The organism is Mycolicibacterium neoaurum (assembly GCF_036946495.1).
In the GTDB taxonomy this organism is placed as follows: Bacteria; Actinomycetota; Actinomycetes; order Mycobacteriales; family Mycobacteriaceae; genus Mycobacterium; species Mycobacterium neoaurum_B.
The window spans coordinates 2067470-2179552 of the sequence record NZ_JAQIIX010000002.1; the positions used below are offsets into that span (position 1 = coordinate 2067470).

At 66.4% G+C, this 112083-nt stretch carries 118 protein-coding genes (2 of these 118 only partly in view); 61 read left to right on the plus strand and 57 right to left on the minus strand.

Going from position 1 to position 112083, the window contains the following annotated elements; genetic code table 11:
• Together PGN27_RS15225 and PGN27_RS15230 are read right to left on the minus strand one after the other, a co-directional pair.
• Positions 1 to 661: the start of an alpha-keto acid decarboxylase family protein gene (locus tag PGN27_RS15225; RefSeq protein ID WP_335326865.1), read on the minus strand. 989 nt of this gene lie to the left of the window's left edge; 661 of the gene's 1650 nt are visible here — the first part of the coding sequence; its start codon is at positions 659 to 661; its stop codon lies off the left edge, out of view.
• Positions 658 to 2298: an FAD-binding dehydrogenase gene (locus tag PGN27_RS15230; protein WP_335326866.1), complete on the minus strand. Its 1641-nt coding sequence runs from the start codon at positions 2296 to 2298 to the stop codon at positions 658 to 660. The genes PGN27_RS15225 and PGN27_RS15230 overlap by 4 nt, the downstream gene beginning before the upstream one ends.
• 201 nt (positions 2299 to 2499) lie before the next feature.
• On the opposite strand from PGN27_RS15230, the gene PGN27_RS15235 reads away from it, so the two are divergent.
• From PGN27_RS15235 to PGN27_RS15250, 4 genes are read left to right on the plus strand one after another with little or no spacing between them, the layout of a single operon-like run.
• Positions 2500 to 3567 carry an ABC transporter substrate-binding protein gene (locus tag PGN27_RS15235; protein WP_335326867.1) on the plus strand — a complete coding sequence of 356 codons (1068 nt, stop codon included), beginning with the start codon at positions 2500 to 2502 and terminating at the stop codon, positions 3565 to 3567.
• A complete protein-coding gene (locus PGN27_RS15240; protein WP_335326868.1) occupies positions 3564 to 4376 on the plus strand; it encodes an ABC transporter permease in 813 nt (270 codons plus the stop codon). The genes PGN27_RS15235 and PGN27_RS15240 overlap by 4 nt, the downstream gene beginning before the upstream one ends.
• Entirely contained in the window at positions 4373 to 5146 is a 774-nt protein-coding gene (locus PGN27_RS15245; RefSeq protein WP_335326869.1) for an ABC transporter permease, read from the plus strand. Before PGN27_RS15240 ends, PGN27_RS15245 begins: the two co-directional genes overlap by 4 nt.
• Before the next feature lie 30 nt (positions 5147 to 5176).
• The gene (locus PGN27_RS15250) at positions 5177 to 5920 is read left to right on the plus strand and encodes an ABC transporter ATP-binding protein (RefSeq protein WP_335326870.1); all 744 of its coding nucleotides are present in this window, start codon (positions 5177 to 5179) and stop codon (positions 5918 to 5920) included.
• 18 nt (positions 5921 to 5938) lie between these two features.
• Here the strand turns inward: PGN27_RS15250 and PGN27_RS15255 are convergent, their stop codons facing one another.
• The 3 genes from PGN27_RS15255 to PGN27_RS15265 form a co-directional block, all read right to left on the minus strand.
• Positions 5939 to 6376, minus strand: coding sequence for a CsbD family protein (locus tag PGN27_RS15255; RefSeq protein ID WP_335326871.1), 438 nt, complete (start codon positions 6374 to 6376; stop codon positions 5939 to 5941).
• 100 nt (positions 6377 to 6476) lie between these two features.
• Positions 6477 to 7718, minus strand: a complete 1242-nt coding sequence (gene lipE / locus PGN27_RS15260) for a lipase LipE (protein WP_335326872.1) — start codon at positions 7716 to 7718, stop codon at positions 6477 to 6479.
• Complete coding sequence (locus PGN27_RS15265; RefSeq protein ID WP_019514323.1) at positions 7715 to 8200, minus strand: peroxynitrite isomerase; 486 nt, start codon at positions 8198 to 8200, stop codon at positions 7715 to 7717. The genes lipE and PGN27_RS15265 overlap by 4 nt, the downstream gene beginning before the upstream one ends.
• A 36-nt stretch (positions 8201 to 8236) precedes the next feature.
• On the opposite strand from PGN27_RS15265, the gene PGN27_RS15270 reads away from it, so the two are divergent.
• Positions 8237 to 8707, plus strand: coding sequence for an acyl-CoA thioesterase (locus PGN27_RS15270; protein ID WP_335326873.1), 471 nt, complete (start codon positions 8237 to 8239; stop codon positions 8705 to 8707).
• A 56-nt stretch (positions 8708 to 8763) separates the two neighbouring features.
• On the opposite strand, the gene PGN27_RS15275 is transcribed toward PGN27_RS15270, so the two are convergent.
• Both PGN27_RS15275 and PGN27_RS15280 read right to left on the minus strand, forming a co-directional pair.
• Positions 8764 to 10146 carry an aspartate aminotransferase family protein gene (locus PGN27_RS15275; RefSeq protein ID WP_335326874.1) on the minus strand — a complete coding sequence of 461 codons (1383 nt, stop codon included), beginning with the start codon at positions 10144 to 10146 and terminating at the stop codon, positions 8764 to 8766.
• A gap of 116 nt (positions 10147 to 10262) precedes the next feature.
• Positions 10263 to 11756, minus strand: coding sequence for a CoA-acylating methylmalonate-semialdehyde dehydrogenase (locus PGN27_RS15280; RefSeq protein WP_335326875.1), 1494 nt, complete (start codon positions 11754 to 11756; stop codon positions 10263 to 10265).
• A gap of 107 nt (positions 11757 to 11863) precedes the next feature.
• Between PGN27_RS15280 and PGN27_RS15285 the strand changes: the two genes are divergently transcribed.
• Positions 11864 to 13495: a PucR family transcriptional regulator gene (locus tag PGN27_RS15285; protein ID WP_335326876.1), complete on the plus strand. Its 1632-nt coding sequence runs from the start codon at positions 11864 to 11866 to the stop codon at positions 13493 to 13495.
• Positions 13496 to 13580: 85 nt separating this feature from the next.
• Positions 13581 to 14390 (plus strand): dienelactone hydrolase family protein, encoded by an 810-nt coding sequence (locus PGN27_RS15290; protein ID WP_335326877.1) that lies wholly within the window; start codon positions 13581 to 13583, stop codon positions 14388 to 14390.
• A 13-nt stretch (positions 14391 to 14403) separates the two neighbouring features.
• Here PGN27_RS15290 and PGN27_RS15295 read toward each other — a convergent pair whose 3' ends face one another.
• On the minus strand, positions 14404 to 15531 hold the full coding sequence (locus PGN27_RS15295) for a GGDEF domain-containing protein (RefSeq protein WP_335326878.1): 1128 nt from the start codon (positions 15529 to 15531) through the stop codon (positions 14404 to 14406).
• Positions 15532 to 15572: 41 nt separating this feature from the next.
• On the opposite strand from PGN27_RS15295, the gene PGN27_RS15300 reads away from it, so the two are divergent.
• The 8 genes from PGN27_RS15300 (at position 15573) to car (ending at position 24975) form a co-directional block, all read left to right on the plus strand.
• A complete protein-coding gene (locus PGN27_RS15300) occupies positions 15573 to 16478 on the plus strand; it encodes an SDR family NAD(P)-dependent oxidoreductase (protein WP_335326879.1) in 906 nt (301 codons plus the stop codon).
• 37 nt (positions 16479 to 16515) lie between these two features.
• Entirely contained in the window at positions 16516 to 16992 is a 477-nt protein-coding gene (locus PGN27_RS15305; protein ID WP_335326880.1) for a GtrA family protein, read from the plus strand.
• 30 nt (positions 16993 to 17022) lie between these two features.
• Entirely contained in the window at positions 17023 to 17430 is a 408-nt protein-coding gene (locus PGN27_RS15310; RefSeq protein WP_042509675.1) for a Rieske (2Fe-2S) protein, read from the plus strand.
• Between the two features lie 22 nt (positions 17431 to 17452).
• The gene (locus PGN27_RS15315) at positions 17453 to 17866 is read left to right on the plus strand and encodes a hypothetical protein (protein ID WP_335326881.1); all 414 of its coding nucleotides are present in this window, start codon (positions 17453 to 17455) and stop codon (positions 17864 to 17866) included.
• Between the two features lie 187 nt (positions 17867 to 18053).
• The gene (locus PGN27_RS15320; RefSeq protein ID WP_335326882.1) at positions 18054 to 19052 is read left to right on the plus strand and encodes a TerC family protein; all 999 of its coding nucleotides are present in this window, start codon (positions 18054 to 18056) and stop codon (positions 19050 to 19052) included.
• 89 nt (positions 19053 to 19141) lie between these two features.
• Positions 19142 to 20428, plus strand: a complete 1287-nt coding sequence (locus PGN27_RS15325) for a PE-PPE domain-containing protein (RefSeq protein ID WP_335326883.1) — start codon at positions 19142 to 19144, stop codon at positions 20426 to 20428.
• 64 nt (positions 20429 to 20492) lie between these two features.
• The gene (locus PGN27_RS15330) at positions 20493 to 21380 is read left to right on the plus strand and encodes a DMT family transporter (protein WP_335326884.1); all 888 of its coding nucleotides are present in this window, start codon (positions 20493 to 20495) and stop codon (positions 21378 to 21380) included.
• A 145-nt stretch (positions 21381 to 21525) separates the two neighbouring features.
• Entirely contained in the window at positions 21526 to 24975 is a 3450-nt protein-coding gene (gene car / locus PGN27_RS15335; protein WP_335326885.1) for a carboxylic acid reductase, read from the plus strand.
• Here car and PGN27_RS15340 read toward each other — a convergent pair whose 3' ends face one another.
• Complete coding sequence (locus PGN27_RS15340) at positions 24976 to 25377, minus strand: TIGR03668 family PPOX class F420-dependent oxidoreductase (RefSeq protein WP_335326886.1); 402 nt, start codon at positions 25375 to 25377, stop codon at positions 24976 to 24978.
• A gap of 95 nt (positions 25378 to 25472) precedes the next feature.
• Between PGN27_RS15340 and PGN27_RS15345 the strand changes: the two genes are divergently transcribed.
• The 4 genes from PGN27_RS15345 to PGN27_RS15360 are packed head-to-tail and all read left to right on the plus strand — an operon-like array spanning position 25473 to position 29232.
• Complete coding sequence (locus tag PGN27_RS15345) at positions 25473 to 26594, plus strand: ABC transporter substrate-binding protein (RefSeq protein ID WP_335326887.1); 1122 nt, start codon at positions 25473 to 25475, stop codon at positions 26592 to 26594.
• Positions 26595 to 26597: 3 nt separating this feature from the next.
• Positions 26598 to 27440: an ABC transporter permease gene (locus PGN27_RS15350; protein ID WP_335326888.1), complete on the plus strand. Its 843-nt coding sequence runs from the start codon at positions 26598 to 26600 to the stop codon at positions 27438 to 27440.
• On the plus strand, positions 27437 to 28204 hold the full coding sequence (locus PGN27_RS15355; protein ID WP_335326889.1) for an ABC transporter permease: 768 nt from the start codon (positions 27437 to 27439) through the stop codon (positions 28202 to 28204). The genes PGN27_RS15350 and PGN27_RS15355 overlap by 4 nt, the downstream gene beginning before the upstream one ends.
• The gene (locus PGN27_RS15360) at positions 28201 to 29232 is read left to right on the plus strand and encodes an ABC transporter ATP-binding protein (RefSeq protein WP_335326890.1); all 1032 of its coding nucleotides are present in this window, start codon (positions 28201 to 28203) and stop codon (positions 29230 to 29232) included. Before PGN27_RS15355 ends, PGN27_RS15360 begins: the two co-directional genes overlap by 4 nt.
• 22 nt (positions 29233 to 29254) lie before the next feature.
• Here the strand turns inward: PGN27_RS15360 and PGN27_RS15365 are convergent, their stop codons facing one another.
• Together PGN27_RS15365 and PGN27_RS15370 are read right to left on the minus strand one after the other, a co-directional pair.
• A complete protein-coding gene (locus tag PGN27_RS15365; RefSeq protein ID WP_335326891.1) occupies positions 29255 to 29821 on the minus strand; it encodes an orotate phosphoribosyltransferase in 567 nt (188 codons plus the stop codon).
• A 43-nt stretch (positions 29822 to 29864) separates the two neighbouring features.
• Positions 29865 to 30668 carry a HugZ family pyridoxamine 5'-phosphate oxidase gene (locus PGN27_RS15370; RefSeq protein ID WP_335326892.1) on the minus strand — a complete coding sequence of 268 codons (804 nt, stop codon included), beginning with the start codon at positions 30666 to 30668 and terminating at the stop codon, positions 29865 to 29867.
• 107 nt (positions 30669 to 30775) lie between these two features.
• On the opposite strand from PGN27_RS15370, the gene PGN27_RS15375 reads away from it, so the two are divergent.
• On the plus strand, positions 30776 to 32038 hold the full coding sequence (locus PGN27_RS15375; protein ID WP_335326893.1) for a maltokinase N-terminal cap-like domain-containing protein: 1263 nt from the start codon (positions 30776 to 30778) through the stop codon (positions 32036 to 32038).
• Here PGN27_RS15375 and PGN27_RS15380 read toward each other — a convergent pair.
• The 8 genes from PGN27_RS15380 to PGN27_RS15415 form a co-directional block, all read right to left on the minus strand.
• A complete protein-coding gene (locus PGN27_RS15380; RefSeq protein ID WP_335328739.1) occupies positions 32035 to 32775 on the minus strand; it encodes an ABC transporter permease in 741 nt (246 codons plus the stop codon). The two genes, PGN27_RS15375 and PGN27_RS15380, sit on opposite strands and share 4 nt — an antisense overlap.
• A 64-nt stretch (positions 32776 to 32839) precedes the next feature.
• Positions 32840 to 33646, minus strand: coding sequence for an ATP-binding cassette domain-containing protein (locus PGN27_RS15385; RefSeq protein WP_335326894.1), 807 nt, complete (start codon positions 33644 to 33646; stop codon positions 32840 to 32842).
• Positions 33643 to 34104 (minus strand): MarR family winged helix-turn-helix transcriptional regulator, encoded by a 462-nt coding sequence (locus PGN27_RS15390; protein ID WP_335326895.1) that lies wholly within the window; start codon positions 34102 to 34104, stop codon positions 33643 to 33645. Before PGN27_RS15390 ends, PGN27_RS15385 begins: the two co-directional genes overlap by 4 nt.
• 92 nt (positions 34105 to 34196) lie before the next feature.
• Positions 34197 to 34748, minus strand: a complete 552-nt coding sequence (locus PGN27_RS15395) for an isochorismatase family protein (protein WP_141867234.1) — start codon at positions 34746 to 34748, stop codon at positions 34197 to 34199.
• A gap of 17 nt (positions 34749 to 34765) precedes the next feature.
• The gene (locus PGN27_RS15400) at positions 34766 to 36046 is read right to left on the minus strand and encodes a hypothetical protein (RefSeq protein ID WP_335326896.1); all 1281 of its coding nucleotides are present in this window, start codon (positions 36044 to 36046) and stop codon (positions 34766 to 34768) included.
• On the minus strand, positions 36043 to 36447 hold the full coding sequence (locus PGN27_RS15405) for a hypothetical protein (protein WP_335326897.1): 405 nt from the start codon (positions 36445 to 36447) through the stop codon (positions 36043 to 36045). The genes PGN27_RS15400 and PGN27_RS15405 overlap by 4 nt, the downstream gene beginning before the upstream one ends.
• Before the next feature lies 1 nt (position 36448).
• Positions 36449 to 36619 carry a hypothetical protein gene (locus tag PGN27_RS15410; protein ID WP_335326898.1) on the minus strand — a complete coding sequence of 57 codons (171 nt, stop codon included), beginning with the start codon at positions 36617 to 36619 and terminating at the stop codon, positions 36449 to 36451.
• Between the two features lie 8 nt (positions 36620 to 36627).
• Positions 36628 to 38463: a hypothetical protein gene (locus PGN27_RS15415; protein ID WP_335326899.1), complete on the minus strand. Its 1836-nt coding sequence runs from the start codon at positions 38461 to 38463 to the stop codon at positions 36628 to 36630.
• A gap of 106 nt (positions 38464 to 38569) precedes the next feature.
• On the opposite strand from PGN27_RS15415, the gene PGN27_RS15420 reads away from it, so the two are divergent.
• The 4 genes from PGN27_RS15420 to PGN27_RS15435 all read left to right on the plus strand — a co-directional run bounded on the left by PGN27_RS15420 (position 38570) and on the right by PGN27_RS15435 (position 42212).
• On the plus strand, positions 38570 to 39109 hold the full coding sequence (locus PGN27_RS15420; protein WP_335326900.1) for a hypothetical protein: 540 nt from the start codon (positions 38570 to 38572) through the stop codon (positions 39107 to 39109).
• 67 nt (positions 39110 to 39176) lie between these two features.
• Positions 39177 to 40424: an MMP alpha-(1->4)-mannosyltransferase gene (locus PGN27_RS15425; protein WP_335326901.1), complete on the plus strand. Its 1248-nt coding sequence runs from the start codon at positions 39177 to 39179 to the stop codon at positions 40422 to 40424.
• Entirely contained in the window at positions 40418 to 41134 is a 717-nt protein-coding gene (locus PGN27_RS15430) for a class I SAM-dependent methyltransferase (protein ID WP_335326902.1), read from the plus strand. Before PGN27_RS15425 ends, PGN27_RS15430 begins: the two co-directional genes overlap by 7 nt.
• 1 nt (position 41135) lies before the next feature.
• Entirely contained in the window at positions 41136 to 42212 is a 1077-nt protein-coding gene (locus PGN27_RS15435) for an MMP endo-(1,4)-3-O-methyl-alpha-D-mannosidase (RefSeq protein WP_335326903.1), read from the plus strand.
• Here PGN27_RS15435 and PGN27_RS15440 read toward each other — a convergent pair.
• Positions 42209 to 42856 carry a class I SAM-dependent methyltransferase gene (locus PGN27_RS15440; RefSeq protein ID WP_335326904.1) on the minus strand — a complete coding sequence of 216 codons (648 nt, stop codon included), beginning with the start codon at positions 42854 to 42856 and terminating at the stop codon, positions 42209 to 42211. The genes PGN27_RS15435 and PGN27_RS15440 overlap by 4 nt on opposite strands.
• Positions 42857 to 42909: 53 nt before the next feature.
• On the opposite strand from PGN27_RS15440, the gene PGN27_RS15445 reads away from it, so the two are divergent.
• On the plus strand, positions 42910 to 43479 hold the full coding sequence (locus tag PGN27_RS15445) for a TetR/AcrR family transcriptional regulator (RefSeq protein ID WP_335326905.1): 570 nt from the start codon (positions 42910 to 42912) through the stop codon (positions 43477 to 43479).
• On the opposite strand, the gene PGN27_RS15450 is transcribed toward PGN27_RS15445, so the two are convergent.
• Positions 43425 to 44051: a TetR/AcrR family transcriptional regulator gene (locus tag PGN27_RS15450; protein ID WP_335326906.1), complete on the minus strand. Its 627-nt coding sequence runs from the start codon at positions 44049 to 44051 to the stop codon at positions 43425 to 43427. The two genes, PGN27_RS15445 and PGN27_RS15450, sit on opposite strands and share 55 nt — an antisense overlap.
• Before the next feature lie 107 nt (positions 44052 to 44158).
• Here PGN27_RS15450 and PGN27_RS15455 point away from each other — a divergent pair, with 107 nt between their 5' ends.
• Positions 44159 to 45475, plus strand: a complete 1317-nt coding sequence (locus tag PGN27_RS15455; RefSeq protein WP_335326907.1) for a cytochrome P450 — start codon at positions 44159 to 44161, stop codon at positions 45473 to 45475.
• 1 nt (position 45476) lies between these two features.
• Here the strand turns inward: PGN27_RS15455 and msrA are convergent, their stop codons facing one another.
• Positions 45477 to 45986, minus strand: a complete 510-nt coding sequence (gene msrA / locus PGN27_RS15460; protein WP_019510611.1) for a peptide-methionine (S)-S-oxide reductase MsrA — start codon at positions 45984 to 45986, stop codon at positions 45477 to 45479.
• A gap of 61 nt (positions 45987 to 46047) precedes the next feature.
• Between msrA and PGN27_RS15465 the strand changes: the two genes are divergently transcribed.
• From PGN27_RS15465 to PGN27_RS15475, 3 genes are read left to right on the plus strand one after another with little or no spacing between them, the layout of a single operon-like run.
• Positions 46048 to 46485 carry a hypothetical protein gene (locus PGN27_RS15465; RefSeq protein ID WP_335326908.1) on the plus strand — a complete coding sequence of 146 codons (438 nt, stop codon included), beginning with the start codon at positions 46048 to 46050 and terminating at the stop codon, positions 46483 to 46485.
• A 20-nt stretch (positions 46486 to 46505) separates the two neighbouring features.
• A complete protein-coding gene (locus PGN27_RS15470) occupies positions 46506 to 47000 on the plus strand; it encodes a nuclear transport factor 2 family protein (RefSeq protein WP_335326909.1) in 495 nt (164 codons plus the stop codon).
• Positions 46997 to 48016, plus strand: coding sequence for an NAD-dependent epimerase/dehydratase family protein (locus PGN27_RS15475; RefSeq protein WP_335326910.1), 1020 nt, complete (start codon positions 46997 to 46999; stop codon positions 48014 to 48016). Before PGN27_RS15470 ends, PGN27_RS15475 begins: the two co-directional genes overlap by 4 nt.
• A gap of 74 nt (positions 48017 to 48090) precedes the next feature.
• Here PGN27_RS15475 and PGN27_RS15480 read toward each other — a convergent pair whose 3' ends face one another.
• The 3 genes from PGN27_RS15480 to PGN27_RS15490 all read right to left on the minus strand — a co-directional run bounded on the left by PGN27_RS15480 (position 48091) and on the right by PGN27_RS15490 (position 50077).
• A complete protein-coding gene (locus PGN27_RS15480; protein WP_335326911.1) occupies positions 48091 to 48615 on the minus strand; it encodes an HNH endonuclease signature motif containing protein in 525 nt (174 codons plus the stop codon).
• Between the two features lie 67 nt (positions 48616 to 48682).
• The gene (locus PGN27_RS15485; RefSeq protein ID WP_335326912.1) at positions 48683 to 49534 is read right to left on the minus strand and encodes a DUF222 domain-containing protein; all 852 of its coding nucleotides are present in this window, start codon (positions 49532 to 49534) and stop codon (positions 48683 to 48685) included.
• A gap of 75 nt (positions 49535 to 49609) precedes the next feature.
• The gene (locus PGN27_RS15490; protein WP_335326913.1) at positions 49610 to 50077 is read right to left on the minus strand and encodes a DUF4262 domain-containing protein; all 468 of its coding nucleotides are present in this window, start codon (positions 50075 to 50077) and stop codon (positions 49610 to 49612) included.
• A gap of 75 nt (positions 50078 to 50152) precedes the next feature.
• Here PGN27_RS15490 and PGN27_RS15495 point away from each other — a divergent pair, with 75 nt between their 5' ends.
• A complete protein-coding gene (locus PGN27_RS15495) occupies positions 50153 to 51523 on the plus strand; it encodes an NAD(P)/FAD-dependent oxidoreductase (RefSeq protein ID WP_335326914.1) in 1371 nt (456 codons plus the stop codon).
• On the opposite strand, the gene PGN27_RS15500 is transcribed toward PGN27_RS15495, so the two are convergent.
• Complete coding sequence (locus tag PGN27_RS15500) at positions 51520 to 51975, minus strand: SRPBCC family protein (protein ID WP_335326915.1); 456 nt, start codon at positions 51973 to 51975, stop codon at positions 51520 to 51522. The two genes, PGN27_RS15495 and PGN27_RS15500, sit on opposite strands and share 4 nt — an antisense overlap.
• A 64-nt stretch (positions 51976 to 52039) precedes the next feature.
• Here PGN27_RS15500 and PGN27_RS15505 point away from each other — a divergent pair, with 64 nt between their 5' ends.
• The 3 genes from PGN27_RS15505 (at position 52040) to PGN27_RS15515 (ending at position 53938) form a co-directional block, all read left to right on the plus strand.
• Complete coding sequence (locus PGN27_RS15505) at positions 52040 to 52399, plus strand: DUF427 domain-containing protein (RefSeq protein WP_335326916.1); 360 nt, start codon at positions 52040 to 52042, stop codon at positions 52397 to 52399.
• 10 nt (positions 52400 to 52409) lie between these two features.
• Positions 52410 to 53306 (plus strand): DNA-3-methyladenine glycosylase family protein, encoded by an 897-nt coding sequence (locus PGN27_RS15510; RefSeq protein WP_335326917.1) that lies wholly within the window; start codon positions 52410 to 52412, stop codon positions 53304 to 53306.
• Between the two features lie 92 nt (positions 53307 to 53398).
• Complete coding sequence (locus PGN27_RS15515; protein WP_030137625.1) at positions 53399 to 53938, plus strand: Dps family protein; 540 nt, start codon at positions 53399 to 53401, stop codon at positions 53936 to 53938.
• Between the two features lie 6 nt (positions 53939 to 53944).
• Here PGN27_RS15515 and aqpZ read toward each other — a convergent pair whose 3' ends face one another.
• Together aqpZ and PGN27_RS15525 are read right to left on the minus strand one after the other, a co-directional pair.
• Entirely contained in the window at positions 53945 to 54712 is a 768-nt protein-coding gene (aqpZ, locus tag PGN27_RS15520) for an aquaporin Z (RefSeq protein WP_335328740.1), read from the minus strand.
• Positions 54713 to 54858: 146 nt separating this feature from the next.
• The gene (locus PGN27_RS15525; RefSeq protein WP_335326918.1) at positions 54859 to 55680 is read right to left on the minus strand and encodes a PaaI family thioesterase; all 822 of its coding nucleotides are present in this window, start codon (positions 55678 to 55680) and stop codon (positions 54859 to 54861) included.
• 488 nt (positions 55681 to 56168) lie between these two features.
• Here PGN27_RS15525 and gltB point away from each other — a divergent pair, with 488 nt between their 5' ends.
• Together gltB and PGN27_RS15535 are read left to right on the plus strand one after the other, a co-directional pair.
• The gene (gltB, locus tag PGN27_RS15530) at positions 56169 to 60767 is read left to right on the plus strand and encodes a glutamate synthase large subunit (RefSeq protein WP_335326919.1); all 4599 of its coding nucleotides are present in this window, start codon (positions 56169 to 56171) and stop codon (positions 60765 to 60767) included.
• Complete coding sequence (locus PGN27_RS15535; protein ID WP_335326920.1) at positions 60760 to 62226, plus strand: glutamate synthase subunit beta; 1467 nt, start codon at positions 60760 to 60762, stop codon at positions 62224 to 62226. Before gltB ends, PGN27_RS15535 begins: the two co-directional genes overlap by 8 nt.
• Before the next feature lie 421 nt (positions 62227 to 62647).
• Here the strand turns inward: PGN27_RS15535 and PGN27_RS15540 are convergent, their stop codons facing one another.
• Complete coding sequence (locus PGN27_RS15540) at positions 62648 to 63502, minus strand: LLM class F420-dependent oxidoreductase (RefSeq protein ID WP_335326921.1); 855 nt, start codon at positions 63500 to 63502, stop codon at positions 62648 to 62650.
• Between the two features lie 216 nt (positions 63503 to 63718).
• Here PGN27_RS15540 and PGN27_RS15545 point away from each other — a divergent pair, with 216 nt between their 5' ends.
• Complete coding sequence (locus tag PGN27_RS15545; RefSeq protein WP_335326922.1) at positions 63719 to 64003, plus strand: hypothetical protein; 285 nt, start codon at positions 63719 to 63721, stop codon at positions 64001 to 64003.
• 19 nt (positions 64004 to 64022) lie between these two features.
• On the opposite strand, the gene PGN27_RS15550 is transcribed toward PGN27_RS15545, so the two are convergent.
• From PGN27_RS15550 to PGN27_RS15560, 4 genes are all read right to left on the minus strand, one after another.
• Complete coding sequence (locus PGN27_RS15550; protein WP_335326923.1) at positions 64023 to 65213, minus strand: 9-bladed beta-propeller domain-containing protein; 1191 nt, start codon at positions 65211 to 65213, stop codon at positions 64023 to 64025.
• A gap of 226 nt (positions 65214 to 65439) precedes the next feature.
• Positions 65440 to 65961, minus strand: a complete 522-nt coding sequence (locus PGN27_RS15555; protein WP_335326924.1) for a YbaB/EbfC family DNA-binding protein — start codon at positions 65959 to 65961, stop codon at positions 65440 to 65442.
• Positions 65961 to 66284 carry an ESX-1 secretion-associated protein gene (locus PGN27_RS25740; protein WP_418888603.1) on the minus strand — a complete coding sequence of 108 codons (324 nt, stop codon included), beginning with the start codon at positions 66282 to 66284 and terminating at the stop codon, positions 65961 to 65963. Before PGN27_RS25740 ends, PGN27_RS15555 begins: the two co-directional genes overlap by 1 nt.
• Complete coding sequence (locus tag PGN27_RS15560; RefSeq protein WP_335326925.1) at positions 66281 to 67438, minus strand: EspA/EspE family type VII secretion system effector; 1158 nt, start codon at positions 67436 to 67438, stop codon at positions 66281 to 66283. The genes PGN27_RS25740 and PGN27_RS15560 overlap by 4 nt, the downstream gene beginning before the upstream one ends.
• An 88-nt stretch (positions 67439 to 67526) precedes the next feature.
• Here PGN27_RS15560 and PGN27_RS15565 point away from each other — a divergent pair, with 88 nt between their 5' ends.
• Positions 67527 to 68537, plus strand: coding sequence for a PHP domain-containing protein (locus PGN27_RS15565; protein ID WP_335326926.1), 1011 nt, complete (start codon positions 67527 to 67529; stop codon positions 68535 to 68537).
• Here the strand turns inward: PGN27_RS15565 and PGN27_RS15570 are convergent.
• Genes PGN27_RS15570 through PGN27_RS15580 form a run of 3 tightly spaced genes read right to left on the minus strand, consistent with a single transcriptional unit; the run spans position 68534 to position 70733 of the window.
• The gene (locus PGN27_RS15570; protein ID WP_335326927.1) at positions 68534 to 68824 is read right to left on the minus strand and encodes a YiaA/YiaB family inner membrane protein; all 291 of its coding nucleotides are present in this window, start codon (positions 68822 to 68824) and stop codon (positions 68534 to 68536) included. The two genes, PGN27_RS15565 and PGN27_RS15570, sit on opposite strands and share 4 nt — an antisense overlap.
• A 48-nt stretch (positions 68825 to 68872) precedes the next feature.
• Entirely contained in the window at positions 68873 to 70075 is a 1203-nt protein-coding gene (dinB, locus tag PGN27_RS15575) for a DNA polymerase IV (RefSeq protein ID WP_335326928.1), read from the minus strand.
• 25 nt (positions 70076 to 70100) lie between these two features.
• Positions 70101 to 70733 carry a TetR/AcrR family transcriptional regulator gene (locus PGN27_RS15580; protein WP_335326929.1) on the minus strand — a complete coding sequence of 211 codons (633 nt, stop codon included), beginning with the start codon at positions 70731 to 70733 and terminating at the stop codon, positions 70101 to 70103.
• A gap of 77 nt (positions 70734 to 70810) precedes the next feature.
• On the opposite strand from PGN27_RS15580, the gene PGN27_RS15585 reads away from it, so the two are divergent.
• On the plus strand, positions 70811 to 72280 hold the full coding sequence (locus PGN27_RS15585) for a flavin-containing monooxygenase (protein WP_335326930.1): 1470 nt from the start codon (positions 70811 to 70813) through the stop codon (positions 72278 to 72280).
• 112 nt (positions 72281 to 72392) lie between these two features.
• Here the strand turns inward: PGN27_RS15585 and rraA are convergent, their stop codons facing one another.
• The 6 genes from rraA to PGN27_RS15615 are packed head-to-tail and all read right to left on the minus strand — an operon-like array spanning position 72393 to position 76325.
• On the minus strand, positions 72393 to 72881 hold the full coding sequence (rraA, locus tag PGN27_RS15590; protein WP_335326931.1) for a ribonuclease E activity regulator RraA: 489 nt from the start codon (positions 72879 to 72881) through the stop codon (positions 72393 to 72395).
• Positions 72878 to 73633 carry a MerR family transcriptional regulator gene (locus tag PGN27_RS15595; protein ID WP_335326932.1) on the minus strand — a complete coding sequence of 252 codons (756 nt, stop codon included), beginning with the start codon at positions 73631 to 73633 and terminating at the stop codon, positions 72878 to 72880. The genes rraA and PGN27_RS15595 overlap by 4 nt, the downstream gene beginning before the upstream one ends.
• 45 nt (positions 73634 to 73678) lie before the next feature.
• The gene (locus PGN27_RS15600; protein WP_335326933.1) at positions 73679 to 74173 is read right to left on the minus strand and encodes a hypothetical protein; all 495 of its coding nucleotides are present in this window, start codon (positions 74171 to 74173) and stop codon (positions 73679 to 73681) included.
• A 60-nt stretch (positions 74174 to 74233) separates the two neighbouring features.
• The gene (locus tag PGN27_RS15605; RefSeq protein ID WP_335326934.1) at positions 74234 to 75160 is read right to left on the minus strand and encodes a CopD family protein; all 927 of its coding nucleotides are present in this window, start codon (positions 75158 to 75160) and stop codon (positions 74234 to 74236) included.
• Complete coding sequence (locus PGN27_RS15610; RefSeq protein WP_335326935.1) at positions 75157 to 75672, minus strand: copper resistance CopC family protein; 516 nt, start codon at positions 75670 to 75672, stop codon at positions 75157 to 75159. Before PGN27_RS15610 ends, PGN27_RS15605 begins: the two co-directional genes overlap by 4 nt.
• Positions 75669 to 76325 carry a DUF6474 family protein gene (locus PGN27_RS15615; protein ID WP_335326936.1) on the minus strand — a complete coding sequence of 219 codons (657 nt, stop codon included), beginning with the start codon at positions 76323 to 76325 and terminating at the stop codon, positions 75669 to 75671. The genes PGN27_RS15610 and PGN27_RS15615 overlap by 4 nt, the downstream gene beginning before the upstream one ends.
• Positions 76326 to 76678: 353 nt before the next feature.
• Here PGN27_RS15615 and PGN27_RS15620 point away from each other — a divergent pair, with 353 nt between their 5' ends.
• Both PGN27_RS15620 and PGN27_RS15625 read left to right on the plus strand, forming a co-directional pair.
• Positions 76679 to 77170, plus strand: coding sequence for a DUF955 domain-containing protein (locus PGN27_RS15620; protein WP_335326937.1), 492 nt, complete (start codon positions 76679 to 76681; stop codon positions 77168 to 77170).
• Positions 77167 to 78312 carry a hypothetical protein gene (locus PGN27_RS15625; protein WP_335326938.1) on the plus strand — a complete coding sequence of 382 codons (1146 nt, stop codon included), beginning with the start codon at positions 77167 to 77169 and terminating at the stop codon, positions 78310 to 78312. Before PGN27_RS15620 ends, PGN27_RS15625 begins: the two co-directional genes overlap by 4 nt.
• A 64-nt stretch (positions 78313 to 78376) precedes the next feature.
• Here PGN27_RS15625 and PGN27_RS15630 read toward each other — a convergent pair whose 3' ends face one another.
• From PGN27_RS15630 to PGN27_RS15645, 4 genes are all read right to left on the minus strand, one after another.
• Positions 78377 to 78775 (minus strand): helix-turn-helix transcriptional regulator, encoded by a 399-nt coding sequence (locus tag PGN27_RS15630; protein ID WP_030137603.1) that lies wholly within the window; start codon positions 78773 to 78775, stop codon positions 78377 to 78379.
• A 437-nt stretch (positions 78776 to 79212) separates the two neighbouring features.
• Entirely contained in the window at positions 79213 to 79746 is a 534-nt protein-coding gene (locus PGN27_RS15635; RefSeq protein ID WP_335326939.1) for a peptidase, read from the minus strand.
• Positions 79747 to 79908: 162 nt separating this feature from the next.
• Entirely contained in the window at positions 79909 to 80532 is a 624-nt protein-coding gene (locus PGN27_RS15640; RefSeq protein ID WP_335326940.1) for a superoxide dismutase, read from the minus strand.
• Between the two features lie 132 nt (positions 80533 to 80664).
• On the minus strand, positions 80665 to 80820 hold the full coding sequence (locus tag PGN27_RS15645) for a hypothetical protein (RefSeq protein WP_335326941.1): 156 nt from the start codon (positions 80818 to 80820) through the stop codon (positions 80665 to 80667).
• A 412-nt stretch (positions 80821 to 81232) separates the two neighbouring features.
• Here PGN27_RS15645 and PGN27_RS15650 point away from each other — a divergent pair, with 412 nt between their 5' ends.
• The 3 genes from PGN27_RS15650 to PGN27_RS15660 all read left to right on the plus strand — a co-directional run bounded on the left by PGN27_RS15650 (position 81233) and on the right by PGN27_RS15660 (position 83432).
• Positions 81233 to 81556, plus strand: a complete 324-nt coding sequence (locus PGN27_RS15650) for a rhodanese-like domain-containing protein (RefSeq protein ID WP_335326942.1) — start codon at positions 81233 to 81235, stop codon at positions 81554 to 81556.
• Between the two features lie 366 nt (positions 81557 to 81922).
• Entirely contained in the window at positions 81923 to 82594 is a 672-nt protein-coding gene (locus PGN27_RS15655; RefSeq protein WP_335326943.1) for a DUF4328 domain-containing protein, read from the plus strand.
• A 4-nt stretch (positions 82595 to 82598) separates the two neighbouring features.
• Complete coding sequence (locus PGN27_RS15660; protein ID WP_335326944.1) at positions 82599 to 83432, plus strand: glycerophosphodiester phosphodiesterase; 834 nt, start codon at positions 82599 to 82601, stop codon at positions 83430 to 83432.
• A gap of 20 nt (positions 83433 to 83452) precedes the next feature.
• On the opposite strand, the gene PGN27_RS15665 is transcribed toward PGN27_RS15660, so the two are convergent.
• The 4 genes from PGN27_RS15665 to PGN27_RS15680 form a co-directional block, all read right to left on the minus strand.
• A complete protein-coding gene (locus tag PGN27_RS15665; protein ID WP_335326945.1) occupies positions 83453 to 83998 on the minus strand; it encodes a ferritin in 546 nt (181 codons plus the stop codon).
• 118 nt (positions 83999 to 84116) lie between these two features.
• The gene (locus PGN27_RS15670) at positions 84117 to 85373 is read right to left on the minus strand and encodes an LCP family protein (RefSeq protein ID WP_418888604.1); all 1257 of its coding nucleotides are present in this window, start codon (positions 85371 to 85373) and stop codon (positions 84117 to 84119) included.
• Between the two features lie 30 nt (positions 85374 to 85403).
• A complete protein-coding gene (locus PGN27_RS15675; protein ID WP_335326946.1) occupies positions 85404 to 86171 on the minus strand; it encodes a CPBP family intramembrane glutamic endopeptidase in 768 nt (255 codons plus the stop codon).
• Between the two features lie 18 nt (positions 86172 to 86189).
• Complete coding sequence (locus PGN27_RS15680) at positions 86190 to 86996, minus strand: DUF2470 domain-containing protein (RefSeq protein WP_335326947.1); 807 nt, start codon at positions 86994 to 86996, stop codon at positions 86190 to 86192.
• Between the two features lie 112 nt (positions 86997 to 87108).
• Here PGN27_RS15680 and pheA point away from each other — a divergent pair, with 112 nt between their 5' ends.
• A complete protein-coding gene (gene pheA / locus PGN27_RS15685) occupies positions 87109 to 88023 on the plus strand; it encodes a prephenate dehydratase (RefSeq protein WP_335326948.1) in 915 nt (304 codons plus the stop codon).
• A complete protein-coding gene (locus PGN27_RS15690) occupies positions 88020 to 88703 on the plus strand; it encodes a histidine phosphatase family protein (protein WP_335326949.1) in 684 nt (227 codons plus the stop codon). Before pheA ends, PGN27_RS15690 begins: the two co-directional genes overlap by 4 nt.
• On the opposite strand, the gene PGN27_RS15695 is transcribed toward PGN27_RS15690, so the two are convergent.
• Genes PGN27_RS15695 through PGN27_RS15705 form a run of 3 tightly spaced genes read right to left on the minus strand, consistent with a single transcriptional unit; the run spans position 88667 to position 90703 of the window.
• Positions 88667 to 88882, minus strand: a complete 216-nt coding sequence (locus tag PGN27_RS15695) for a hypothetical protein (RefSeq protein ID WP_335326950.1) — start codon at positions 88880 to 88882, stop codon at positions 88667 to 88669. The genes PGN27_RS15690 and PGN27_RS15695 overlap by 37 nt on opposite strands.
• Positions 88883 to 88926: 44 nt before the next feature.
• A complete protein-coding gene (locus PGN27_RS15700) occupies positions 88927 to 89277 on the minus strand; it encodes a metallopeptidase family protein (protein WP_030137430.1) in 351 nt (116 codons plus the stop codon).
• A gap of 4 nt (positions 89278 to 89281) precedes the next feature.
• A complete protein-coding gene (locus PGN27_RS15705) occupies positions 89282 to 90703 on the minus strand; it encodes a septum formation family protein (protein ID WP_335326951.1) in 1422 nt (473 codons plus the stop codon).
• A 113-nt stretch (positions 90704 to 90816) separates the two neighbouring features.
• Between PGN27_RS15705 and serS the strand changes: the two genes are divergently transcribed.
• Genes serS through PGN27_RS15720 form a run of 3 tightly spaced genes read left to right on the plus strand, consistent with a single transcriptional unit; the run spans position 90817 to position 93872 of the window.
• Positions 90817 to 92070, plus strand: coding sequence for a serine--tRNA ligase (gene serS / locus PGN27_RS15710; protein ID WP_335326952.1), 1254 nt, complete (start codon positions 90817 to 90819; stop codon positions 92068 to 92070).
• Positions 92067 to 92870: a DUF5718 family protein gene (locus tag PGN27_RS15715; RefSeq protein ID WP_335326953.1), complete on the plus strand. Its 804-nt coding sequence runs from the start codon at positions 92067 to 92069 to the stop codon at positions 92868 to 92870. Before serS ends, PGN27_RS15715 begins: the two co-directional genes overlap by 4 nt.
• A gap of 6 nt (positions 92871 to 92876) precedes the next feature.
• Positions 92877 to 93872: an MOSC domain-containing protein gene (locus PGN27_RS15720; RefSeq protein WP_335326954.1), complete on the plus strand. Its 996-nt coding sequence runs from the start codon at positions 92877 to 92879 to the stop codon at positions 93870 to 93872.
• On the opposite strand, the gene PGN27_RS15725 is transcribed toward PGN27_RS15720, so the two are convergent.
• Both PGN27_RS15725 and PGN27_RS15730 read right to left on the minus strand, forming a co-directional pair.
• Positions 93869 to 94213, minus strand: coding sequence for a hypothetical protein (locus PGN27_RS15725; RefSeq protein WP_335326955.1), 345 nt, complete (start codon positions 94211 to 94213; stop codon positions 93869 to 93871). The genes PGN27_RS15720 and PGN27_RS15725 overlap by 4 nt on opposite strands.
• The gene (locus PGN27_RS15730; RefSeq protein WP_335326956.1) at positions 94210 to 95754 is read right to left on the minus strand and encodes a Rieske 2Fe-2S domain-containing protein; all 1545 of its coding nucleotides are present in this window, start codon (positions 95752 to 95754) and stop codon (positions 94210 to 94212) included. The genes PGN27_RS15725 and PGN27_RS15730 overlap by 4 nt, the downstream gene beginning before the upstream one ends.
• Positions 95755 to 95852: 98 nt before the next feature.
• On the opposite strand from PGN27_RS15730, the gene PGN27_RS15735 reads away from it, so the two are divergent.
• From PGN27_RS15735 to PGN27_RS15745, 3 genes are read left to right on the plus strand one after another with little or no spacing between them, the layout of a single operon-like run.
• Positions 95853 to 96626: a lysophospholipid acyltransferase family protein gene (locus PGN27_RS15735; protein WP_335326957.1), complete on the plus strand. Its 774-nt coding sequence runs from the start codon at positions 95853 to 95855 to the stop codon at positions 96624 to 96626.
• Positions 96627 to 96634: 8 nt separating this feature from the next.
• On the plus strand, positions 96635 to 97372 hold the full coding sequence (locus tag PGN27_RS15740) for a lysophospholipid acyltransferase family protein (protein ID WP_335326958.1): 738 nt from the start codon (positions 96635 to 96637) through the stop codon (positions 97370 to 97372).
• Complete coding sequence (locus PGN27_RS15745) at positions 97372 to 98184, plus strand: HAD family hydrolase (protein ID WP_335326959.1); 813 nt, start codon at positions 97372 to 97374, stop codon at positions 98182 to 98184. The genes PGN27_RS15740 and PGN27_RS15745 overlap by 1 nt, the downstream gene beginning before the upstream one ends.
• Here the strand turns inward: PGN27_RS15745 and PGN27_RS15750 are convergent.
• Both PGN27_RS15750 and PGN27_RS25765 read right to left on the minus strand, forming a co-directional pair.
• Positions 98179 to 99771: an N-acetylmuramoyl-L-alanine amidase gene (locus tag PGN27_RS15750; RefSeq protein WP_335326960.1), complete on the minus strand. Its 1593-nt coding sequence runs from the start codon at positions 99769 to 99771 to the stop codon at positions 98179 to 98181. The two genes, PGN27_RS15745 and PGN27_RS15750, sit on opposite strands and share 6 nt — an antisense overlap.
• 668 nt (positions 99772 to 100439) lie before the next feature.
• Positions 100440 to 100781 carry a pentapeptide repeat-containing protein gene (locus PGN27_RS25765; RefSeq protein WP_472850859.1) on the minus strand — a complete coding sequence of 114 codons (342 nt, stop codon included), beginning with the start codon at positions 100779 to 100781 and terminating at the stop codon, positions 100440 to 100442.
• Between the two features lie 331 nt (positions 100782 to 101112).
• On the opposite strand from PGN27_RS25765, the gene glf reads away from it, so the two are divergent.
• The 10 genes from glf to culp6 form a co-directional block, all read left to right on the plus strand.
• Entirely contained in the window at positions 101113 to 102342 is a 1230-nt protein-coding gene (glf, locus tag PGN27_RS15760; RefSeq protein WP_335326962.1) for a UDP-galactopyranose mutase, read from the plus strand.
• Complete coding sequence (locus PGN27_RS15765; RefSeq protein ID WP_335326963.1) at positions 102339 to 104276, plus strand: glycosyltransferase; 1938 nt, start codon at positions 102339 to 102341, stop codon at positions 104274 to 104276. The genes glf and PGN27_RS15765 overlap by 4 nt, the downstream gene beginning before the upstream one ends.
• Position 104277: 1 nt before the next feature.
• Positions 104278 to 104814 carry a phosphatase PAP2 family protein gene (locus PGN27_RS15770; RefSeq protein WP_335326964.1) on the plus strand — a complete coding sequence of 179 codons (537 nt, stop codon included), beginning with the start codon at positions 104278 to 104280 and terminating at the stop codon, positions 104812 to 104814.
• On the plus strand, positions 104811 to 105731 hold the full coding sequence (locus PGN27_RS15775) for a decaprenyl-phosphate phosphoribosyltransferase (RefSeq protein ID WP_335326965.1): 921 nt from the start codon (positions 104811 to 104813) through the stop codon (positions 105729 to 105731). Before PGN27_RS15770 ends, PGN27_RS15775 begins: the two co-directional genes overlap by 4 nt.
• A 46-nt stretch (positions 105732 to 105777) precedes the next feature.
• Positions 105778 to 107679, plus strand: a complete 1902-nt coding sequence (gene aftB / locus PGN27_RS15780; protein WP_335326966.1) for a terminal beta-(1->2)-arabinofuranosyltransferase — start codon at positions 105778 to 105780, stop codon at positions 107677 to 107679.
• A 145-nt stretch (positions 107680 to 107824) separates the two neighbouring features.
• Positions 107825 to 108781, plus strand: coding sequence for an esterase family protein (locus PGN27_RS15785; protein WP_418888605.1), 957 nt, complete (start codon positions 107825 to 107827; stop codon positions 108779 to 108781).
• Between the two features lie 77 nt (positions 108782 to 108858).
• The gene (locus PGN27_RS15790) at positions 108859 to 109860 is read left to right on the plus strand and encodes an esterase family protein (protein WP_335326967.1); all 1002 of its coding nucleotides are present in this window, start codon (positions 108859 to 108861) and stop codon (positions 109858 to 109860) included.
• Positions 109861 to 109967: 107 nt separating this feature from the next.
• Complete coding sequence (locus PGN27_RS15795) at positions 109968 to 110855, plus strand: alpha/beta hydrolase-fold protein (protein WP_335326968.1); 888 nt, start codon at positions 109968 to 109970, stop codon at positions 110853 to 110855.
• 48 nt (positions 110856 to 110903) lie between these two features.
• The gene (locus PGN27_RS15800; RefSeq protein WP_335326969.1) at positions 110904 to 111404 is read left to right on the plus strand and encodes a DUF732 domain-containing protein; all 501 of its coding nucleotides are present in this window, start codon (positions 110904 to 110906) and stop codon (positions 111402 to 111404) included.
• A 32-nt stretch (positions 111405 to 111436) separates the two neighbouring features.
• A protein-coding gene (gene culp6 / locus PGN27_RS15805) for a carboxylesterase Culp6 (protein ID WP_335326970.1) crosses the window boundary here: on the plus strand, positions 111437 to 112083 show its 5' portion. The gene runs 364 nt beyond the window's last position; only the first 647 of its 1011 coding nucleotides appear in the window; it begins with the start codon at positions 111437 to 111439; its stop codon lies beyond the right edge, outside the window.

Below are 112083 nucleotides of genomic sequence, written 5' to 3' on the forward strand. Positions count from 1 at the left end.
CGCCCCAGCGCACGGCGGACGCATCGAACACCAGGACCGGCCGCTGCGCCCGGGACAACATCTCGGAAAGCTGCTCGGCCGCCGCCAGAACTTCCCGGTGCGCCGGTTCGGCGTCGCTGACGGTCAATGCTCCGTCGGGAGTGGGGATGTCGACGTGGGTCAGATCCGAGGGCAGTTCGAGGCGGACCGGCCGACGCGCCCGGAACGCCGTCCGGAGCGCATGGTCGATGACATCGACAGCGTTATCGGTCGAGATCGTCGCCGAGTACTCGGTGAACTCGGCGAACGCGCGATGGACGTTGCGATAACCGCCGTCGAGCAGGCTGTGGTGCAACGACTTACGATCATGCACCGCGTGCGCGGGCGGTGCGCCGGAGATGTGGATGAGCGGTATGTGTTCGCAGTACGCGCCGGCCACCCCGTTGAGCGCGCTGAGACAGCCCACGCCGTAGGTGGTGATCAGCACGCCCGGCTTACCCGAGCGTGCGTAACCGTCGGCCGCATAGGCGGCATTGAGTTCATTGCAGTTGCCCATCCAGCGCATCGTCGGATGCGCCTCCAACTGCTCCAGGAACGACATGTTGTAGTCACCCGGCACACCGAAGGCGTGTGTGGTGCCGACCTCGGCCAGCCGGCGAAGCAGGAACTCTCCGATCTTCATACGACACTCCTTGCGATGCTGCGGCCCGCGGCGCGGCCGGTGAACAGGCAGCCGCCGACGAATGTGCCCTCCAGGGAACGATGGCCGTGAATACCGCCTCCACCGAACCCGGAAACCTCGCCCGCGGCGTAGAGGCCTTCCAGAACGGTCCCGGTCTCGGTCAGCACGCGGCCCTGAAGATCGGTTTGCACCCCGCCCAACGTCTTTCGCGTGGTGATGTGCAGCTTGACCGCGATCAAGGGGCCGGCCTGCGGATCCAGGATGCGCCCCGGCCTGGCGACGCGGAAACGGTCGGGCCAGTAGCGGCGGGCGTTGTAAATGGCTGCGAACTGGGGGTCTTTGCTGTAGCGGTTACCCACCTGGGAGTCGCGGGCGGTGACTTCCCGTTCTAGGGCAGCAGGGTCGACGGCCATCCGGGCGGCCAGCTCTCCGATCGTGGTCGCCTGCACGAAATCCGTTCCACGATCGAGGAACTCCTTGGCGAAACCGCCCAATCGAGGACGCAGCAGACCGCGTATGGCTGCCAGTGGGTGCTTTCCGGTGATGGCCGGATTGAGCTCCTGGCCGGACATCGCGAACTCCTTGGCGAAGATCTCAGCGTTCATCACCAGCCATGAGTGGGTGTGCCCGGAGGCCATCATGTATCGGACGGCCCCCACGGTGTCGAAGTTCGGGTACAGCGGGGGAGGTAGTCGGATGCCCGCACCGTCGAGCCACAGCGCCGACGGGCCTGCGGTGACATGGATTCCGTGATTGGGCCAGATCGGATCGATGTTGGTGACGCCATCGGGATAGAACCAGAGCCGGTTCTCGTTGGCGATCTTCGCCCCCGCCCGTTTGGCGACGGCGATCATGGATCCGTCGACGTAGGCGGGATTCCCGCAGAGCATATCGTCGGGGTAGGTGCCGAAGCTCTCGGTGAACAGCTGGCGCACCAGCGTCGGGCTGCCACCGACACCGCCGGTCGCCAACAGCACAGCGCTTGCGGTGGCGCTGAATTCGCCCACCGCGGTCTCGCTCGAACGCGTGCCACGCCGATGTGCGGACGATTCGAGCACTGTTCCGTGGACACCGGTGATGCGGCCGCCGGTGGCGTCCAGACCGGTCACGCGGTGGCGGAACAACCGGGTCACCAGACCGCGCGCCTGGGCGTCGAGCACCCGGCGGGCGAAGACATCGACCAGCCCCGGGCCGGTACCCCAGGTGATGTGGAAGCGCGGCACGCTGTTTCCGGACCCGAGTGCGCCGTGCCCGCCCCGTTCCGGCCAGCCCGGAAGCGGGAATGCGCGCCAGCCCAGTCCGCGCAGCCAGCGCCTCTTCTCGCCTGCGGCGAAATCGACATAGTGCTCGGCCCACTGCCGTGGCCAATGATCATCGTCGCCGTCCGAGAACTGCGCCGAACCCAGCCAGTCCTGCCACGCGAGATCGCGCGAATCCCGGATACCGCACAATCGTTGTTCGGGGGTGTCGACCATGAACAGGCCCCCGAACGACCAGTAGGCCTGACCGCCGAAGTCGATGGGCCCTTCTTGGTCCAGCAGCAGGACGCGTCTGCCCGCCTCGACGAGTTCGTGGGTGGCGACCAGACCTGCCAAACCGTGGCCGACCACGATCACATCGGCGGACGGCGGCGTCATGGGATGCGGGTCTCCGGTCTGTTGTCTGTTCCCGGGACAGTACCGACCGCGATGCCCCGGTGCGGGTGGAATGCGACGCTCGGCTGCCTCGCGTGCCCCGCCGTTGGCGCCGGCTCGGGTGTCCGCACCGACATAGGCGCGGGTTCAAGAGTGTGTCCGCCGACATTGTCGGCCGGGCCACGTCACCCGCATCGTGTTCTCGTGACGACCATCACAGGAACTCGACTCGCCAGAATTGCCGTCGCCCTTGCCTCGGCGCTGACCATCGTGGCTGCCACGGCGTGCTCTGCCGGCCTCGGTGGTCCAGCCTCGTCCCGCTCGGCCCAGGACGGTGTCATCCGGTTCACCTTCGCCCCCGACCCGATCTGGGACTACATGCACGACATCGGGGTCATCGACGAATGGGAACGTGACACCGGCTATTCCATCGAGACCAGCGCCACCTGGGACGAATTCGGGCTGTTCGCCGGAGGACACGCCGACATCATCTCCTCGGCCTCCTTCGAAGTTCCGGCCCTGGAGGAACAGACCCAGCGCGAGACCGTCATCATCGGCCGCTACAACGCCGAACGCAGCCGCATCCTGGTCCGTGCCGACGACCCAGCCCGGTCGCTGGAGGATCTGCGGGGTCGACGGATCGGCGTCTTCACCACCGTGTCGGGCACGTTGGTATGGAGTGCGCTCGTCCAACGGATGCACGGTATGAACCTTGTCGATGCGGGTGAGCGCCCCAGCGATGTCGATGTCGTGGTCGCCGATATCCAGAACCTGTCGAATCTTTTGGCGCGCGGTGAGATCGACGCCTGCATCTGCTACCCCGACCTGTCGGCGCGGGAACTTCGTGACGGGTCGGTACGGGCACTCTACGACGGCAAGTCCTCGGCCGACCTCTTCGCAGAACTGCAGGCACCCGGCCACGACGGTCCGATGGGCAACGTCTTCGTCGCCCGCAGCGACTGGGTGGACGGGCACCCCGGCGAGGTGGCGGCATTCCTGGACCTCTGGGATCGCGGACTCGCCGAATGGCAGGCGCATCGCGACGACATGATCGAGCTGTACCCGCAGCATTTCGCCGTCTCCTCACCCGAGGACATCGAGTTCATGAAGGCCTATGTGGCCCAGCATGACTGGGTGGTCGACGACGTCCGCTTCGATCAGCAGTGGGCCGATGACGAGAGCTCGATCTTCGATCTGATGCGCACCACCGGGGTCATCGGTGACGACATCGCCGACCCGCAATTCCACGCAACCCAAGGAGCCCAGCAGTGACCCAGACCGTCACCGAGCCGATGCGGCCCGCCGTCCGGCGTCCCGTACGCGTGCCGCCCCAGCACCGGCGTTGGCTGGTCTCCGGCCTCGCGCTGCTGTGCGCGCTCGGTGTGTGGGCGCTTACCGCGGTGGTCGTCAATGATCCGATCCTGCCCAACCCCGCCGATGTGGCCGACCGGGTGATCGACATCATCTCCTCCGGCGCGGCCCTGACCAACTTCGCCGCCAGCATCGCCAAGATCGCCGCGGGTTTCGCGATCGCAATGGTGGCCGGCCTGGTGATCGGATTCGTCATGGGCCGTTCGGAATTCATGACCTCGTACTTCTCGCTGCCACTGTTCGTGCTGGGCAATATGCCGGGCCTGACCTACGCGGTGTTCGGTCTACTCATCTTCGGTGTGGGCGCCGGCGGCCCGGTGGTGGTGTCCGCGCTGGTCGCCACGCCGTTCATCGCGATCAACGTCGCCGAGGGCGTGCGGTCAGTGGACGGCAAGCTGCTCGCCATGTGCGGGGCGTTCGACCGTAGCCGCACCGATATCCTGCGCCACCTCTACCTGCCGGCACTGACGACCTTCGTCTTCGCCGGTGTCCGGTACGGATTCGCCATGGCCTGGAAGGTCGAGGCGCTCACCGAGGTGTTCGGCGCCAGCAACGGCGTCGGCTTCATGATCCGCAAGGCCTACCAGGAGTTCCAGGTCGACGACATGCTCGCCTGGACCGCGCTGTTCATCGTCACCATGGTGCTCGTCGAGCGCGGCCTGGCCCACCTGGAAACCCGGTTCTTCGCATGGCGCAAGGAGATCGCATGACCACCATGACCGTCCGGCAGTTGCGTTCCCAGACCAGCACGGCCGCAGCGGTACTCGCCGCCATCGCCACCATCATCGGTGCCTGGCAGCTGGCCGTGGTGTTCGGCAACCGGGTGCCGTCGGTGGCCGACAGCATCGGTCGGCTCCGGTCCGAGGCCGCCATCGGCGAACTGTGGACCAATCTCGCCATCAGCATGAACCGCTTCCTGCTCGGACTGGTCGCGGCACTGATCGTGGGAGCCGTGATCGGGGTGCTGATGGGCCTGTCCCGAGTTCTCGATCTGGCCTTCTCCGATCTCAATGCCGCGGCCCTGGCGATACCGGCGGTGATCTGGGCGCTGCTGACCACCATGTGGTTCGGCTTCGGCTGGTTGACCCCGGTGGTGACGGTCTTCCTGTCCGGACTGCCGTTCGTGATCGTCAACATCGCCAAGGCCACCCGGGCGGTACCGGTCGACCTGGTTCTCATGGCGCGGGCATTCGGGGTGTCCCGCACCCGGGCGCTGCGCGAGATCGTGGCCCCCGCTGTCGCCGGATCCACCGTGGCCGCAATCAGATTCGCCATCATGAGCGCCTGGAACGGCCTGCTTCTCGCCGAGTGGTTCGGCGCCACCTCGGGCGTCGGCTGGCGATCTCGCTACTGGTATGACGCCAACCAGCTGGACGGCTTCCTGGCCTGGGTGCTGGTCTTCATCCTGTTGCTCGTCATCGCCGATCTGTTGGTCCTCGGACCCATCGAGCGTTACGCCACCCGCTGGCGCACCGCCTGACCACCCGCCCATTCACAGCAAGGAAACATCATGGCCTCCATCGAAATCCAGAATCTGGTCAAGGAGTACACCGACCGGCGTGGCGACGTCACCCGCGTCATCGACGGTGTGGACCTGACCATCTCCGGTGAGACATTCGTATCGGTTGTCGGACCATCCGGAAGCGGGAAGACCACGCTGCTCAACATCGTCTCGGGGATCGAGACGCTCACCTCGGGCAGCGTGCGGTTGCGCTCGGGCGCCGAGGAGGCCCGCGTCGGCTACGTGTTCCAGGACCCGCGACTGCTACCGTGGCGTACCGTTATGGCCAACCTCGGCTTCGTCCAACACGAACGCGACGGGTGGCAGCAGCGTGCCGAGCACTATCTGGATCTGGTCGGACTCGGCCACTGCGGCAACAGGTTTCCCGCGCAGCTGTCCGGTGGTCAGCAACAGCGGATCGGGATCGCCCGAGCATTCGCCGTGGAACCCGATGTGCTGCTGATGGACGAACCGTTCAGCCACCTCGATGCGATGACCTCGCGGACGCTGCGCGAGCACCTGGAACGGATCTGGCTGGAATCCCGACGCACGGTCATGTTCGTGACCCATGACGTCACCGAGGCCGTGCAGCTTTCCGATCGGATCGTGGTGCTGGCGCCGGGCGGACGCATCCACGAGGTCATCGATGTCGATCTGCCCCGACCCCGCAGAGCATCCGACCCGGCGGTCGCCGTGCTGCAGGCCGAGGTGCTTGCCCGCTTCGAGTTGCTCGAAGCAATGGCACCGGCCTGAGCAGGCGCGTGGGCGAACTCAGTGAGTCAGTGCTCGGGTCACGCCCGCCGCCACGACCTTCTTAGCCACCGGGTGCTTCTGCCGGCGTGACGCGCCGCGCTTGCGGCGGACCACCAGCAGGGCAACGACGGCCAGGCCGGCGACGACCGCGATCGCGACACGGGAATCGGCCTTGTCGGCGACGACCTGCTTCACCTCGCCGGTCTTCTCGGCGACGGCCTGCCTGGCATCCTGAGCCTTCTCGGTCACCGCCTCCTTGGCGTCTTCGGCCTTCTCGGTGACGGCCTGCGCAGCGTCCTCGGCCTTGTCCGCGACCGCGTCCAGGCCCTGCTTGACCTGCGCGGTCGCCTTGTCCGCGGCGCCTTCGGCCTTCAGGTCGTCACTCCCGGCCAGATCGCCGGCGGCTTCCTTGGCGCGGCCCGCGATCTCTTCTGCCTTGTTGCTGATATCTGCCATGATGGCGTCCTTTCTCGCTTCGTTGCTGACTGTTGGTCGTCACGAAGCGGCGAAAGCGCATGCGTTGTGGGCGGTGAGGATGCTCACAGCCCGGACAGGTTTAGCGGATCCTCGGGATCTCGGCGTTGATCCGGTGCAGTAGCGCCGGATAGCGTTTGGCTTCCGGGTGGCCACTGGGCTTGCCGCTGCTGATCACCGCCACCGACAGCGCGCGCTGCGGGTCGGCCCACACCGCGATATCGGTCAGCCCGGTGTGCCCGAAGGCAGCACCGGCATCTTTGCCGAACGGTCCGAATCGCTTGGAGCCCAGCATGTAGCCGGTGCCCCAGCGCATCGGTTGCAACCCCGTCGCGAGATCCGGGCGCAACCGCCGGGCTTCCGCCGTGGCTTGGCGCAAGGTGTCTTCGGACAGGACGCGGTGCCCGTCGAGTTCTCCACCTCGGACCAGGATCTCGGCGAATCGGGACAACTCGAATGCGTTGGAGACGGTGTTCGAGGACGGGATGACACCGGTGAGGAATTCGGGGGTGTTGGAGAACGGGATGATCTGCTGTGGGGTACCTCCGACAGCCGTCTTGAATGCCTTGGCAATCGGCGCGGGCAACGGTTTACCCGTCACATGACTCGGCGCTACCAGCGGAACGTCCTGGGGCGCAACACCATAATTCGTCCAGCGGAAACCGAGCGGCTCGAGGATCTCGTCGGCGAGGATATCGCGGATGCTGCGTCCGGTGGCCGCCGAGATGATCTCACGCATCAGCGGACCCCAGGTCACTCCATGGTAGATGTGGACCAGACCGGGCCGGTACACCGGCTTCATCCGGCCGAGCATCTCGCGCGCGTACTCGCTGTCGTCCATCCGCTTCAGATCGGGACGCGGCCCGGTGGCGAACGGGATGCCGGCGCTGTGGGTCAGCGCATGCCGAATGGTGGTGCGGTCCTTGCCATGACTGGTGTAGTCGGGCAGGTAGTCACACACGCGATCCTCGAGGGAGAAGGCACCGCGTTCGACCAGCATGTGGGTGACGGTGGTGGTGATCGCCTTGGCGGCGGAGTACACGCAATAGGGCGTATCGGTGCGGACCGGGATGCGCTCGGCATCGACGGGATCGTGCGGGCCGTTACCCCAGGCATGTCCGATGGCGCGGTTGAGGATGACCTTGGAGTTGCGGCGCAGGCAGACCTGGATGGCCGGGTGCATGCCCGCCCGATACCAGTGCGTCGCAGCATCCCAGATGCGTTCCACCGCAGCCGAATCGACCTCGTCGGTGTCCTCGGGGCCCCGGTCGGTGATCGCGTCGAGGTCGTCGGGTACCCGGATCCGGCCCTCGTGAACGCTCACGGGGCGTCCTTGCGCAGTACCGCGGACAGGTGGTGCTGCAGTGGTTGGCCGACGGCGGCCATCTGGACGGTGTAGCTCAGCTCCTCACCGCGCAGTGTGAAGGTGCGCGCCATGGCGCTGACATCCTTGGCCGACGACGACCGTCCGATGGTGGAGGTCATCGTCATGGTCAGCGCACCGTCGTCGCCGATCTGCAACGGACCCTCCATCACCTCCACGATGCCGGTGGGGTGCGCCAACACCCATTCCACCCGGCCGGGCTCCGGTATCCGGATGTAACCGGTCTCGGCGTGCAGCGGTCGTCCGTCGGCGCGCGACCGCGTGTGCTGGTTATAGGACAGGAACGGTTTCCCGACGTGACCGAAGGTGATCGACTCCTGGTACTCGAACGACGGAATGGTGGGGTACTCGCCCGCGCCGGGGCCGGCCCAGATGCCCAGCAGAGGCTCCAGGACGGTCATCGCGGGATGCAGGTCGACCATGTTCGTCACCCTACGTCGTGATCTACTTGCGCCGATATGAGCCAGCATGATCAGCCCCTCGTCGCGCCCATCGAGCGCCCGCACCCGGCCCGCTCCGACAAGGCCCGCTACCCGGTGACCGGTGTGGCCATCGCCCGCTACGGTGATGTCGACGCCAATGGACACGTGAACAACCTTGCTTTGGAGTCACTGCACGAGACCGCCCGCGCGGAGTTCAACCAGCAGATTTTCCCCGACATCTACCGGCCGGTATCGCGCAGCGTCCGTCTCGTGTCGGCCAGCAACGTCGTGCACTTCCTCAACGAGGTGCACTGGCCGGCCACGATCGAGACCGGGCTGGGTATCGGAAAGCTCGGCCGCACGTCCTATGTGGCGTCCACCGCCCTGTTCATCGGCCAGACCTGCGTCAGCCTGTGCGACACCGTGCTGGTGATGCTCGATGACGACGGGCCCACCCCGATCCCCGACGAGGTGCGCGCGCAGCTCGGCAAGTATCTGTTGGGCTGAGACACCGATGGCCGTGGACCCTTTCGGGTCCACGGCCATGCGCGTGTCCGAGATGCTTACAGCGCGGCGTCGGCCTCGCTGAGGGCGGCATCCAGGATGGCCAGGCCCTCGCGGACCTCGTCATCGGTGATGTTGCAGGCCGGAACGGCGTGGATGCGGTTGAAGTTCGCGAACGGCAGCAGTCCGCCGGACTTGCACGCCGCGATGACCGCGTTCATGGCCGGGCTCGATCCGCCGTAGGGCGCCAACGGTTCCCGCGTCTGCTGATCGGCCACCAGCTCGACGGCCCAGAACACACCGAGGCCGCGCACCTCACCGACACAGCGGTGTTTGGCCGCCAGGTCGCGCAGGCCGGGACCGAGCACATCGGCGCCGATGCGCTTGGCGTTGGCCACCATTGCCTCGTCCTCCATCGTGTTGATGGTCGCGACCGCGGCCGCGCACGCCAGCGGATGGCCGGAGTAGGTCAGCCCACCGGGGTAGGCGCGGTCGGCGAATGTCGCGGCGATCTTCTCGCTGATCGCGACGCCGCCCAGCGGGACGTACCCGGAGGTGACACCCTTGGCGAAGGTGATCAGATCCGGTGTCACGTCGAAGTTCTGGATGGCGAACCACTCGCCGGTACGGCCGAATCCGGCCATCACCTCGTCGGCGATCATGACGATGCCGTACTTGTCACAGATCTCCCGCACGCCGGCCATGTACCCGGGCGGCGGCACCATGATGCCCGCGGTGCCGGGCACCGACTCGAGGATGATCGCGGCGAACGACGTCGCACCCTCGTGCTGGATGAGCCGCTCCAGGTACTCCAGAGCGCGCTCGGATTCCTGCTGCTCGTTCTCGGCGTGGAACGACGAGCGGTACAGGAACGGTCCGTTGAAATGCACGACGCCGGCGCTGGCGTAATCGTTGGGGTAACGACGCGGGTCACCGGTCAGGTTGATGGCCGTGTCGGTGCCGCCGTGGTACGAACGGTAGCGCGACAGCACCTTGTACCGGCCGGTGTGCAGCCGGGCCATCCGCACGGCGTGCTCGACGGCGTCGGCCCCGCCGTTGGTGAAGAAGATCTTGTTGAGATCGCCGGGCGTGCGCTCGGCGATCAGGCGGGCGGCCTCCGAGCGTGCATCGTTGGCGTGCTGCGGGGCGATGGTGCACAGCTTGGCCGCCTGCGCCTGGATGGCCTCGACGACCTTCGGATGCTGATGCCCGATATTGGTGAACACCAGCTGACCCGAGAAGTCGAGCAGCTTGTTGCCCTCGCCGTCCCAGACATAGGAACCCTCGGACGCGACGATCGTCATCGGCTTGATCTGTGCCTGCGCGGACCAGGAGTGGAACACGTGGGCGCGGTCGAGTTCGTAGGTGCGGGCGGCTTCGGCGCGGGCCTCGTCGACGGTCAGACCGTTCGGCAGCGTCGCGATGTCAGGGGTGGTCGTCATAGGTCCATCTTTCACTCAGTGCGGCGGCGGTGGGTAATGGATTCCCGGGCGAGCGTGCGTGGACGTGAGAGCACGGCGTTTCAGGGTGTGGACACGCACGCTCGCCGGGGTGGGGGTCAGGCGTTCTCGGGGAAGCCGAGGTTGATGCCGCCATGGGAGGGGTCCAGCCAGCGGCTGGTGATGGCCTTGGCGCGGGTGAAGAAGTTCACCCCTTCGGTGCCGTGGGCGTGGCTGTCGCCGAACAGCGAGGCTTTCCAGCCGCCGAAGCTGTAGTAGGCCATGGGGACGGGGATGGGGACGTTGATGCCGACCATGCCGACCTCGACCTCGTTCTGGAAGCGCCGGGCGGCGCCGCCGTCGTTGGTGAAGATGGCGGTGCCGTTGCCGTAGGGGTTGGCGTTGATCAGCTCCAGGGCCTGGTCGTAGCTGTCCACCCGCAGTACCGACAGGACGGGGCCGAAGATCTCGTCGGTGTAGACGCTCATGTCGGGGGTGACGTTGTCCAGCAGGGTGGGGCCCAACCAGAAACCATCGGCACCACCGTCGGCGTGGACATTGCGGCCGTCGACGACGACCTTGGCGCCGTCGTTCTCGCCGGCGTCGATATAGGAGGCCACCTTGTCGCGGTGGGCCTTGGTGACCAGGGGGCCCATATCGGAGTCCTTGGTGCCGTCACCGATCTTCAGGCCGGTGGTGCGTTCGGCGATCTTGGCGACCAGGTCGTCGGCGATCGGGCCGACGGCCACGGCGGCCGAGATGGCCATGCAGCGTTCCCCTGCGGAGCCGAAACCGGCGTTGACCATGGCGTCGGCGGCCAGGTCCAGGTCGGCGTCGGGGAGGATGACCGCGTGGTTCTTGGCCCCGCCGAGGGCCTGGACGCGCTTGCCCGCGGCGGTACCGGTGGCGTAGACGTACTGCGCGATCGGGGTGGACCCGACGAACGAGACGGACTTGATCTTGGGGTTGGTCAGCAGTTCGTCGACGGCGGTCTTGTCGCCTTGGAGGACGTTGAACACACCGTCGGGCAGCCCGGCCTCGGCCCACAGTTGGGCCAGCCACAGGGAGGCCGACGGGTCTTTCTCCGACGGTTTGAGCACGACGGTGTTGCCGGTGGCAATGGCGATGGGGAAGAACCACATCGGGACCATGGCGGGGAAGTTGAACGGCGAGATGATCGCGACCGGGCCGAGGGGCTGGCGGATGGAGTAGACGTCGACCTTGGTGGAGGCGTTTTCGGTGAACCCACCCTTGAGCAGATGCGGTATGCCGCAGGCGAATTCGACGACCTCCAGACCGCGGGAAACCTCGCCGAGGGCGTCGGAGACGACCTTGCCGTGCTCACTGGTGATGATCTCGGCCAGTTCACCCTTGCGGGCGTTGAGCAGTTCGCGGAAATTGAACAGCACCTGGGTGCGCTTGGCCAGCGAGGTGTCGCGCCAGGCCGGGAACGCCGCGGCGGCGGCGTCGATGACCGTGCGGGAGTCTTCGACCGAGGCCAGGGCGACCTGACCGGTCACCGCACCCGAGGCCGGGTTCGTCACGGGCGCGGTCTGCCCCGAGGTGCCTTCGAAGAAGGTGCCGTTGAGCCAGTGCTGAATGGTGGCCTGCATCGCGATGCGCTCACTTTCTGTGGGTGGTCACTCCAGTGTGGAACTCCGGGCGCACCATGACCCCGACAAAATGTCTCCGATTTCCCCCAACTAGTTACAGTGTGTAAATGGACCTGACGGTCTCGGATGTCATCGGCCTGTCGGCGCTGCAGCGTGGTGAGCCCGAGGTACTGAGTGCGCGCCGCTTCGACGAGCCGATCCGGTGGGTCCACGTCAGCGATATCGCCGATCTGTCCGCCCTGGTGCAGGGCGGTGAGCTGGTGCTCACCACTGGCGCCGCACTGCGCGCCGATCCGCGGCGCTATCTGCAGGGCATGGCCGCCGCCGGCGTGCTGGGGGTCGTCGTCGAACTCGGTACCGCCGTGTTGCCCCTCGACGCCGGGCGCTACGCCGAGGAGTTCGATCTGGCATTGGTCGCCCTGCATCGCGAGGTGCGCTTCGTCGAGATCACCGAGGCGGTGCACCGGATGATCGTCACCGACCAATTCGATCGGGTCGACTTCGACAGACGCGTGCACGAGACGTTCACCGACCTCAGCATGAAGCGCGCATCCGTCGAGGGCATCGTCGACGCCGCGGCAGGCATACTCGACGAACCCGTCGTCCTGGAAGATCTGGCGCACCGGGTGCTCGCGGTCGCCGGCGTCCCCGGCGGCGGGCCTACCGCCGCGTTGTTGCGGGACTGGGAACGGCGATCGCGCCGCACCGCAGAGACCGAGCACTGGACCACCACCGCGGTCGGCCCGCGCACCCAGGAGTGGGGACGTCTGATCGTGCCGCGCCGCTCCGTCGACGCGTCGCGAACCCAGATGGTGCTGGAGCGCGCCGGCGTCGCTCTGGCGCTGCACCGGATGATCGAACGGGACCGCTCCGGGCTCACCCACCAAGCCCAGACCGGATTGATCGACGATGTGTTGCGCAGTCGAATCACCGACGAGTCCGAGGTCGCCGCCCGCGCGCACGCACTGGGCCTGCGATCCTCGGCCAGGTACGTGCCCGCCGCGGTACGCATCGACCGACCCGCACCGACCACCGATCCGGTTGTGGGACAACGCCACAACATCTCGCTGCTGGACACGGTCATGCACGCGGTGAACGCCTCCGGCCACACCGGACTGTTCTCCGTACGGCGTGCCGGTGAGATCTGGATGGTGTTGTCGCTGAGCGTCACCCAACCCGCCGAGAGTGCGCTGAGTGCGTTGGGTGCCGAGTTGCGTCGTGAGATCCGCCGCGTCGAGGGCGTGCCGGACAGCGCACTGGCAGTGGGAGATTCGGTCAATCGGGTGATCGATGCGGTGTACGGGATGGGGGAGGCCGCTCACATCGCCGAGGTGGCACTGGCCATGAACGAGGCGCGTCGCCCGTATTACCGCGCCGCCGATGTCCGATTGCGCGGACTGATCGCGTTACTGCGCAGCGATCACCGCGTGCAGGCCTTCGCCGAGAGTGAGCTCAAAGCTCTGCTGGCCGGCGATCAGGCCACCATCGCCGTGCTCGGCGAGTATCTGAGGTTGGCAGGCAATAAGGCAGCGGTGGCCGCGCGACTGCACATCAGCAGGCCCGCGCTGTACAAGAAGCTCGCCGCGATCGAGACTGCCCTCGGCGTCGACCTCGACGACGGTGAATCCCGCACCTCACTGCACGTCGCGATGATGGTGCTCGATGCTCAGCGCCTGGGCCGCCCCGTCGAGATCAGCACCGAACCGACCCACGCCGAGATCGTCGATCCCTACACCTGACGACGGCCAACCGATGACGGCGTGCGGACGGGCGACATACTGTGGCCCAGAATGTCGAGAACCGCCCCAGCAGAGGAGCACAGCCGTGTCGGATGACGATCTCGCGGACTTCGACCGCACCGAGTTCACCCACGACGGCAAGACCCGTACGGTGTTCCGCAAAGGCAGCGGCCCCGCGGTCATCGTGATCGCCGAGATGCCCGGGATCACCCCCAAGGTCGCGGCGTTCGCGCGGCAGGTCGCCGAGCTGGGCTGCACCGCCGTACTGCCCCACCTGTTCGGTGTGCCGGGCAGGGACCCCAACGCGGGCAAGCTGGCCGGGTTAAAGGCGCTGGCCACCTCGATGGTGCCGGCCTGCATCAGCAAGGAGTTCACCACCTGGGCCACCGGCCGCACGTCACCGGTTGTCGGCTGGTTGCGCGCGCTGGCCCGTGCCGAGCACACCCGCTGCGGCGGTCCGGGGGTCGGCGCGGTGGGCATGTGCTTCACCGGTGGTTACGCCCTGGCGATGGCCACCGACGAGATCCTGCTCGCACCGGTGCTGTCCCAGCCGTCGATGCCCATAGCGCTGACCGCCGCGCAGAAGAACTCCATCGACATCTCGCCCGCCGACCTGGAGATCGTCAAGGGTCGATGCGCCCGGGGTCTGAAGGTGCTGGGCCTGCGCTTCGACTCCGACACGATGGTGCCCGCCCAACGATTCGATTTCCTGCGTGAACAACTCGGCGACGGATTCATCGCGGTGGAACTCAGTGGCTCGGACGCCAATCCCGACGCGATGATGTCGGCCCATTCGGTGCTCACCGAGCACCTGATCGACAAGCCGGGTACCCCGACACGGGCCGCGCTGGACCAGGTGCTCGAGCTGTTCCGCAGCAGACTGCTGGCCGGCTGAGCCGGGCCAACCGTCAGGCCGAGCGCTCGATCTCCGGGCGATCGTCGGGATCATCGCCGTCGGTGCTGGCCAACGCGGGGGACAACAGCAGCCGGAATTGGTTCCCGCCGGACTTGCGCGCCTCGTACATCGCCCCGGTACCGATGGTCAGCAACTCGTCGAGCACGTCATGAGAGGCCTGGTCGGTCAGCGGCTTGAGTGGCGTGCTGACAACGCCGAGGCTGGCGGTCAACTGATACGGCGCCGACTTGATGGTGCCCAGGATCCGCTCGGCCAGCGGGGTCGGGTCTGGGGTGGTGAACACATCGGCGACCAGATACTCCGCATCACTCTGGTGACCGATCACCGCATCACCACGTACCGTCTCGCGCAATCGTTGTCCGATGGCGACCCGGGCACGGTTACCACCCGCCTTGCCGGACATGGCGGTCAGCAGCGAAAAGCTGTCCAGATTCACCACGATCAGGATCAGGTACCGATCGTCGTGGCGACTGCGCGATCCGATCAGTGTCGCGACGCTGTCGTAAAAAGCCTCGCGATTGAGCAGACCGGTCAGCGGTTCGATCTCACCGTGCGGTTTCTCCGATCCGATCAGCCGAAGCACCAATTCGCATGCGAAGACCATGAATGCATTGATCAGCGCCACGAACAAGACGCTGGCCACTGCGAGACCGTAGTCGATCGACACCAGCCGCCAGGCCAACACGATCAGGGTCGCCAACTGGACCACCCAGATCCCGATGAGCCATCTCAGCGAATGGAAGATGACGGCGTAGCCGGTGGTCACGGTGAACGCCACCGAGCCGAGCAGGCCGAGCACCGGATCGGGATCGGAGACACACGTTGCGGCGATCAGTACGGTCCCGGCGACCAAGCACACCTGGGACTGCCACCTGGCCGGCCAGTCCGAGCGCGACCACATGAGCACCATCGCGGTGCACACCACCAACAGCACAATCGCCAGGGCGAACCGGAAAGAATGTTGCAGGCCGGAACTCAACGCCGTCACCAGCACCGAGATGACACCCAGCGAGCCGATGAGCGCGGCGACGACCCGTGAGGTCGCCACCTGAAGATCCCTGGCGGCCAGATATGCGGTCAGCCAGTCATAATGATCGCGCTGGTCACGCCCGTGAAGCATAGCGAACGGTACCAAAATTCAGCGCGGCTAACCTGAGGTCTATGGCCTTCTCATGGAACCCTGCTCGGCTCGGCGATATGACCGGACAGACGGTGATGGTGACCGGAGCCACCAACGGTGTCGGGCTGGCGACAGCGGCGGCTCTGGCCGGCGCCGGCGTACATGTGGTGATGGCGGTGCGCAACACCGAACTCGGCGCTCGACGCGCCGAGGAGATCGGGGGCCGCACCACGGTGGTCCGACTCGATCTCGCCGACCTGTCGTCGGTGCGGGGCTTTCCGGCCCGCCTCGACGAGGCAGGTATCGACAGCCTCGACATCCTGATCAACAACGCGGGCGCGCTGTTCCAACACCGCACCGACACCGCGGACGGATTCGAGGCGACCATCGCCACCAACCTGTTGGGCCCGTTCGCGCTGACCAACCTTCTCCTCGACCGCGTGCGATCGCAGATCATCAACGTCGGTTCCCAGGCACACGAGTCGGCGACCCTGCGGCTGTCGGACATGCACCTGCGCACCAACAAGTGGACCGTGATGGGCGCCTACGCGGCGTCCAAACTCGCTGTCATGCTGTGGGGCCTCGAGCTCGATCGCCGGCTGCGCGAAGGCGGATCGCCGATCACCAGCCAGCTCACCCACCCGGGCTGGGTCGACTCCAATCTGCCTGCGCTGTCGGACACCCCGGTGATGAAGCTCGTGGCCCGCGGGGTGAAGCTGGTGGCCGGCCCATTGGCCAACGATGCCGCGGCCGGGGCGGCGACCACGCTGTACTGCATCACCGAACCGATCCCGCCGGGCAGCTATGTCGGCGTGGACGGCCGATTTGGTCTCAAGGGTGTGCCGGTGCTCATCGGCCGATCCGTCCAGGCCTGTGACTACGCCGCCGCGGCGCGACTGGTGCAGTTCGCAGAACAGGAGACGGGTACCACCCTCGCCATCCGTTAGTGCGCCGATAACGGCGCCGTCACCTGCCGATGCCACAGTGGTGGCCGTGACGGCCGAAACGGTGCCCGGCGGTCGGGTCGAACGTTTCCACCGGTTCTGTGCCGGAGTCGTCGCGCGGCTGCCGTGGGGCCTGAGTTCGGTTGTCGCGCCGACCTTTCTGGGCTTCGCGTTGATCGCCGGATTCACCTTCAGCATCGACATGGCCCTGCTCACCCTGCTCTACAGCGGCATGGATGCGCCGCTACCGGTGGCGTTGACGATCGGCTATGTCTGTGCGTTCGCGCTGGCCTACATTCTCAACCGCACGCTGAACTTCCGGTCCCACGCCACCGTCGGTCCACAGCTGGCGGTGTATGTCGCGGTGGTCGCGATCAACTACCTGTTGTTCATCGTCGCGCTGCCGACCTCGTTGGTCGCCGCGGGACTTCAGTATCACCTGGCCCGATTGGCGGCGGGCTGCTGCGAGGCGGCGTTCATGTACAGCGCGATGCGATGGGTGGTGTTTCGCCGCTGAGATGGCGGTCCCGGGCGCAGAATGAGCGCCATGACCCTGGGGCGTAGGCAGATGTTGGTCGGGAGCACGATGGCGGTCGGTGCGCTGGGCGCGGCTGCCGCGTGTGGATCCGGGGACACTCCCTCGGCCGCCCCGCAAGCGCCCAGCGAGTCGGCCGAGAACACCGAATTGGCCAAGACCGCCGACGTACCGGTCGGATCGGCACTCGTCGTCGACGACGTCGTGCTGACCCAGGCGCAACCCGGTCAGATCCGGGGTTTCTCGACGGTATGCCCGCATGCCGGATGCGCGGTGTCCAAGGTGACCGGAGCGGAGTTGATCTGCCCTTGTCACGGAAGCAGTTTCGGTCTCGACGGTGCGGTGATCACGGGTCCGGCGCGCGGACCGCTCACCCCGGTCGATGTCGTGGTGCGGGGCGATTCGGTCGTCAGGGGGTGAAACGTCGTTACGATCAGCGCCTGTGACAGACGATGCGGGCGACCGGGGAGGCGCCGAGGCGCCGGTTCCCTGGTACGAGGAATCCTGGGCGGTCGTCAGCGCCGGGGTGGCCGGCGTGCTGGCCATCGGCGTGCTGATCTATGCGGTGCTGAACACCGCGGAGAGCTCGGTCGAGCCCACCGGCGGGCCCCAGGTGTACCCGGACACCAGCATGTCGCGCACCACTTCGCCGACGACATCGCGGACGACGAGCTCCCGGACCACCACAACCACCACGACCACCACCACCGAGACGACCACGACCGAGACGACAACCACAGCGACGACCACGACGACCGACAACACCACCGACACGACCACGGAGGAGAACCCGTTCTTCGTCGACCCCTTCCAGACGACGACGGCAACCTCCACCACGTCCACCGGCGAGGGCTGACCGCGAGGGGTTCGATTCGCTCAGGACGGGAACGTCTGACAGAATCGGCCCCGAGGGGAGTACTCCTGCGCTGCGGTGTCGTCATCACGTCGTCCACATTTGGACGACCGGTGCCGCGGGCCCGCGTCGTGTTGCGCAGGCGGAAGAGACCTCGGCCGTTTTGTCGACGACCGGAGGCTCCGTATCTATGAACGTGTCCACCCTCGAGTGGGGCATCACCCTCGCCGTCACCCTTGGCATCCTGCTGGTGGATGTGCTGGTGCTCGGCAGGCGGCCCCACGAACCCTCCACCAAGGAAACCTCGATCGCGCTGACGTTCTACGTCTGCCTTGCGATCGCCTTCGGAATCTGGACCTGGACGTTCCACGGCAGCCAGTACGGTGTCGAGTTCTTCGCCGGATGGCTCACCGAGTACAGCCTGTCGGTGGACAACCTGTTCATCTTCTTGATCATCATGGCCAGCTTCAAGGTGCCGCGGATCTACCAACAACAGGCGTTGCTGGTCGGCATCATCCTGGCGCTGATCTTCCGCGGCATCTTCATCGCCCTCGGCGCCGTCGCCATCGAACAGTTCTCGTGGGTGTTCTACATCTTCGGCGCCTTCCTCATCTACACCGCCATCAAGCTGGCCAAGGACACCGATCACGACGACGATGGTGAGAACGGTGTGGTGCGGTTCGCGCGCAACTACCTGAACACCACCGACAAATGGCACGGGCTCAAGCTCACCGTCAAGGAGAACTCCAAGCGCGTCATCACCCCGATGTTCCTGGTGATCATCGCGCTGGGCACCACCGACCTGCTGTTCGCCCTGGATTCGATCCCGGCCATCTACGGCCTTACCCAGGAGCCCTACCTGGTCTTCACCGCCAACGTGTTCGCGCTCATGGGTCTGCGCCAGCTGTACTTCCTGCTCGGCGATCTGCTCAAGCGGCTGGTCTACCTGTCCCAGGGGCTGTCGTTCATCCTCGGCTTCATCGGCGTGAAGCTGGTGCTGCATGCCCTGCATGAGAACGAGCTGCCGTTCATCAACGGCGGCGAGCCCGTGCACGTGCCTACCATCCCGACGCTGGCCAGCCTCGGCGTCATCATCGTCACGCTCGTCATCACCACCGTCGCCAGCCTCTACAAGACCAGGGTCGTCGACAAGAAGAACGACGAGCCCTCGGAGCAGAAAACGGATTAAGCAGTTCGGACGACCCGCGATCCGCCGCTCAGCAAACTTTCTCGGAGTAGCATCCGGCGAAATGGTTGTTCCGAGCGAGCGGAGCCGGGTTGTCCAGAACACGTGTCGTGGGCCTCGCTTCGGCGTTGACCCTTGCGGTCGGACTGTCGCCGGCGGCCCCGGTGCTGGCGGCCAGCACCTACTACCTTGAGGGCACCCGGATCGGTAACACCACCGGGCACCAGTCACCGCAGGATTTCGTCACCGATATGCGCTCCGGCGCAGGACTGGGCCCGCCGGGTGATTTTCGGCAGGTGGACTACCCCGCGGCCATCGGTCCGTTCTCCTCCGGTGGCCTGCAGGACCCAACCTGGAACACCTCGGTCGGCCGCGGATTGGCCAACCTCGGCGAGCAGCCCGTCGCCGGTGACACGGTCTTCGGCTACTCGCAGGGTGCCGTGGTCGCCTCTGCCTACAAGGGCGGCCATCTGGCCAACGGCGTCAACTACGTCCTCGTCGAGAATCCAGGCCGGCCCAACGGCGGGATCATGGCCCGGTTCGGCGGTTTGTACGTGCCGCTGCTGGACATCACCTTCAGCGGTCCGACGCCGGTGGTGCGAGACCCGCTGCCGGGAGCCGGATCCACTGTCGACATCGCCCGCCAGTACGACGGGTGGGCGGACTTCCCGACCTATCCGCTGAACCTGCTGGCCACCGCCAACGCGATCCTCGGCATCATCTATCTGCACGGCGGAACCCAGGATCTCGATGCGACCGCGCTGTCGAGCATCGACACCGGTGACCCGCGCTACTACCAGCAGCACGGTGACACCACCTACTACTTGATCCCGACCGAACGCCTGCCGCTGCTGATGCCTCTTCGCGGCCTACTGCCGGACGTGCTGCTCGACGCGGTCGAGCGGCCGCTACGGGCACTGGTCGAACTCGGCTACGACCGGTCCGACTACAGCAAACCGACCGGAGCCCAGCTGCTTCCGCCACTCGGCGCGATCTTCGGGCCACAGGGTTCTGCGCAGCCGGCGCCGGTAACGCCCGAGCCCGAACCCGAGCCGGTGGCCGATGCCACCGCCGTGAATTCGCCGGCCCCGATCATCGAGCAGACCGGTCGGCTGCGTGCCGGGTTCGGTGCGCGGGTGAACACGACCGCCCGCGATACCGAATCGCTCGATGACACCGACCTGGCGGACCCGACAGGCCCCGATCCTCACGACACGGATCACGCGGGGGATCGCGGTATCGAGGTGCGCACGCCGGAAGAACCCGAACACACCGATGCCACGCCGGGTCCGGTCGTGCTCGAGGCGCCGGGCGGGGACTCATCGAGCGGGCCATCGGGTGCGGACACGGCACCGGAGCCGTCGACCGAAGAGCACTAGCAGCGGCCCCGGCGCCGGCGGTCGCCACCACCTAGGGTGGTGGCGTGACGATGAGGCCGCGCCGGTGATCGACCAGCTGCTCGTCGTCGTGTTCGCGTTGTGCGCAGCCATTTTCGCCGCCATCGGCATCGTGGTACGTCAGCGTGCCACCCTCGACGTACCCGAGGAACACGGTGTCAGCACCGTCATGTTCGCGACCCTGTTGCGGCGTCCGCTCTGGTGGGCCGGGACGGCGGCGGCCGTGGCGGGCTTTGTCTTCCAGGCGTTGGCGCTGGACAACGGATCGCTCATCGTCGTCCAACCCCTGCTGGTGTCGGCGCTGTTGTTCGCGCTCCCCCTCAGCGCGCGGTTGGCGCACCGGCGGGTGACGCGCGGCGCCTGGATGTGGGCGCTGCTGCTCACTGCATCACTGGCGGTGTTCGTGCCGTTGGCACATCCACGGGTCAACGAACAGGTGGCTCCGGCACCGACGGTTGCCGCCGTCATCGCCGCCTGCTCGGTGCTGGTGATCGGGTGCGTGCTGTTCGCGGTGCGCCATGCCGGATGGAAGCGTGCCGTGCCACTGGCGGTCGCGGTCGGTGTGATGTTCGGTCTGGTCGCCGTGTTGACCAAAATCCTGATGTTCATGCTGGACCGCGGAAGTGCCGCTGCGGTGTTGGCGACGCCGGTGCCCTATGCCCTTGTCGCGCTGGGAGTGTTCGCCACGCTGCTGCAGCAGTCGGCATTCCACGCCGGATCGTTGCAGACGTCGGTGCCGACCATGGTCGTGGTCGAACCGATCGCCGCGGTGCTGTTCGGCGTGTTCCTCCTCGGCGAGACACTCAACGCGAATTGCTGGGAGACGGTGGTGCTGACCGTCGCCGTCCTGGCCATGACCGCGGCCACCATCGCGCTGGGTCGTGACGAGGGCGCCTACGAGGAGCGGTTGGAAGCCCAGTCACACCGATCCTGATAGCGTCCAGCGTTTTGTCAGGAAACCCGCAGGTTGAGACGGTGGGGCATATCTTTAGTTTTGCTAACGTTGTACGCGGTGGTCGGTGAGGACGACGAGGTCCCCGGCCGTTGCCATACGTCGTGAGTAGATCCGAGGAAGTGTGATGTTCGCCGAAAATCTTGATGACCAGCAGCGCCTGGCCGACCTCTACGCCACCGATCCCGAGTTCGCCGCCACGGCACCCGACCCCGCCATCGCCGACGCCGTCGCCGCACCCGGGATGCGCCTGCCCGAGATCGTCCGCACCGTCCTGACCGGATACGCAGACCGGCCCGCGCTCGGCAGCCGTGCCGTCCAACTGGTCACCGACGATGCCACCGGCCGCACCCGTACCGAGCTGCTGGGCCACTTCGAGACCATCACCTACGGCCAGCTGTGGGACCGGGTTCGTGCCGTCGCCAACGCGTGGTCCGATACCGTGCGCCCGGGTGACCGGGTTGCCATCCTCGGTTTCGGCAGCGTCGACTTCACGGTCATCGACATCGCCCTGACCCAGCTCGGGGCGGTCTCGGTCCCGCTGCAGACCAGTGCGACCGCCGCCGCTTTGGCTCCGATCGTCGCCGAGACCGAACCGGCGCTGATCGCCTCCGATGTGAACCACCTCGACGACGCCGTGACGCTGGCGCTCGAGTCCGGTGTCCAGGCCGTGGTGGTCTTCGACCAGAACCCCGCCGTCGACGACGATCGCGAGGCCATCGCCGCCGCCAAGACCCGGCTCGACGGCCAGACCCTGGCGACCCTCGACGAGGTGATCGCCGCTGGGGCCGAGCGTGCCGACGTCGCGATTCCGCCGCAAGAGGGTGATCCGCTGGCACTGTTGATCTACACCTCCGGTAGCACCGGCGCACCCAAGGGCGCCATGTACCCCGAGAGCAAGGTCGCCGATATCTGGCGTCCGGCCGACAATTCGCACTGGGATGCCCGCCAGGGTCACGTTCCGGCGATCGTGTTGAGCTTCATGCCGATGAGCCACGTCATGGGACGCGGCATCCTGTACGCATCGCTGGCCAGCGGCGGCGTGGTCAACTTCGCCGCTCGTGCCGATCTGTCCACCCTCCTGGAAGATCTGGCCCTGACCCGGCCGACGCAGCTCAACTTCGTCCCCCGGGTGTGGGACATGCTGTTCCAGGACTTTCAGAGCCGCGCCGCCCACGGCGGCTCCGAGGCCGGCATCCTCGACGATATGCGGACCAATCTGCTGGGTGGCCGTTACGTCAGCGCGCTGACCGGATCGGCGCCGATCTCCCCCGAACTCAAGGCGTGGGTCGAGCGGCTGCTGGATCTGCACCTGGTCGAGGGCTACGGCTCGACCGAGGCAGGGGCGGTCTTCGTCGACGGTCAGATCAGCCGGCCGCCGGTGCTGGAGTACAAGCTGATCGATGTTCCCGAACTGGGCTATTACTCGACCGATGTGCCGCATCCGCGCGGCGAGCTGCTGATCCGTTCCGAGCAGCTGTTCCCCGGCTACTACAAGCGGCCAGAGGTCACGGCGTCGGTGTTCGACGAGGACGGTTTCTACCGGACCGGTGACATCGTCGCCGAGCTCGGTCCCGATCAGGTCGCCTACATCGACCGACGCAACAATGTGCTCAAGCTGTCGCAGGGCGAGTTCGTCACCGTCTCCAAGTTGGAAGCGGTGTTCAACACCGCGCCGTTGGTGCACCAGATCTACATCTACGGCAACAGTGCCCGCCCTTACCTGCTGGCCGTGGTCGTGCCCACCGACCCCAACGCCACCAAGGGCGAGATCGCGGATTCGCTGAAAACGGCGGCCCGCAAGGCCGATCTGCAGAGCTACGAGCTCCCGCGCGACTTCCTGGTCGAGACCACCCCGTTCAGTACCGAGAACGGGCTGCTGACCGGCATCAAGAAGCTGGCATGGCCGAAGCTGAAGGAGCGTTACGGCGCCGAGCTGGAGCAGCTCTACACCGATCTGGCCGATGGTCAGGCGGGTGAACTGCAGGCGCTGCGGGCCGCCGGTGCGGACGCGCCGGTGCTGGAGACCGTGGGCCGTGCCGCTGCGGCACTGCTCGGTGCCGCCAGCTCCGATATCGCACCCGACGTGCATTTCACCGATCTCGGTGGTGACTCGTTGTCGGCGTTGACATTCGGCAACCTGCTCGCCGATATCTTCGATGTCGAGGTGCCGGTCAGTGTGATCGTGGGTCCGACAGCGGATCTGGCCTCGATCGCCGCGCATATCGAGACGCAGCGGTCCGGTACGGGCCTGCGGCCGAGCTTCGCGTCCGTGCACGGCAAGGATGCCACGGTCGCCCGCGCCGCCGACCTGACACTCGACAAGTTCATCGATGCCGAGACACTGGCAGCCGCGGGTGATCTCGGTGCACCGGCGACCAATGTGCGCACCGTCCTGCTGACCGGCGCCACCGGATTCCTCGGCCGCTACCTGGCCCTGGAATGGCTGGAGCGGATGGACCTGGTCGACGGCAAGGTGATCGCCCTGGTGCGGGCCCGCTCCGATGCCGAGGCACGCGCCCGACTGGATGCCACATTCGACACCGGCGACCCGAAACTTGTTGCGCACTATCGGGAACTGGCAGACAAGCACCTGGAGGTGCTCGCCGGCGACAAGGGTGAGCACGATCTCGGGTTGGACCGGCAGACCTGGCAGCGGCTGGCCGACACGGTCGACCTGATCGTGGACCCGGCGGCCCTGGTGAACCACGTGCTGCCCTACAGCGAACTGTTCGGGCCCAATGCCCTTGGCACCGCTGAGCTGATCCGCGTCGCGTTGACCAGCCGGATCAAACCGTTCGTCTACGTCTCGACCATCGGTGTCGGGGCCGGCATCGAGCCGGGACGGTTCGTCGAAGACGCCGACATCCGCGAGATCAGCGCCACCCGGGTGCTCGACGACAGCTATGCCAACGGATACGGGGCCAGCAAGTGGGCGGGCGAGGTGCTGCTCCGCGAGGCGCACGAGCAGTTCGGGCTCCCGGTCTCGGTGTTCCGCTGCGACATGATCCTTGCCGACACCAGCTACGCCGGTCAGCTCAACCTGCCGGACATGTTCACCAGGATGATGCTCAGCCTGGTGGCCACCGGCATCGCCCCGAAGTCGTTCAATCAGCTTGACGCCCAGGGTAATCGGCAGCGCAGTCACTATGACGGCCTGCCGGTCGAGTTCATCGCAGAAGCCATCTCGACCCTTGGCGCCGGTGTCACCGACGGGTTCGAGACCTACCACGTGATGAACCCGCACGATGACGGCCTCGGCCTCGACGAGTTCGTCGACTGGCTCATCGAGGCGGGACACCCGATCCGTCACATCGACGACTACCAGGCGTGGTTCGAGCAGTTCGGTGCCACCTTGCGGACGTTGCCGGACCGGCAACGGCAGGCCTCACTGCTGCCGCTTCTGCACAACTACACCACCCCGGGCCTGCCGGTGAACGGTGCCATGGCACCCACCGATGTGTTCCGCACCGCGGTGCAGGAGGCGAAAATCGGTCCGGACAAGGATATTCCGCATGTCAGCAAGGACGTGATCGTCAAGTACATCACCGACCTGCAGCTGCTCGGCCTGCTGTAATCAGGCCTGCCAGGCGGCCCAGTGGTGGACTTTGATCGCCACCACTGGGCCGTCGAGTGCGGTGCGCTCGTACTGGGTGTACTTCGCGCGGAGCAGCCCGTATCCGATGGCCATCTGTTCGCCGTCGTGATGCACGGTGGCCGTGCCGTCGGCGCGCACCCACCACAGCTGCGACCAGTCGTCGTCGTAATGATCGACCAGCAGGCTCACTCGCGGGTTCACCTCGATATTGGCCAATCTGCGCAGACGCTGCGTCGACTTCCGCTTGGCGTCGACCGCCGTGTACACCGTGTCGCCGTCGACGGCGAACACCACCGGAACCAGATGCGGGACCCCATGATCGTCGGCGGTGGACAGGGCGGCGACGGGTGCAGCCGAGAACAGTTCGGCAGGTTCAGCCATTCTTCGATGGTAGAACCCGGTAGCGTCGGACCTCGTTCACCGAGATGTCAGCTCACCGACACCAACTGGTCGTCTGCCCATCGGAAGGTTCGCGCATGAGGATTTCGATGTTCGGTCCCACTGCTGTGGCTGTGCTCCTGGCCGCCGGGTTGGTCGCCTGCGCACCACCGGAGAAGGACCAGGCCACCGACGGCGGTGGAAGCGATGCCCGCACCGCCACCTCGGCAGCCGATTTCGGCGGTATGGACGGTCTGGTCGAGGCGGCCAAGGCCGAGGGCGAACTCAACGTCATCGCCCTGCCCGACGACTGGGCCAACTACGGTCAGATCATCAAGACCTTCGGTGACAAGTACGGCATCAAGGTGAATTCGGCCCAACCCGGCGCCAGCAGCCAGGAGGAGATCAACGCCGCCGAACAGCAGAAGGGCCGCAGCACCGCACCGGATGTCTTCGATCTCGGGCAGTCGGTGGCCTTGGCCAACACCGACAAGTTCGCGCCGTACAAGGTCGAGCACTTCGCCGAGATCTCGGACTCCTTCAAGCATCCGGACGGTCTGTGGGTCAACGACTACGGCGGCTACATGTCCATCGGCTACGACTCCACCAAGGTACCCACCATCGTCGGTGTCGACGATCTGCTCAAGCCCGAGTTCGCCGGCAAGGTGGCTCTCAACGGTGACCCGACCCAGGCCGGGGCCGCATTCTCCGGTGTGATGATGGTCGCCGTGTCACAGGGCGGATCACCCGATGACATCGCCCCCGGTGTGGAGTTCTTCCGGAAACTCAACGAGGCGGGCAACTTCCTACCCGTCGACCCCACCCCGGCCACGATCGCCTCCGGGCAGACACCGGTGGTGCTGGATTGGGACTACCTCAATGTCGCACAGTCCAAGAAGGTTCCGGGCTGGAAGGTCGTCATCCCGCCCAACGCGGCCGTGGCGGGCTACTACTTCCAGGCCATCAACAAAGATGCGCCGCATCCCGCGGCGGCACGGTTGTGGCAGGAGTTCCTGTACAGCGACGAGGGGCAGAACCTGTACCTCGCCGGTGGAGCACGGCCGGTTCGCGCGGACTGGATGGTCACCCACGGCACCATCGACCGCGAAACCTATGGCACCCTCCCGCCGGTCGACGGTGCGGCCACCTTCGTCAGCGTCGAGCAGAACGAGGCGGCGACGAAGTATCTGGAAGCCAACTGGGCCAAGGCCATCGGCTGAGAAGTGCGGTATCTCCGCCAGGCCCTGCCGCTGCTGCCGTTCCTGGCAGTGGTCACGGTCTTCCTGCTCATCCCGACCGTGACGGTCATCGTCAACGCCTTCGTCGTGGACGGCAGGTTCTCCTTGGAACTGGTCGGCGCACTGTTCGGTCAGGCACCGTTGACCGCGCTGGTGCGCAGCCTGGTGCTCTCGGGTGTGAGCGCACTGATCGGTGCGTTCGGCGGGGCGGTGCTGGCCTGGCTGATCCTGAGCAGTCCGCCGCGCTCGTTGATCCGGCGCGCCGTCCTGGCGCTGAGCAGCGTGCTGGCCCAGTTCGGAGGCGTGGCACTGGCTTTCGCATTCCTGGCCACGGTCGGCATCAACGGCGTGCTCACCCTGTGGTTACAGCACCTGCTGAGTGTGAACATCGCGCCGGGGGCTTGGTTGTACAGCCTGCCGGGCTTGATCCTGGTCTACACCTACTTCCAGATCCCGCTGATGGTCATCGTGTTCCTGCCCGCCCTGGAGGGACTCCGTGCGCAGTGGCGTGAGGCCGCGGTGAGCCTGGGGGCGAGCACCTGGCAGTACTGGCGCGAGGTGGCGTTGCCGCTGTTGACGCCGGCCTTCCTGGGCTCGACGCTGCTGTTGTTCGCCAACGCCTTCGCCGCGTATGCGACCGCGGCGGCGTTGGTCAGTCAGGGCAGTCCGATTGTGCCGCTGTTGATCCGGGTGGCGTTGACCAGTGAGGTGGTGCTCGGGCAGGCCGGGCTGGCCTACGCGCTCGCGTTGGAGATGGTCGTGGTGGTCGCCGTCGTGATGATCGCCTACAACCTGTTGGTGCGCAGGACCGCCCGGTGGTTGCGATGACCCGACTCGTGCGCGTCGTGCTGTGGTTGGGCTTTGGTGCCTTCTTTCTGTTCCCGCTCTATGCGATGGCCGATTTCGCGACCCGTGACCCGTTCGGTGGCGGCCGCACCATGGCGGCGTGGGCGAATCTGGTTACCGACGAGGCCCTGTTGACCGCGATCGTCACCTCGCTGTTGCTCGCGGTGCTGACCGTGACGGCCATGCTGGCACTGCTGGTCCCCACCATGGTCTGGGTTCGGCTGCGCGCACCGTGGGCGAATCGGTTGGTGGAGTTCCTGTGCCTGCTGCCGTTGACGATTCCCGCGCTGGTGGTGGTCGTCGGTCTGCGCAATGTGTACCTGTGGGTGACCTACCTGCTCGGTGAGTCGGCGCTGACGCTGACCTTCGTCTACATCGTGCTGGTGCTGCCGTTCGCCTACCGGGCGCTGGATTCGGCGCTGTCGGCGATCGACCTGCCGACGTTGTCGGAGGCGGCCCGGTCGTTGGGGGCCGGCTGGACGTCGACGATCGTGCGGGTCATCGTGCCCAATATCGGCACCGGCATCCTGTCGGCGGCCTTCATCTCGATCGCCGTGGTGCTCGGCGAGTACACCGTGGCCTCACTATCCGGATTCCAGACGCTGCCGGTGCAGATCGTGGAACTCGGCCGAAGTGACGGCCCGACATCGGTGGCGGCATCGCTGGCCACGTTGATCTTCGGCTTCGGACTGCTGTTGGGGCTGTCGCTGCTGACCGGACGGAAGAGGCGGCGCGGACGCTCATGAGTGTGGCTGTTGAATTGCAGGAACTCACACGCACTTTCGGGTCGGTCCGCGCCCTGGACGGGCTGAATCTGCGGATCGAACCGGGGGAGCTGGTGGCCCTGCTCGGGCCGTCGGGGTGTGGCAAAACCACCGCGATGCGCATCCTGGCCGGCCTCGAGGAGGCGACGTCGGGAAAGGTGCTCATCGACGGCCGCGATATCAGCAGGGTCCCGGCGAACAAGCGCGATATGGGGATGGTTTTCCAGGCCTACAGCCTGTTCCCGCATCTGACGGTGCTCGACAACGTCGCCTTCGGTCTGAAGATGCGCGGGGTGGGCGCCGTCGAACGACGTTCGCGGGCGGCCGAAATGCTGGAGCTGGTCGGGCTGTCAGCCCAGTCGGGACGCTATGCCGACGAGCTGTCCGGCGGTCAGCAGCAACGGGTGGCGCTGGCCCGTGCGCTGGCGGTGCGTCCGCGGGTGCTGCTGCTCGATGAGCCGCTCTCGGCGCTGGACGCCAAGGTGCGCACGCAGCTGCGTGATGAGATTCGCCGGGTGCAGCTGGAGGTGGGGACGACGACGCTGTTCGTCACCCACGATCAGGAGGAGGCGCTCGCCGTCGCCGACCGGGTCGGCGTGATGAACGCAGGTCGCCTGGAGCAACTCGCCGCCCCGGCCGAGCTGTACGCCCACCCGGCGACCCCGTTCGTCGCGGATTTCGTCGGGCTCAGCAACAAGGTGGCCGCCACGGTGTCCGGTGGCACGGCCGGCTTGCTCGGCGTGAAGGTCCCCGCGCTGCCCGGATCGGTGGACGGAACGGGTGTGGCGATGGTGCGCCCTGAGTCGGTGACCGTGCAGGCCGATCCGGCGGGTGAGGCGACGGTGGTCGCGGTGGCGTTCCTCGGCGCGATATCGCGGGTCAGCGTGACATTGGCAGACGGTGCGGCGCTCTATGCCCAGATGAACAGTTCGGCGGCACGGGCTTTCGCGCCGGGCGATCGGGTCACCGTGGGGCTTGAGCCGGGCGGCGTGCTCGTCATCGAAGGGTAGGGGCCTAAGGGTAGGCCGCGGGTCAGACGGCCTTGACCGGGTCGATACCCAGATCCCGGTAGGTGACCAGCGCCGCGAAGGGCACCCCGAGACCGCCGAACAGGTCAGCCGCGACATCACCGCGATCGACCATCGGGATCACCCCGGTGACCATCACCCCGACCTCCAACACGCGGTCATAGGCCTTCTTGGTCGATCCGCCGGTGCTGATCACATCGTCGACCAGCAGAACCCGGTCACCTGGGGAGAGGCGGGTGCCCTCGATCCACTGCTCGCGGCCGCGTTGTTTCTGTTCCTTGCGGACCGAGAACCAGGCCGCTCCGGTGACCATCGCGATGCCGTGGGCCAGCGGATCGGCACCCATCGTCAGTCCGCCGACCGCGTCGAACTCGATACCGTGCGCGGCTGCCAGGTCGGCGACGGCACGGCTGACGGTGGTGAGCCGCTCACCGTTGTCGATGGCGTGCTTGCCGTCGATGTAGTCGTGGCTCAGCTGGCCGCTCACCAGCTTGAACGGCTCCTCGCGCCGCTCGTGGGCTCGGGTGCGAATGAGATCGAAGGCGGCCTGCCAGCTGTCCGGACGTTGCATACGGCGATCGTATTGCACCGCGCCGGTGCGGTGGGAGAACGGCTCAGGCCCGCTGAGCCCGGCGCGTCAATTCCACTGCGGCCGCACGCAACTCGCCGATGGCATCGATGGGCTTGAGGTAACCGGCCCTGGTGTAGGCGATGCCGCGGGGTGTGTCCACCCGCAAGTCGAGGCCGTATCGGTCGGCCCCGGTGCAGGTCGCGGCGGTGGCATCGGGATATCCGCCGAGGGCACGGGCCATGGCCGTCAGCGCATCGGCGTGGTCGGCGTTGAGGTGGGCGATGGCGCCCGCGGCGTGCGGCGCGACGGGGTCGGGTGCGGCGGCGGTGTAATCCGCCCCGGTGGTGGAATCCATCCGGCCGTAACCACCGACCCAGCGCACGCGCTGCACATCGAGCACCCACAACGTGAAATCGCTGTAGTCGATGTAGTACTTGGCGGCGGGTACCGCGTCGAGGTGGGCCTGCCGGGCGGCGTCCAGCGCGGCGCCGGTGGGCCGGGTGACCACACCGGCCAGCGTGATGCGACCCGATGCCAGCGGATCGTCCGGGGCCTCCGGCGCCACGATGGCAATACTCGCCCGCTGGTCACCGGCGAGGTTGCGGCCGTGTTCGGCGAGGTTGGACACGCACAGCACCGGTGCGCCCTCGTGCAGACCGTAGGTGACGAAGGATGCCCACGGATCACCTTCGGCGGTCAGGGTGGCCAGTGTTGCGGTGTTGGTGGACGCCGCGATGGTGCGCGCCTCCTCCGCAGCCGACGGACGGGTGGCGTCGCTCACCGGGGCCGTCGGTGGCGGGATCGACGGGGCATCCCCCGGATCGCCATGGTCGCGCAGATCAGCCATAGCGGCACCATACCGAAAGGCCGGCCGGGTGTACGTGGACGCACAGTCGGGTACGAGGGTGGAAGGGGACGGCATCCGGGCCGCCCCGCGACTACGTTGGAGAAGCGATGACCAACCCGTTCGCCCAGTGGCTACCCCGACAACGGTGGTACGGCGGGCGCGGCCGCGATCTGACCGATGTCCGCCCGACGGCGGTGCCACTCGGCGAGGACCTGGACCTGGTCCTACTCGAGGTCGACTACGCCGACGGCTCTGTCGACCGATATCAGGTGGTCGTCCGCTGGGACAGCGGTGCCGAGCACACCGTGATCGGCACCGATGCCGGCCGCACCGGGTATGACGCCCTCACCGATCCCGAAGTGGCCGGCCGACTGCTGGGTCTCATCGAGGAATCCGCCTCGATCGGCCCAATCACTTTCCTGGCCGAGCCCGACGCTCAGTGGGGTCCGGTGACACCGGTGCGCAGCATGGGTGCCGAACAGTCGAACACCAGCATCGTGTTCGGCGACCACGCCATCATGAAGGCATTCCGCAGGCTGACCCCCGGCGTCAACCCCGATATCGAGCTGACCCGGGCACTGTCAGGCAATCCGCATATCACCCCACTGCTCGGATCCTATGAAATCGCTTGGGATGGCGAACAATACACATTGGGTATGGTGAGTGCCTTCGCCAAGGGATCATCGGACGGGTGGTCGGTGGCCGAGCGGCGTACCGAGGATTTGCGTTCGGCCGAGGCTGATTTCGGGCACGAGTCACATCTGCTCGGCGAGGCGGTGGCCTCGGTGCACCTGTCCCTGGCCGAGACCCTCGGCAGCCGGATGACGGCGTTCCCCGCGCAGGCGCTGATCGAGCGGGCCCGGTCGGTGGCGGCGTCGGTGCCGCAGGTTGCCGCACGCCTTGCGCAGATCGAGCAGTGCTATCGACAGGTCGCCGACGAGCCGACCCCGGAACAGCGCGTCCATGGCGACTTGCACCTGGGCCAGGTGTTGCACACCCCCACCGGGTGGCTGATCATCGACTTCGAGGGTGAACCCGGCCAGCCGCTGGCCGAGCGCCGTCGCCCGGACTCCCCGCTGCGCGATGTCGCGGGCATGTTGCGCTCCTACGATTACGTTGCCTCGCAACGGTTGCTGACGGTACAGGACGCCGACCTGGAGGCGGCCGCCCGCGAGTGGGTGCAAGCGAACCGCAAGGCTTTCTGCGACGGCTACGCCTCCGTCGGCGGACTCAATCCGTGGGATTCGGCCGGTGTACTGCTGGCCTACGAGCTGGACAAGGCCGTCTATGAAGTGGGCTACGAGTCGCGTTATCGCCCGACCTGGCTGCCGATCCCGCTGGGTGCACTGGACCGGTTGCTGGGCAACTAACGCACCAGCCGGCGCAGCAGCGCCGATGCGGTGACCACTCCGAGCGCCGCCGACCCGACCAGCACCGCGATGTCCAACGCCGCATTGGTGGGCGTTCCGATCAGCAGGCCGCGCAGTGCATTCACTTCATAACTCAGGGGATTGACCGCCGACAGCCAACGTAGCCACTGGGGCATGACCTCCACCGGGTACAGCGCATTGGAGGCGAAGAACAGCGGCATGGTGATGGCCTGGCCGATGCCCATCAGCCGGTCCCGGTTGCGCACCAGCCCGGCCAGCGACATCGACAGGCAGGCGAAGAACGCCGAGCCGAGCATCACGACCGCCATCGCGCCGAGGATGCGCAACGGGTTCACCGTCATGTGCACGCCGATGACATACGCCAGCGCCACGACACCGATGACCTGCACCACCGAACGCACCCCGGCGGCGAACGCCTTCCCGGTGATCAGGGCCGACGGTGGCGCCGGAGTGACCATCAGTTTGGCCAGGATGCCCGCATCGCGGTCCCAGATGATCTGGATGCCATAGAAGATCGAGATGAACAGTGCCGACTGCGCGATGATCCCCGGTGCCAGGAACGCCAGATACGGCACGTCGCCGGTGTCGATCACGCCGAGCCGATTGAAGGTCTGCCCGAAGATGATCAGCCACAGGGCGGGCTGCACCATCCGGGTGAACAGCTCGGTGCGGTCGTGCCGCAGCTTCTGCACCTCGACGAGGGCGAATGCGCCCATCCGCGAGCCGATTCCGGGTATCCGGCGCCAGCCGCGCGGGGCACGGATCAGGGGGACGGGGATATCAACCGACACGGCGTGCCGTCCTTCGGGCGGCACGGACCTCACGCAGGCCGGCCGGAGCCGCGTTGTCGAGGTCCGAGCCGGCATAGTGGCGGAACACGTCCTCAAGGGTGGCATCCTTGCCGACTGTCGACTTCAGCTCGGACGGGGTGCCTTCGGCCTGCAGCCGGCCGTGATGCATCAGGATCACTCGGTCGCACAGGGCGTCCGCCTCGCCCATGTAGTGCGTCGTCAGTAGGACCGCCATCCCGAAGTCCTGCTGCATACGCTCGACCTGGTCCCAGACACTGTCGCGGGCAATGGGATCCAGGCCCACGGTCGGTTCGTCTAGGAGCAGTAGTGAGGGGCGGTTCACCAGTGCCTGCGCGAGCTCGAGGCGACGCACCATGCCGCCGGAGAAGCTGCCCGCGGGTTTGTCGGCGACCTCGGTCAGTCCCATGGCGTCGATCGCCTCGGCCACCCGGGTGGCGCGGTCCCGGCGCCCGATATCGTAGAGGCGGGCGAACAGTTCGACGTTCTGCCGACCCGTCAACGCCGCTTCGATGGAAAGTTGTTGTGGTACATAGCCGATGTTGTATCGGATATCCATGGTGTCGCGGCGGGCGTCCAGACCGAAGATATGGACCTGCCCCTGCTGGATCGGGGTGAGGGTGGTCAGGACGCGGATCGCGGTGGTCTTGCCGGCCCCGTTGGGCCCGAGCAGGCCGACCGTCTCGCCCGGGCGGACCAGCAGGTCGAGCCCGTCCACCGCGGTGAACTTGCCGTAGCGATGGGTGAGTCCGCGACAGTCGATGGCCGCAGCGGTCACGGGTTGTCCTCCTGCAGAATCCGGGTGAGCTCGGTGAGGACGTCCAGTCCGGCGGTGAGCGCGGCGATCTGGTCGTCGTCGAGTCGGTCCAGCGCACCAGCCAGTGCGGTGCGCCTGGCCTCGCGGGACCGATCGGCGATCTGCTGTGCGGCGGGAGCGAGCCGCAACCGGCCCACCCGGCGGTCGCTGCTGTCCACCGAACGGATCAGCAGGTCTTCGGCGGCGAGGCGGGAGACCAACGTGGAGGCGGTGTTGGGGGCCAGGCAGAGCTCGGCGGCCGCATCGCGCACCGACACCCCGGGGCGGCGGCCGACGAGTCGCAGAAGCTCGGTCTGTGACTGGGTCAGACCGTCGTGGTCGAATCCGCCTGCTGTGCCTTTTGTGGATCGGCGCAGCTGGCGACGGAATCGTCCGACCACGCCGAACAGTTCGCCGGCCAGATCGGTGCGGGTACGCATGGCCCACACATTACCTCTGTTACAGATCTATCTGCAGACGTGACGATGGGCGGGTGAGCGCTCAGCGCGCGAACAGGACGGGTCTGCCGGCCCTACTCCGTGACCTCGACGCCGCGCGCCCGTAGCAGGGTCACCGCCTCGGCGGTGGTGTCCGCGGCGACCCCCGCGCACAGCGGTAGCAGCACCCGCGTGCGCAACCCGGCTGCAGCGGCATCCAGCGCGGTCGCGCGCACGCAGTAGTCGGTGGCGATACCCACCACGTCCACGGCGTCCACACCTCGGCGGGCCAGCCAATCGGTCAGCGAGGTGCCATCGGCATCGGTGCCCTCGAAACCGCTGTAGGCGGCCGAGAACTCACCCTTGGTGAACACCGCCTCGACCGCGGCGGGATCGAGATTCTCGTGGAAGTCGACCCCGGGGGTGCCGACCACGCAGTGCCTCGGCCAGGACACCCGATAGTCCGGGGTGTCGGAGAAATGCTCACCGGGGTCGATGTGAAAGTCCATGGTCGCGACCACGTGATCGTAGTCGTGTCCGGTGAGCAGGCCGGTGATCGCGCCGGCGACCGCGGCACCACCTTCGACGGCCAACGAACCGCCCTCACAGAAATCCTTCTGCACATCCACCACGATCAGCGCCCGCATGCAGACAACCGTATCGCTCAGCCACCGAAGAGCAGATAGAGCCCGAGGAATGTGTAGCCCACCATGACCAGCATCATCGCCAGCTGCCCGGTCATCTGATGCCCCTTGGGCAGCACCCGCAGCGCACGGTCGTGGGCGGCCACCACGCCCGCCACGTGTCCGAGCAGCACGAAGCCCACCTTGAGCGATGCGAGCAGCGACGGATGCATGGACAGCAGGTAGTAGACCTGCGCGTCCTGCATTCCGAGCAACGCGTGCACCGTCTGTTGACCCTTTTCGATCAGGTAGGTCAGGTAGTGGGCGAACACGTATCCGATGACGATCGGTATCAGCGAGTGCGCCATCAAGCCGGGCAGTTGCCTGCGGCGCGCGTTATCCACCCCACCGGTGGCCGCGGCCGCCAAGCTGAACGTCACGCCGACGGTGACGACGAAGACTGCCAGCCCGGCCGTCTTGATGGCACTGGCTCCCCACTGTCCGTCGGCGTGGGCATCGACGAAACTGCGCCATCCGGGGATGGCCGAGAAGCTGTCGAAAGCGGTGGAGCCCAACAGAACTGCCAGCACGGCGACGATACCCGGGCGGACCGGCAGTGACAGCAGACGGTCGAACGGGTTGCCGATGGCGATGCGGCCGTCCGGATTACGTCGCCACGGTGCGCACCGCGAGGCGACCATGCTGTACACCTCGAACGGGTCCGCCCGCGCGCACCAGCGCGGACCGCACACGAGTGCGCCGACGATGGTGATCCCGAAGTACACCAACAGCCAGATCTTGACCGCCGCAAGCGATCCAGGATCGGGGCTGGCCAACTCCAGCCAGACGAAGGCGAACAACCCCGCCGCTGCCGGCCAGTAACCCAGGCGGGCCGGATAGCTGATGCGGTCGCCACGCACCCGCAGCAGCCGGGCGATGGTGCGCACTGGTGACAGCACCCGCCACAGCGGTCCGAACAGCGCCGACACCGCCACCAACCCGACCCACAGCAGCACGTAGAACACCCCGGGCAGGGCATTGCGGGAATCCTGCGGGCCCGTCACGGCCGCCACGGTGACCCAGACCGTGAACGCGATACCGGCACCGGCCAGCACCCAGCGCGTGATGGCCGAGTCCACCATGCGGGTCACCGCGTCGGGCAGCGGACGTCCGGGTGCGTCGGCATCGAATCGCGGTGTGCGCCAGGCGAGAGCGACCAGGGCAAAGGTGAAGGTGAGCGTCCAGGCGGCGCCGATCAGCGCGTAGGTGAACGGGATGGGCAGATCGGTCGAGCCGCCGAGCCCGTGCGCCAGTACGGTCACTGCACCGCGATGGTGGCGACGACGCGATGCGCCTCGTGCAGCTCCACGTCGACCTTGCCGGGCACCTCGACGGTGAACTGGAACGTCTGCGCCGGACCGGGTTTCACCTCGAAGGAGTGTTCGGGGGTGGCATGGACATGCAGTTCGTCAGGTGTGTCGCTGGTGACCCTGATCAGGATCGGCTCACCGACACGTGCCTGCAGCTGCTCATTGGTCGGGGTGACCTGGCCGCCGGCGATGGTGACCTCGAGCGTGACCTGCTCCGGTGCCGCCTGCTGGTCGGTCAGGGTCGGGACCCCGGATGGGGCGGGCTGGGCCGTTTCCTCGGGACGGTCGGGTGGCTGGCTGCTGCACCCCACAGATACCAGTGCCGCGGTGGCCAACACGATCAATGACCGCAAACTACGTCCTCTCCTCGTCGGTGTGCACGGTGTCATTGTCGTCGTCGTTGTCGCTGTCGTCGGGGGTGCGTCGGTCCCGGATCGCCACATAGGCGACGACACCGGCGACCACCACCGCGGGCGCGAAGGCCGGCAGCGCCAGCAGCAGCGAATGGTCGGCCAGGTAGGTCATCGAGGTGTTCAGTGTTGCGGCACCGGATGTTTGGGCGTCGACTCGGTGTCCACCCTCATCTCCCGGTCGTTGATCCGACCCGCACCCCAGCTCAACGCCGCGATGAGGATGAGCGAGCACAGCAGGACCACCAGGGAGGCCGCGGTGAACAACCAGCTCGGCACCTCGAGATTGCGCTCACGCTGCAGGATCTCGATCTCCTGGACGAACGGTCGATTGATCGACTGCTCGGCAGGCAGTTCGGTGGCACCGATTCCCGGATCGGCGGGCAAGAAGACCGGCACGGCGGCCATGGTGCGCCCGTCCTGGACGCGGACCAACGTCTTCCAGGTACCCCACACCGGGATCGGTCGGGTGGTGCGGTAGTGCCCTGGTCCGAGCCGTTCCAGATGGTCGACCACCAGTCCGCGCTCGTTGTCCAGTCCGCCCTGCCACGACAGCATCGACACCCATTCGGGGTCCTCGCTGATCAGGTCGGCGGGGGTGACGCGGATATCGGCGCTCACCATCCGCTGCCCAGCGGGGCTGGGCAGTTCGGTCAGGGTGATCTGTGCGCTGGCGTTCTGCGGCACCGAGATGTTCAACCCGTTGCCAACGGCGGCACCGATGGTCAGCACCGTCACGAGGATGATGCCGATGCTCAGCGCGCGTTTGGGCAGTGGCCGCCCGGTCAGCACGATCCCCAGCAGTGCGCCGCACATGCCCATCAGGATGGCGACAGGCGCGGCGGTGAGCAGGGTCTCGGCCCACATCGAGGTCGGCCATGGGTACATGAAGACGGTGTCGATCCAGAAGGACTCCAGCCACAATCCGACCGTCCCGATGGCGGCACCGGCCACCGCGCCGAACACGATGGGCCGCTTGATCAATGGGGTGAGTGCCAACAGCTCGACCACCAGAGCCGGGCCGAGGTAGAGCGCGAACCAGCTGTAGGGCGCACCGAGCACCGGGCCGACGGCCACCGCGACGATGCCGCGGATCAGCAATGCGAACAGCACGGCCGCGATCGCCGCGCCGCGACCCATGGTGATGCGTGCGGCGATCAATGCCAGCGCGGCCGCCGCGGCGACCAGCATGGGGTGCAGCACCAGCCGGAACTGCTCGATGCCGAAGTCGTATTCGACGGGGAAGACCGACATGCCGATGACCAGTCCACCGAAGGCGAAGTACCGCAGGATCGTTGGTAGCGAGCTGTCGTCGGTCGCGGTTCCCGATGCCAGCCGGCCCTCGTGTTCGAGCAGTAGCACCGCGACCAGGGACAGGCCGGCCCCGCCGATCAGCATCAGGTGCGTCGGCCCCCAGAGCGTGACGTCCTGGCCGAAGATGCGGTGCCAGACATCATCTAGCGGGAACCCGATGAGCGCGTACAGGCCGCAGGCGGCCATCAGGATGCCGCCCACCGGCGCGTACCAGGTCCTGGTGATCTTGATGGCCGCGGGCCCGGGCTTCTCGTGGGGCAGGATGATCGCCATCGAGCCGGCGATGAAGAGCAGGAACAGTCCGACCAGGATGAAATAGTGCGCCGGATTGGCCAGCGGGCCGGAGTCGCGGCCCTTGCCGATATGCAGGCTGACATCCCAGATGAAGCCGAACATGGCGCAGATGATCGTCGAGGTGAACAGCAGTGTCGGCAGAGCCACCCAGGCGGGCCGGTTCATCTTGGCGCCGACCTTGTCCCCGAGGTTGCCCAGCCAGGTGATCCGGCGGGTGCGGTGCAGGATGCCGATCCACAGCAGCCCCGCGGTGATGATGGCGGTCGCGATCGAGATACCGATGATCTGGTCCAGCGCGGCGCCACCGCCCTCGGTGGCCTCCACTGCCAAGACTGACAACGTGCCTGCCATCTGCACCCCCGATTGAGTCGCCGTCGACGTTCTTACCGGCCGGTAATGTTGCCAGAATCGGTTATCCGAAACCAGGGGTACCACGTCACGATTAGCCTCGGTGTCGATGAAGCTCGCCGGTTATCGCCTTCGGCAACGCGACGGGATCAGCTGCGGTCCCACCGTCGCGGTCGTGGCCGCCGCGTTGCTGGACGACGGTTACCGGGCGCGGCTGCGGGCGGGTCCCGGCTGGTTCGGCACCGAGCAGGACATGGTGCATCGACAGGTGAACCGGGTCTGGCCGCGGCGGCTGGGGATGACACCGCCGGGTCTGGCCGCCGCCATCGCCGACCGCTGCGGGGTGCGTTGTCGCTGGCGGATCGCGCGCGGATTGCTGCCGGGGCGGGTGGACGGGATGGCTGATGTGCTGGCCACCGTGCGCGCCGGCGGCCCGGTGCCCATGCTGATCGGGCATCTCATCCCGCGGCACTGGGTCCTGATCGTGGCGCTGGCCGGAGAACGGTTGCGCTGCTTCGATCCGGCGTCCGGTGAACTGAGGGAGGTCACCGTCTCGGATGTCCGGCAAGCGCAGCTGCAGGGCCTCGGATTCGGCAGACCGTTCGCTTTCGTGCTACCGATCCGACCCGTACCGCGTTGCGCCCCCTAGCGCGTCGAACTATAGTCTGGACACATGTCCAGCATGCCTGCGCTGCAGTTCAGCGGATTGAGCTGACGTGCGTATTGCTCTTCTCTCCTACCGCAGCAAGACCCATTGCGGTGGTCAGGGCGTCTACGTCAGGTACCTGTCCCAGGGTCTCGCCGAACTCGGCCACCAGGTCGAGGTGTTCTCCGGCCAGCCCTATCCGGAGGGCCTCGATCAGCGCGTCCGGCTCACCAAGGTGCCCAGCCTGGACCTCTACCGCGAGCCCGACCCGTTCCGGGTTCCGCACCCGCGCGAGATCCGCGACCACATCGACCTGCTCGAACTGCTGACCATGTGGACGGCCGGGTTCCCCGAGCCCAAGACGTTCTGCATGCGGGTCAAACGGATCATGGCCGAGCGCGGCGACGAGTTCGACGTCGTGCACGACAACCAGAGTCTGGGATCGGCGCTGCTGGGCATCGCGGGCATGGGTCTGCCCGTCGTGGCCACGGTGCATCATCCGATCACCAGGGACCGGGTCCTCGAGGTGGCAGCCGCCCCATGGTGGCGTAAGCCGCTGGTGCGGCGGTGGTACGCCTTTGCCGAGACACAGAAGAAGGTCGCGCGCGCCATCCCCGAACTGCTGACGGTCTCCTCGACGTCGGCGGCCGATATCGCCGAGGATTTCGGGGTGAGCGCCGATCAGCTACACGTGGTGCCGCTCGGGGTGGACACCGAGCTGTTCAAGCCGGCCGAGTCCCGGGAGCCCGGCCGCATCATCGCGATCGCCAGCGCCGACGTGCCGCTCAAGGGCGTCGGGAATCTGCTGCATGCGGTGGCTCGGTTGCGCGCCCATCACAACCTCGATGTGCAGCTGGTGTCCAAGCTCGAGCCCAACGGTCCGACCGAGAAGCTCATCGCCGAACTGGGCATCTCCGATATCGTGCACATCTCCAGCGGATTGTCCGACGAGGATCTTGCTGGTTTGTTGGCTTCGGCCGAGATCGCCTGTATCCCTTCGTTGTACGAAGGTTTCTCGCTACCGGCGGTCGAGGCGATGGCCAGCGGTACCCCGATCGTCGCCAGCCGGGCTGGCGCGCTGCCCGAGGTACTGGGCGCCGAGGGGGAGTGTGCACGGTTGGTCCCGCCCGCCGATGTCGACCAATTGACCACCGTGCTCGGTGAACTGCTCGATTCACCCGCCGAGCGACACCGCCTCGGTGCCGCAGGCCGTCGCCGCGCTGTCGAGGTATTCAGTTGGGAATCCGTTGCGGCACAGACCGTCGCGGTCTACCAGCGAGCCGCCGAGAGAATTCAGAAAGGACGCACTGCGTGCTGACCGTCGACTTCGACAGATTAGGTATCGGCCCGGGGACATCGGTCATCGATGTCGGTTGCGGGGCCGGACGGCATTCCTTCGAGGCCTACCGGCGGGGCGCGGACGTCATCGCCTTCGACCAGAGCGTCGAGGATCTCAACGATGTCGACGCGATCCTGACCGCGATGAGGGAGCAGGGTGAGGCTCCGTCCTCGGCACGCGCCGAGGCCGTCAAGGGCGATGCCCTCGACCTGCCCTACGCCGACGGAACCTTCGACTGTGTGATCGCCTCGGAGATCCTGGAGCATGTCCCCGCCGATGACGCCGCCATCGCCGAGCTGGTCCGAGTCCTCAAACCCGGTGGTGCGCTGGCGGTGACGGTGCCGCGCTGGCTGCCGGAAAAGGTCTGCTGGATGCTGTCGGATGAGTACCACGCCAACGAGGGCGGCCATATCCGCATCTACAAGGCCGACGAGCTGCGCGACAAGATCACCGGCCGCGGAATGCACTTCACCCACAGTGAGCACGCGCATTCGCTGCACTCGCCGTTCTGGTGGCTCAAATGCGCTGTCGGCGTGGACAAACCGGATCACCCGGTGGTCACCGCCTACCACAAGCTGCTGGTCTGGGACATGATGAGCAGGCCGTGGGTCACCAAGCAGGCCGAGGCCGCGTTGAATCCGCTGATCGGCAAGAGTGTCGCCCTCTACTTCCGCAAGCCCGCGGTCTGAGATGACCGCCCACGAGATCCCCGGTGTCGCGGGTGTTCTGACACCCGAGCAGTGCCTTCAAACCGCGGTCTCCATCGCCGACACCCAAGAGTCATCGGGTGCCATTCCGTGGTCCGTGGGCGGACACACCGATCCGTGGGATCACGTCGAGAATGCCATGGCGCTGACGGTGGCCGGACTGCTGGAGCCGGCACGGGCGGCCTTCGAGTGGTGCCGGACGGCCCAGCGACCGGACGGGTCCTGGCCGATCCAGCTGCGCAATGGTGTCATCGAGGATGCCAACACCGACAGTAACTTCTGCGCATATATCGCGACCGGGGTGTGGCATCACCTGTTGATCACCGGAGACCGCCGCTTCGCCGAACTCATGTGGCCGACGGTATCCGGGGCGATCGATCTGGTGCTGTCGATGCAGCTTCCCGGCGGCGAGATCGGTTGGGCCAAAAGCGATGCCGGTCTGATCGAAGAGGCGCTGCTGACCGGATGCGCCAGCATCTACCACAGTATCCGGTGTGCACTGGCGCTGGCCAACTATCTGGACGACCCGCAACCGGAGTGGGAGGTGGCACTCGGCCAGCTCGGCCATGCCATCGCCGAGCACCCGGAGTCGTTCAACGCCAAGGACTCCCACGCAATGGAGTGGTACTACCCGGTACTAGGCGGTGCCCTGCGCGGGCATGTCGCGCGGGCCCGTATCGAGGCGCGCTGGGATGATTTCGTGGTCGATGGCCTCGGTATCCGCTGCGTGGACCATCGGCCGTGGGTCACCGGCGCCGAAACCTGTGAACTGGTAATGGCGTTGGATGCCATCGGTGATCGCACGAGGGCTCACGAGCAGTTCGCCGCGATGCAGCACCTGCGCGAAGGTGACGGTTCGTATTGGACCGGACTGGTGTTCGCCGACGGGAAGCGCTGGCCCGAGGAACGCACCACCTGGACCGGTGCCGCGATGATCCTGGCCGCCGACGCGTTGTCGAGCACGACCCCGGCCGCCGGTATTTTCCGGACCGACCTACCGCGCGGGCTGGAGAGCGAATTCGACTGTGCCTGCGCCGCATCCGGTCCGGCGAATCGTTAGCGCCGTTCCAGCAGGCGCAGCGAGCCGGTGGCCGATACCTCGGTGAAATCGCCGGAATCGATGGCGCGCCGGTAGATGTGGTACGGCGCCTGCCCGCCGTCGTTCGGGTCGGGGAACACGTCGTGGATCACCAGGGCACCGCCGGGCGTCACCCACTTGGCCCATCCGTCGTAGTCCCGCTGGGCGGCCTCCTCGGTATGTCCCCCGTCGATGAACACGAATTGCACCTGCGTCGCCCAGACCTTGGCTACCACAGGCGATTTCCCGACGATGGCCACCACATGCTCGTCGAGACCCGCGAGATCGAGGGTGTGCCGTGCGGTGGGCAGGGTGTCGAACCGGCCGGTGACCGGGTCGACCAGGCTGGTGTCGTGGTATTCCCAGCCGGGTTGGTGTTCCTCGGAACCGTGGTGGTGGTCGACGGTGTAGATGATGCCGCCGGTCTGCTTGGCGGCCGCCCCGAGTAGCACGGTGGACTTGCCGCAGTACGTGCCGATCTCGACGCCGACGCCGCCGGCCAGGTAGCGCACGGCCGCGTCGTAGAGCGCACGTCCCTCGTCGGCGGGCAGGAAGCCGGTGACCTGCTCGGCGAACGCAAAGAGCCGGGCGGTTTCGGATGGCAGGTCGGCCTGTGCGGTGCTCATGGCAGACAACCTACCGTTGCTGGTGAGCCGGGGTTGCAGTAGTGTCTGGACACGTGTCCGATGCGACTCTGGAGTCGACGCGCCGTCGGTTGAGTGCCAAGCAGGCCGATACCGTCGATCGTCTCGGCAAGGCGGCGTTGGAGCTGCTGGCGAGCGACGGATTCGCGGCGTTGACGGTGCGCCGGGTGGCCGCGCAGGCCGGGGTCGGTGCCGCGACCGCCTACACCTACTTCTCGTCGAAGGAACACCTTGTCGCTGAGGTGTTCTGGCGGCGACTCGCAGAATCGCCGCTGGCCGCCCACGAGTCCGAGGACCCGGCTACCCGGGTGCTGGAGGTGCTCGAGCATATTTCGGCGCTGGTGGCCGGTGAGCCCGAGTTCGCCGGCGCGGTGACCAATGCGCTACTCGGAAAGGACCCCGATGTCGATGCGCTGCGGGGGCGTATCGGCGCCGATATCCGAGGCCGCCTCGTGGCGGCGCTGGGTGCTGCGGTCGATGCCGATGTCATCGAGGCGCTCGAATTGCTCTACACCGGAACGCTGGTGTGGGCGGGCATGGGTTACGAGGACTATCCGGAGATCTCGCTGCGGCTGCTGAAATCTGCGCGGCTGATCCTGCGTTGATCCGTACCCAGGATCGCGGCGGACGCCGTGATGGCCGGGGCCAGAATGCGCTGTACCGGTGCGCCGTCCTCGACGGTCAGGGCGGTGAGCTCGCGTAGTCCGCCGAGCAGGATCACCGCGAGTTCGCGACTCACCGGTGCGATGTCCGCGCGCTGGAAGCCCGGACTGCTGGTCAGCTGGACGAGCATCTCGGTCAGTCCGCTCATCGCGGAACGCTGCACGGTGCGCACCGTGGCGCCGAGGGCGGGCAGTTCCCGTATCCAACTCAGCATGATCGCGGGCCCTGCGTCGATATGGGCGACGTAGGCCTCGGCGGCCTGCTCGATCTGGTCCTGCCAAGGTGCCTGCGGGTCGACGGCGGCGCGGATCTCGGCGATCAGTGCTTCATGGTCGGCCCGCAGCAGCTCGATGAAGCACTGTTCCTTATCGGTGAACTCGGCGTAGAAGGTGCGCTTGGAGGTGCGGGCATGGCGCACGATGTCGGCGACCGTGGTGGTGCGATAGCCGCGTTCGGCGATCGAGGCGGCCAGCCCGTCGAGCAGGCGGACCCGGAACGACGTCTCGTCGCTCATGAAACCTCCTCCTCAATCGACTCTTGCCCCGCGCGGTACCGGGGAGTACCGTAGCTCACATCCCGTGGTACACCGCAGTACCACCAACCGGTCTGGAGTGTGTGGTCATGAGCGAAGCGACCGTCGAACGTATCGATACCCCCGCCATCAAACTGCCTCCCGGCCCGACCTTCAACCGAGCGGTGCTCGGTATCGGCTTCGCGTTGTTCCGCCGTCCGGTGGTCGCGCGCCTGGCCGGTCGGTACGGGCCGGCCTTCAGCATGCAGTTGCCGGTCTTCGGCCCGACGGTGATCGTCACCGACTCGCAGCTGGCCAAGCAGTTGTTCACGGCGAGCCCGGAGGATGTCGGCAACATCCAGCCCAATCTGTCGCGCATCCTCGGTCCTGGTTCGGTCTTCGCGCTCGACCGTGCCGAGCACCGTCGTCGGCGCAAGCTGCTCACCCCACCGTTCCACGGCAAGAGCATCAAGAACTACGAACGCATCTTCGAGGAAGAGACGCTGCGCGAGTCGGCGAATTGGCCGATCGGGCAGGAGTTTCCGATTCTCGAACCGATGATGCGGATCACCCTCAACGCGATCCTGCGCGCGGTGTTCGGTGCCGACGGCGCCCACCTCGACGAGCTGCGCCGGATCATCCCGCCGTGGGTGACGCTGGGCTCGCGGTGCGCGACCCTGCCCACCCCGAAGCGGGACTACGGCCGCTGGCATCCCTGGGGCCGGTTGGCCGAGTATCGCCGCCGCTACGACGAGGTGGTCGGCAGACTCATCGACGATGTGGCGGCGGACCCCCGCCTGGACGAGCGCGATGACGTGCTGGCCCTGTTGCTGCGTAGCAGCTACGAGGACGGGACAGCGATGTCGCGCCAAGACATCGCCGACGAATTGCTGACCCTGCTGGCGGCCGGCCACGAGACGACGGCCTCGACCATGGGCTGGGTTTTCGAGCGGATCAGCAGGCATCCCGATGTGTTGGCGCGGCTGGTCGAGGAGGCACAGGGCGACAGTAACGAGTACCGCCAGGCCGTCATCCTGGAGACCCAGCGGGTGCGCACCGTCATCGACTTCTCGGGACGACACGTCTATTCGCCGACATTCGAACTCGGCGAATGGGTCATCCCGCGCGGACATTCGATCGTGGTGAGCCTGTCGCAGCTGCACGAGCGTGAGTTCGACAATGCCGACCGGTTCGACCCGCAGCGGTTCATCGGGAACCGTCCGCCGCTGGCCTGGGTCCCCTACGGCGGCGGCACCCGGCGATGCGTCGGCGCCGTGTTCGCCAACGTGGAGATGGACGTCGTCCTGCGGACGGTGTTGCGGCACTTCACCCTTGCCACCACCACCGCGCCGGGGGAGAAGGTGCACTCCCGCGGAGTGGCCTTCACCCCCAAGCGCGGTGGGCGCGTGGTGCTACACGCCAGGTGAATCAGACTTCCGCGCGCTTGGGCAGCTTCCAGCCCGGGCGGGGGAAGTGGCAGGTGTATCCGGTCGGGTAGCGCACCAGATAGTCCTGATGCTCGGGCTCGGCCTCCCAGAAGGGAGCCTCCGGCACCACCTCGGTGACGACCTTTCCGGGCCACAGGCCGGAGGCGTCGACATCGGCGATGGTGTCCAGCGCGATCGACTTCTGCTCGTCGTCGACATAGAAGATCGCCGACCGGTAGCTGGTGCCGACATCGTTGCCCTGACGGTTCTTCGTCGAGGGGTCGTGGATCTGGAAGAAGAACTCCAGCAGTGCCCGGTAGTCGGTCTCGGCGGGGTCGTAGATGATCTCGATCGCCTCGGCATGGCCCGGGTGATTGCGGTAGGTGGCGTGCTCGTTCTCGCCGCCGGTGTAGCCCACCCGCGTCGACACGACCCCCGGCTGCTTACGAATCAGATCCTGCATGCCCCAGAAGCAGCCGCCGGCCAGAATGGCCTTCTGGAAGTCGCTCATGCGCTATCACTCCTTTGCTTCGGTTCACCCTCCATTGTGCTCCGCCGTTACGGTGGAACCCATGCGTAGAGCTGTAACAACAGCGCTCGTCGGTGTAATCCATGCGGGCTGCCTGCTCACGGCGGGTTTTCCGGTCGCCTCGGCCAGTCCTGCGGATGCTCCGCCGGAGGTTCCTGCCGACCCGCACCGAGTGGTGTTCGCCGACAATCCGCAGATTCTGAACCCGCATGCCGCGGTGGTGCAGTCGTGGAGCCGCAGCGATGACGGATTGCTTCTGAACTTCGTCTCCGGTGCCCAAGACTGCTTCGGCGTCCACGTCCTGGTCGACGAGACCCCGGAGACCGTCACCGTCGATCTCAACGGCGGTATGCCGCCCTCGTCGATCGGCCGGATGTGCATCGCGCAGGCCGTGCCCGGCAGTGTCGAGGTCCGCCTCGACGAACCGCTGGGTGACCGGGTGGTGTTGGCCGTTGCCAGAAATCTCGACAAACCCGGCTAGAACGTGTTCTAGTTTGTGGTGTGACGCCATTCACCCGTGACGAATTGGCCGAGGCTTACACCGCGTTTGAGAAAACCGTGGCTCGGGCTGCGACCACCAGGGACTGGGATCCGTGGGTGGACCAGTACACGCCCGATGTCGAGTATGTGGAGCATGCCGCAGGCACGATGCGTGGCCGGGAGCAGGTGCGGCCGTGGATCTGGAAGACGATGGAGACCTTCCCGGGTAACCACATGACCGCGTTCCCGTCGCTATGGTCGGTGATCGACGAGGCCACCGCGCGCGTCATCTGCGAACTCGACAACCCCATGCGCGATCCCGGGGACGGCACCATCATCAGCGCCACCAATATCTCGATCCTCACCTACGCCGGCGATGGTCAGTGGCGCAGGCAGGAGGACATCTACAACCCGCTCCGGTTCGTCTCCGCGGCCATGAAGTGGTGCAAGAAGGCGCAGGAACTCGGAACCCTCGACGACGAGGCCGCCGCATGGATGAAGGGTATGGCGCGATGACGGAGACGTCCCCGGTTCTGGTGATCGGTGCGAATGGATATCTCGGTTCGCATCTGACCCGCCAGCTGGTTGCCGACGGTCATGACGTGCGGGTGATGGTGCGCGAGGGCGCCAACACCATCGGTATCGACGACCTGGATGTGCAACGGTTCGTCGGGGACATCTGGGACAACGACGTGTTGCGAGCCGCGATGACCGGAGCGCAGACCGTGTACTACTGCGTGGTAGACACCCGGGGCTGGTTGCGCGACCCGTCGCCGCTGTTCCGCACCAACGTCGAGGGCACACGCAACGTGCTGAACATCGCTGTCGAGCCCGAGATTGCCTACGGTTTGCAGAAGTTCGTGTTCACCAGCAGCTATGCCACCGTCGGGCGGCGTCGCGGCCGGGTCGCGACCGAGAACGACGTCATCGGTCGTCGAGGGCTGACGCCGTATGTGCAGTCGCGGGTGCAGGCCGAGAATCTGGTGCTGTCGTATGCCCGCGACCGGGGGTTGCCCGCGGTGGCGATGTGCGTGTCGACTACCTACGGCGGCAAGGATTGGGGTCGCACCCCGCATGGTGCGATCATCGCGGGGGCGGCCTTCGGGAAGCTCCCTTTCGTGATGAGCGGTATCGAGTTGGAGGCCGTCGGCGTCAACGATGCTGCGCGGGCGTTGATCCTGGCCGCCGAGAAGGGGCGGGTGGGTGAGCGGTATCTGATCTCGGAGAAGATGATCAGTAATGCCGAGGTCGCCCGGATCGCGGCCACGGCGGCCGGAGTCGCACCGCCCGCGCGGTCGATCCCGTTGCCGTTGACCTACGTGCTGGCCGCGCTGGGCACCGTGAAGGGGCGGTTGCGTAAGTCCGATGAGAAGCTCTCACTGGCCTCGTTGCGGTTGATGCGTGCCGAGGCGCCGGTCGATTGCACCAAGGCCCGCAGCGAACTCGGTTGGGAGCCAACACCGGTGGAGGACTCCATTGCCGAGTCGGCACGGTTCTGGGTGGCGTTGCGCAATTCGCGCAAGCGAACCTAGCCGGCGCCCGCTGGCCCTTCAGAAGGGTGGTGGGTGGGTGTCGATGTGTGCGCGGTTGTGGGCGCGTTCGTGGGCTATTCGGTAGGCCCGGTTTTGGGTGCGGGTGCGGGATCGCTTGGGGGCGCTCGTTCTCGGTGTGGGTTCGGTGGTGGCATGTCGATGGTGCCGAGTTCGGCGGTGGCCACGGTGAACTGTGGAAAGAACAGCCCACCCTGGGGTTTGGTGGTGTACACCCGGCCGTTGGGGGCGGTGAGGGTCAGGGTGCCATCGGGGTGTTGGGTGTCGTTCCAGCCGCCGGGTCCGCAGGGGAATGTCTTGATCAGGTGGTGGATTCGGCAGTACAGCTTGGTGTTCGACGGGTGGGTGGGCCCGTAGGGCCAGGGTGTGGTGTGGTCGATATCGCAGCGTGCCACCGCCATGGTGCAGCCGGGCCAGCGGCAGGTCAGGTCGCGGCAGTCGACGAAATCGGCCAGCTTGTGCGACGGGTGATAGCCGGGTTCGGTACCCAGATCGGCGGCCTCGGGTACGGGTCGGATCTTGGCCGCGGGGAGCAGGTCGGCGAGCTGGTCGATGGTGATCGGCCCGTACCCGGGGATCAACGCTGGACGCGGCCTCTTTGGGCGTGAGGCGGGTTTGTCGGCCGGGCTGCGACGTTCGGTTGTCCTGCTATGCTCCTCGGGGGCCGTCGTGCGGGTTGGCCCCTGCGCGACGTTCATCCTGTGCGGCGGCCACTGTGTCGGTCTCCGCGAGCACGTGGATGACGAACTGACCGGTCGGGACCTCGTTACCGGCGGCCGGGCAGTCCTCCCGCCCGCACACACACGCGATGCTGGTCGCCCGTAACGCCAGCGCGTCGATGGCGTCGGCGCGGCGCTGGGCGTGGGTGCGCGGATCGTGCGGGCACACGGTGCGGGCCAGTGCGTCCACGCTCTGGTCGAAGACCGCGCCTTTGGCGGCGTCGATTACACCGTGGATTTCGACCATCCCGTCCCCGATCGGGGTGAGACTGAGGTGGCGGCGGCGCCGGGTTTCCCGGGCGCGGCGCACCGCGTCGGGGTCGATCTCGATGATCATCCAGTCGATCAGTTCGGCGACCCGTTCATCGGAGAGGGCGTTCCACGACGGTGCGGCCTCGGCGAGTTGGGTGTCGAGGACGGTGGTGATGTCGGGGTCGGTGAGCAGTGCGCACCGGTGCAGGATGACCCGCAGTATCCGCAGGTCCACCTCACCGCCGGCGAACACCTCGGCCAATGCCGGGAGCCGGGTGAGCAGGTCGCGGCCCTGGGTGATCAACGTGCAGGCCCGGCCGCGGCTGATCCCGAGTTCCGCGCCGAGTTCTGCGGCCACCAGATCCCAGTCATCGACGATCATGTCCTCGCACCGGTGGCCCAACTCGGCCATCCGCGCCAATGCGAACCGGCCGGCCGCCAAAATCTTGGCCACTGCCGCGGTGCGTTCGGCGTGCAGCTGATCGCGCGCGGCATCGAGGTGAACCCCCACGCCCGACCGTTCGCTCATACGTTCGATCATGCCACCGGGGTCCGACGGTTCGTGCGAGCGCTCGGGCGGTGCGGGGGTCACCGGCTTGCCGCGTCAGCCTTCGGTCGGTCCTCGGATGCCCAGGACGGGCTGACGCGGACCGCCGAGATTGAAATCGGGGCACCACGGTGAGTGACCGTCGTCGTCACGCCAGGCGACCTGCATGCCGCGAACGGGTCCGCCGTGGTAGGCCACCGCCCATCCCATGTGCACATCGGGTGCGCTGACTTCGACGAATTCGGCCACCGAACCGTCCCCGAAAGACATGGTGTCGCCGGGTACCGGCTCGACCTCGTGCACCATGTAATGCGCCGTCGCGTTCAACAGGCACATGGAACGTTCCGGCGGAAGGCCGGTGATGAGCAGTTCCGGCAGCCCCGCATCGGCCAAACCGATGGTGTACGCGAACGGCGGATCGGTTTCGACGTATTGCACGGCCCAGCCGTTCTTTCGCGCCAGGCGGCGCAGGACTTCCAGATAGTCGGCCCGGGTAGCTCCGGGATGATCGCATTGCCAGCACATGATGTGCCCCTTCCGTGAGTGCTTGGGCCTCACCATCCGCCGGACCACCGACAACGCGGCTGGCAGAATCGTCAGGTGCCCACGATCAACGGTCAGGTATCGCACTGGTTCGACACGCTTCCGACGCCACGGCCCGGGCTGCCGGGTGATCGCGATGCCGATGTCTGCATCGTCGGTGCCGGATACACCGGATTGTGGGCTGCCTACTACCTCAAAAAGGCGGACCCGTCCCTGCGGGTCACGGTGCTCGAGGCGAGATTCGCCGGCTACGGCGCGTCCGGGCGGAACGGCGGTTGGTTGTCCGGCCTGGTTCCGGGGGACCGGAACAGGATGGCGAAAAGCCATGGCCGAGAAAAGGTCCTGGCATGGCAACAGGCGCTGAACGATGCGGTCGACGAGGTGATCGCCGTCGCGGCCGCCGAGGGCATCGAGGCCGGTGCGATCAAGGGTGGGAATCTGGAAATCGCCCGCAACCCCGCTCAGGCCGCCCGGCTGTCCGCCGCGGCCGCCGAGGAGCGCAAGTGGCTCAACGACGTGACCGTGCTGACCAAAGCGGAAGCGGCGCAACGGATCGACTTCGACGGCATGCTGTCGGCCTATCACAGCCCGCACTGTGCGCGTATCCAACCTGCTGCGCTGGTGCGGGGTCTGGCGGACACCGTCGAACGCCTCGGTGTCGCACTCTACGAGCGGTCACCGGTCCACGAGATCGCCCAGGGTCGCGCCGTGACCGTGAGCGGAACCGTGCGGGCGCCCATCGTGCTGCGCGCCACCGAAGGATTCACCTCGGCGCTGCCGGGCCTGCACCGGCGCTGGCTACCCATGAACAGCTCGATGATTGCCACCGAGCCCATACCCGCCGAGCTGTGGGATGAGATCGGTTGGGAAGAAAGGGAACTCGTCGGCGATACCGCGCATGGCTTCTTCTACGCCCAGCGCACCGTCGACGACCGGATCGCCATCGGCGGCCGCAGTGTGCCCTACCGGTTCGGTTCGCGCACCGACAATGACGGCCGGGTGCCGGCGCGCACCATCCGATCGCTGACCGAGGTGCTGCACTCACTGCTGCCTCAGGTGCGGCAGGTTCCCATCGCGCATGGGTGGTGTGGGGTGCTGGCGGTACCGCGGGACTGGGAGGCCGGGGTGGCGCTGGATCGCGCGAGCGGTCTCGGCTGGGCGGGCGGATATGTCGGGCACGGGGTGACCGCCACCAACCTGGCCGGGCGAACGTTGGCCGACCTGGTCCTGGGACACCGCACCGATCGCACCCGGTTGCCGTGGGTCGGCCACCAATCTCGCAACTGGGAACCCGAACCACTGCGTTGGCTCGGGGTCCGGGGTCTCTATACCGCGTACAAGCTGGCCGACCGGCACGAAGCGCGCAGCGGATCGGCGGCAACGTCGCCGATCGCGCGGGTGGCCGATTTGATCACCCGCAAACCCTAGGCTTCCGCGCGCTCCTTGAGGCGCTGCAAGGTCAGCCGGATGTGTTCGGCGTTGGCGTTGTCGCGGTCACTCACGCCGGTTACCAGACCGGCGACCTTCTTGAACCACCCGGCGCGTCGATCCCACACCGATTCGGTGACCGTGCATCCGCCCTCGGCGGCGACGATGTCGTAGCGCCAGTGCGCGATCGGCAGCATCGCCGACTTCACGTCGAAGGCGAAGGCGCTACCGGGATCGGCCGCGGTGACGGTGCAGGTGGTGCTCCAGGATTTCGCACCGTTGCTGTTCTGCCCCTTGAACACCGCGCCGGGTGTGGCCGCGGTCCCCTTCGTCCACGACATGGTGTGCACTTCCTCGGCCAGCGACGCCATCGTCGGCAAGTCGGTGATCAGCGAGTAGACCGCGGCCGGCTCGGCGGCGATGGTGACGGACGCTTGAACCGGTGCACTCATGCAGCGATCGTAACGACCGACCGGTGACGGGAATCACGTGCGTGGTTGCGATGTTGAAGGTGCCATGACAGTGCGGCAACCGATGCAGCCGAGCTCCGAGCACCCGATCACCATCACGCCGACCGGACGGCGCGTCACCGTCAGCGTGGGCGATACCGTGGTCGCCCGGACCGAGGACGCGCTGACCCTGCAGGAGGCGAGCTATCCGCCGGTCCAATACATCCCCCTGGCCGACGTCGATCCCGCCGTGCTCTCCGCCAGCGAGACCACCACCTACTGCCCCTACAAGGGCGACGCGAACTACTACAACGTCGGCGAGGTGCCCGACGTCATCTGGACCTATCAGCAGCCTTACCCTGCGGTCGCCGACATCGCCGGCCGGGTCGCCTTCTACCCGGACAAGGCGCGGATAGAACTGGCCTAGATTAGGTGGCGTGCCGTCCGCCACGCTGAGGTTCGACGGGCCCGTCAGTCCCGGTCTGACGCTGGCCCCATTGCGGCGCGGCGGTTCAGACCCGTGCTTCCAGATCGTCGGCACCGACACCTGGCGGACGTCGCTGATGCGCACCGGGCCGGTCACCGCCCGCATCGCCAAGACCGCCGTCGACACCGTGGAATGCGAGGCGTGGGGAGACGGGGCGGCTGAGTTCATCGACGGTCTGCCCGCCTTGCTGGGCGTCGAGGACGACAATGCCGGGTTCTCACCTGCCGACCCCACGCTCGCCGCGGCGCATCGGCGGGTGCCACACCTGCGGCTGGGCCGCACCGGCCGCGTGCTGGAGGCCCTGATCCCGGCGATCATCGAACAGCGGGTGTACGGCAAGGACGCGTTCCGGGCGTGGCGCATCCTGACCACGAAGTTCGGCCAGCCCGCCCCGGGGCCCGCGCCGGCCGGTATGCGGGTCCCGCCGAGCGCGGAGGTGTGGCGGCGCATTCCGTCCTGGGAGTTCCATCTGGCCAACGTGGACCCAGGGCGAGCCAGGACCGTGGTCGGCTGTGCACAGCGTGGTGAGGCCTTGGAGCGATTGAGCGCCGCGCAGGCGGTGCGCGGGCTGAGATCGCTGCCAGGCGTGGGGATATGGACCGCGGCCGAAACCGTGCAGCGCGCATTCGGTGATGCGGACGAGATCTCGGTCGGCGATTATCACCTCGCGACGACGGTCGGAATGAGCCTGCTCGGGGTCCCGATCGACGATGCGGCGATGGTGGAGTTGCTGGAGCCTTTGCGGCCGCATCGTCAGCGCGCGGTGCGGCTGCTCTATGCCAGCGGGCTCGCCATCAATCCGCGCCGGGCACCGAGGCAAGCCATTCCTAACCTGCGCGCGCTCTGATCGAACGGTGATTACCGGGCGGCACGGTTGGGTAAACGACCGTCAGGCACGTCGATGCCGAAGACACCATGACGTCACGCGAAGGAGCGACCATGACCTCGTTCACCATCCCCGGGCTGTCCGACAAGCAGGGCAGCGAGGTGGCCGAACTGCTGCAGAAGCAACTCAGCCGCTACAACGACCTGCACCTGACCCTCAAGCATGTGCACTGGAATGTGGTCGGGCCGAACTTCATCGGTGTGCACGAGATGATCGACCCGCAGGTCGACCTCGTTCGCGGGTACGCCGATGAAGTGGCCGAACGTATTGCGGCACTGGGCGCGTCGCCGCTCGGAACGCCTGGTGCGATCATCAACGACCGCAGCTGGGACGACTATTCGGTGAACCGCGACAAGGTGCAGGCCCATCTGGCGGCCCTCGACCTGGTCTATACCGGGATCATCGAGGACACTCGCAAGAACATCGAACGCCTCGATGACATCGACCTCGTCTCCCAGGACATGCTCATCGGCCACGCCGGCGAGCTGGAGAAGTTCCAGTGGTTCGTCCGCGCGCACCTGGAGAGTGCCGGTGGCACTCTTGTGCACGAAGGGAAGTCGACCGAAAAGGGTGCGGCTGACCAAGCCCGCTGACCGCTTTCAGCGGGCGTCGAGCTGGTCGTCGCGCACCGGGCGATCGGCGAGTTCCTCTGCGACACCGAACAACAGCGGATAGGCGACCCCGGCTATTGCCGCTCCCAACAGCGGGGCAAGCCAGAACAACCAGAGTTGGCTCGGCGCTCCATCGGCGTTGAACAGCGCGACGCCGGTGGAGCGCGCAGGGTTCACCGAAGTGTTCGAGATCGGGATCGATATCAGGTGGATCAGGGTGAGCGTCAAACCGATTGCCAGCCCGGCAAATCCCTTCGGCGCGCGGTCATCGGTGGAGCCGAGGATGACTAACAGGAAGATGAAGGTCAGCACTACTTCGGCGATGAGCACGGACCACAGGGAGTATCCACCGGGTGAGTGCACACCGTAGCCGTTCGCGGCCATGTTGCCGGTGGCGCTCCATTCCGGTAGGCCGCTGGCGATCGCGTAGATGACTGCGCCGCCGGCGAATCCGCCGATCACTTGGACCACCCAGTAGGGTAACACTGCGGTCCACTCCACACGTTTGGCCAATGCCGCACCCAGCGTCACCGCGGGATTGAAATGCCCGCCGGAGATGGTGCCGAAGGCGTACACCCCGGTGAGCACCGTGAGCCCGAAGGCCAATGCGACGCCGAGGAAGCCGATTCCCAGTGACACGCCGTCGTCGGCGAGGAACTTGGCGGCGAATACGGCGCTGCCGCAGCCGCCGAGGACGAGCCAGAAGGTTCCGATGAACTCGGCTGCGAGTCGATGTGTCATCGTGGGTTTGGACATGGCGGTTGTGGACATGGTGCCGCTCCTAGGTCGGGCAACAGCTGATTCGCCGAGAGTCCCACCGCGGGCGCGCTGATCGGATCGGTTGAGATCCGATCGCTTCGCAATGGAGACGCGGCGCCGCCGAATCTCCACCGTCGCGTGATCTAGTCCCGGTAGGCCGTCAGGCGAGCGGTCAGCGCCAACCGGCCGTCGGCGTCGAAACCCTGGGCCTCGGCCACTCCACTGCTGCGCCCGGCGTGCAGCGCGGTCCCGCGGTAATGAGCCTGACCGCCGCCGATCAGGCGGCGCAGATAGTTGATCCGCAGCGACGCGGTGTGCAGTGGTCGCTGTGCAGGGTCGGTGTTCAGTGCAGCGGCGGACACCAATTCCAGGCCGGCGGCCACGATTCCGCCGTGCACGGCGCCGAGGTGATTGTTGATCGCCGGGTGCGCGTGCTGCCGAAGCACGCGTGCGCCGCCCGACTCAGCTCCGGCCTCGGCCACCTCGACGGCCAGCAGATCGCCGAGTTCGGTCGGCAGAATCGTGTCCGGTCCCGGCTCGGGAGCGGGCAGATCCGCATTGCCCGAAGCGGCTTCGATGTAGAAGGACCGTATCGTGGCGTGCCCGATCGGCCGGCCGTCGTGCGTGAGGTCGCATACCGACAGTGAGGTTCCGGCGGGGACGCCGAGCGTCCGACTGGTTGCCATGATCGGTGCGGCGTGATCGGCAGCCAGCGTGTGCTGTGCGCCCGGGCAGAACTCGATTGTCAGCTCGCTGGTTACCGTCCAATGGTCGTCAGGCCGGCGAGCATGGTTGGGGTAGCCGGCAATGTGATCGACCAGAACTCCCACGGCTGCCAGGCTCGGTGCCCCGGTGAACGGATTGCGCCAGGCCTCGACCGGCAGGGCGGCCGAATAGGTGGTCGGTCCCTGCTCGACATCGCATATGCCGAAGCGACCGACCGGAGTGTTCAGTGGGTATGACATCACCGATCAGCTTCACCCGGTCCGACGAGGGTCATACCACCTGGGGGTATGCGCGGCTCGGCCGTCGGGCATTTCTAAGAATCTGGCTAGTCTTTGAGCAAATTAATGCATCATCAAAACCACAGTTCAGGATAATATATGCCCACTGTAGCAAACATTTAAGCAGAGGGTGTATAGCAGGGCCGCGGGGGACGGTCCGTGCGCGGCAGCCCGTTGCATGACGAAAAGTGCTGGCGCACAGGATGATTGAGTGATCCGGAGGTTGGCTGCGCCGGTCCGAATGAAAAGGGGGCAAATAGTCTAGTTAGGTCTGGCTAAGTTGGCATGCCTTGCGGTCTTTGTCATATCGTTTTGGCAACTTGTGGCGAGTGGGTAAACGCCGTCGTTCAGTGCTGCACGAAGGCGCCGCGAACGCCAGGCCACTGGTAGCTGCCGACAGTGGACGCCGATTCACGCAGGCATGAGAGTAAGGGTCAGGTGGATTACCGATGGGAAATGTGCCCAGCGGCCTCTACAACCCCGCATACGAGCACGACTCATGCGGCGTGGCCATGGTGGCCGATATGCACGGTCGCCGCAGCCGCGACATCGTCGACAAGGCGATCACCGCGCTGCTGAACCTCGAGCACCGCGGTGCCGCCGGGGCCGAGCCCAACACCGGTGACGGTGCGGGCATCCTGATCCAGGTTCCCGACGAGTTCCTGCGCGCGGTGATCAAAGAGCAGGGCCTGGGCTTCGAGCTTCCCGCCGAGGGCAGCTACGCCACCGGTATCGCTTTCCTCCCACAGTCCGCCCGCGACGCCAACCTTGCCTGCGAGGCCGTGCAGAAGATCGTCGAGGCCGAGGGGCTGCAGCTGCTCGGCTGGCGCGACGTCCCGCACGACGATTCCTCCTTGGGTGCGCTCGCCCGCGACGCCATGCCGACGCTGCGACAGGTCTTCATCGCCGGTGCCTCCGGCATGGATCTGGAGCGTCGGGCCTACGTGATCCGCAAGCGCGCCGAGCACGAGCTGGGTACCAAGGGCCCCGGTCAGGACGGCCCCGGGCGCGAAACCGTCTACTTCCCAAGCCTTTCCGGACAGACATTCGTCTACAAGGGCATGCTGACCACTCCGCAGCTGCGGGCCTTCTACCTGGACCTGCAGGACGAGCGGTTGACCAGCGCGCTGGGCATCGTGCACTCACGGTTCTCCACCAACACGTTCCCGTCGTGGCCGCTGGCGCACCCGTTCCGCCGCGTCGCCCACAACGGTGAGATCAACACCGTCACCGGCAACGAGAACTGGATGAAGGCCCGTGAGGCGCTGATCCACACGGACGTCTTCGGGTACCACAACGACCTGAACAAGATCTTCCCGGTCTGCACCCCCGGCGCATCGGACACCGCTCGTTTCGACGAGGTGCTCGAGCTGCTGCACCTGGGCGGTCGCAGCATCGCGCACGCGGTGCTGATGATGATCCCGGAGGCCTGGGAGCGCAATACGGAGATGGACCCGGCGCTGCGGGCGTTCTACCAGTACCACGGGTCACTGATGGAGCCGTGGGATGGACCGGCGTCGGTGTGCTTCACCGATGGCACCGTCATCGGCGCCGTGCTCGACCGCAACGGCCTGCGCCCATCGCGCATCTGGGTGACCCAGGACGGTTTGGTCGTGATGGCCTCCGAGGCCGGTGTGCTGGACCTCGACCCGTCCACCGTCGTGCAGAAGATCCGGTTGCAGCCGGGCCGCATGTTCCTGGTCGACACGGCGCAGGGCCGCATCGTCTCCGACGAGGAGATCAAGTCGCAGCTTGCGGCCGAGCATCCCTATCAGGAATGGCTGGACGCCGGTCTCTTCCATGTCGACGATCTGCCCCCCGGCAAGTACGTCAAGATGCCGCACCACCGCGTCGTGCTGCGTCAGCAGGCCTTCGGTTACACCTACGAGGAGCTGAACTTGCTGGTCGCGCCGATGGCGCGCACCGGTGCCGAGGCGTTGGGCTCGATGGGCACCGACACCCCGATCGCCGTGTTGTCGCAGCGACCGAGGATGCTCTACGACTACTTCCAGCAGCTGTTCGCCCAGGTGACCAATCCGCCGCTGGACGCTATCCGTGAAGAGGTCGTCACCAGCCTGCAGGGCACCGTCGGCCCCGAGGGCGACCTTCTCAACCCGGACGAGAACTCCTGCCGCCAGATCGTGCTGCCTCAGCCGATCCTGCGTAACGCCGATCTGTCCAAGCTCGTCGATGTCGATCCCGACCACGAGATCAACGGCCACAAGCACGGCATGCGCGCCGCGGTGGTGAGCTGTCTGTACCCCGTCGCCGACGGCGGGGCCGGTCTGCGCCGCGCGTTGGAGGACGTCCGCACCAAGGTCAGCCAGGCCATCCGCAACGGCGCCCGCATCATCGTGCTGTCCGACCGCGAATCCACTGAGTGGCTGGCTCCGATCCCTTCATTGCTCTCGGTCGCCGCCGTGCACCACCATCTGGTCCGCGAGCGCACCCGCACCCAGGTCGGGCTGGTCGTCGAGTCCGGTGACGCCCGCGAGGTGCACCACATGGCGATGCTGTGTGGATTCGGCGCCGCCGCCATCAACCCCTACATGGCCTTCGAGTCGATCGACGACATGATCGACCGCGGTGTCATCACCGGTCTGTCCAGCGACGCAGCCAAGGCCAATTACGTCAAGGCCGCCGGCAAGGGCGTGCTGAAGGTGATGTCGAAGATGGGCATCTCCACACTGGCCTCCTACACCGGCGCCCAGCTGTTCCAGGCCATCGGCATCAACCAGCGGGTGCTCGACGAGTACTTCTCCGGGTTGCACTGTCCCACCGGCGGTATCGACCTCGACGATATCGCCGCCGATGTCGCAGCCCGCCACGAGCTGGCGTACCTGGATCGGCCCGACGAGTGGGCGCACCGCGAGCTCGAGGTCGGCGGTGAGTACCAGTGGCGTCGCGAGGGTGAATACCACCTGTTCAACCCCGACACCGTGTTCAAGCTGCAGCACTCGACCCGCACCGGGCAGTACGAGGTGTTCAAGGAGTACACCAAGCTGGTCGACGACCAGAGTGAGCGGATGGCCTCCTTGCGCGGCCTGCTGAAGTTCAAAGAAGGTGTGCGCGAACCAGTTCCGCTCGACGAGGTGGAGCCGGCCAGCGAAATCGTCAAGCGGTTCTCGACCGGTGCCATGAGCTACGGCTCGATCTCGGCCGAGGCGCACGAGACCTTGGCGATCGCCATGAACCGCCTCGGCGGGCGCTCGAACTCCGGTGAGGGCGGCGAGAGCGTCGACCGCTTCGAACCCGACGAGAACGGGGATTGGCGGCGTAGTGCCATCAAGCAGGTTGCCTCCGGCCGCTTCGGCGTGACGAGCCACTACCTGACCAATTGCACCGATATCCAGATCAAGATGGCCCAGGGCGCCAAGCCCGGTGAGGGCGGCCAACTTCCGGGCCACAAGGTGTACCCGTGGGTCGCGGAGGTGCGGCACTCCACGCCCGGTGTCGGTCTGATCTCCCCGCCGCCGCACCATGACATCTACTCGATCGAAGATCTGGCGCAGCTGATCCACGATCTGAAGAACGCCAATCCGTCGGCGCGTATCCACGTGAAGCTGGTCAGTGAGAACGGTGTCGGCACCGTCGCCGCGGGCGTCTCCAAGGCGCATGCCGACGTGGTGCTCATCTCCGGGCACGATGGCGGTACCGGTGCCACCCCGCTGACCTCGCAGAAGCATGCCGGCGCTCCCTGGGAGCTCGGGCTTGCCGAGACTCAGCAGACCCTGCTGCTCAACGGCCTTCGTGATCGCATCGTCGTCCAGGTCGACGGCCAGCTCAAGACCGGCCGCGATGTGGTGATCGCCGCGTTGCTCGGCGGCGAGGAGTTCGGCTTCGCCACCGCGCCGCTGGTGGTGTCGGGTTGCATCATGATGCGGGTGTGCCATCTGGACACCTGCCCGGTGGGCGTCGCGACCCAGAATCCGCTGCTGCGTCAGCGTTTCAACGGCAAGCCCGAGTTCGTGGAGAACTTTTTCATGTTCATCGCCGAAGAAGTTCGAGAGCTGATGGCGCAGTTGGGATTCCGCACGATCAACGAGATGGTCGGTCAGGTGGGTGCGCTGGACACCACACGGGCCGCCGCGCACTGGAAGGCGCACAAGCTGGATCTCGCGCCGGTGTTGCACGAGCCCGAGTCCGCGTTCATGAACCAGGACCTGTACTGCAGCTCGCGTCAGGATCATGGGCTGGACAAGGCCCTGGATCAGCAGCTGATCACCCAGTGCCGCGAGGCGCTGGATGACGGAACGCCGGTGCGTTTCACCACCAAGATCGCCAACGTCAACCGGACCGTTGGCACTATGCTGGGCCACGAAGTCACCAAAGCCTATGGCGGCGAAGGGCTTCCCGACGGCACCATCGACATCACCTTCGAAGGTTCGGCGGGTAACAGCTTCGGGGCGTTCGTGCCGCGCGGTATCACGCTGCGGGTGCACGGCGACGCCAACGACTATGTCGGCAAGGGACTTTCCGGTGGTCGGATCGTGGTGCGCCCGCCCGGCAACGCGCCTAGCGATTATGTGGCCGAAGACAACATCATCGCCGGCAACGTGATCCTGTTCGGTGCGACGACCGGGCAGGCGTATCTGCGCGGTCAGGTCGGTGAGCGGTTCGCGGTGCGCAACTCGGGTGCCCACGCCGTCGTCGAGGGCGTCGGCGATCACGGTTGCGAGTACATGACCGGTGGCAAGGTCGTCATCCTCGGCCGCACCGGTCGCAACTTCGCGGCGGGCATGTCCGGCGGCGTCGCATATGTCTACGACCCGGACGGGCGACTGCCCGGCAATGTGAACGGCGAGATGGTCGATCTGGACGACCTGAGCGCCGAGGACCTCGAGGTGTTGCAGGAGATGATCGTGGCGCATGTCGATACGACGGATTCGGCGGTGGGCCGCCGGATCCTGGCCGACTGGGATGGTGCGGCCAAGCAATTCGTCAAGGTGATGCCCCGTGATTACAAGCGGGTGCTGACAGCCATCGAGGAGGCCGAGAACTCCGGCCAGGACGTGGGCGAGGCGATCATGGCGGCGGCCCGTGGCTGATCCGAGCGGTTTCCTCAAGCACACCGTCCGTCAGACGCCGGCGCGGCGGCCGGTCGACCTGCGCCTGAAGGACTGGAAAGAGGTCTACGAGGAGTTCGACCACGAGACCCTGCAGGTGCAGGCGTCGCGGTGCATGGACTGCGGTATTCCGTTCTGTCACAACGGTTGTCCCCTGGGTAACTTGATTCCCGAGTGGAACGATCTGGTGTACCGGGACCGCTGGCGCGACGGTATCGAGCGGCTGCACGCCACCAACAACTTCCCGGAATTCACCGGCCGGCTGTGTCCCGCGCCGTGCGAGGCGTCCTGTGTGCTGGGAATCAACCAGGATCCGGTGACCATCAAGCAGGTCGAGGTCGAGCTGATCGACAACGCCTTCGACGAGGGTTGGGTCACTCCCATGGTCCCGACCGTCCGGACGATGAAGAAGGTCGCTGTCGTCGGCTCCGGCCCGGCCGGGCTGGCCGCCGCGCAGCAGTTGACCCGGGCCGGTCACAGCGTCACGGTGTTCGAACGTGCTGACCGGATCGGCGGGTTGCTGCGCTACGGGATTCCCGAGTTCAAGATGGAGAAGCGCCATATCGACCGCCGGCTGGAGCAGATGGCGGCCGAAGGGACGCAGTTCCGCACGGGCGTGAACGTCGGCGTGGACATCACCGTCGAGCAGTTGGACGAGGAGTACGACGCCGTCGTGCTCGCCGGCGGTGCCACCGCCTGGCGCGACCTGCCGATCCCCGGTCGCGAACTCGACGGCATCCACCAGGCGATGGAGTACCTGCCGTGGGCCAACCGCCTGCAGCAGGGTGATGACGTGGCCGGAGCGGACGGCGAACCGCCGATCACCGCCAAGGGCAAGAAGGTCGTCATCATCGGCGGCGGCGACACCGGTGCCGACTGCCTGGGCACCGCGCACCGCCAGGGTGCGGCGAGCGTCCACCAGTTCGAGATCATGCCGCGCCCGCCGGAGACGCGGGCCGAGTCGACCCCGTGGCCGACCTACCCGCTGATGTATCGGGTGGCTTCGGCGCACGAGGAGGGCGGCGAGCGCGTCTTCTCGGTCAATACCGAAGAGTTCGTCGGAACCGACGGCCGGGTGAACTCGCTGAAGGTGCACGAGGTGCAGATGAAGGCCGGGAAGTTCGAGAAGGTCGAGGGTTCGGACTTCGAACTCGAGGCCGATATCGTCTTCCTGGCGATGGGCTTCGTGGGCCCCGAGCGCGAGGGCCTGCTCACCGACCTCGGAGTCGAGCTGACCGATCGCGGCAACGTCGCCCGCGACAAGGACTTCCAGACCAATGTTCCCGGCGTCTTCGTGGCCGGTGACATGGGTCGTGGGCAGTCCCTCATCGTGTGGGCGATCGCCGAGGGCCGCGCCGCCGCGGCCGGTGTCGACCGTTACCTGATGGGTGAGTCGGCGCTGCCGCGACCGATTGCGCCGACGGCGGCGCCACAGCGATAAGAGTCGGTCTGGAGGCCATGCCGTCGGAGCGGTAGCTACTACCGTCAGATCACATCAGCAACATCAGTCACACAGGAAACATCCGATTTTTAATCGGCGTGCCGGTTGGTGTTAGCCGCGTCACAGGTGTCTAATGGCTGCACAGGGGTCGTCGGAGTAAAGTGACCCCACGGTGCAGCTATTCGCCGACCGTAGGAGTTCCTACCGTGTACATGACGCCCAATTCACGGTCACGGGTGAGTCGAATCGCCTGGTCATGGCTACGTCACCCACGCCGCAGCCGGGATTTCCCAGCTAAGCACGAGCGGCTCATCACGTCGGCTGAGTTACTTCGATACGGCTGCTGATCCGGCCCGCCGGCGAGCGGCGGACCGGATCGAGCAGGGTTTGCCGAATCGTAATAATTTCGTGACCGTCATATTTAGGAACGGGTCAGCAGTCCCGAATCCCTGATGGTCTCGGCGAGCGGTTCCAAGACCGCGGGGTCGTACGGCGGCGGCAAGTAGATGATCGCAAGGTCCAGGCCCTCGGCGCCCAACGCGATGGCGTCTTCGACGACTCTGCGATAGTTGCGATCCTCGCCGAGCCGGATATGGGCCGAGAGCGTGATCTCTTTGGGATCGCGACCGAGATCGGCGCAATGCGCAGCCAGCACGTCGCGCTTGCGGGCGAACTCCTCCGGGGTGCCGCCCACGAAGTTCCAGTGGTCGGCGTACTTCGCGGTGATCCTCAGCGTGCGCTTCTCACCGCTGCCGCCGATACAGAACGGGGGATGCGGCTGCTGCGGGCCCTTCGGCTCGTTTCGGGCGTCCTTCAGTTGGTAGAACTTGCCGTCGAACGTGGTGGATTCCTGGCTCAGCAGCCCCTTGAGGACCTCGCACGCCTCCTCGAAGCGGTCGAAACGCTCCTTGATGGTGCCGAGCTCGATGCCGTAGGCGCCGGACTCCTCCTCGTTCCAGCCGGCGCCGATCCCGAGTTCCAGGCGGCCACCGGAGATGATGTCCAGCGCCGAGGCCATATTGGCCAGCACGGCGGGGTGTCGGTAATGGATGCCGGTGACCAGCACCCCCACCCGCAGCCGCTCGGTGGCCTGGGCGAGCGCAGTCAGCGTCGTCCAGCCCTCCATGCACGGACCGCTCGAATCGGAGAAGATCGGGTAGAAGTGGTCGAAGGTCCACCCCGACTGTAAGACGTCGATGTCGTCGGCGGTCTTCCAGATGGCCAGCATGTCCGACCAGGTGGTGTTCTGCGGTGAGGTTTTGAAGGCAAAGTCCACACTTGGTGAACTCGTCACGTCGCCGAGAAATTCCGTCCTGCGTCACTGTCCTGGCGGGACGAGTGAGCTGAGTTCCGTCCCATCAGCGGAAAGCTGAATCAGGTTGGAGCCGACACGCCACACCCGCGGAACGAACCGAGGTGTGCGTGTTCCAGTCCTTGAGCAACAGGCTCGCGATCGTTTCTGCTTACTATCGATCTCGTGTACTGGGGGGTGATGTTAGACCGTGTTGCGGCCGTCCTCGGGCCGTTGGCAGGCTATCTGGCCGGACTGTCGATCGGTGCGTTCGTGGTCGGAGTGTGCATGGTTCCTGGCGCATTGGAGGACACCGGGCCGGTGCGCGACACCGGTAAGGGCATCAAATTGCTGGCAGCGGCTATCGGTATCGGTGATGCGCCCATGATTACTCATGTGCTGACGTGGATGGGCATTGTCGGCGTACCGCTGGCCATCTGGTCGAGGGTCCGTTTTGACAGAAGCAGCGGCGACTTCGCAGAGTAGTTCGGCGCCGACAAACAAATTAGCCGCGTCCGTCCAATGCGTAAAGCTCGGTACCGTCGGCTGATAAGGCAACCAGGACACCGTCGATCTGCCATAGGCGCGCAAGTGAGTCGACGGCTGAAGGAAGCGACCATACCGGCTCGCATGTGGTCAAGTTCCAGGCCTTGGCGAGGTAGCCGGCCTTTGGATTGGTGACTGCAAGAACGGCTATGTCTCCGTGTGTTCCCAACAAGCGGCGTCCCATATCGAAATCGCAAGTGGGACCTGGGCTTTCTCGGCCGGACTTCAGATCGAATCGTCGCCAGGACGGGAATTGCGACTGATCAGATTCGTTGACGAATAAGTTCGCACCGACTCTTCGGGATCCGTGCGGCGGAGGCTCGTTTATCTGTAGCAGTCGTTCACCCTGTTCGGTCAACACGGACCATTGATCGCCGTCGTTGCCAATAATCAGGAGGTCCCCAGCGATGGACAAGATCTTTCCCGATACCGGGTCGGCACTCGTCCGCCGACCCGTGCTGTCGAAGAGGTACGTCTCGGCCGCACTTTGGCCGGTGGCAATCTCGGCCGCGAGTCCGTCGCTCAACATCACAACGCTCTCGACCCGCGCGCCGTCGGGGATGTCGAGGTGCAGGGGGCTGCCGTCTGCGAGATTGAAGACAGTCATGGACTCAATGCTCGGGTTGGCGTTGGACTGCGCCGCGAGGTCGTAGTTCGTTGTCCCGGACAAGGACCCATTGCCAGGCACGAACCAAGTCGTTTGAGCTTGTGGTCCGACTCCGAAGACACCCTGATCTGGTGTGCTCGCAACGAGGTAACTTCCAGCCTGAGTTGCGGTCAGTTCCCCTGGGGCGAGCCGCACTTCGGACGGACCGTTGTAGGTCAGCTGACCGTTGCCAGCATCAATGATGTAAGCAGTGGCCTTGGTGTAGTCGTCGTACAGGCAGACGATCGCTTCGTGTCCATTGAGAAAGCACCGTGGGGGCCGAGCGCTGGAGCCGAGGTCGACCGGCGCGAAGAGTGGCGATCCGTTGCGAACCTCAATGCCGACGAACCACCATCGGAGGTCGGGTTCGCTGCCGCTGCGCGCCAGCAGATACATGTGACTGCCAGTCGATCCGATGACGCCGGCCGGATCGAACTCGCCGTTTCCGACTGCGACTCTGCTGGTCTCACCGGCAGAGGGTGCCGGTAGTCCGATTTGCATCATCGAGAGTGACCATCCTGGAACGGGAGGAGAGGTCATCGTGGCGACTAGTTCGGGTTGTGGTGACGGTTGCCAACTCGCGCGATTGTGGGAGAGTTGCCCTGACCTTTGCCACCATATGGTCGCAGCGATGCCTACGCCGATCAGAGCCACCGATAATGCAACTGCAACATAGAGTTTGGTCCGACGTGAGGATCGTTGACCGTTGCGTCCTGACGGTGGTTCTACCTCAGTCATCCTGATCCAGATACCTGTCGGCGAACACTCGTGCCTTCGTTGCGAGCACAGCCTCAGGAGTCGGGAGTCGCAAGCTGTGCTCGAGAAATGACTGTGTGGCTACACGATCAGAACCCATAGATGTCATGTGCGCACTGACCAAGAGGTGCTGGCCAGCCAGGGCTTGCTGACTTGCCAGCGACGCGATGAAGAGAATTTCGTCGCTCAACTCGGCCTCTGTCATTGACTCAACCTGTGGCGATAGATCGATGCGGTAGATCTGACCGCCGATGAGTGCGGTCGCGCTGACTGAGTCGGCTGGATTCGCGACCGTGAAGAGCAGTGCGTCAACTTGGGTGTCAGCTGGCTCGTCGGTGGCGTCGTCGGACCAGGATCTGACACCGGGAGAGTCTGGTTCGGCACAATGATCTGTGGCAAATACGTCGAGGTCGGCGAAGCTGAACTCATGAAGTGTTCCGCCGTCGTTTTCGTCAGGATCCTCGTCGTTCCATGGGTCGGTGTCCCTGGTATTCATCAGAATTGGCAGCTACCGAGGTCGCCAGCCTTGGCAGCGTCGGTTGAATCATAGTTGGAAGCTGCGTCTCGTAGTCTTGACGACAAGTCGTTCGAAACTTTCACCAGCTGCAACCCCGCGTCGTGGCGCGCAGTGTCGGCCAGGCCCATGACCATATTCATGGGTGCGCAGATTATTCCGTGCGTGGACCAAAGCCGGTCGGCCAGACCCAGGGCTGACCGGTTCGCGCCGGTGAACAGATCTACCGCGGCGTCTTGAGCTTTTGCGAGAGTCCGAACATGATCGGTGAGAACTGTGAGGTTCTTCTCGTGGTCTGTCGTCATTCGCTGATCCGATCCTGGTTGCCGGGGGAGTGACGGCTCACATCTGTGCCGTGGGCTACCGGTGCCCGCTGGGAAGCAATGGTGCCCTGAGCGGCCCCCTGCATCGCGGGAGCACCTGCCGGTGCTGCAGTGCTCGGGGTTGGAGCCGCCGGACGCGGCGGTGGGCCCGGCGAGGTGGTTGTAGACAGGGACGGCCCCGTGGCCATCGGCACGGCGGGGGGTCCGTACTGGGGTGGGATTATCGGTTGCGGAGGAGTGTATGGAGTGCCGGGATCCATTCTGGTCGGCGGTATTTCGGAGTTGCCGCCAGGTATCGGGGTCGACGGGCTGGGGGCAGGAAGCTCGTCCGGCACGGGAAACGGATCGTCGCAATGCGCGTTCGCTCCCGCGGTGTCGCCCTTTGCCGCGGAGTAGTGCTCAAGTTGGCCGCGTAGGCGCAGCGCATTCTCGAAGACGTTCTTGGTCAGAATCTCCATTGTGACGCCAGCTGTGGCCAATGCTGCAGTCGCCGTAGCGAGGTCACCGACAGCTTTTGCGGCCGCACCACCGGGTACGAAGTTCATCCATGCCGTCGCCAGCCCGTAGTCATAAAGGAACTGCGAGGTGTCCGAGAGCGTCTGGCGGGTGCGGGCGACCTGCCCGGCCTGTGTGTCGATTATCGCCGCAATGGCCGAATCGGCGACTTGAACGCCAGAGGTGAGCCGGCGATGCGATGCGTTTGTCGCCTTGTAGACGCCTGAAGCGGTGCCGTCCCAGCGATCCTCCTTCGGAGCCGCATCGATCAAGGTCTCCACCGCCTGCTCGAGACGCGTAGATGATTCCCTAAGCGGAGTGCCGTCCTGAGGAGTTCCCGAACCGGTCGTTGCCTGCATGGCCTCGATGCCGAGTTGGGCCGCCGCGAGGATCTTGGAATCGGACATTTTGCCGAGAACACTGTCCGCGTATCTGGCAGGTATCTGGCCGACACTGCCGCCCAAGCCCTCGAGTCCAGTGAGAACGTCGCCGATGTCTCCCATGACCTTGCGACCGTTAGTTGCAATCCCATGAGCATCAAAAGTGGCTATGTCACCGACGAGCCCTGTCACGTCTTGGACGCCGCTGCGGACGCCGTTCGCAATGGTGAACAGGTCTTCAAAGCCTTCCCACCGGCCCATGTGCCCCCCTTAAACGCCTCGATTGACATTACCGCCAGTCGTCAGTGGCGCAGTGCATCAAATTTGCGTCCGGGAGCACACTGGAGGCATGGATCCCGTTCAGGCTCTTCGCCGGATTGCCTACTACAAGGATCGCGCCCGCGAGGATTCTCGGCGTGTGATGGCCTACCGCAAGGCCGCCGACGTGGTGGAGGCCATGACGCCCGAGCAGCGCGAGAAGGCGGGCAAGACGAACAGCTGGCAGACGCTGCCGGGCATCGGACCCAAGACCGCGACGGTGATCGCGCAGGCGTGGGCCGGCCGCGAGCCCGAGACGCTGGTGGCGCTGCGCGAGTCGGCCGCCGACCTGGGCGGCGGCGAGATACGTGCAGCACTCAAAGGAGATCTGCACCTGCACTCGAACTGGTCGGACGGCTCAGCACCGATCCCCGAGATGATGGCCGCCGCCAAAGAGCTCGGCCACGAATACTGCGCGTTGACCGACCACTCCCCGCGGCTGACGGTCGCCAATGGACTGTCTGCAGACAGATTGCGCCGACAGCTCGATGTCATCGACGAACTCCGCGAACAATTTCGGCCGATGCGCATTCTCACCGGGATCGAGGTGGACATCCTGGATGACGGCAAGCTGGATCAGGAACCCGAGCTACTCGAGCGCCTGGACATCGTCGTCGCCAGCGTGCACTCCAAGCTCAAGATGGACGCACCCTCGATGACTCGCCGAATGGTGCGCGCGGTCAGCGGAGGGCAGGCAAACATCCTGGGCCATTGCACCGGTCGGCTGGTGGAGGGCGGCCGAGGCACGCGCCCCGAATCACAATTCGACGCCGAAGCAGTGTTCACCGCGTGCCGAGACAATGGTGTTGCGGTGGAGATCAATTCGCGACCCGAACGCCGCGATCCGCCCACTCGATTGCTTGATCTGGCACTGGAGATCGGGTGCGATTTCTCCATCGACACCGATGCCCACGCCCCAGGCCAGCTCGACTTCCTCGGCTACGGCGCGCAGCGGGCACTCGACGCCGCGGTCCCGCTGGACCGCATCGTCAACAGCTGGTCGGCCGAGCGGTTGCTGGAGTGGGCAGACCAGAAACGCTAGCTCGCGGACGTGAACGGATTGTGTTCGGCGATCAGCTTTTCCATCCGCGCCTCATCGATGCGGGCATGCACGCTGGCTGATTCCTGCTGATCGCGGATCACCTTGGCCAGCGTGAAGGCGCTGGTGACGAGAAACAGCACCGACATTCCCAGGAACATGCGCTGCCAGAAGTCCAGGGGCAGGAACGTGATACCGGCCAGCACGCCGAGGAAACTCACTCCGAAGGCGATGTGCGCCTGCAGGGCGAAAGCCGCGGTGACCTTTGCCGTGTCGCTGAATGCGTTCATGGCGCCACACTGCCGCAGAGTGGCTGTGCGGCGAATCGGTGAAACTACTCAATCCGGCAGCATCGGCATCTCCAGACCTGGGTCGCGGCCCAACAGCACCCCGCGGGTGACCGAGGTGTTGCCGAAGCGCTTGCGCACCTCGTCCACGGCGGTGTCCAGCGCACCCTGATCAACCGGCGCGCCGAAGGGCAGCTCCAACTGCGCGGCACCATCGCGATCGATATTGGACACCGCAAAACCGACCAGCGTCAGTCCGCGTTCGGCGATCAAAGGAGCGGCGGAAGCCACCAGTTCTCGCGCCGCGGCGAGCACCGCATCGGTGGCCGCGGTCGCCTGCGGCATGGTGTGTGAACGGGTCACCCGGCCGAAATCGGCGAACCGCAAGCGCAGTACAACCGTGCGCCCGGTGCGTCCCGATGCCCGCATCCGCCGGGTGATTCGGTCCACGAGATTGATGACGACGGCATCGATCTCGGCCGCGGACATACCGCTGCCCGACCGTCCCAATGCCCGTTGTGCCCCCACCGAGCGTCGCCGTAGCCCGGGGGTGACTCGTCGGCGGTCGATGTTGTGCGCCAAGGCGAATAGTTGCCTGCCCATCGCTGGGCCGACCATGGCACCCAAGGACGCTTCGCTGTGTTCGGCGACATCGGCGACGGAGTGGATACCGTGCGCGTGCAACTTGTCGGCGGTCTTGGCGCCGACACCCCAGAGCCGGCGAACCGGCAGCGGATGCAGGAATGCCAGTTCGCCGTCCAGCGGGACGAGGAGCAGCCCGTCGGGCTTGGCCTCTTGGCTGGCGACCTTGGCCAGGAATTTCGTGCGGGCGATCCCGACGGTGATGGGGAGCCCGACATCCACACGCACTCGCTCCCGCAATTGCGCGGCTATCTGTACCGGCGTGCCGGACACCCGCCCGAGGCCGCCCACGTCGAGGAAGGCTTCGTCGACCGATACCGGTTCAACGAGCGGCGTGGTGTCGTGGAAGACCTGGAAGACGTCCCGGCTGGCCGCGGAGTACGCCCGCATCCGCGGCGGGACGACGATGGCCTGCGGGCAGAGACGTCTGGCCTGATGGCCGCTCATCGCGGTGCGTACGCCGTAGGCCTTGGCCTCGTAACTCGCCGCAAGCACCACGCCGCCGCCGACGATGACCGGCTTGCCGCGCAGGCTCGGATCATCGCGCTGCTCGACGGAGGCATAGAACGAGTCGAGATCAGCGTGCAGAACGGTCGCTCCGGACACGAACATATGTTCGCATCCGGCACCGACAAGATCAGGGCGTGGTGCCGTAAATGCTGGTCAGCCAGATGTGAGTGAGGGTGTCCACGACACGGTCGTGTTCGACCGACGGTCGGTCCTCGGCGAGCGCTGCCATCATCATCTTCTCGTTCATCAAGTTCAACGATGTCGCCAGATCGAGGGCGGGCAACGTGTGCGGGGCCGCACCGCGCTGCCGTTCTGCGTTGATCAACGCAGCGGTCAATCCGATCCACTTCTGCATCAGGCCGGCCCACACGGCCCGGAATTCGGGAACGGTGTTGACGGCCTCCACTCCGGCGCGCGCGGTGGCCGGGTGCGACCCGAAGGAGCTGAAGAAGATCTCGATACCGCGCCGGATCGCTTCGTGTGGCTCGGCGGGCATGGTGTCCATGGCGTTGTCGAAACCGGTGTCGGCGCGTTTGATCAGCGGATCCATCAGCGACAGCAATACCGCCTCCTTGGAGGCGAAGTAGAAGTAGAAGGTCGGGCGCGAGATGCCTGCGCCCTTGGCCAGGTCGTCGACCGAGATATCGGCGAAGGGCCGTTGCTCGATGAGCCGGGATGCGGTGTCAAGGATCGCCTGCTGCCGTTCGTCCCCGGAGGGCCGCGCGGCACGACGTCCGCGACTCGGGCTGGCGGTGGTCACAGCCCAACCTTAACACCGTGTCGACTTTCTCGACACACCGTTGACTGACTCAACACCATGTTGATACCGTCGGTCCCATGAACGAACACTTCGACGTCGTGATCGTCGGTGCCGGCATCTCGGGCATCAGCACCGCCTGGCATCTGCAGGACCGCTGTCCGTCCAAGAGCTACGTCATCCTGGAGCGCCGGGAGAACATCGGCGGTACCTGGGATCTGTTCAAGTACCCCGGTATCCGCTCCGACTCCGACATGTTCACCCTCGGATTCCGGTTCAAGCCGTGGACCTCGTCCCGGTCGATCGCCGATGGCGCGTCGATCTGGAACTACATCAACGAGGCCGCCGTCGAGAACGGCATCGACAAGCACATCCGCACCGGCCAGAGGGTCACGGCGGCGGACTGGTCCGACGCCGACAACCGGTGGACCGTGACCGTCGAGGCGGACGGTCAGGAGAAGCAGATCACCGCTTCGTTCCTCTCGGTCTGCAGTGGCTACTACAACTACGACGAGGGCTACTCGCCGACCTTCGCCGGCGCCGAGGACTTTACGGGCAAGATCATCCACCCGCAGCACTGGCCGGAGGATCTTGACTACGCGGGCAAGAAGATCGTTGTGATCGGGTCCGGAGCGACCGCGGTGACCCTCATTCCGTCGCTGGTCGACGGGGGAGCCGGTCATGTCACCATGCTGCAGCGCTCGCCTACCTACATCGGGGCCCTGCCGCTGGAGGATCCGGTGGCGGCGCAGGCCAACAAGTATCTGCCGAAGAACATGGCGCACTTCGTGAATCGCTGGAAGGCGATCGGCTACGCCACCGGCCAGTACCAGATCGCTCGGCGGTTCCCGTCGGTGTTCAAGCGCGCGCTGCGCCAGATGGCCACCCGTCGACTGCCCAAGGATTTCGACTACGACAAGCACTTCAGCCCGCGCTACAACCCTTGGGACGAGCGAGTGTGTCTGGCCCCCAACGGTGATCTGTTCAAGACCATCCGCTCCGGTAAGGCCGACGTCGTCACCGACACCATCGAGCGCTTCGACGAGACCGGAATCCAGCTGACCTCCTGGCAGCATCTGGACGCCGATATCATCATCACCGCAACCGGTTTGAACATGCAGCTATTCGGCGGCGCCAAGCCCTTGCGCAACGGCGAGCCGATCGACCTGACCAAGTCGATGACCTACAAGGGTCTGATGCTCTCGGGTGTGCCCAACATGGCGATCACCTTCGGTTACACCAATGCCTCGTGGACACTGAAGGCGGATCTGGTGTCCGAGTTCATCTGCCGGGTACTGAACTACATGGACGACAACGGATTCGACCGTGTCGAGCCCCAGCATCCCGGATCTGCGGTCAAGGAAGAGCCCTTCATGGACTTCACCCCGGGCTACTTCCGCCGGGCCATGGACTCGCTGCCCAAGTCGGGTTCGGAGGCGCCGTGGCGGCTCAAGCAGAATTACTTCATCGACCTGCGCACCATCCGGTACGGCAAGGTCGACGAGGAATCGCTGCTGTTCACCAAGCACCGCGCGGCCGTCTCGGCCTGACCCGTCAAGAGACGCAAAACTGCCGAAAAGCAACAGGAAACGGCAGTTTTGCGTCTCTTGGCGTGAAGGGGTTGCGGCAACGGGGCCTATGCGTCGCCTCCGGCAACGGGGCTTACGCGTCGCCTCCGGCGACGACCACAATCCCGTCCTCGTCGCTATAGGCGATCTCGCCGGGAACGAACGTCACACCACCGAAGCTGACTTCGATATCGCGTTCTCCGGCACCGGTTTTCGTTCCCTTGCGCGGATTGGTGCCCAACGCCTTGATGCCCACGTCGATGGTGCGCAGCGTCGCTGCGTCCCGCACCGCACCGTGCACGATCACTCCGGCCCAGCCGTTCTCGGCCGCGAGCCCGGCGATGATATCGCCGACCAGCGCGGTGTGCAGCGAACCGTTACCGTCGACGACCAGGACCCCGCCGTCGCCAGGGGTCGACAGGATCGACTTCAACAGCGCGTTGTCCTGGAAGCACCGCACGGTGGTGATCGGACCGGCGAACGCGGCGCGTGCACCGTAATTGCGCATCTGAAGATCACAGCTGCGGACGTCGGGGTAGATCTCGTCGACCAGATCGGCCGTGGCGCGGGGCTGGACAGTCATTCCATGATGCTAGCGATGACGATGTCGTGCACGAACTGCGCCAGCCCCGGTTCCACATCGTCGTAGTACGCGGTGAATCGGGAATCGGCGAGATACATCTCGACCAGGTTCCGGTGCATCTGCCCGCCGCAGTCATAGAAGCGTTCGATCGAGGCACGGTGCCGGGCGGCCAACGCGTCGGCCTCCGTTGATCCCGCGGTGACACCGGACCGCTTGGCCGCGGCCAGATCCGCCAGTAGGGCGTCACCCTCGGCCTTGATGTCGATCCAGTCCTGCTTGCTCAGCTGGGCGACGCGTCGCCGGGACTGCTTCCACTCATCGGTATCACCCCAGCGCTGCTCGGCCTCGACGGCGTAATCAGTGCCGAAAGCGGTGGTACCGAAAATCTCGACCTGTTCCTGGGCGGTCAACCGGATGCCTGAGCGGTGCGCGTCCATGAGTTCCTCCACTGCCTTGATGGTGCGCTGCAGACCCTCGGCACGCTCCAGTAACAGCGCGTGCTGGCGGTGCAGCAGAGACAGCTCGTCGGCCTCGGGGTCGTCGAGCAGGACACGGATCTCGTCGAGCGGCAGCCCGGCCTCGCGGTACACGAGCACCAGGTGCAACCGCTCCACGTCGGCATCGGTGTAACCGCGGTATCCAGCCGCGGTCCGCACACTGGGCACCACCAGGCCGATGTGGTCGTAATGGTGCAGTGCGCGTACCGAGACGCCGGTGAGCGCGGCGACGCTGCCGACGGTCCGTTCGTCCATGACCTCGACTATGAGGCCTCACGCCACGTCAGGGTCAAGAGCGGATCAGGAAGGGTTGTCTCCGCGGCGGGACAGGATGACAACGATGACGGCGAGCAATCCGACGGCGACGGCCACGGCCAGCGGCAACCGGGATTGATCGGGTCCGACTGCAGGTGCGACCACAGGGCCGGGCGAGGCGGCCGCAATGGTCGACTTGGCCTGGGCGGCAACTTCTTTGGCAGCTTCCTTGGCGATCGCCGTCGGAGCTGCGGGCGCTTCGGACTCTGGGTCGGGCGTGACCGGCGGTGTCTTCTTGGCCGGCGGGGCCTTCTTCACGGGCGCGGCTTTCGTCGCCGGGGCCGCCTTTTTCGCAGGCACGGCCTTTTTGGCGGGGGCCTTCTTGGCGGGCGCAGCTTTCTTGGCCGGCGCGGCCTTCTTCGCGGGAGCCTTCTTCACCGGCTCGGCCTTTTCGGCCGGCGCCGACTCGGCGGGCCCGTCCGCGGGCAGACCCGATTCAGCCGGGTCCTTCTGCTCGGGAAGGTCCTGCTCGTCGGCCATGTCTGTTACTCCTCTGCAGGAAGTTGTCGGAATTCCCATCATGCCAGTTCGCGGATTCGGCTAACCCGTGACCGCCAGCGCGGCGGCCAATGTCAGCGCCACCGCCATGAGCGCCAGCTCGATGCCCGAGCGCCGACTGGAGACCTCGGCGCTCACCCGGTGCCCGCGCGCCGACGGCACCCATGAGCGCCGGTTCTGCCAGGCCAGCACCATCAACGCGGCTGTGACCGCCACCTTGGCCAGTAGCAGTCGCCCGTACCCCGTCATCACCAATGCCGATGGCGAATCCAGTGGAATCGCCACCGCCGCACTCGCGATGCCTCCCGCGATCAGGACCAGCACACACCACAGCGACAACATGGAGAACCGCGGCAACAGGCGCGCCCACTGTCCGCGATGGCGAATGGTCAGCAGCATCGCAGCCAGCAACCCACACCACACGGCCGCCGCCAGCACGTGCAGGGTCACGGCCACGCCGCCGAGCGGGCTTTCGGAGAGGTGACCGGACAGCGTGCGTGCGGCAAGGCCCACCGCGGCAACGCCGGTGATCGTCGCCGATGCCGCGGCACCGCGCGCCGCGATCGCCGCGGCACCGACGGCGATGGCACACAGCACCGTGATCAGGTCGGCGCGCCCGGCCACGGTCGCCGTCGCATACTGCACCGTCGTGCCGACCGCGAGATCGCCGATGCCCACCGCGGCAGTGGCAGCGGCCGCGGTGACCAACCGCACGAGTTCGGCGGCCAGCCACAACCACGCGGCCATGCCCAGCGCGGGCGATCTGCGCGTCGCCAGCTCGGGCCGGTAACGCGCCGTGTCCAGATACGGCAGTACGGCCAAGCCCAGCACCACCACCGCCGAACCATCGGCCAACATGCGAGTCGACGCGATCGTCAAGGACAACTGGGGACGCGCCAGCGCCCAGGCCAGCACCAGACCCGCGGTCGCTACCAGGACGCCCAGCCCGGCGCGCCGCAAATCGCTCACGGACGTCGGCGTCGGCTCCACCACACCCCGGCGCCGACGAGCACCACCGCGCCGGCGACGAAGGGCCACACAGGCAGGCCGCGCTCGCCCGCCGGCTCGGCGGGGGCAGGCGGGTCTACGGGCGGTCCGGGAGTCGCGGTGCGAGCGACGGTGAGCTCGAACGACCAGGATCCGCTGATGACATGCCCGTCGGCCGACGTCACCCGGTAATTGGCGGTGTAGGTGCCTGCCGGCCCGAGCGGTCGCAGGTCGACCTCGGCCACCGGCCCGACAATGCGAGGATCCCCGGTCGACCACAGGTTGCCGTCCGGACCGACGACCGTCATAGCCGCGAACGCACTCTGCAGATCCTCGCTGAACGTCGCACGGACCGTGCTCGGAGCCTCCGCAAGCTGCGCATCGGCCGGCGGATCGGACGACACCAGCGCGGCGTGCGCCGACGCGACACCCGCGCCGCTGGAACCGAGGACCGCGAGCAGCGCCGCGACCACGGCGGCAAGAAGTCGGATCACGGCAGACCGAGCCGGGCCAGGATATCGGCGTCGATACCGTCGAGCTGGTCACCGATGGCCGCATGCGCCGAACGGCGGCGCGCCGACGGCATGTTCTCCGCGGCGGTCACGGCCGCCGCGAGATCGGTGAGGCGATCGTTGATCGCGGAGACGAATGCGCGGGTCTCGGCATCCTTGGGGTTCTTCTCGGCGACTCGGCGTACGGCCTGTTCGGCACCGGTGATGCGCGCCGACAGTGCGGCCCCGTGGCCGGAGAACTGGCCCACCTGACTCAGCGGGACACCCAGCTGATCCGCACGCCGTTGATCGAGCAGACCGCGCACCGCGATCGCGCCCCGATACGCCAGGGGCACCAGCACCGGAGCCAGCAGGCGCGACACTGTCAGCGCACGGCGGATCTTGGCCGGTGAGAGCAGCTTGCCCTCACGAACCGCCTTGAGTTGGGTTTCAGCCACCTTCAGGGCGGCCCGGTCGCTGTCATGTTGGGCCTTGAGCTGCGCCTTGACCGCACGGGTCGCGGCCTTGCGGTCGGCCTTGATGCGCCGGGCGTCATTTTTGGCCGCCAGCTTGGCCTCGAGCTTGGCTTTCGCCTTGATCGCCTTGGCTTCGGCACGCCGTGTCGCCCGGCTCTTGCGTCGCTTGAACAGGGCCATCGGCGGCGCCTCCCGGTCATAATCGTCGATGTGTCATGCGGTCGGCACAGCACATGCCTACGTCGCGGCCAACCCTATCGCTCTTACCATGCCTCGCATTTCGCTGCCCCGGGGACCTGGCCGGGGGGCTGCGTCAGCAAACACGTCTGGCGCGATGTGCGAGAATTGCCGGAAGGGCTGCCGATCTGCCTACCGAGGTGCAAGGGATGGTGACGACGTGGATTCGGAGCCACGCCAGCAAATTCGGCGATACCGAGGACTCGGCGGGCCGCCCGGGTGGCTCGCGAGTTGAGCGTTTCTCTCCCGTTCAGCGAACGTCAGCGCCATAGTGGAATGGTCGGAAAGGAGCCCCCATGCCTGCGAGCCGTCGCGTGACCCGTGCGGTGAGTTCTGTTCTCGATCTGGCCCCGCGCCGGGGTGAGGTCACACTGCCACGGCTGGTCGAGGCGGTCGCCGAGGACCAGGGCCGCCCGATCCAGATCAAGATGGCCGATCTCCCTGCCGGAGTGTGCGGTCAATGGCGTCAGTACGCCGACCATGACGTGTTCCTGATCCAGAAGGGGTTGCCGGCCTGGGACCGGACGCTGGCCCACGAACTGGGACACCTCGTCCTCGGGCATGCCGGTACGCCGGTCGTCGAGGCCGCCCTGGAGGTCACCGAGCTCGCAGGTTCGGATCTCATCGGCTACATGCTGAATCAGCGCACCGGCTGCATGGGACCGGCGGGCGAGGAGGCCGAGCAGGAGGCCGAGGATTTCGCCGCGTTGCTGATCTACCGGCTGGGCCGATTGCCCTCGGATCGATCATCGATCGTGCAGGTGCGGCTCGGGGAGGCGTTTGGTTGACGGTCTGGGTGATCGCCGGTCTGCTCGGATTGGCCACCGGCCTACGAATCGGCTGGGCGTTGGTGAACAAGCAATCCCTGGTGAGTACCGCGATGATCCTCGCGCTGGGGAGTCTGGGCATCGTCGCAGCCCTCAACTGGCAGCCGCTGACCCTGCTCATCGACACCGCGCTGCGCTGGCCGAATGTGTCGGTGGCGCTGAGTCAGGTGGCTTTGATCGCGTGTGCGGCGGGCAGCTGCGTGATGATCACCACCGTGGCCTCCGATCGCACGCCGGCCACGATCCGCCGGATCGCCATCGGGCAATACGCCTTCGCCGCCGGGATCGCCGTGGTGACCTTGGTCGGGTTCTTCCGCAGGGGGAAGGAAGCCGAGATGGCCCCCGAGGAGTACCTGCGCCACCACCTCGCCCCGGGCGGTTCGTCGGCCTGGCTGTTACCGATGCTCTACGTCCTGCTGGCGTTGACGCTGGTCGCCTGGGCGGGGGTTCGCCACTCCAATCGCACCCGACGCGGGCGGGCGCTGTTCGTCTTCAGCATGGGCATGGTGCTCATCGTGCTGGCGAGCGCCTTCTTCCTGCTTCGCGCCCTCGGGACCACCGATGCGCTCGGCGTCGGAGCGGCCGCCACGCTGCTGGGCTGCGCGATGGCCGTCGTCGGCGGCGGTGCGCTGCTACCCAGCGTCGAGGACTGGTTCGGTGCGCGCCGTGAGATGCGGGTGATCGCGCCGCTGCTGGCCGAACTCAACGAACGTCACCCCGACGTCGGGATCGGCGTGCGACCACGCGGACCCTTGTTGTTCAGGGTGGCCGAGCAGATGTCGCTCATCTCGGATTCGCTCTACCTGGAGGCGATCGCTGCCGAGAGTGAGCATCGACGGACCACCTCCGGGGGTGGCAAGTCCGATACCGAGCAGACGCTCAATATTGCCGATATCGCCGACCTGGACTCGCCGCCGGTACCGGCCGAGGAACAGGCTCGCGGCATCGCCAGGTGGATCTACGACGGCCGCGATGGCGTCACCGCCGAGACGCACGCCTCGTTCCCCGGCGTGAACTGGCTGCGGCAGCCCACGACATTCTCCGACCGGGAATGGATCCTGGCGATCGCCGAGCAGTATCGAGAGCTGGTCGAACACCGCTGAACGCACGAACGGTGCCGCGCGCTCATGCGCTCGGCACCGTTCGGGTGGTGATCCGTGGAGGGATTCAGCCGTCGAGGTTCTCCCGGCGACGCAGCTCGTCGACCTTCTGCGCGAGATCCTGCTGCGACTCCGGCGAGAGGCCGACGGTGCGTGCGGCGATGCGGCGCACGCCCTCGTCGCGCATGTTGGCCAGCCAGGTCAGCTCCTTGTCGAGCTTCTCGTAGTACTCGTCGTCGGTGAAGTAGGCGGGCTTGATGCGGAAGAAGTTGGCCAGGGCGGTCATCGTGGTGGCCGACGGGTTGGTCCGGTTGCCCGAACGCAGCTGGGAGAGGTACGGAGCGGACATCGTGACGCCCTCGGCCTTCAGCGCGCCGATCACCTCGGCAGACGTATGAGGTCCCCGGCCCGGAGGGTAAACCGTATCGAACAGGCGGTTCAATCGGGCGGCGAACGTCTTGCTCATCTAACTTTCCTCCACATGGCGTACGAGCGAAGTGCACGTGCTTCGTATTTGCTGATCATCGTAGCGAGAGTTAACGCCACAACCAAGTGCAAACCACTGAAAAGTAACACTACCCCCAGTTTGGGCGTCGAGCGAGGGCATGTAGTGCACGTCAACGCTCTGATCATCGAGCGGTCGTCAAAGCTGGCGAAGAAAATAATGACGCGGGCGTTGTTTTGCCGGGAACAACTGATCTTGACATGTTGTCACACTGACCCCAGAGCTGATCGCCTGTGCTCACGCGTCACACAGCAAAGTTGATTAAGCACTTTGCTATGGCGGCGGGCGAAGTCCAGGACAGGTAAACACCCGCCACCTGGAGAGGTGCAACAGAATTGCTGGCCGCAGGGGGGCCGTTCCGGCCGATTTGCGGCCGAACCGTTATCGACGCGGGCGGCTCACGCCGCGAGCAGCATCGCCATGATGGCGGTGTCCGGATGACTGATCGGATCGACGCCCACCCTGCTGACCATCGAGGTGATGGTGCCATCGGATTCCGCTTCCACCCACGCCGCGCGGTGTTCGAGGCCGAGATGTGGAAGCCCGGGCAGCAGGACGCACCCGGAGGCCGCTCCGGCACACTCGGGCAGCGACGGCGTCGTCTCCGAAGGCGGATGCAGCATCAACAGTGCGGGCGGTTGGTGATCGGCGAAGAACCCGGGCGGTAGTGCCGATTCCCCAACTACCGGCCCCTCGGCGAGGACGAGCCCCACCGTGCCGGGCTCGGGCTGGTCGGGAAGTTCCTCTCGGACACCGAAGATCGTCGTGGTCGACAACAAGCCGGGCAGTGACGCCACCCGAACGGCGACGATGAGCAGTTGGGCCCACTCCTTCGTGGAATCCGGCCACCGGCCCGACACCACGAAGCCTTTGAGTGTGCCCCGCGAATGGAATGGGGCAATTTCGATCGCCTTACCGGCACCGGTGTCCATCTGGCCTCCCGACAGTCGCTCGCTGCTGCTCCGACACAGCTGTGGGTCGCTGTGACTCAGGATGCTGCAGTGGCGGGTTAGCACGCAAGAGGAACGGAGTGCCAGCCAGACGCAGGAAGCCCCGCGTGCGTTGGCACGCGGGGCTTCCGACGAACGCGGGGTTTACCCGAAGATGAGGCCGCCGGTCTTTGTGGTGGCGCGTGCGTAGCGGTCTTGGACGTCGGCCCAGTTGACGACGTTCCAGAAGGCCTTGACGTAGTCGGCCTTGACGTTCTTGTACTGCAGGTAGAAGGCGTGCTCCCACATGTCGACCTGCAGCAGCGGGATGATGCCCAGCGGGACGTTGGCCTGCTGGTCGTAGAGCTGGAAGGTCAGCAGGCGCTGTCCGAGGCTGTCATAGCCCAGGACGGCCCAGCCGGAGCCCTGCAGGCCGTTGGCCGCGGCGGTGAACTGGGCGCGGAACTTGTCGAAGCTGCCGAACTGGTCGTCGATGGCGGCGGCCAGTTCGCCTTCGGGCTTGTCGCCGCCGTTGGGGGAGAGGTTCTTCCACCAGATGCTGTGGTTGACGTGACCGCCGAGGTGGAAGGCGAGGTTCTTCTCGTTGAGGAAGATCGCGGACTGGTCGTCGTTGGCGCGAGCTTCTTCGAGCTTGGCCACGGCGTCGTTGACACCCTTGACGTAGGTGGCGTGGTGCTTGCTGTGGTGCAGTTCGTTGATCTGGCCGGAGATGTGGGGTTCCAGGGCGCCGTAGTCGTAATCGAGGTCGGGCAGGGTGTATTCAGCCACTGGGTTCCTTCCTAGTCATGGGGATCGCGTGGAGTTCGGCGTCGGATAACTCGACAACAAGCTCGAGCTCAACCTTGCTCCATCCCTGCGCGCACCGCAAGGAGCGGGTCTTTCCCACGCCCGGAGGGCGGATCAGAACAAGACGATGGCGGCGAGCACGCCGATCAGGACCAGCGCGATCACGGCCGCTCGGATGAGCGCCACGACCTGGTTGTTCGTGTAGTGATGCGACGACTGCCAGTCCGACGGCGGCACCGCCGATCCTGGTCCAAGCGGATGTGCCGCCATCAGACGCTCCTGACCTGCACGATCAAGCTGTCCCCCCAGTGAGATCTGTCACACGGACTCTTGTGACGCCGATCATAGACCGTCTTTGCCGCGCAGAAAAATCGAGTCCGCAGTTCGCTCGGGCGCACCCCGGGATTTCAGAATCAGGCCGATCGGAACGTGGTCGATTAATGCCATCTCCGAAAGTTAGGCGATCAATATTTTTGCTCAGCGGATGCGCCGCTTGTTGATCGGCGAGTGCCATCGAGCGGGGTTTATCCACAGGCTCTGGGCGGATTCACAGCTGAGGCCGGGCTCTCACGGCGGAATCGGACCCCAGCCTGTGGATGAATCTGTGGAAACTGTGGATAGCAAGGACATTGCTGCCGGGGAATCGATGCGCAGTCGCTCGCCCCGTGCCAGCATGGTCGGCATGTCTGACGGAGATGTGCAGCAGATCGAGGTCGGCCAACTGCCGGCGGAGTTCGGGGCGGACACTGTGTTGCTCGATGTGCGCGAGGATGACGAATGGCAGAGCGGGCATATCGCCGGCGCGCAGCACATCCCGATGGGCGACGTGCCCACGCGGATCGACGAGATCGACCGCGACGCCACCCTCTACGTCATCTGCCACGCGGGCGGGCGCTCGCAGCGAGTGGCCCAATATCTGGCCCGCAACGGGTTCGACCCGATCAATGTCGCCGGTGGCATGTTGTCCTGGGTACAGGCGGGCCGCCCGGTCAACTCGGGGTCGTAGGCTGGTCGCGTGATCCAGGTCTGTGCCCAGTGCGGTACGCGATGGAATGTGCGCGACCGCCAGCGGACGTGGTGTCCGCGCTGTCGCGGCACACTCATGGCGCCCGGATCGGTACCTGCCACTCCGGCGCAGCCGCCACGGCCCTCCGGCCCGGGGAAACTGCCGTCCGGCTACCGCTGGATTGCGGTGCGGCCAGGTGCACCCCCACCACAGCGTCGGCGCCCTCGACCCCTCGGGCCGACTCCGCGGTACGGCACCATCCCGCGGTGGGGTCTCTACGACCGGTTCGATTCTGATGCGGGTGCTTCCGACGCGAACGAAGCTGGTCGTCGCGGCCCGACTCAGAGTGCGGTGCGGCGGGTTGTTGTGACCACGCTGATCTTGCTGGCTGCGGCCGCTGTGCTGCACATGCTGCGATATGCGTTGATGCTCTATAACCGGGGTGCTCTGCTCAACCCGTTCGTCGCGGGCTTCGCCACGTGGGTGCCCGTGGCGGCGAGCGCATTCGCCTTTTTCGGGGTGCTGGCCAGCGCGCTGATCTTGACCAATTGGCTGATCGCGCGGCGGGCAGCGGCTTTCTCCCACCAGGGGGCCGAGGATCCCCGTAGTCCGGGCCGGTTGTGGGTCGGTTGTATGGTTCCGCCGATCAACCTGGTGATGGCTCCGGTGTATGTCGTCGAGCTCGCCCGGCTGGAACGTCGGCGCGGTCTGCGGATCGTCAGTTGGTGGATAACGTGGTTCGTCAGCTACGTCGTATCCATCGCCTCGATCGTCACCACGATCCTCACGGTCTTCTATACCGACGCCCAGCGCATCGCCGACAACACGGTCATCACGACGATCGCCTACCTGGTGGCGCTGGCTACCTTGCTGCTGGTGTGGCAGGTGTATCAGGGCTTCGAGCGCACGCCGGTGGATCGCCCCGCGCATCGCTGGGTCATGGTCGCGGCGGAGCCGCCGAAGTCTTCCGAGACCACCGGGCCTTCGGCCGAATCGGTCCCTGCGGTTGAGGCCGAAGACCGAAACCCGGCAGCATAGCGATATGACCGCGGGTGAGGCAGCCGAAGGCGCGCAGACCGGCCACCCGTTCGTCGTCGCTCATCGCGGTGCGTCTGCGGAGCGTCCCGAGCACACCGTGGCGGCCTACGAGCTGGCGCTGCAGCAGGGCGCCGACGGTGTCGAATGCGATGTACGGCTCACCCGCGACGGGCATCTGGTATGCGTGCATGACCGCCGGGTGGATCGCACCTCCGACGGAACCGGCCTGGTGTCGGAAATGACGCTCGCCCAACTGCGGGAGTTGGATTTCGGTTCCTGGCACACCGGCAACGGCGCTGGTAACGGCGGCGGAGACACCGGTCTGCTGACCTTGGACACGCTGCTGACGCTCGTGCTGGACAGCAAGCGACCGGTGAAGATCTTCGTCGAGACCAAACACCCGGTGCGTTATGGGGCCCTCGTGGAGAGCAAGGTGCTGGCGTTGCTGCATCGGTACGGCATCGCCGCGCCACCTTCGGCAGACCTGGCGCGGGCGGTCGTGATGTCGTTCTCGGCGGCCGCGGTATGGCGGATTCGTCGCGCGGCCCCGATGCTACCGACGGTGTTGCTCGGCGAGACCTCGCGGTTCCTGGGCGGCAGCGCGGCCACCACGGTCGGGGCAACGGCTGTGGGACCGTCCATTGCGACCTTGCGGGAGCATCCCGAACTGGTGGACCGCGCCGCGGCGCAGGGCCGCGCGCTGTACTGCTGGACCGTCGATCATTACGAGGATGTCCGGTACTGCCGGGATTTGGAGGTGGCGTGGGTGGCCACCAACCATCCCGGCCGTACCAAGGACTGGTTGGAGAACGGACTCACCGGCGCCGGCCGGGACTGACCCGCCGGCGGCCGGCAGCGTCAGAGATTGCCGCCGGCGGCCTTCGGCGCGGTCGGGTCGGCAGCAGCGGTGCTCAGCTCGCGGGCCACGAAATCCTCCAGATGGAACAGGTTCGCGCCGGCTCGTTCGGCGATCCGCACGAGGGTGGTCATGGTGGCGACCTCTTCCACCTGTTCCTTGAGGAACCACTGCATGAACTGCTCGCCCAGATAGTCGCCCTCTTCGCGAGCAACGCTGGCCAGCCGGGACACCTGCTCGGTCACGGTCCGCTCTTGCTCCAAGGCCAGGCGCAGGGCCTGGGCCGGGGTTTCGAAGCTGTTGAGGACGGTGTCCACCCCTGGGATCTCGACGTCGACATCGCGGTCGAGCAGGTACTGCACCAGCATCATGGCGTGATTGCGTTCTTCGACGGCTTGTCCGTAGAAGTGCGCGGCGAGCCTCGGCAGGTCGGATCCGTCGAAGTACACGGCGATGGCGACGTACTGCTGCGACGCTGTGAATTCACTGCGGATTTGCTCACGCAGGAGGCTGTTGAACTTGGTCTCGAGTGTGGTTGCGTCGGTCATGATCACCAAGATAGACCAGGTCAGAGGGCGTGTCATCCAAGGTGAACCTTATTCAGGTTAGCCAGCCCTAAGCCATGTGACGCCGATTACATGCTGGAGAAAAAGTTTGCTGGAACCATCATGGGTGGTCGGTGTCGAGCACATCCGCCGGCACTGCGGTGTCGTTGGCCAGCGCCGTGAAAAGCCGTTCGGCCGCCGCACTGTCCCAGACGACGATCGACCCCACATCGCTGGTCGTGTACTCCGCTATCGGCACCGTCGTCGTGGTCGGGTCGTCCTGCAACGCCCAGCCGAGCCGCGCCAGATCCCAGATGTGGCCGCCCTTGTCGACGCTGACGGCGTCGGCAGCCGCGTCGACCATCGGATACCAACGCAACGGGTTGAGCAGCACAGACGGGCTCGTCGCTCGCTTCAGAAGGGCGGACATGAAGGCACGCTGGTTGATCATCCGATCCAGATCGGCACGCGGAGTCGCCCGCGACCGGACGTAACCCAGCGCATTGCGGCCGTCGAGTTCCTGGCACCCCGCGGGCAGGTCGATGCCGGCGAGCGGATCGCTGATCGGTTCGGCCGGACACATCGTCACCCCGCCGACGGCGTCCACCAGTTGGGCGAACCCACCGAAGCCGACCTCGGCGTAATGGTCGAGCCTGATGCCGGTGGCCTGCTCGACGGTCTGCACCAGCAACGGTGCGCCGCCCAGCGCATAGGCGGCATTGAGCTTGTCCTGGCCGTACCCAGGGATGGAGACATAGGAATCCCTCGGCAAGGAGACCAATGTCGGTGAGGCTCCGCCGAACAGTCCGCCGATGTGCAGTAGCAGCACGGTGTCGGTGCGCCCATTGCCGACGTCGCCGCCGGTGGCCAGGTTGTTCTGTTCATCGATTGACAAACCCTGCCTGCTGTCGGATCCGACCAGCAGCCAGGTGGTGCCCCGCCCGGCAGGCGGGCGGCCAGGGTAGTCGGGTAGCGCGTCGATGCGCTGCAGTGCAGAGTCCAGCCAGAGGGCGCCGCCGACCGCGGAGCTGACCAGCACGATCACGATGGCGGCCAGGACCGCGCCCCACCGGCGGGCTCGACGTGGGCGACGGGCTTTCGGGACGAGCGGTGGCGGGGCAGGTGGTCGTGTTGCGGATGGTCGCGGGGCGGGCTGCCTGCGCACCGGTGGAGGTGGCACGGGGCGCTTCGGTGGCGGTGCCGCGCGTGGGGTCGGCGGCGGTGCCGCGCGTGGGGTCGGCGGCGGTGCCGCGCGTGGGGTCGGCGGCGGCATCCGGGGTGGCGTCGCCGGGTTCGGCGGCCACGAGGGCGGCGGTCGGTGCCCCGAACGGCGGCGGATCTCCGGTGCGGGTTCGCGCGGCGACCGGTCGGAGTTCACCCTGCGAATGTAGCGCTCACCGCTGCGATCTCAGCCCAACCAATCCAGCTCGTCGGAGGCCAACGAGTAACCGACGAAGGCCACCGCGTCGATGAGTCCGTGCGCGACGATCAACGGCCACAGCCGCCCGGTTCGCAGCCAGACATAGCCGAACACCAGGCCCATGACGATATTGCCCAGTCCTGCGCTGTACCCCTGGTACAGGTGGTAGGTGCCGCGCAGCAGCGCCGAGATGGCCAGTGCGACGGCGGGTGTGATGCGCAGCTGCCGCAGGCGGGTGATCAGGAATGCCACCACGACGATCTCCTCGGCCCAGCCGTTGGCGAACGCGATGGCCAGCAGCAGCGGGATCCGCCACCAGGTGTCGTTGATCTCGGCGGGTTCGACTGCGGCACTGAGACCCAGTAGCCGGGCGCCGATGTACAGGGCTAGGCCGGGCAGCCCGATCAGCACGGCCAGGCCGAGCCCACCGGTCAGGTCCGGGTGTATCCGAAACTTGCCGAGCCCGATCGAGGCGGGCTCGGATCCGCTGCGCCACAACAGGTACAGGGCCAGAGCGCCCCATGCGACCAGCTGTGCGAACGAGGCGATGTTGAGTCCGAGGTCGATCAGGTCGAACGGTGACCGGCGTTCGTTGAGGGTGACAGTCTGACCGCTCAATCCCAGCAGCGCCGCCTCGATCAGGCGTAGGGACGCGATGTAGGCGCTCAACCCGAAGGTGACCGCCAGCACGACGCCGATCTCGAGGCGGATGGTGCGTGGTGGCAGATGTTCACTCGGCAGGGACGGACCGGTCACCGCGCCAGGCTAGACGGATCAGATGCGGCGTGCGCGCAGCCCGTTGAGGAATGGGCAGCCCATCAGCACCCGGATGGCTTGGCTCAGCCCACTCACGTCATCGACGGGTTTGGCGAATGGCAGGCGCACGTCGTGGTCGCCGGAGGCATCCTCGACGCGCAGCTGCACCCCGTAACGGTCCAGGCCGAGTGGCCGGACCCGGCCGCTGCGCAGCGTGTGCGGTAACCGGTCTGCCAGCCGGTCGACGACGTCGCGGTGTGCCGACTCGAGGTGGCGAAGCCAGCATGATTCGAGCCCGCAGAACGGGTCGGGATCGGCGGCCAGCAGCGCGCCGAGGCCGACGGACTCCGCACCTGTCGAATCGGCCACCACGACCGATTCGATCTCCAGCCGCGCCAGTGCGTAGGGGGTCTCGTCGCCATGACCGCCGGTGCCGGTGTTGACCTGCAGCAGAGCGGGATTGGGGTTCTCGGTGGCGATCACGTCCAGCATCGGTGCGACCTCACCGTCGGGCACCAGGAACATCCGCCCACGAATCCACACCAGCGCACGCACCGGTTCACGCAGCGGCAGGGGCGCGTAATCGGTCATCTCTAGGACGGCCTGGATGCCGGCCGATCCGGCCGAGATGGCCATGCCGGTGATCAGCCCGTTGGCGGGAACCGTGATGGCGAACGACCCGTCGGCGAGCAGGTGGTGCACGGGGGTGGCGATGGGCTCGATGGAGGTGGGCCCGCTGAATCCCTCCACAGCCAGCATTGCCCCGCCGGCCCGTGCGCACGCGCTGCGGATCCGTTCGGCCGTGGTCGGCGCCGTCATCGTCATCTGCCACCTTCCTTAGTGAGGTAAGCCTTACTTAACTACAATTCGCCGGGACTGCGCAAGGTTTTGCTCTCGGCGTAGTGGCCGGCCACTCTCGGCCCGATAGTGTTGGGGCGTGCCACGCATCGCCTACCTCGGGCCGGAGGGGACATTCACCGAGGCGGCCTTGCTCGCGCTGGCCGATTCCGGCGCCGTACCCGGCGATGTCGAGCCGTTGCCCCAGGACAGCCCCGCCGCCGCGTTGCAGGCGGTCCGCGATGGTGTCGCCGACTTCGCCTGTGTGCCGATCGAGAACTCGATCGAGGGTTCGGTGTTGCCGACGCTGGACGGGCTGGCCGCCGGGTCGCCGTTGCAGATCTTCGCCGAACACACGCTCGACGTCGCGTTCAGCATCGTCACCCGGCCCGGCACGACCGTCGAGCAGATCCAGGCCGTTGCCGCCTTTCCGGTGGCGGCGGCCCAGGTGCGCGGTTGGTTGTCCAATGCCTTGCCCGACGCCCACGTCGTGCCAGCCAACTCCAACGCCGCAGCGGCCCGGGATGTTGCCGAAGGTCAGGCCGACGCGGGTGTCAGCACGGCGTTGGCCGCCCGCCGGTACGGGTTGGTCGAACTTGCTGCGGGCGTGGTCGACGAGCCCAATGCCCGGACCCGTTTCGTCCTCGTCGGGCCGGCAGGCCCGCCGCCGGCACGCACCGGCGCAGACCGGACCTCGGTGGTGTTGCGGTTGGACAACGTCCCTGGCGCACTCGTCGCGGCGATGACCGAGCTCTCGGTTCGCGACATAGACTTGACCCGCATCGAATCACGGCCCACCCGAACGGAATTGGGTACCTACAAGTTCTTCTTGGACTGGGTCGGCCACCTCGAGGACGAGGCCGTGGGCGATGCCCTCATGGCATTGCATCGGCGCTGCGCCGAGGTGCGGTTCCTGGGATCATGGCCCACCGGCGCGGCGGTCGGCGCATTGCCTCCGCAGGCGGACGAAGCGGGCCGTTGGTTGGCACAACTTCGGACGGGAGGATCGGTATGACCGGGCGCCTGGTGCTGGTGCGGCACGGCCAGTCCCACGGAAACGTCGAGCGCCGACTGGACACCCGCCCGCCCGGGGCCGCGTTGACCGAACTCGGCCATCAGCAGGCGCGCACATTCGGCCAGAGCTGGTCACACCCGGTGGGAATGGTGGCGCACTCGGTGGCGACCAGGGCACGCGAGACCGCGGCCGGCATCGCCGCCGGACTCGTACTGCCCACGCATCAGCTCGACGGCATCCACGAGGTGCAGGTCGGCGACCTGGAGAACCGCAACGATGATGCCGCGATCGACGCCTTCGAGGCCGTCTACCGGCGCTGGCATGGCGGGGACCTCGATGTTCCGGTGCCGGGGGGAGAGACCGGACAACAGGTGCTGGACCGGATGGTGCCGGTGCTCACCGAGCTGCGGCTGCGCCACCTCGACGACCGGCGCTGGACCCGCGACATCGTGGTGGTCAGCCATGGCGCCGCGATCCGACTGGTGGCGGCGACTCTGGCCGGGGTCGATCCCACCTTCGCGTTAGAGAATCACCTGAGCAACACCGAATGCGTGGTGCTCAGCCCCATCACCGACGGCCGCTGGAGTTGCGTGCAGTGGGGTGCGGCGACGCCGCCGTTCACCGCGGCGGCACAGCCGGACAATCAGACAGCCGAGGCCGACGCGGGCCCGATGGGCTGAGCTGCCCGGTCCTCGACACATTCGCAACCGACGGCGAAACAGTCGATGGTGAACGTGTGCGCCACTTCCGGGCTGCGGCAATCCGGTTCCGTGCATTCCGGGCGGAGGCCGATGTGCACGATCACGGTGCCGTGGCAATGCTCATGTTCTGCTTCGCAGTCACGACAGATCCCGCTCATCTGACCAGTCTCCCACCACCCACCGACAGTGGGCGGTTCCCACGCTAGCCCCAGCCCAATTCGTGCAGTCGCTCGTCGTCGATCCCGAAGTGGTGAGCCAATTCGTGGACCACCGTGATGGCCACCTCCTCGACCACCTCGTCCTCAGAGGCGCACATCTCCAACAGCGCATCGCGATAGATCGTGATGGCATCGGGCAGGGCGCCGGCATAGGTCGAGTCGCGTTCGGTCAGTGCGATGCCCTCGTAGAGGCCGAGCAGATCGGGTTCCTCGGGGTGGCGCCCTTCGACCAGGAAAACGACATTGTTGGCCGCCCTTGCCAGATCGGCGGGGATCAGGTCGAGCGCATCGGAGACGAGTTCCTCGAAGCGCCGAGCGCTCATCGTTACCGGCACGCGGTCAGGGAACCGGTGGTCCGGGCGGCGGGCCGACTGCGGGAGCCGGCACGACGGGCGGAGGTACGGCACCGTCGACCGGCGCGCCGGGTGGTGGCGGCGCCGGTGCGGGCACCGGGGGACCGTTGAGGAAGGTGTTCCCACCCGCGGGTGTCTCCGTCGCCGGAGGCTGGGTGGCCTCCTGGGTCTGCTGCCCGGGTAGGTGCTCGTTGGACTGCGTCTGGTCCGTGCTCGACCCACTGCCCGACCCACTGCTCGATCCACTGGAGCTGCTGCCGCTGTCACTCTGGTCGTAGGTGATCTGTGACGAGGTATCCACCGGTGGCATCGGGATGGCCGGGATGCTCAGCCGCTCGTCGGGGATGTCCGGCGGCGGGACCGGGGGCCTGCCGTTGATCATCAGGGGGCCCTTGGCGCTGTTGAGCAATGTCGACCAGCCGCCGTTGCCCAGCGTCGCGCCGATGCTGCAGGACACCTGCCTGCTGCCCGCCGACCAACTCGGTAACGCGATGGTGCTGTAGACCAGCGTCAGTGTGGTCGTGCGCAGTTCCAGGGGTGCCAGGTATGCCTCGGTGACCCGCGCGCAGTTGTCCTTCACGAAGGTGTCCTGATCGGCCTCGGCAGGCAGGCCCTGCGGGAAGTTGTCGGCCAGGTTCACCGATCCGGTGACCTCGAGGGAGTGCGGACCCGCGCAGTCGACCGGGATATCGGTGGGCTGGTTGGTCGCCGGATCGATGCCGAGGCAGGTGCCTGCGGGCCACACCTTGGATTGATCGATATCGGCGACCTTGCCCTGGAACGCCTGTTGCTGGTTGTTCGCACCGGGCAGCTGCAGGCCGCACAGCATGCGTCGCTCACCGGCCTGGCGCCAGGCCTTCTCGCCGGACCACAGCAGGCTGACGGTGAACCGTCCGTTCGGGTCGAAGCGATCACCGAGATAACGCTGCACCGCGCTCTGGCATTGCTCCTGGCTGATCTGCTGGATGCGGGCCGGCGACGGGGGTGCGGCGTCCGGCCCGTACTCGGTGCCCGGGAAGGTGCGCATGTCGACCGACTCCGCTACCTCGAAGCGATGCTCGGTGGTGCAGTCGACGATCTGGGCGGCATCGGGGGTGCGCTCGGGCCAGTTCAGGCAGTCGCCACCCTTGGCTTTCTCGAACGTGCTGTTACTGCGTAGGCCCAGAGCGCCGGTGCCGGTGTTCAGCCCCGCCAGCCAGCCACCGGCGGCGGTGTCGGGAAGAACCGTGATGACGCCGGCGATCATCAGCCCGCCGAGTGCGGTGAGCAGTAGCGCCCGGCGCGTCGGACTCAGCGGGTTGCTCAGCGACAGCGCGCGACGCCACCGGGAATCCGGTTTCGACGAGGGGTGGGCCTCGGTCGGAAACGGTTCCGCGGCGGCGGGTTCGTCCTCGGGTGGGTGCGACATCGCCTCCCATTGTGACAGGCGTGTCACGATGTGTGACAAGTGATGCAGTTGTAATGTTATGTGGTTGTGGCCCGCGCTTTCTGGCCTCGTATGGCGCAAGTAGGGTTACCGCCGTGATCGACCTCAAGCTGCTCCGTGACGACCCCGAGCGGGTCCGTGCCTCACAGCGTGCGCGCGGTGAGGACCCGGGCCTGGTGGACGCGCTGCTGGCCGCGGATGTCGCCCGGCGTGCGGCGGTCTCCACCGCCGACACCCTGCGCGCCGATCAGAAGGTGGCCAGCAAGTCGGTCGGCAAGGCCTCTCCGGAGGAACGGCCCGCGCTGCTGGCCCGCGCCAAGGAGCTGGCCGACGAGGTCAAAGCAGCCGAGGCCGCCCAGGCCGAAGCGGAGGCGGCGTTCACCGCGGCGCACATGGCGGTGTCGAACATCATCGTCGACGGTGTGCCCGCCGGGGGCGAGGACGATTTCGTTGTCCTCGACACCGTGGGTACGCCGGTCGAGATCGACAACCCTCGCGATCACCTCGAGCTGGGTGAGGCGCTCGGGCTGATCGACATGGAACGCGGTGCCAAGGTCTCGGGCTCGCGGTTCTACTTCCTGACCGGCCGGGGCGCCCTCCTGCAGCTGGGTCTGCTGCAGTTGGCTGTTCGGTTGGCCACCGAGAACGGTTTCACCCTGATGATCCCGCCGGTGCTGGTGCGCCCGGAGGTCATGGCCGGCACCGGGTTCCTGGGCTCACACGCCGACGAGATCTACCACCTCGACGACGATGACCTCTACCTCGTCGGCACCTCGGAGGTGCCGTTGGCCGGGTATCACAGCGACGAGATCCTGGACCTCGCCGACGGGCCCAAGCGCTACGCCGGTTGGTCGTCGTGCTTCCGCCGGGAAGCCGGTAGTTATGGCAAGGACACCCGGGGCATCATCCGGGTGCACCAGTTCGACAAGGTCGAGGCGTTCGTCTACTGCCGCCCAGAGGACGCCGAAGCCGAGCATCAGCGGCTGTTGGGCTGGCAGCGCGAGATGCTGGCGGCCATCGAGGTGCCCTACCGTGTGATCGACGTTGCCGCCGGCGACCTCGGTTCGTCTGCGGCGCGCAAATACGACTGTGAGGCATGGGTTCCCACCCAGAGCACCTACCGCGAGCTGACCTCGACGTCGAACTGTTCGACCTTCCAGGCCCGCCGGTTGTCGACCCGCTACCGCGACGAGAACGGCAAACCGCAGACGGCGGCGACCCTGAACGGCACACTGGCGACCACGCGCTGGTTGGTGGCGATCCTGGAGAACCATCAGCAGGCCGATGGCAGCGTCCGGGTCCCCGCGGCGCTGGTGCCCTACGTAGGTGCGGAGGTACTGACACCGTGATCGACATCGATATCGAGGAGCTGCGCACGTGGTTCGGCTTCGGGGTGGCAGGCAACTTCGCCGGGCATCTCGAACAGGCGGGCGAGGCAGTCGATTTTGCGAATGTGCAGAGTCACGGTGGGGCGCCCAAGGGCATCTTCCCGTGGTACGCGCCGGGTGTCGACGGTTTCCTCGGCGAGTTCCCCCTCTCACACGATTCCATCGCGCTGCCGGCCAGCGACGAACCGCTGAACCTGCAGATCGAGCCGGAGGTGGGCCTGGCCTGCCGGGTGCACTGGAACGGTGACACCGTCGCCAGGCTGGAACCCTTCGCGCTCGGTGCCTTCAACGATTGCTCGATCCGTCGTCCGGGTGCCCGCAAGATCAGCGACAAGAAGAACTGGGGTCCGGCGTCCAAGGGCGTGGCGCGCCGGTTCTACGACATCAGTGACCTCACCCCCGACGGGCCGACGGCGACTCTGCGGTTGGTGTGTTTCCTGCGCGGCACCGACGGTCAGGAGCGGGAGTACGGCGTAGACAGCCCGTTGCTGGGCTACTCCTACTACGGTGAGGTCCTGCTGGACTGGATCACCGAGCGGCTGGCCAACCAGAAAGGTTCCGAGGACACTCCGCTGGAGGATGTCGGCGCGCTCATGGTGGCCTCCGGGCATCCCGAGAATGTGTTGATCGGTATCGGGGCCACCAAGTACACCGCCCTTGGCGAATCGACGTACCTGACCGCTGGCGACCAGGCCGTGGTGCGCGTCTACGACACCGCCTCCGACGCCGTATCCGAACTGCGCCAGACGGTTTCGGGCTAGACAGCGGTGGTCACCCAGCCGGCTGCGCCCAAAGTGGTCGAGCTGTGGCGTTTTCCGGTCAAGTCGATGGGCGGCTGCCGAGTCGATCGGGTGGCCGTCGACGCGCGCGGCGTGCACGGTGACCGGTTATGGGCCGTCCGCGATGTGGACAAGGGTGTGACGGCCTCGGCGCGGCGCATCCCGGCGCTGTTGGGTTGCACCGCACGGTATCTCGCCGAACCTGACGAGCACGCCGGCCCGGGTCGCGTCCCTGCGGTGGTTATCACCTTTCCCGACGGTCGCGAGCTGACAAGCGATGACCCGGGTATCGATGCGGCGCTCTCGGAGTTGGTGGGCCGGGATGTTCGGTTGACCGCCCTTCCCCCGGTCGGGGACACCAGCGCGCACCGGATGAAGGTGTCCGATTCGCTGGACAACTATCGCCCCGAACAGGTGCGCAGGGATTTCGGACTCGCCGACGGTGAACCGTTGCCGGACACCTCGGTGTTCCCGGCCAAGGACATCATCACCCTGGCCCGGTACTCCACGCCGCCGGGAACCTTCGTCGACCTCGCACCGCTGCATCTGATGAGCACGGCCAGCCTGCGGTACCTCACCGGCACCATGCTCGACGTGCGCCGGTTCCGGCCGAACGTATTGATCGACATCGCCGACGACAATCGAGAGTTTCCCGAATCTGATTGGTTGGCAGCCGAATTGGGTATCGGATCGGCGCGGCTTCGGGTGAGCATACCGACGATCCGATGTGTCGTGCCGACCCGGCCCCAGCCCGGTATCGAGCTCGACAAGAGCATCACCCGGGCGCTGGCCGAACGCACCGACCGATTCCTCGGGGTGTACATCGACGTGCTGACCCCCGGTGTGCTGACTGTCGGCGACGAGGTGCACGTGCGACCCGCCGATCCGCCCACCGCGCTGCGGCGGGCGGCCACGAGCGTCACCCGGTCGGCGACCCGCGCTGCGCAGTGGTTGCTGGAGCAGGCGGTGATGCGGGCGCGCTAGCCGCCGAGCAGTTCGTCGAGGACGCTGACGAACTCGCTGGGGCGCAACGGCGTGAACGCTGGCGCGGGTTGGGTGCCCGGTACATCCAGGACCACCAACGTGGACTTGATGGGGCGCCAGATGTCCAGCGGCATCCACCGGCGCGGATCTGTGCTTCCCCAGATCCGGAAGCGCTCGGTGATCAGGCCGAGGGATTCGGCGCGGTAGGAGCGCACGGCCCGCAGCGGGATCACCTTCGCGGTCCCCGACGGAAAGTGGTAGCGCCGCAAGGTGATCGCCAGGCGATCCAGCAGCACCATGCCGTCGTCATAGACCGGTGATACCGGCTGCGGCGCACTCATAATCGCGAGGTTCGCAGCTGATGGCCCTTGGCGGTCAGGCAGCGGCCGCTTTCCAGGTTCCACTGCCAGCCGTGCAGATTGCAGGTCAGCGTGTTGCCCTCGACCACCCCGAACTTGGACAGATCGGCTTTCAGGTGCGGGCAGCGCCGCTGGATCTCCCAGCCCGCCAGGGTCGTCGAGGCGCTGTCATCGTGTGCCTCGGCGAACCAACCGTCGGCGTAGGCGATGCGCTCATCGGTGAGGCATTTGAAGAATGTGTACAGATATTCGTTGTATCCGCCGACCCGCCAGGCCCGGAACCGGGTGGACAGGAAGATGGTGTTCACCCAGTCCGGTTCGTTGTCGCGGACCACGGTGCGCACCAGTTCCGGTGCGATCGCGAACCCGTAGCGGAACTTCTCGTCGGGAATCGGTTCGCGCACAGCGCGCTTGGGGAAATCGAGCACCACGGTCTCGGGCCCGAGCTTCAATTCCACCGGATAGCCGATCCCGTCGCAGATCTGATCGGAAGCCAGCATGATCGGCTCGAACAGCGCGCGCAACGGTTCCAGCAGGGGTTCGCCATCGGCCGGCGCCCAGGATGCCTTCTCGGCCGCGAGAACGGGAGCCTGACGCCGGGCATAGGCCTCGATGTAGTCGGCCTTGCCGGTGGTGAACACCGACTCCGGATCGTCGATCGGATGCGTCAACGAATTCAGTTCCGAGCCGGTGAAATCGGCTGTCGAACCGGGAACCATCAGCAGGCCGCCGTTGTGACCGTGGCTCGTCAGCTGGTCCAGGAAGACCATCTGGTCGGGGAAGATGTTGGCGGGGTCACCGTGGTCATCGTTGAGATCGCGCAGTTCCGCATCCAGGAAGCACGGCGGTCCGGCCGAAGGGACCACCCAGCTGGCTCCCACCTGTGCGATGTACTGGCGGCAACGATCCATCTGCCGCTGTCGTTTCTGGACGCCGAAGGCCTCCTTGGCGCGCGCGGGCATGTCGTAGACCATCGGGTACCAGATGGCTCCGGAGTACTGCAGCATATGCACGTCGATATGACCGAATTCGGACACCAGGACATCCAGGTCGATGGGCCGGGCGTCGTTCATGTTGAACGCGGTCGTGGTGCCGTCGGAGACCACCAGCCCGGAGTCGCCGATCGGGCCGTCGGCGGGTGCCCGCAGCGCAATGATCATCACGTCGAGGTCACCCTTGGGGCCGCTGATGCGGTGCTTGACCGAGTCGGTGGTCTCGAAGAAAGTATGAAAGCCCAGCGCTTCCAGCTCGCGGCGCAGATCCGGTACCGGGTAGTCGGGGAGCAACACGGTGGCGTCCTTGTTGACGTGCGTGCGCAGCAGGGCCGGGTCGAAGTGGTCCTTGTGCAGGTGGCTGACATAGAGATAGTCGCAGTCGCCGAGGGCGTCCCAGTCCAGGCCGGAGTTGTCCGGGAAGGGGAACCACGAGGCGAAGTAGGCGGGGTTGACCCAGGGGTCGCACAGGATGCTGCCTGCCTCCGTCTCGATCCGGAAACCGGCGTGTCCGATGCTTGTGACCTGCACGTATAGCCCCTTCGGTGGTCTGTTGCCCGATGTCGAGTTTACCGCCAGCGCGGATGCTCTTCCGCGTCGGCGCACAGCGAGTGGCTACGCTTACTCCCGTGGAGCCGGTATACGGAACTGTCATTCAAGCCGCCCGCCTGGTGTGGCGGTTGCAGGGCTTGAAGTTCACTGTCACCGGGGTGGAGAACCTGCCGGTCACCGGTGGTGCGGTGATCGCGGTCAACCACACCAGCTACTTCGATTTCACCTTCGCCGGTTTGCCCGCCTACAAACAGGGGCGCGGCCGGAAGGTTCGTTTCATGGCCAAGAAAGAGGTCTTCGATCACAAGATCGGCGGACCCATCATGCGCAAGCTGCGCCATATCGAAGTAGACAGGGGCAGCGGGGCCGACTCCTTCACGGCGGCCTGTGCGGCGCTGCGGGCCGGCGAGCTGGTGGGTGTGTACCCGGAGGCCACCATCAGCCGCAGCTTCGAGATCAAGGCGCTGAAGTCCGGTGCGGCCCGGATGGCCATCGACGCCGATGTGCCGATCATCCCGCACATCGTCTGGGGAGCCCAGCGCATCTGGACCAAGGGGCATCCCAAGAACATGCGCAGACCCAAGGTGCCGATCTCGGTCGCGGTGGGGGAGCCGATCTATCCGACGTTGCCGCCGACCGAGCTCACGGCGTTGTTGCGCCACCGCATGCAACATCTGCTCGAGCAGGTTCAGGACGACTACGGTCCGCATCCTGCCGGCGAGTTCTGGGTGCCGCATCGACTGGGCGGCGGCGCCCCGACCTTGGCCGAGGCCGACCGGATGGACATGGAGGAGGCGGCCGAGAAGGCCGCGCGGCGCGCGGCGCAGCAGCCCGGTGAGGCGCCGGGATAGACGCATCCATGGAACCGGTCTTTCGAAGTCTGGAGATCGCCGGCCGAACCGCGGTACGTGTCACCGGAACCCGGATCACCTTCCTCGGACTTGAACACATCCCCTCGGCCGGCGGTGCCGTGGTGTCCATCAACCACACCAGCTATGTCGATTTCCTGCCGGCGGCGTTGGCCGCGACGGCGCGGAACCGCCGGATACGCTTCATGATCAAGGCGGAGATGAAAGAGGTGCGCTTCGTCAACTTCCTCATCACCCACGCCGGGACCATTCCGGTCGATCGGATGGCCGGCGGCGAGTCCTATCCATCGGCCGTGCAACGGTTACGCGAGGGCGAGTTGGTGGGGGTGTACCCAGAGGCGACCATCAGCAGGAGCTTCGAACTCAAGGAATTCAAGACCGGCGCGGCCCGGATGGCGTGGGAGGCGCAGGTGCCCATCATCCCACTGATCGTCTGGGGCGCGCATCGAATCTGGACCAAGGGGCATCCGAAAGCCTTGGGCCGCAACAATATTCCCATAACGGTGCAGGCCGGCCCGGCGTTGGCGGCCGGGCCGGATACCGAAAAGACGATGACCGATCTGAGGACGACGATGACGACCATGCTGCACCGAATCCAACAGGACTACCCGCATCCGGCCGGTGCGCACTGGGTGCCTCGGCGGCTCGGCGGTGCCGCGCCGACCCTCGCCGAGGCAAGCACACTGGATGCGGTGGAGCGGACTCAGCGCCGGTCGCGGTGCCGGTGATGCTGCCCGCCCTGATCGCCACCGATGTCGACGGCACGCTGCTCGACCAGCACGAACGAGTGACCCCCCGAACCGCCGCCGCGGTTCGGGCGGCGGTGGATGCCGGTGTGCAGTTCGTGCTGGCCACAGGCCGACCGCCGCGCTGGATCCCACCGGTCGTCGAGCAACTCGGTTTCGCGCCGATGGCGGTGTGCGCCAACGGTGCGGTGATCTACGACCCGGCCACCGATCGCATCGTGTCGGCGCGCACGCTGTCGGTGGAGGCGTTGGCGCGGCTGGCAGATATCGCGGCAAGGGTGATCCCCGGTGCCGGTCTGGCCGTCGAGCGGGTGGGTCGCAGCGCTCACGATGCGGCAACCCCGCAGTTCGTCAGCTCACCCGGTTACGAGCACGCCTGGTTGAACCCGGACAACACCGAGGTATCGCTGGAGGATCTGCTCAGCGCGCCCGCGGTCAAGCTGCTGATCCGCAAGGCCGGTGCGCAGTCCGGGGACATGGCCGAGGCGTTGGCACCACATATCGGCAGCGAGGGCGATCTGACGTACTCGACGAACAACGGCCTCATCGAGGTGCTTCCGAGCGGTCTGAGCAAGGCCACCGGGGTCGCCGAGGTGGCCGGCCCGCTGGGGATCACAGCGGGCGACATCATCACCTTCGGGGATATGCCCAACGACATCCCGATGTTGCAATGGGCCGGCCTCGGGGTGGCGATGGGTAACGCTCATCCGGAGGCCAAGGCGGCAGCAGACGAGGTCACCACCCCCAACACCGAGGACGGATTGGCCCGCGTCCTGGAACGCTGGTGGTTATAACTTCCCGGCGCTGATCGGGGTGAATCGCTCCAGCTGGACCGGCGAATGCTCGGCAGCCGGAACCTCGTGGGCCACACCGTCGATGACCCTGGTGACGGTGCCGTGCTCGCGGTCGAAGTTCAGCGTCCCGTGTTGGAAGTTCTGTTTGATCCACAGCGGTTCCTCGATCTCACCGCTGGTCGGCAAGCCCAGCGCGCCGCGCTCGAATCCCAGTGTGCCCCAAGCGTCGTAGATGGCTCCGGTGACCGGTTGGGCGCCCGATTCGGGCGACCAGTACATGGCCCCGTGGTCGAAGGTGGCGTAACGGGCGGTTCCGAAGCCCGAGGATTCCGGTGAGGTCGGCATGCCCAGTGGCCCCTTCTCGCTGCCCTCGGACTGCCACTTTGCGAAGATGGCGCCACCGCGGAGGGAGTCGACCAGATCCTGTTGTCCCGGTGGGGCATTGAAGCGCGCCGCGATATCCCGCAGCAAACCCATCTGGGCGTAGGCGGCGGCGCCGGGACATTCGGTGTTGCCTACGTCTCGGTGGGTGAAGATGGTGGGCAGGGTCGGGGTCGCCCCGCGTGGGAACAGGGTGAAGCTGCCGCCCGCAGAGGTCAGCGCGACGGTGCCACGCGGGTCCACCCGATCCAGGCCCAGACGCCAGCCGAGCAACCGCCCGGTGGTGCGCAGCTGGATCGGCGTCGGCGGTTCGGCGTTGAAGTCGCCGATCATCGCAACACCCCAGGTGTCGGTGTTGAATCCGCCGGTGTGCGCGCCCTGCACCGCGCGGTCCATCCCGCCGGCGCGCCCCTCGAAGACCTGCCCGTACCTGTCGACCAGCGCGTTGTAGGCCATATCGCACCAGCCGAGCGTGCGGGCGTGGTACTCGTAGATCGACCGCACGATCGCGGCGGAATCCTCCGGTGTGTAGTCATTGCTGCCCGCGGTGTGGTGCACCACCCCGGCGCGGATACCGCGATCGTAGATGGGTGCGCCGCAACGCAGCGACTCGTCGGCACCCCACTGCGCCCGAGAAATGATCTGCGGCGCCTGGCCCGGCACGGTGACCGCCGCGGGCGGGGGGATCTGGATATCTACCGGCGCCTCGGGCGGGCTGATGAGGACCGCGTTGACGTTCTGCGGCAGCGGATGAGCGACATTGGCCGGGATGTAGCCCAGGTCCGCGCTCGGTTTCGGCTCCGGCGCGGGGGTGTGGGTCACCGCGATCTGGACCGCATTGGTACGGCCGACGAACACCGGTTCGGTGCCATGGGTGGCCTGGGCTTCGGGGCCGATACCGTCGAGGGCCTCGGCGGTGTACCAGGGGCCCCAGCTCCCGTCGGCGCGTTGCGCCCGGACTCGTGCGCTGGTGCCTTCGAGGTCCTCGGCGGTCAATGCCACCAGCGAAAACGGGGTGTCCTGCCGGATCTCGCGGATCGTCTCGCCGGTACCCAGATCGCGGAGTGGTTGCTGGGTGATGGCTGTCGCCGAGTTATGGGCGGACGTATCGTCACCGGGCAGGCCGCTGATGGCCCACGGCAGGATCGCGACCGTGCCGAGCACTGCGGACAGCAGTAGCGACGGTGTTGGACGGCGACGCGGCACAAGCAGATGTTACGTATGTGCTTGGTGTTACCAGTGTTGCGACACGCCTGCACATAACGGCACCGCAGAGCCGATGCTGGCTTCTGCGGTGCCGTCAGGTGACGGGCTCTGCGGGCGGTTACGCTCCGGCGGCCGAGGCTGCGGCGGCGGCCGCACCCGTGGCGGCCTCTGCCGCGCCGAGTGCGGGTGCTGCGGCGGCCGGGGCGGCTGCCGCGGCGGGAGCCGCAGCCGGGGCCGCACTCTTGACAGCCGACATGATCGCGGGCATCACCATGCCTTTGAGCAGGTCGATCGCCTGCCCGGCGCCGAGCTGTTCGGCGGCGCTGTTGATGGTGCCCAGCAGTCCGCCGCTACCGGGCGCGGCCATCGGTGCCGCCAGTGACGGCTCGGCCCCGAGGATCGGGTAGGTACCCGCCATCGGATCCAGGCCGATCGGCGCGGCGATCGGGATCTCACCCGGCAGGCCCACGCCGCCGAGACCCGGGTCGGTCAGGCCCACCGGGCTGGTCAGACCGGGAGCGGTCAACGAGGTCGGTGACAGGGCGCCCGGTGACAGCGATGGTCCGGCAGCGCCGACCGGCGGAATGCTCAGGCCGGGTGTGCTGAGCTCCGGCGTCGTCAACCCGGGCGTCGTGAGCCCCGGCGTCGTCAACCCTGGCGTGGTGAGCTCAGGAGTGGTCAGGCCCGGCGTGGTCAGCCCGGGGGTCGTCAACCCTGGCGTGGTGAGCTCGGGGGTGGTCAGACCGGGCGTGGTGAGTCCCGGCGAGGTGAGCCCCGGTGAGGTCAGACCGGGCGAGGTGAGCCCCGGGGACGTCAGACCGGGCGAGGTCAGCGTCGGGCTCGCCGCCGATGCGCCGGACAGCAGACCGGTCGGGAGCGGGGGCATGTTGACGCCGAACTGCGAGAGTCCCTGCGACAGTGCCGAGAACAGCTCCATCGGAAGGTCGGTGATCATCGCGGCGTGCACGAACTCGCGATGCTGCGGTTCCTTCGCCTCGGACATCTCGGATACGGCGGCAATGGCAACTGGACTTGCGACGGCCAGGGCGGCGACTGCGCTCATGGCTGTCGAGAGCTTGCGTCGACGTCGGTTCGGCACGGAAGTCTCCTCAATACATGGACTACGTGTGTTTTTCGGGTGCTGCTCGGGTGACACGGTTGGCGTTGCGACGGTTCTCGTGCCCCGGTAACCGCCGAGCTGCCAACGCGTTTGATGGTACTGCTGTGACTAGTGGGTCTAGAGTGACGATGCGGAATCGTGAGCGAATCGCGACCTGCTGTTCGACCGGGCACGTCACACGTTTCGGGTCGGCGGGCACCGGTCGGATACCCTTGCTGCCGATGACCGATCAATCTCCTGGCCTGGCCTCCGACCGCTTTGACCTCATCATCGTGGGATCCGGATTCTTCGGCCTGACGATCGCCGAGCGCGCGGCCACTCAGCTCGGCAAGCGCGTGCTCGTCGTCGAGCGACGTTCCCATATAGGAGGTAACGCGTACTCGGAGGCGGACCCCGCCACCGGTATCGAGATCCACCGCTACGGCGCGCACCTCTTCCACACGTCCAACAAGCGGGTGTGGGACTACGTACGCAACTTCACCGACTTCACGGGCTATCAGCACCGGGTGTTCGCGCTGCACGCGGGCCAGGCCTATCAGTTTCCGATGGGCCTCGGTCTGGTGTCGCAGTTCTTCGGGCGTTACTTCAGCCCCGACGAGGCCCGCGCGCTGATCAAAGAGCAGGCCGCCGAGATCGATACCGCCGATGCGCAGAACCTGGAAGAGAAGGCCATCTCGCTGATCGGCCGCCCGCTCTACGAGGCCTTCGTCAAGCACTACACGGCCAAGCAGTGGCAGACCGACCCCGCCGAGCTGCCCGCCGCCATCATCAACCGCCTCCCGGTGCGCTACAACTTCGACAACCGGTACTTCAACGACACCTATGAGGGTCTGCCGGTCGACGGTTACACCGCCTGGCTGCAGAACATGGCGGCCGATGAGCGTATCGAGGTGCGCCTGGACACCGACTGGTTCGACGTGCGCGAGCAGCTCAGAGCGCAGAGCCCGGACGCCCCGGTGGTCTACACCGGACCGCTGGACCGCTACTTCGACTACGTGGACGGCCGTCTCGGCTGGCGCACGCTGGATTTCGAGACCGAGGTGCTCGACTGCGGCGACTTCCAGGGCACACCCGTCATGAACTACAACGACGCCGACGTGCCGTTCACCCGCATCCACGAGTTCCGGCACTTCCATCCCGAGCGGGATTACCCGACCGACAAGACGGTGATCATGCGGGAGTTCTCCCGGTTCGCCGAGCACGATGACGAGCCCTACTACCCGATCAACACCGACGCCGACCGGCGTCTGCTGGCCGGTTACCGGGAGCGCGCCAAGGCCGAGACAGCGTCCGCCAATGTGCTCTTCGGCGGACGGCTGGGGACCTATCAGTACCTCGACATGCACATGGCGATCGCCAGCGCCCTCAACATGTACGACAACATTCTGGCACCGCACCTGCGCGATGGTGCTGCGCTGAACGCCAACGACGAAGGCAGCAACCCAACATGAGCGACATCCCATCCGGAGCACTGGACTCGACCGAGTCGCGGGCGGTGAGCCTGCTGTCGCGGATCATCCTGCCGCGACCCGGCGAGCCCCTCGACGTCCGCAAGCTCTATATCGAGGAATCCGAGACCAACGCCCGGCGTGCGCACGCGCCGACCCGCACCACACTGGAGATCGGCGCCGAGTCGGAGGTGTCGTTTGCCACCTATTTCAACGCTTTCCCGGCCAGCTACTGGCGGCGTTGGTCGATTCTGGAGTCGGTGGTGCTTCGCGTCGAACTGACCGGCACCGCCCGCATCGACGTCTACCGGTCCAAGTCCACCGGCGCCCGGATCACCGTCGGCGGAACCGAGGCCTCCAGCGTCGGTGACACCCCCGCGATCGTCGAGTTCGAGGTCGAACTCGCCCCGTTCGAGGACGGCGGGTGGATCTGGTTCGACATCACCACCGACACCGCCGTCACGGTGCACAGCGGCGGCTGGTACGCCCCGATGCAGGCACCCGGCCGCGCCGATGTGGCGATCGGTATCCCGACCTTCAACCGGCCGGCCGACTGTGTCAGCGCGCTGGCCGCGCTGACATCGGATCCGTTGGTCGACAAGGTGATCAGTAAGGTCATCGTGTCCGATCAGGGCAACAACAAGGCCAAGGACCACCCGGGTTTCGAGGCGGCCGCGGCCGCCCTCGGGGACCGCTTGATGATTCGCTACCAACCCAACCTCGGTGGGTCCGGGGGCTACAGCCGGGTCATGTACGAGGCTCTGCACAACACCGACTGCGAGCAGATCCTGTTCATGGACGACGATATCCGCGTCGAACCGGATTCGATCTTGCGTGCGCTGGCATTCAACCGGTTCGCCAAAGTGCCGACCCTGGTCGGTGGCCAGATGCTCAACCTGCAGGAGCCCAGCCATCTGCACGTCATGGGTGAGATGGTCGACTCCGAGAATTTCATGTGGACCGGTGCGATCAACACCGAGTACGACCACAACTTCGCCAAGTACCCGCTGAACTCCGAGGAGCACGAGCGCAGCCGGATGCTGCACCGCCGCATCGACGTCGACTACAACGGTTGGTGGATGTGCATGATCCCGCGCCAGGTGGCCAAGGAACTGGGCCAGCCGCTGCCGCTGTTCATCAAGTGGGACGACTCGGAGTACGGACTGCGCGCGGGCGAACACGGCTACCCGACGGTCACGCTGCCGGGCGCGGCCATCTGGCACATGGCCTGGAGCGACAAGGATGATGCCATCGACTGGCAGGCCTACTTCCACCTGCGCAACCGGCTGGTGGTCGCGGCCCTGCACTGGGACGGCAAGATCGGCGGGCTGATCAGGAGCCACTTCAAGGCGACCATGAAACACCTTCTGTGCCTCGAATATTCGACTGTCGCCATCCAGAACAAGGCAATGGACGACTTCTTGGCCGGGCCCGATCACATCTTCTCGATCCTGGAGTCCGCGCTGCCCGATGTCCGCGCCATGCGAAAGCAGTTCCCCGACGCCGTGGTGTTGCCCAGCGCCACCGCGCTGCCTGCCCCGTCGGACAAGAAGTGGCGCAAGAAGGTCGCCATTCCGACCAACCCGCTGTCCATCGCGTCCCGGTTGACACGCGGTGTGGCCCATCAGCTCTCGCCGCACGACCCGGCACACCACGTGCGGCCACAGATCAACGTCGCCACCCAGGACGCGCGGTGGTTCTCGCTGTGCACGGTCGACGGGGTCACCGTGACCACCGCCGACGGCCGCGGGGTGGTATACCGGCAACGCGACCGGGAAAAGATGTTCGGGCTGCTGCGCGAGTCGCTCAAACGACAACTGCTGCTGGCCCGTAAGTTCGACAAGATGCGCAAGGTGTACCGCGCCGCGCAGCCCGAGCTCACCAGCCCTCGCCGCTGGGAGGCCGTCCTGAACCAGTCGGCGCTGGAGCGGGCCTGACGTGGCTGCGGATCTGGCGCCGGAAGAGGCGGCACTCGTCGCGGTTCAGTCCGCGTTGGCCGGTCGGCCCGGGGTACTGACGACCGCGCGAACCCTTTCGCACTTCGGTGAGCACAGCGCGGGCTGGGTCGGGGTCTCCCTGCTGGGCGCGATGCTGCAGCCGCGGCGCCGTCGCGCCTGGCTCACCGCGGGAATCGGTGCCTTCGCCGCGCACGCGGCTGCAGTGGTGATCAAGCGGGTGGTCAAGCGCAAACGCCCGCATCATCCGGCGATCGCGGTCAATGTCGGCACCCCGAGCAAGCTGAGCTTCCCCTCGGCACACGCCACGTCGACCACTGCCGCGGCCATCCTGCTGGGGCGCGTCACCGGGCTCCCGCTGCCCTGGCTGCTGATTCCGCCGATGGCGCTGTCGCGTCTGGTCCTCGGCGTGCACTACCCGACCGACGTGTTGACCGGTGTTGTGGTCGGCACGGCGGTCGCCAGAACCGTGGACGCCGTCGCGGACCGCACGGCGGGCCGAAAGGATTCAGGACTGTGAGCGAAGAACCGCACCCGACTCACGCGCCGCCGAAGAACCTGGCGACGGGAATCGTCAAGGCGCTGCGGCCGCGTCAGTGGGTGAAGAACGTCCTGGTGTTCGCCGCCCCGGTGGCCGCGCTCGGTGACGATCGCTTCGTCGTCGACGATTACCGCGCGGTCCTGGTCAAGGTGCTGGTGGCCTTCGTGGTGTTCAGTCTGGCCGCCTCGTCGGTGTACCTGGTCAACGACGCACGCGATGTGGAGGCCGACCGGGCCCATCCCACCAAGCGGTTCCGGCCGATTGCCGCCGGCGTGGTTCCCGAATCCCTGGCCTACGCCTTGGCTGTCGTACTCGGGGTGGCCGCCCTGGTCATCTCCTGGCTGGTCTCACCCAACCTGGCCGTGGTGATCGGCGTCTACATCGTCATCCAGCTTGCCTACTGTTTCGGCCTCAAACACCAGCCGGTCATCGATATCTGCATCGTGTCCTCCGGCTTCCTCATCCGCGCCATCGCAGGCGGTGTCGCCGCGGGAATCCAACTCTCCCAATGGTTCCTACTCGTCATGGCCTTCGGTTCGCTGTTCATGGCGGCCGGAAAGCGTTACGCGGAGCTGCAACTGGCCGAGCGCACCGGGGCCAAGATCCGCAAGTCGCTGGAGAGCTACACCAGCGGCTACCTGCGCTTCGTGTGGACGCTGGCCGCCACCGCGGTGGTGCTCTGCTACGCGCTGTTCGCCTTCGAGCGCGACGGCGGTTCGGCATCGTGGTGGGCCATCTCGATCATCCCGTTCACCATCGCGATCCTGCGCTATGCGGTCGACATCGACGGCGGGCACGCCGGCGAGCCCGAGGAGATCGCCCTGGGAGACCGGGTGCTGCAGGTGCTCGCCCTGGCCTTGATCGGTACCGTCGGTGCGGCTGCCTACTTCAGTTGATCGGCTCGCCGAGGCGACCGCCGCACGTCTGAGCAACAGGCCGGTCGTGCGCTACACCGTCCCCGTTCGGGTCAGCCTCTGGCTGTCGGTGCTGGTGGTCGCCGTGCTCTTCTTCTGGGGTGCCTGGCAGCGCCGCTGGATGGCCGATGACGGTCTGATCGTGCTGCGCACGGTGCGCAATCTGTTGGCGGGCAACGGGCCGGTCTTCAATGTCGGTGAGCGTGTCGAATCGAACACCTCCACTTTGTGGACCTACCTGATCACCGCGACGAGTTGGGTCGCGGGTCCGGTGCGATTGGAGTACGTCGCACTGGCGCTCGCGCTGGGACTGAGTGTGGCCGGTGTGGTGCTGGTGATGCTGGGTACCGCCCGGTTGTACGCACCGCTGCTCGCCGGTCGCCGAGCGGTGCTGCTGCCCGCCGGCGTGCTCGTCTACATCGCGGTCCCACCGGCACGGGATTTCGCGTCATCGGGCCTGGAAAACGGTCTGGTGCTGGCCTATATCGGCCTGTTGTGGTGGCTGCTGGTGCGCTGGTCGCAGGCTCGCGCTCACACCGGAGCCGGCCTGACCGCGGCGCTGGCCTTCGTCGCGGGGCTGAGCGTGCTGGTCCGCCCGGAACTGGCGCTGGTCGGCGGTGTCGCGTTGGTGATGATGGTGCTGGCTGCCCCCGGCCGCGGTCGACGGCTGCTGATCATCGGGGCGGGCGGCGCGCTACCGGTGGCCTACCAGATCTTCCGGATGGGCTACTACGGACTGTTGGTACCCCAGACCGCGGTTGCCAAGGACGCCTCCGGCGCCAAGTGGAGCCAGGGCCTGCTCTACCTCGGCAACTTCAACGCGCCCTACCTGCTGTGGATCCCACTGGTGCTGCTGGTCGCGCTCGCGGTGGTCCTGGTTCTGCTGGTCCGTGACCGGGCACCGCAACAGCCGACCGAACCGACCGGATCCCGGCTGGCGAGGATTGTCCAGAATCCCACCGCCGCGGTGGTTTTCGTGGTCGTCAGCGGCGTCGTCCAGGCGGTCTACTGGGTGCGCCAAGGCGGCGACTTCATGCACGGCCGCGTCCTGCTGACCGCGCTGTTCCTGATACTGACACCGGTGGCGGTGGTTCCGATCACGGTGCCGGAGCGCGCCGGGGCTGCGCGGCGCACGGTGTATCTGCTCACCGGTTCAGCAAGCCTGCTGTGGGTCGGGGTCGCGGGATGGGCACTGTGGGCGGCGAATTCGCCGGGCATGGGTGCCGATGCCACCCGCGTCACCTACTCCGGGATCGTCGATGAGCGCCGGTTCTACGCGCAGGCCACCGGACACGCTCACCCGCTGACCGCAGCGGATTACCTGGATTACCCCCGGATGCGCGCAGTGCTCGTGGCGCTGCGCAACACCCCCGACGGCGCACTGCTGCTGCCCTCGGGCAATTACGATGTCTGGGACGTCGTCCCGGCCATTCCGCCACCACCTGACAAGCCACGTCCGCCGGGCCAAACCGGGCCGCATACAGTCTTTTTCACCAATATGGGCATGCTCGGGATGAATGTCGGTCTCGACGTGCGGGTGATCGATCAGATCGGCCTGACCAATCCGTTGGCCGCCCACACCGAGCGCTTGGAGGATGCCCGGATCGGGCACGACAAGAACCTCTTCCCGGACTGGGCGGTGGCCGAGGGGCCCTTCCTCAAACAGCGCCCCTACATACCGCAGTACCTCGACGAGGATTGGATCGCTCAGGCGGAGGTCGCCCTGAGGTGTCCCGATACCGAGGCGATCCTGACTTCCGTGCGCGGACCGATGGGGCCGCGTCGGTTCCTGTCCAACTTCTTCCACGCAATGGAGTTCGGCAGCTATCGCATCGACCGCGTCCCGCTCTACGAGCTGTACCGCTGCAAGCTGGATGCACCTCCACCGAAGACGCCGATCTACACCGGATTGCCCGCCACCGGACCGTGACCCAGCTAACAAGGGTTTTGCAGCTGCGGTAACGCCGCGGTTATGTTGGGCCGATACATGAGCGTGGCCCGTAATGCCCGCAACGCGCCACCACCTGGTGACTCGGTGGGTGGCGTCACCGCTGAGATGGACGGATAGACACAGCATGCGTAGGACCCTGACTCTGCTATCGCGTGCGCTGGCCGCGATGGTCGCGCTCGCCACCGTTGCCGCGGTGCCCGCACCGACGGCCGCGGCCTTTTCCAGGGAAGGGTTGCCGGTCGAGTACCTCGACGTGTTCTCCACCGCCATGAACCGCAACATCCGGGTCCAGTTCCAGCCCGGCGGGCCGAATGCGGTCTACCTCCTCGACGGGTTGCGCGCCCAGGACGACTACAACGGCTGGGATATCAACACCCCTGCCTTCGAGTGGTTCCACGATTCGGGCCTGTCGGTGGTGATGCCGGTGGGTGGACAGTCCAGCTTCTACAGTGACTGGTACTCGCCGTCGTCGTTCAACAGCCAGCAGTACACCTATAAGTGGGAGACGTTCCTCACCAGCGAGCTTCCGCAGTGGTTGGCGGCCGAGAAGCAGATCTCACCCGCGGGCAACGGGGTGGTCGGATTGTCGATGTCCGGCGGCGCGGCGTTGATCCTCGCCGCCTATCATCCGAACCAATTCCGTTATGCGGCATCGCTGTCGGGATTCCTCAACCCGTCGACCGCCTTCATGAAGCAGGCAATTCGCGTCGCGATGCTCGATGCCGGTGGCTACAACGTCGACAACATGTGGGGGCCGCCGTGGGATCCGGCATGGAAGCGCAACGACCCGGTCGAGCAGGTCGGCAAGTTGGTCGCCGCTGGCACTCGGCTGTGGATTTACTGTGCGCCAGGGGGTTCCACTCCGCTGGATGTCAACGGTGACCCGGCCCAACAGTTCAACGCCGACAGCCTGGAGGGTCTGGCAATCGGCAGCAACAAGAAGTTCCAGGAGCGCTACACCGCCGCTGGCGGGACGAATGCAACCTTCGAATTCCCTGCGGCAGGGAATCATTCGTGGGCGTACTGGGGTGCCCAGTTACAAGCGCTCAAGCCGGATCTGATCGCCACCCTCGTTCGCTGAGCGGGACATCCCAGCCAATTGTGGTTGACTACACGGGCCTTCGAGTCCGGGCCACAACAGACGGGATCCCAATACATATGACTTTCGCCGAGTGGATGCGCGGTGTCACCCGCAGAGTGACCATCGCGGCCGCCGCGGCCGCGGTGCTACCGGGTCTGGTGAGCGTCATCGGTGACCCGGCGACTGCGTCCGCCTTCTCCCGACCGGGCCTGGCGGTGGAGTATCTGGACGTGCCATCGGCCGGGATGGGTCGTGATATCCGCATCCAGTTCCAGAGCGGCGGCGAGAATGCGCCTGCGGTCTACCTTCTCGACGGTCTGCGCGCCCAGGATGACTTCAACGGTTGGGATATCAACACCGCGGCGTTCGAGTGGTACGACCATTCCGGTCTCTCGGTGGTCATGCCCGTCGGCGGCCAGTCGAGCTTCTACTCCGACTGGTACAAGCCGGCCAAGGGCAAGAACGGCACCTACACCTACAAGTGGGAGACGTTCCTCACCCAGGAGCTGCCCGCCTGGTTGCAGTCCAACAAGGCCGTCAAACCCACAGGCAGTGCGGTGGTCGGGTTGTCGATGGCCGGCTCTGCGGCCTTGACGCTGGCCATCTATCACCCCCAGCAGTTCCCGTATGCCGCATCCCTGTCGGGCTTCCTGAACCTGTCCGAGGGTTGGTGGCCGATGTTGGTGGGACTGTCCATGGGTGATGCCGGCGGATTCAAGGCCGAGGACATGTGGGGCCCGTCCGGCGATCCGGCGTGGAAGCGCAACGACCCCTACGTCAACATCGACAAGCTGATCGCCAACAACACCCGCATCTGGATCTTCTGCGGAAACGGCAAACCGTCGGACCTCGACGCCGGTGCCAGCGCGGGCAACCTGTTCAACGCGAAGTTCCTCGAGGGCTTCACGCTGCGGACCAACAAGACGTTCCGCGACACCTACCTGGCCAACGGTGGCAGCAACGGCGTGTTCAACTTCCCGGAGAACGGCACGCACAGCTGGGGTTACTGGGGCGCGCAGTTGCAGGCCATGAAGCCCGATATCCAGCGGGTGCTGGGGGCCGTGCCCGCCGCGGGGTAGGTCCCGTCTGCGGGTCGTAACGGGTCGTTGCGCCGACCGCCGCAGTGGTGATGTGATTCACTACAACGCGGCGGCGGGCAAACACACGATCGAAGACGAGGTGGGACATGAGGCTGCAGGCTCTTGCGTATGCGGTGCTGATGGCGCTGGGCCTGTGGACGGTGTCGGCGACGACCGAACAGGCCGCGCGTGCCGACGGAGTCGAATACCTGATGGTGCCGTCGGCGGCCATGGGCCGCGCCATTCCTGTCGCGTTTCAGGGCGGCGGGCCGCATGCGGTCTTCCTGCTCGACGCCTTCAACGCCGCACCCGACGTCAGCAATTGGGTGACCGCGGGCAATGCGATGAACACCCTGGCGGGCAAGGGCATTTCGGTGGCCGCTCCGGCCGGTGGCGCCTGGAGCCTCTACACCAACTGGGAGCAGGACGGTTCCAAGCAGTGGGAGACCTTCCTGGCCACCGAACTGCCGGACTGGCTGGCCGCCAACAAGGGTCTGGCGCCCAGCGGACACGGTGTCGTCGGCGCCTCGCAAGGCGGTACCGGTGCGATGATGCTGGCCGCCTTCCACCCGGACCGGTTCCGCTATGCGGGCTCGCTCTCGGGTTTCCTGACCCCGTCGCGCACCTTCGAGAACGGCGCGATCACCGCGGGGATGGCGCAGTACGGCGGAGTCGACACCCAGCGGATGTGGGGCCCGGTGCAGTTCGGCCGGTGGAAGTGGCATGACCCGGACGTGCACTCTCAGCTGTTGGTGGACAACAACACCCGACTGTGGGTCTTCAGCCCGCAGACCACGACCTGCAGCGACCCGGTCGCGATGATCAACGATTGCGCGCAGGCCCAAGGCAGCAACCGCACCTTCTACTCCCACTACCGCGCCATCGGTGGACGCAACGGGCATTTCGACTTCCCGGTCGACGGCCAGCACGACTGGGGTAGCTGGGCCGGACAGCTCGCCGCCCTGTCCGGTGACCTGGCAGCGGCCATCCGCTGACGGTTTGATCACGTTCCATGGCACCGGCAGAACAGCCGGTACCGTGGAATGGTGCAGCGCAACGGACGGATCGGTGTGGGTCTGGCAAAGTGGCCGACCCCGCAGCTGACGCCCCTGCTGCTGGCCATGACGGCGGTCGCGGTCGGGGCCCTGTCGTGCGGTTGCACCGCGGGGGACACCACGTTGGCCTCGGTCGGGATGCCCGCCGAGGAGTCCTCGATGGCTCGCGTCGACGGGATGATGGGTGCCACCCGCTCCGGCGGACCCAGCGAGCACCTGACGGTGACACCGCGCCAGCGGTCCTATCTGGATGCCCTGGTCGACTCCGGGGTGCACCCCTCCGATGACCTGATGGCGCTGAGCATCGGCGCCTATGTCTGCCAGGCGCGGGCTGCCAAACAGACCGAACAGGCGGTGTGGGATTTCGTGCTGCCGCTGGTGCGCAACGATCTTCGCGATGCCCATTCCAGCTCGATGGCGCCGGAGGTCGATGACGTCGACGCTGCGACCGCTGATTACATTCGCATCGCAACCGAACGGCTCTGCTGACGCAGCGCACGGACCTCTGGAGTTGATGACGCATGGCCGACAACAGCCGACGCAAACGGCACCGCATCCTGGCCCTGGCTGCCGCTGCTGCGGTCGCCGTCCTGGTGGCGGTGCTGGTCGCCGGTGTCGTGGTGTGGCTGCGGCAGCCGGATACCCCGCCGCTGGCCACTCCCGGGCAACCGACCGACGTGCCGACCGCGGTGCCGCCGACCGGTAAGCCGCGACCGGAGTTCCAGGATGCGAGCTGCCCGGATGTCCAGCTGGTCTCGATACCGGGTACCTGGGAATCCTCCCGTCAGCTCGACCCGCTCAATCCGGTGCAATTCCCGATCGCGCTGCTGCTCAATGTCACCAACCCGCTGCGCGCGGAGTTCGGCACCGACCGCGTCGAGATCTACACGGTCCCCTACACCGCCCAGTTCCACAATCCGTTCTCGGCGGACGGCCAGATGTCCTACAACGACAGCCGCGCCGAGGGTAAGGATGCTGCGGTGCGGGCGATCACCGATATGAACAATCGCTGCCCGCTGACCAGCTACGTGCTGGTCGGCTTCTCCCAGGGCGCGGTGATCGCCGGCGATATCGCCAGCGATATCGGCAACGGTCGCGGGCCCGTCGATCAAGATCTGGTGCTCGGGGTGACCCTCATCGCGGACGGCCGGCGTCAGGAGGGGGTTGG

Excerpts from the sequence above, each read along its gene's own strand:
- PGN27_RS15230 (WP_335326866.1), bottom strand. The coding sequence starts at position 2,298 with ATGACGCCGCCGTCCGCCGATGTGATCGTGGTCGGCCACGGTTTGGCA.
- PGN27_RS15245 (WP_335326869.1), top strand. The coding sequence starts at position 4,373 with ATGACCACCATGACCGTCCGGCAGTTGCGTTCCCAGACCAGCACGGCC.
- PGN27_RS15250 (WP_335326870.1), top strand. The coding sequence starts at position 5,177 with ATGGCCTCCATCGAAATCCAGAATCTGGTCAAGGAGTACACCGACCGG.
- PGN27_RS15255 (WP_335326871.1), bottom strand. The coding sequence starts at position 6,376 with ATGGCAGATATCAGCAACAAGGCAGAAGAGATCGCGGGCCGCGCCAAG.
- PGN27_RS15265 (WP_019514323.1), bottom strand. The coding sequence starts at position 8,200 with ATGGTCGACCTGCATCCCGCGATGACCGTCCTGGAGCCTCTGCTGGGC.
- PGN27_RS15270 (WP_335326873.1), top strand. The coding sequence starts at position 8,237 with ATGAGCCAGCATGATCAGCCCCTCGTCGCGCCCATCGAGCGCCCGCAC.
- PGN27_RS15275 (WP_335326874.1), bottom strand. The coding sequence starts at position 10,146 with ATGACGACCACCCCTGACATCGCGACGCTGCCGAACGGTCTGACCGTC.
- PGN27_RS15280 (WP_335326875.1), bottom strand. The coding sequence starts at position 11,756 with ATGCAGGCCACCATTCAGCACTGGCTCAACGGCACCTTCTTCGAAGGC.
- PGN27_RS15285 (WP_335326876.1), top strand. The coding sequence starts at position 11,864 with ATGGACCTGACGGTCTCGGATGTCATCGGCCTGTCGGCGCTGCAGCGT.
- PGN27_RS15295 (WP_335326878.1), bottom strand. The coding sequence starts at position 15,531 with ATGCTTCACGGGCGTGACCAGCGCGATCATTATGACTGGCTGACCGCA.
- PGN27_RS15300 (WP_335326879.1), top strand. The coding sequence starts at position 15,573 with ATGGCCTTCTCATGGAACCCTGCTCGGCTCGGCGATATGACCGGACAG.
- PGN27_RS15310 (WP_042509675.1), top strand. The coding sequence starts at position 17,023 with ATGACCCTGGGGCGTAGGCAGATGTTGGTCGGGAGCACGATGGCGGTC.
- PGN27_RS15320 (WP_335326882.1), top strand. The coding sequence starts at position 18,054 with ATGAACGTGTCCACCCTCGAGTGGGGCATCACCCTCGCCGTCACCCTT.
- car (WP_335326885.1), top strand. The coding sequence starts at position 21,526 with ATGTTCGCCGAAAATCTTGATGACCAGCAGCGCCTGGCCGACCTCTAC.
- PGN27_RS15340 (WP_335326886.1), bottom strand. The coding sequence starts at position 25,377 with ATGGCTGAACCTGCCGAACTGTTCTCGGCTGCACCCGTCGCCGCCCTG.
- PGN27_RS15345 (WP_335326887.1), top strand. The coding sequence starts at position 25,473 with ATGAGGATTTCGATGTTCGGTCCCACTGCTGTGGCTGTGCTCCTGGCC.
- PGN27_RS15355 (WP_335326889.1), top strand. The coding sequence starts at position 27,437 with ATGACCCGACTCGTGCGCGTCGTGCTGTGGTTGGGCTTTGGTGCCTTC.
- PGN27_RS15360 (WP_335326890.1), top strand. The coding sequence starts at position 28,201 with ATGAGTGTGGCTGTTGAATTGCAGGAACTCACACGCACTTTCGGGTCG.
- PGN27_RS15365 (WP_335326891.1), bottom strand. The coding sequence starts at position 29,821 with ATGCAACGTCCGGACAGCTGGCAGGCCGCCTTCGATCTCATTCGCACC.
- PGN27_RS15370 (WP_335326892.1), bottom strand. The coding sequence starts at position 30,668 with ATGGCTGATCTGCGCGACCATGGCGATCCGGGGGATGCCCCGTCGATC.
- PGN27_RS15375 (WP_335326893.1), top strand. The coding sequence starts at position 30,776 with ATGACCAACCCGTTCGCCCAGTGGCTACCCCGACAACGGTGGTACGGC.
- PGN27_RS15380 (WP_335328739.1), bottom strand. The coding sequence starts at position 32,775 with ATGGGCGCATTCGCCCTCGTCGAGGTGCAGAAGCTGCGGCACGACCGC.
- PGN27_RS15390 (WP_335326895.1), bottom strand. The coding sequence starts at position 34,104 with ATGCGTACCCGCACCGATCTGGCCGGCGAACTGTTCGGCGTGGTCGGA.
- PGN27_RS15395 (WP_141867234.1), bottom strand. The coding sequence starts at position 34,748 with ATGCGGGCGCTGATCGTGGTGGATGTGCAGAAGGATTTCTGTGAGGGC.
- PGN27_RS15410 (WP_335326898.1), bottom strand. The coding sequence starts at position 36,619 with ATGACCTACCTGGCCGACCATTCGCTGCTGCTGGCGCTGCCGGCCTTC.
- PGN27_RS15415 (WP_335326899.1), bottom strand. The coding sequence starts at position 38,463 with ATGGCAGGCACGTTGTCAGTCTTGGCAGTGGAGGCCACCGAGGGCGGT.
- PGN27_RS15420 (WP_335326900.1), top strand. The coding sequence starts at position 38,570 with ATGAAGCTCGCCGGTTATCGCCTTCGGCAACGCGACGGGATCAGCTGC.
- PGN27_RS15435 (WP_335326903.1), top strand. The coding sequence starts at position 41,136 with ATGACCGCCCACGAGATCCCCGGTGTCGCGGGTGTTCTGACACCCGAG.
- PGN27_RS15440 (WP_335326904.1), bottom strand. The coding sequence starts at position 42,856 with ATGAGCACCGCACAGGCCGACCTGCCATCCGAAACCGCCCGGCTCTTT.
- PGN27_RS15450 (WP_335326906.1), bottom strand. The coding sequence starts at position 44,051 with ATGAGCGACGAGACGTCGTTCCGGGTCCGCCTGCTCGACGGGCTGGCC.
- PGN27_RS15455 (WP_335326907.1), top strand. The coding sequence starts at position 44,159 with ATGAGCGAAGCGACCGTCGAACGTATCGATACCCCCGCCATCAAACTG.
- msrA (WP_019510611.1), bottom strand. The coding sequence starts at position 45,986 with ATGAGCGACTTCCAGAAGGCCATTCTGGCCGGCGGCTGCTTCTGGGGC.
- PGN27_RS15465 (WP_335326908.1), top strand. The coding sequence starts at position 46,048 with ATGCGTAGAGCTGTAACAACAGCGCTCGTCGGTGTAATCCATGCGGGC.
- PGN27_RS15475 (WP_335326910.1), top strand. The coding sequence starts at position 46,997 with ATGACGGAGACGTCCCCGGTTCTGGTGATCGGTGCGAATGGATATCTC.
- PGN27_RS15485 (WP_335326912.1), bottom strand. The coding sequence starts at position 49,534 with ATGAGCGAACGGTCGGGCGTGGGGGTTCACCTCGATGCCGCGCGCGAT.
- PGN27_RS15490 (WP_335326913.1), bottom strand. The coding sequence starts at position 50,077 with ATGTGCTGGCAATGCGATCATCCCGGAGCTACCCGGGCCGACTATCTG.
- PGN27_RS15500 (WP_335326915.1), bottom strand. The coding sequence starts at position 51,975 with ATGAGTGCACCGGTTCAAGCGTCCGTCACCATCGCCGCCGAGCCGGCC.
- PGN27_RS15505 (WP_335326916.1), top strand. The coding sequence starts at position 52,040 with ATGACAGTGCGGCAACCGATGCAGCCGAGCTCCGAGCACCCGATCACC.
- PGN27_RS15515 (WP_030137625.1), top strand. The coding sequence starts at position 53,399 with ATGACCTCGTTCACCATCCCCGGGCTGTCCGACAAGCAGGGCAGCGAG.
- aqpZ (WP_335328740.1), bottom strand. The coding sequence starts at position 54,712 with ATGTCCAAACCCACGATGACACATCGACTCGCAGCCGAGTTCATCGGA.
- PGN27_RS15525 (WP_335326918.1), bottom strand. The coding sequence starts at position 55,680 with ATGTCATACCCACTGAACACTCCGGTCGGTCGCTTCGGCATATGCGAT.
- gltB (WP_335326919.1), top strand. The coding sequence starts at position 56,169 with ATGGGAAATGTGCCCAGCGGCCTCTACAACCCCGCATACGAGCACGAC.
- PGN27_RS15545 (WP_335326922.1), top strand. The coding sequence starts at position 63,719 with ATGTTAGACCGTGTTGCGGCCGTCCTCGGGCCGTTGGCAGGCTATCTG.
- PGN27_RS15550 (WP_335326923.1), bottom strand. The coding sequence starts at position 65,213 with ATGATGCAAATCGGACTACCGGCACCCTCTGCCGGTGAGACCAGCAGA.
- PGN27_RS15555 (WP_335326924.1), bottom strand. The coding sequence starts at position 65,961 with ATGAATACCAGGGACACCGACCCATGGAACGACGAGGATCCTGACGAA.
- PGN27_RS25740 (WP_418888603.1), bottom strand. The coding sequence starts at position 66,284 with ATGACGACAGACCACGAGAAGAACCTCACAGTTCTCACCGATCATGTT.
- PGN27_RS15560 (WP_335326925.1), bottom strand. The coding sequence starts at position 67,438 with ATGGGCCGGTGGGAAGGCTTTGAAGACCTGTTCACCATTGCGAACGGC.
- PGN27_RS15565 (WP_335326926.1), top strand. The coding sequence starts at position 67,527 with ATGGATCCCGTTCAGGCTCTTCGCCGGATTGCCTACTACAAGGATCGC.
- PGN27_RS15570 (WP_335326927.1), bottom strand. The coding sequence starts at position 68,824 with ATGAACGCATTCAGCGACACGGCAAAGGTCACCGCGGCTTTCGCCCTG.
- dinB (WP_335326928.1), bottom strand. The coding sequence starts at position 70,075 with ATGTTCGTGTCCGGAGCGACCGTTCTGCACGCTGATCTCGACTCGTTC.
- PGN27_RS15585 (WP_335326930.1), top strand. The coding sequence starts at position 70,811 with ATGAACGAACACTTCGACGTCGTGATCGTCGGTGCCGGCATCTCGGGC.
- rraA (WP_335326931.1), bottom strand. The coding sequence starts at position 72,881 with ATGACTGTCCAGCCCCGCGCCACGGCCGATCTGGTCGACGAGATCTAC.
- PGN27_RS15595 (WP_335326932.1), bottom strand. The coding sequence starts at position 73,633 with ATGGACGAACGGACCGTCGGCAGCGTCGCCGCGCTCACCGGCGTCTCG.
- PGN27_RS15600 (WP_335326933.1), bottom strand. The coding sequence starts at position 74,173 with ATGGCCGACGAGCAGGACCTTCCCGAGCAGAAGGACCCGGCTGAATCG.
- PGN27_RS15615 (WP_335326936.1), bottom strand. The coding sequence starts at position 76,325 with ATGGCCCTGTTCAAGCGACGCAAGAGCCGGGCGACACGGCGTGCCGAA.
- PGN27_RS15620 (WP_335326937.1), top strand. The coding sequence starts at position 76,679 with ATGCCTGCGAGCCGTCGCGTGACCCGTGCGGTGAGTTCTGTTCTCGAT.
- PGN27_RS15630 (WP_030137603.1), bottom strand. The coding sequence starts at position 78,775 with ATGAGCAAGACGTTCGCCGCCCGATTGAACCGCCTGTTCGATACGGTT.
- PGN27_RS15635 (WP_335326939.1), bottom strand. The coding sequence starts at position 79,746 with ATGGACACCGGTGCCGGTAAGGCGATCGAAATTGCCCCATTCCATTCG.
- PGN27_RS15645 (WP_335326941.1), bottom strand. The coding sequence starts at position 80,820 with ATGGCGGCACATCCGCTTGGACCAGGATCGGCGGTGCCGCCGTCGGAC.
- PGN27_RS15650 (WP_335326942.1), top strand. The coding sequence starts at position 81,233 with ATGTCTGACGGAGATGTGCAGCAGATCGAGGTCGGCCAACTGCCGGCG.
- PGN27_RS15660 (WP_335326944.1), top strand. The coding sequence starts at position 82,599 with ATGACCGCGGGTGAGGCAGCCGAAGGCGCGCAGACCGGCCACCCGTTC.
- PGN27_RS15665 (WP_335326945.1), bottom strand. The coding sequence starts at position 83,998 with ATGACCGACGCAACCACACTCGAGACCAAGTTCAACAGCCTCCTGCGT.
- PGN27_RS15680 (WP_335326947.1), bottom strand. The coding sequence starts at position 86,996 with ATGACGATGACGGCGCCGACCACGGCCGAACGGATCCGCAGCGCGTGC.
- PGN27_RS15690 (WP_335326949.1), top strand. The coding sequence starts at position 88,020 with ATGACCGGGCGCCTGGTGCTGGTGCGGCACGGCCAGTCCCACGGAAAC.
- PGN27_RS15695 (WP_335326950.1), bottom strand. The coding sequence starts at position 88,882 with ATGAGCGGGATCTGTCGTGACTGCGAAGCAGAACATGAGCATTGCCAC.
- PGN27_RS15705 (WP_335326951.1), bottom strand. The coding sequence starts at position 90,703 with ATGTCGCACCCACCCGAGGACGAACCCGCCGCCGCGGAACCGTTTCCG.
- PGN27_RS15725 (WP_335326955.1), bottom strand. The coding sequence starts at position 94,213 with ATGAGTGCGCCGCAGCCGGTATCACCGGTCTATGACGACGGCATGGTG.
- PGN27_RS15740 (WP_335326958.1), top strand. The coding sequence starts at position 96,635 with ATGGAACCGGTCTTTCGAAGTCTGGAGATCGCCGGCCGAACCGCGGTA.
- PGN27_RS15745 (WP_335326959.1), top strand. The coding sequence starts at position 97,372 with ATGCTGCCCGCCCTGATCGCCACCGATGTCGACGGCACGCTGCTCGAC.
- glf (WP_335326962.1), top strand. The coding sequence starts at position 101,113 with ATGACCGATCAATCTCCTGGCCTGGCCTCCGACCGCTTTGACCTCATC.
- PGN27_RS15765 (WP_335326963.1), top strand. The coding sequence starts at position 102,339 with ATGAGCGACATCCCATCCGGAGCACTGGACTCGACCGAGTCGCGGGCG.
- PGN27_RS15785 (WP_418888605.1), top strand. The coding sequence starts at position 107,825 with ATGCGTAGGACCCTGACTCTGCTATCGCGTGCGCTGGCCGCGATGGTC.
- PGN27_RS15790 (WP_335326967.1), top strand. The coding sequence starts at position 108,859 with ATGACTTTCGCCGAGTGGATGCGCGGTGTCACCCGCAGAGTGACCATC.
- PGN27_RS15795 (WP_335326968.1), top strand. The coding sequence starts at position 109,968 with ATGAGGCTGCAGGCTCTTGCGTATGCGGTGCTGATGGCGCTGGGCCTG.
- PGN27_RS15800 (WP_335326969.1), top strand. The coding sequence starts at position 110,904 with ATGGTGCAGCGCAACGGACGGATCGGTGTGGGTCTGGCAAAGTGGCCG.